This is a genomic window from Pseudomonas sp. DE0157, assembly GCF_007678615.1.
Lineage (GTDB): Bacteria > Pseudomonadota > Gammaproteobacteria > Pseudomonadales > Pseudomonadaceae > Aquipseudomonas > Aquipseudomonas parafulva_B.
The window spans coordinates 141,522-223,092 of sequence record NZ_VEJN01000008.1 but is presented as its reverse complement, the minus strand read 5'-3'; the positions used below and the strand labels follow the sequence as shown (position 1 = coordinate 223,092).

The 81,571-nt window shown below is 62.2% G+C and carries 75 protein-coding genes and 1 tRNA gene (1 of these 76 running past the window's edge); 46 read left to right on the top strand and 30 right to left on the bottom strand.

All coding sequences use genetic code 11. From position 1 onward, the window contains the following. Positions 1–289 precede the first annotated feature (289 nt). Together mnmH and selD are read right to left on the bottom strand one after the other, a co-directional pair. Positions 290–1,393 carry a tRNA 2-selenouridine(34) synthase MnmH gene (mnmH, locus tag FS777_RS12875; RefSeq protein WP_145255825.1) on the bottom strand — a complete coding sequence of 368 codons (1,104 nt, stop codon included), beginning with the start codon at positions 1,391–1,393 and terminating at the stop codon, positions 290–292. Continuing rightward, on the bottom strand, positions 1,393–2,427 hold the full coding sequence (gene selD / locus FS777_RS12870) for a selenide, water dikinase SelD (protein ID WP_058604348.1): 1,035 nt from the start codon (positions 2,425–2,427) through the stop codon (positions 1,393–1,395). Before selD ends, mnmH begins: the two co-directional genes overlap by 1 nt. A 195-nt stretch (positions 2,428–2,622) precedes the next feature. On the opposite strand from selD, the gene FS777_RS12865 reads away from it, so the two are divergent. Genes FS777_RS12865 through phnE form a run of 4 tightly spaced genes read left to right on the top strand, consistent with a single transcriptional unit; the run spans position 2,623 to position 5,877 of the window. Further along, positions 2,623–3,477: a putative selenate ABC transporter substrate-binding protein gene (locus FS777_RS12865; RefSeq protein WP_058604349.1), complete on the top strand. Its 855-nt coding sequence runs from the start codon at positions 2,623–2,625 to the stop codon at positions 3,475–3,477. An 8-nt stretch (positions 3,478–3,485) separates the two neighbouring features. Beyond that, a complete protein-coding gene (locus FS777_RS12860; protein ID WP_078479450.1) occupies positions 3,486–4,292 on the top strand; it encodes a phosphonate ABC transporter ATP-binding protein in 807 nt (268 codons plus the stop codon). Continuing rightward, on the top strand, positions 4,286–5,113 hold the full coding sequence (locus FS777_RS12855) for an ABC transporter permease (protein ID WP_078479082.1): 828 nt from the start codon (positions 4,286–4,288) through the stop codon (positions 5,111–5,113). The genes FS777_RS12860 and FS777_RS12855 overlap by 7 nt, the downstream gene beginning before the upstream one ends. After that, positions 5,110–5,877: a phosphonate ABC transporter, permease protein PhnE gene (phnE, locus tag FS777_RS12850; protein WP_145255821.1), complete on the top strand. Its 768-nt coding sequence runs from the start codon at positions 5,110–5,112 to the stop codon at positions 5,875–5,877. The genes FS777_RS12855 and phnE overlap by 4 nt, the downstream gene beginning before the upstream one ends. A gap of 33 nt (positions 5,878–5,910) precedes the next feature. On the opposite strand, the gene FS777_RS12845 is transcribed toward phnE, so the two are convergent. Then, the gene (locus FS777_RS12845) at positions 5,911–6,804 is read right to left on the bottom strand and encodes a bestrophin family protein (protein WP_058637447.1); all 894 of its coding nucleotides are present in this window, start codon (positions 6,802–6,804) and stop codon (positions 5,911–5,913) included. A gap of 246 nt (positions 6,805–7,050) precedes the next feature. Between FS777_RS12845 and FS777_RS12840 the strand changes: the two genes are divergently transcribed. Continuing rightward, complete coding sequence (locus tag FS777_RS12840; protein WP_145255818.1) at positions 7,051–8,106, top strand: diguanylate cyclase; 1,056 nt, start codon at positions 7,051–7,053, stop codon at positions 8,104–8,106. Here FS777_RS12840 and FS777_RS12835 read toward each other — a convergent pair whose 3' ends face one another. Together FS777_RS12835 and FS777_RS12830 are read right to left on the bottom strand one after the other, a co-directional pair. Then, positions 8,107–8,754: a trypsin-like peptidase domain-containing protein gene (locus tag FS777_RS12835; protein WP_145255834.1), complete on the bottom strand. Its 648-nt coding sequence runs from the start codon at positions 8,752–8,754 to the stop codon at positions 8,107–8,109. It lies immediately after the preceding gene. Between the two features lie 277 nt (positions 8,755–9,031). Further along, a tRNA-Leu gene (locus tag FS777_RS12830) sits at positions 9,032–9,116 on the bottom strand. Positions 9,117–9,221: 105 nt separating this feature from the next. On the opposite strand from FS777_RS12830, the gene queA reads away from it, so the two are divergent. From queA to FS777_RS12800, 6 genes are all read left to right on the top strand, one after another. After that, on the top strand, positions 9,222–10,271 hold the full coding sequence (gene queA, locus FS777_RS12825) for a tRNA preQ1(34) S-adenosylmethionine ribosyltransferase-isomerase QueA (RefSeq protein WP_145255815.1): 1,050 nt from the start codon (positions 9,222–9,224) through the stop codon (positions 10,269–10,271). Positions 10,272–10,285: 14 nt separating this feature from the next. Further along, positions 10,286–11,401: a tRNA guanosine(34) transglycosylase Tgt gene (gene tgt / locus FS777_RS12820; RefSeq protein WP_178091268.1), complete on the top strand. Its 1,116-nt coding sequence runs from the start codon at positions 10,286–10,288 to the stop codon at positions 11,399–11,401. Between the two features lie 44 nt (positions 11,402–11,445). Beyond that, entirely contained in the window at positions 11,446–11,781 is a 336-nt protein-coding gene (gene yajC, locus FS777_RS12815; RefSeq protein WP_023533309.1) for a preprotein translocase subunit YajC, read from the top strand. Positions 11,782–11,845: 64 nt separating this feature from the next. Continuing rightward, complete coding sequence (gene secD, locus FS777_RS12810) at positions 11,846–13,708, top strand: protein translocase subunit SecD (RefSeq protein ID WP_027913681.1); 1,863 nt, start codon at positions 11,846–11,848, stop codon at positions 13,706–13,708. A gap of 10 nt (positions 13,709–13,718) precedes the next feature. Beyond that, positions 13,719–14,627, top strand: coding sequence for a protein translocase subunit SecF (gene secF / locus FS777_RS12805; RefSeq protein ID WP_058637451.1), 909 nt, complete (start codon positions 13,719–13,721; stop codon positions 14,625–14,627). A gap of 118 nt (positions 14,628–14,745) precedes the next feature. Next, on the top strand, positions 14,746–15,288 hold the full coding sequence (locus FS777_RS12800) for a glycine zipper 2TM domain-containing protein (protein WP_058604497.1): 543 nt from the start codon (positions 14,746–14,748) through the stop codon (positions 15,286–15,288). A gap of 102 nt (positions 15,289–15,390) precedes the next feature. On the opposite strand, the gene suhB is transcribed toward FS777_RS12800, so the two are convergent. After that, on the bottom strand, positions 15,391–16,209 hold the full coding sequence (gene suhB / locus FS777_RS12795) for an inositol-phosphate phosphatase (RefSeq protein WP_058604358.1): 819 nt from the start codon (positions 16,207–16,209) through the stop codon (positions 15,391–15,393). Between the two features lie 150 nt (positions 16,210–16,359). Between suhB and trmJ the strand changes: the two genes are divergently transcribed. The 22 genes from trmJ to FS777_RS12685 all read left to right on the top strand — a co-directional run bounded on the left by trmJ (position 16,360) and on the right by FS777_RS12685 (position 35,802). Then, entirely contained in the window at positions 16,360–17,115 is a 756-nt protein-coding gene (gene trmJ, locus FS777_RS12790; protein ID WP_145255812.1) for a tRNA (cytosine(32)/uridine(32)-2'-O)-methyltransferase TrmJ, read from the top strand. A gap of 3 nt (positions 17,116–17,118) precedes the next feature. Then, positions 17,119–17,904: a serine O-acetyltransferase gene (gene cysE, locus FS777_RS12785; protein WP_023533458.1), complete on the top strand. Its 786-nt coding sequence runs from the start codon at positions 17,119–17,121 to the stop codon at positions 17,902–17,904. 182 nt (positions 17,905–18,086) lie between these two features. Next, positions 18,087–18,578 (top strand): Fe-S cluster assembly transcriptional regulator IscR, encoded by a 492-nt coding sequence (iscR, locus tag FS777_RS12780; RefSeq protein ID WP_145255809.1) that lies wholly within the window; start codon positions 18,087–18,089, stop codon positions 18,576–18,578. A gap of 45 nt (positions 18,579–18,623) precedes the next feature. After that, on the top strand, positions 18,624–19,838 hold the full coding sequence (locus tag FS777_RS12775) for an IscS subfamily cysteine desulfurase (RefSeq protein ID WP_058637453.1): 1,215 nt from the start codon (positions 18,624–18,626) through the stop codon (positions 19,836–19,838). 46 nt (positions 19,839–19,884) lie between these two features. Then, a complete protein-coding gene (iscU, locus tag FS777_RS12770) occupies positions 19,885–20,271 on the top strand; it encodes a Fe-S cluster assembly scaffold IscU (protein ID WP_003248539.1) in 387 nt (128 codons plus the stop codon). 29 nt (positions 20,272–20,300) lie between these two features. Next, a complete protein-coding gene (iscA, locus tag FS777_RS12765) occupies positions 20,301–20,624 on the top strand; it encodes an iron-sulfur cluster assembly protein IscA (RefSeq protein WP_023533425.1) in 324 nt (107 codons plus the stop codon). Positions 20,625–20,632: 8 nt separating this feature from the next. Then, positions 20,633–21,154, top strand: coding sequence for a co-chaperone HscB (gene hscB, locus FS777_RS12760; protein ID WP_145255806.1), 522 nt, complete (start codon positions 20,633–20,635; stop codon positions 21,152–21,154). A gap of 42 nt (positions 21,155–21,196) precedes the next feature. Beyond that, positions 21,197–23,062: a Fe-S protein assembly chaperone HscA gene (gene hscA, locus FS777_RS12755; protein WP_145255802.1), complete on the top strand. Its 1,866-nt coding sequence runs from the start codon at positions 21,197–21,199 to the stop codon at positions 23,060–23,062. Between the two features lie 3 nt (positions 23,063–23,065). After that, positions 23,066–23,407, top strand: coding sequence for an ISC system 2Fe-2S type ferredoxin (gene fdx, locus FS777_RS12750; protein ID WP_078479079.1), 342 nt, complete (start codon positions 23,066–23,068; stop codon positions 23,405–23,407). 10 nt (positions 23,408–23,417) lie between these two features. Continuing rightward, positions 23,418–23,618 (top strand): Fe-S cluster assembly protein IscX, encoded by a 201-nt coding sequence (gene iscX, locus FS777_RS12745; protein ID WP_145255799.1) that lies wholly within the window; start codon positions 23,418–23,420, stop codon positions 23,616–23,618. 88 nt (positions 23,619–23,706) lie between these two features. Continuing rightward, the gene (gene ndk, locus FS777_RS12740) at positions 23,707–24,132 is read left to right on the top strand and encodes a nucleoside-diphosphate kinase (protein ID WP_028631587.1); all 426 of its coding nucleotides are present in this window, start codon (positions 23,707–23,709) and stop codon (positions 24,130–24,132) included. A 28-nt stretch (positions 24,133–24,160) separates the two neighbouring features. After that, complete coding sequence (gene rlmN, locus FS777_RS12735; RefSeq protein ID WP_023533387.1) at positions 24,161–25,306, top strand: 23S rRNA (adenine(2503)-C(2))-methyltransferase RlmN; 1,146 nt, start codon at positions 24,161–24,163, stop codon at positions 25,304–25,306. A 13-nt stretch (positions 25,307–25,319) separates the two neighbouring features. Beyond that, positions 25,320–26,081 carry a type IV pilus biogenesis/stability protein PilW gene (gene pilW, locus FS777_RS12730; RefSeq protein WP_058604366.1) on the top strand — a complete coding sequence of 254 codons (762 nt, stop codon included), beginning with the start codon at positions 25,320–25,322 and terminating at the stop codon, positions 26,079–26,081. Next, positions 26,078–27,088 carry a RodZ domain-containing protein gene (locus tag FS777_RS12725; RefSeq protein WP_145255796.1) on the top strand — a complete coding sequence of 337 codons (1,011 nt, stop codon included), beginning with the start codon at positions 26,078–26,080 and terminating at the stop codon, positions 27,086–27,088. Before pilW ends, FS777_RS12725 begins: the two co-directional genes overlap by 4 nt. A 3-nt stretch (positions 27,089–27,091) precedes the next feature. Continuing rightward, positions 27,092–28,201 carry a flavodoxin-dependent (E)-4-hydroxy-3-methylbut-2-enyl-diphosphate synthase gene (gene ispG / locus FS777_RS12720; protein ID WP_058637460.1) on the top strand — a complete coding sequence of 370 codons (1,110 nt, stop codon included), beginning with the start codon at positions 27,092–27,094 and terminating at the stop codon, positions 28,199–28,201. Positions 28,202–28,226: 25 nt separating this feature from the next. Continuing rightward, a complete protein-coding gene (hisS, locus tag FS777_RS12715; protein ID WP_058637461.1) occupies positions 28,227–29,516 on the top strand; it encodes a histidine--tRNA ligase in 1,290 nt (429 codons plus the stop codon). A 39-nt stretch (positions 29,517–29,555) separates the two neighbouring features. Further along, a complete protein-coding gene (locus FS777_RS12710; protein WP_058637462.1) occupies positions 29,556–30,197 on the top strand; it encodes a tetratricopeptide repeat protein in 642 nt (213 codons plus the stop codon). Beyond that, positions 30,198–31,340 carry an outer membrane protein assembly factor BamB gene (bamB, locus tag FS777_RS12705; protein ID WP_058637463.1) on the top strand — a complete coding sequence of 381 codons (1,143 nt, stop codon included), beginning with the start codon at positions 30,198–30,200 and terminating at the stop codon, positions 31,338–31,340. Between the two features lie 115 nt (positions 31,341–31,455). Continuing rightward, on the top strand, positions 31,456–32,919 hold the full coding sequence (gene der / locus FS777_RS12700) for a ribosome biogenesis GTPase Der (protein WP_023533412.1): 1,464 nt from the start codon (positions 31,456–31,458) through the stop codon (positions 32,917–32,919). Between the two features lie 268 nt (positions 32,920–33,187). Then, positions 33,188–33,736 carry a hypothetical protein gene (locus tag FS777_RS12695; RefSeq protein ID WP_058637464.1) on the top strand — a complete coding sequence of 183 codons (549 nt, stop codon included), beginning with the start codon at positions 33,188–33,190 and terminating at the stop codon, positions 33,734–33,736. Between the two features lie 138 nt (positions 33,737–33,874). Then, on the top strand, positions 33,875–35,023 hold the full coding sequence (locus FS777_RS12690) for a pyridoxal phosphate-dependent aminotransferase (RefSeq protein ID WP_145255791.1): 1,149 nt from the start codon (positions 33,875–33,877) through the stop codon (positions 35,021–35,023). After that, positions 35,011–35,802, top strand: a complete 792-nt coding sequence (locus FS777_RS12685; RefSeq protein WP_078479075.1) for an amidohydrolase — start codon at positions 35,011–35,013, stop codon at positions 35,800–35,802. The genes FS777_RS12690 and FS777_RS12685 overlap by 13 nt, the downstream gene beginning before the upstream one ends. A gap of 58 nt (positions 35,803–35,860) precedes the next feature. Here the strand turns inward: FS777_RS12685 and FS777_RS12680 are convergent, their stop codons facing one another. The 6 genes from FS777_RS12680 to FS777_RS12655 all read right to left on the bottom strand — a co-directional run bounded on the left by FS777_RS12680 (position 35,861) and on the right by FS777_RS12655 (position 43,681). Next, positions 35,861–38,416, bottom strand: a complete 2,556-nt coding sequence (locus tag FS777_RS12680) for a sulfite reductase flavoprotein subunit alpha (RefSeq protein ID WP_145255788.1) — start codon at positions 38,414–38,416, stop codon at positions 35,861–35,863. A gap of 190 nt (positions 38,417–38,606) precedes the next feature. Next, positions 38,607–39,770, bottom strand: coding sequence for a type III PLP-dependent enzyme (locus FS777_RS12675; protein WP_058637467.1), 1,164 nt, complete (start codon positions 39,768–39,770; stop codon positions 38,607–38,609). Between the two features lie 468 nt (positions 39,771–40,238). Further along, the gene (locus tag FS777_RS12670; protein WP_145255785.1) at positions 40,239–41,396 is read right to left on the bottom strand and encodes a betaine/proline/choline family ABC transporter ATP-binding protein; all 1,158 of its coding nucleotides are present in this window, start codon (positions 41,394–41,396) and stop codon (positions 40,239–40,241) included. Then, the gene (locus FS777_RS12665) at positions 41,393–42,046 is read right to left on the bottom strand and encodes an ABC transporter permease (protein WP_023533317.1); all 654 of its coding nucleotides are present in this window, start codon (positions 42,044–42,046) and stop codon (positions 41,393–41,395) included. The genes FS777_RS12670 and FS777_RS12665 overlap by 4 nt, the downstream gene beginning before the upstream one ends. Beyond that, positions 42,043–42,954, bottom strand: coding sequence for a glycine betaine ABC transporter substrate-binding protein (locus FS777_RS12660; RefSeq protein ID WP_058637469.1), 912 nt, complete (start codon positions 42,952–42,954; stop codon positions 42,043–42,045). The genes FS777_RS12665 and FS777_RS12660 overlap by 4 nt, the downstream gene beginning before the upstream one ends. Before the next feature lie 13 nt (positions 42,955–42,967). Then, entirely contained in the window at positions 42,968–43,681 is a 714-nt protein-coding gene (locus FS777_RS12655; protein ID WP_027913703.1) for an ABC transporter permease, read from the bottom strand. Between the two features lie 512 nt (positions 43,682–44,193). On the opposite strand from FS777_RS12655, the gene FS777_RS12650 reads away from it, so the two are divergent. Next, on the top strand, positions 44,194–45,777 hold the full coding sequence (locus tag FS777_RS12650) for a peptide chain release factor 3 (protein ID WP_078479072.1): 1,584 nt from the start codon (positions 44,194–44,196) through the stop codon (positions 45,775–45,777). Positions 45,778–45,886: 109 nt separating this feature from the next. On the opposite strand, the gene FS777_RS12645 is transcribed toward FS777_RS12650, so the two are convergent. From FS777_RS12645 to FS777_RS12630, 4 genes are all read right to left on the bottom strand, one after another. Next, the gene (locus FS777_RS12645; RefSeq protein WP_027913706.1) at positions 45,887–46,966 is read right to left on the bottom strand and encodes a polyamine ABC transporter substrate-binding protein; all 1,080 of its coding nucleotides are present in this window, start codon (positions 46,964–46,966) and stop codon (positions 45,887–45,889) included. Positions 46,967–47,017: 51 nt separating this feature from the next. Beyond that, positions 47,018–47,359: a cupin domain-containing protein gene (locus tag FS777_RS12640; protein ID WP_058604382.1), complete on the bottom strand. Its 342-nt coding sequence runs from the start codon at positions 47,357–47,359 to the stop codon at positions 47,018–47,020. A gap of 28 nt (positions 47,360–47,387) precedes the next feature. Further along, entirely contained in the window at positions 47,388–48,794 is a 1,407-nt protein-coding gene (locus FS777_RS12635; RefSeq protein ID WP_145255782.1) for an FAD-binding oxidoreductase, read from the bottom strand. Between the two features lie 63 nt (positions 48,795–48,857). After that, positions 48,858–49,658: an AraC family transcriptional regulator gene (locus tag FS777_RS12630; protein WP_145255779.1), complete on the bottom strand. Its 801-nt coding sequence runs from the start codon at positions 49,656–49,658 to the stop codon at positions 48,858–48,860. Between the two features lie 211 nt (positions 49,659–49,869). Between FS777_RS12630 and FS777_RS12625 the strand changes: the two genes are divergently transcribed. After that, on the top strand, positions 49,870–50,769 hold the full coding sequence (locus tag FS777_RS12625) for a hypothetical protein (protein ID WP_027913710.1): 900 nt from the start codon (positions 49,870–49,872) through the stop codon (positions 50,767–50,769). Between the two features lie 221 nt (positions 50,770–50,990). Here the strand turns inward: FS777_RS12625 and FS777_RS12620 are convergent, their stop codons facing one another. The 9 genes from FS777_RS12620 to FS777_RS12580 all read right to left on the bottom strand — a co-directional run bounded on the left by FS777_RS12620 (position 50,991) and on the right by FS777_RS12580 (position 62,641). Further along, positions 50,991–51,959, bottom strand: coding sequence for a peptide ABC transporter ATP-binding protein (locus FS777_RS12620; RefSeq protein WP_058604386.1), 969 nt, complete (start codon positions 51,957–51,959; stop codon positions 50,991–50,993). Beyond that, positions 51,959–52,927, bottom strand: coding sequence for an ABC transporter ATP-binding protein (locus FS777_RS12615; protein WP_145255776.1), 969 nt, complete (start codon positions 52,925–52,927; stop codon positions 51,959–51,961). Before FS777_RS12615 ends, FS777_RS12620 begins: the two co-directional genes overlap by 1 nt. 11 nt (positions 52,928–52,938) lie before the next feature. Next, on the bottom strand, positions 52,939–53,865 hold the full coding sequence (locus FS777_RS12610) for an ABC transporter permease subunit (protein WP_058637480.1): 927 nt from the start codon (positions 53,863–53,865) through the stop codon (positions 52,939–52,941). Between the two features lie 9 nt (positions 53,866–53,874). Next, positions 53,875–54,885, bottom strand: a complete 1,011-nt coding sequence (locus tag FS777_RS12605) for an ABC transporter permease subunit (protein WP_058637549.1) — start codon at positions 54,883–54,885, stop codon at positions 53,875–53,877. An 88-nt stretch (positions 54,886–54,973) separates the two neighbouring features. Continuing rightward, positions 54,974–56,584, bottom strand: a complete 1,611-nt coding sequence (locus tag FS777_RS12600) for an ABC transporter substrate-binding protein (RefSeq protein WP_058637481.1) — start codon at positions 56,582–56,584, stop codon at positions 54,974–54,976. A 69-nt stretch (positions 56,585–56,653) separates the two neighbouring features. After that, positions 56,654–58,033 carry an OprD family porin gene (locus tag FS777_RS12595; RefSeq protein ID WP_145255772.1) on the bottom strand — a complete coding sequence of 460 codons (1,380 nt, stop codon included), beginning with the start codon at positions 58,031–58,033 and terminating at the stop codon, positions 56,654–56,656. A 161-nt stretch (positions 58,034–58,194) separates the two neighbouring features. Then, entirely contained in the window at positions 58,195–59,787 is a 1,593-nt protein-coding gene (locus FS777_RS12590; protein ID WP_145255769.1) for an ABC transporter substrate-binding protein, read from the bottom strand. 138 nt (positions 59,788–59,925) lie between these two features. Next, the gene (locus tag FS777_RS12585; RefSeq protein WP_145255766.1) at positions 59,926–61,551 is read right to left on the bottom strand and encodes an ABC transporter substrate-binding protein; all 1,626 of its coding nucleotides are present in this window, start codon (positions 61,549–61,551) and stop codon (positions 59,926–59,928) included. Positions 61,552–61,924: 373 nt separating this feature from the next. After that, positions 61,925–62,641, bottom strand: a complete 717-nt coding sequence (locus FS777_RS12580; RefSeq protein WP_145255764.1) for an SIMPL domain-containing protein — start codon at positions 62,639–62,641, stop codon at positions 61,925–61,927. Positions 62,642–62,842: 201 nt separating this feature from the next. Between FS777_RS12580 and FS777_RS12575 the strand changes: the two genes are divergently transcribed. The 4 genes from FS777_RS12575 (at position 62,843) to FS777_RS12560 (ending at position 67,247) form a co-directional block, all read left to right on the top strand. After that, positions 62,843–64,099, top strand: coding sequence for an ATP-binding protein (locus FS777_RS12575; protein WP_145255761.1), 1,257 nt, complete (start codon positions 62,843–62,845; stop codon positions 64,097–64,099). Next, a complete protein-coding gene (locus FS777_RS12570) occupies positions 64,099–64,659 on the top strand; it encodes a response regulator transcription factor (protein ID WP_058637486.1) in 561 nt (186 codons plus the stop codon). The genes FS777_RS12575 and FS777_RS12570 overlap by 1 nt, the downstream gene beginning before the upstream one ends. Positions 64,660–64,887: 228 nt before the next feature. Then, a complete protein-coding gene (locus FS777_RS12565; RefSeq protein ID WP_058637487.1) occupies positions 64,888–65,829 on the top strand; it encodes an AEC family transporter in 942 nt (313 codons plus the stop codon). Positions 65,830–65,885: 56 nt separating this feature from the next. Continuing rightward, the gene (locus FS777_RS12560) at positions 65,886–67,247 is read left to right on the top strand and encodes an amino acid permease (RefSeq protein ID WP_145255758.1); all 1,362 of its coding nucleotides are present in this window, start codon (positions 65,886–65,888) and stop codon (positions 67,245–67,247) included. A gap of 15 nt (positions 67,248–67,262) precedes the next feature. On the opposite strand, the gene FS777_RS12555 is transcribed toward FS777_RS12560, so the two are convergent. The 5 genes from FS777_RS12555 to gatC form a co-directional block, all read right to left on the bottom strand. Then, positions 67,263–68,306, bottom strand: coding sequence for a calcium/sodium antiporter (locus tag FS777_RS12555; RefSeq protein ID WP_058604398.1), 1,044 nt, complete (start codon positions 68,304–68,306; stop codon positions 67,263–67,265). 59 nt (positions 68,307–68,365) lie between these two features. Further along, a complete protein-coding gene (locus FS777_RS12550) occupies positions 68,366–68,740 on the bottom strand; it encodes a septal ring lytic transglycosylase RlpA family protein (RefSeq protein ID WP_078479061.1) in 375 nt (124 codons plus the stop codon). Positions 68,741–68,861: 121 nt separating this feature from the next. Beyond that, positions 68,862–70,307: an Asp-tRNA(Asn)/Glu-tRNA(Gln) amidotransferase subunit GatB gene (gene gatB, locus FS777_RS12545; RefSeq protein ID WP_145255755.1), complete on the bottom strand. Its 1,446-nt coding sequence runs from the start codon at positions 70,305–70,307 to the stop codon at positions 68,862–68,864. An 11-nt stretch (positions 70,308–70,318) separates the two neighbouring features. Beyond that, positions 70,319–71,770 carry an Asp-tRNA(Asn)/Glu-tRNA(Gln) amidotransferase subunit GatA gene (gatA, locus tag FS777_RS12540; RefSeq protein WP_145255752.1) on the bottom strand — a complete coding sequence of 484 codons (1,452 nt, stop codon included), beginning with the start codon at positions 71,768–71,770 and terminating at the stop codon, positions 70,319–70,321. Positions 71,771–71,785: 15 nt separating this feature from the next. Further along, positions 71,786–72,073, bottom strand: coding sequence for an Asp-tRNA(Asn)/Glu-tRNA(Gln) amidotransferase subunit GatC (gene gatC / locus FS777_RS12535; protein WP_023533299.1), 288 nt, complete (start codon positions 72,071–72,073; stop codon positions 71,786–71,788). A 206-nt stretch (positions 72,074–72,279) separates the two neighbouring features. On the opposite strand from gatC, the gene mreB reads away from it, so the two are divergent. From mreB to FS777_RS12500, 7 genes are all read left to right on the top strand, one after another. Then, on the top strand, positions 72,280–73,317 hold the full coding sequence (gene mreB, locus FS777_RS12530) for a rod shape-determining protein MreB (RefSeq protein WP_003255163.1): 1,038 nt from the start codon (positions 72,280–72,282) through the stop codon (positions 73,315–73,317). Between the two features lie 194 nt (positions 73,318–73,511). Then, positions 73,512–74,555, top strand: coding sequence for a rod shape-determining protein MreC (gene mreC, locus FS777_RS12525; RefSeq protein ID WP_230375198.1), 1,044 nt, complete (start codon positions 73,512–73,514; stop codon positions 74,553–74,555). Beyond that, positions 74,555–75,043 carry a rod shape-determining protein MreD gene (gene mreD / locus FS777_RS12520; RefSeq protein WP_078479059.1) on the top strand — a complete coding sequence of 163 codons (489 nt, stop codon included), beginning with the start codon at positions 74,555–74,557 and terminating at the stop codon, positions 75,041–75,043. The genes mreC and mreD overlap by 1 nt, the downstream gene beginning before the upstream one ends. A 33-nt stretch (positions 75,044–75,076) precedes the next feature. Further along, positions 75,077–75,706: a nucleoside triphosphate pyrophosphatase gene (locus FS777_RS12515; RefSeq protein WP_145255749.1), complete on the top strand. Its 630-nt coding sequence runs from the start codon at positions 75,077–75,079 to the stop codon at positions 75,704–75,706. A gap of 55 nt (positions 75,707–75,761) precedes the next feature. Beyond that, positions 75,762–77,219: a ribonuclease G gene (gene rng / locus FS777_RS12510; protein WP_058604402.1), complete on the top strand. Its 1,458-nt coding sequence runs from the start codon at positions 75,762–75,764 to the stop codon at positions 77,217–77,219. An 82-nt stretch (positions 77,220–77,301) separates the two neighbouring features. After that, the gene (locus FS777_RS12505) at positions 77,302–81,111 is read left to right on the top strand and encodes a YhdP family protein (RefSeq protein WP_145255746.1); all 3,810 of its coding nucleotides are present in this window, start codon (positions 77,302–77,304) and stop codon (positions 81,109–81,111) included. A gap of 14 nt (positions 81,112–81,125) precedes the next feature. Continuing rightward, positions 81,126–81,571, top strand: partial view of a carbon-nitrogen hydrolase family protein gene (locus FS777_RS12500; RefSeq protein ID WP_078479057.1) — the 5' portion only. The gene runs 406 nt beyond the window's last position; only the first 446 of its 852 coding nucleotides appear in the window; its start codon is at positions 81,126–81,128; its stop codon lies beyond the right edge, outside the window.

Genomic DNA, 81,571 nt, shown 5'->3' with positions numbered 1-81,571 from the left:
TTCATACGGCCCCTACGCTGCGCTTCGGGGTTCCCTCACTCCGGTCTTGCTCCCGGGAGGACCGCGCTGTAGGCCCCTTCCTGGGGCCCAGCGCTTGACAGGCATCCATGCCTGTCACCTCCCTCCGCAAGCCCTGCGTTCGGCCTCCTGAAGTCGCGAAGATCAAAAGCCAAAGCCAAAGCCAAAGCCAAAGCCAAAGCAAGATCAAGATCAAAGGCCAGAGGCGAGTAAGGTCGAGAGCTGATAGTTGCTAACCTAATCGGGATGCCTGGCAGTCCCGGCTCAGACCCTATCCCCGCCGCGCGCGTTGCTCCAGATACTCCCGCACCTGCACAGCATCCCCAACAAACTCGATCCGCTCGGCCTTCGTCTCACGCTGATAGGCATACATCGGGTCGTAGTACTCGTTGAGCAACCCCTCGATCCAGCCTCGGTGCAGGTCCACGCAGCCACTACGCAATTGCTCTCCCAAGGCCTGCTCAAGCAGCGCCGTGAGCCGCTGATGTCGCTCACCGCCCAGGCGCTTGCGGATGTTGGCCATGCTCTGCAACATGCGCTGCGCGAACAATTGCTGCCCGGCTTGCTCGCCATGCAGGGCGATGAATTCGGCACTGAGGTCGATGACATAGTCACGCAGGATGCGCTCGACCCGGCCATCGAAACTGTCCTCCAGCCACACCAGCGGGTAGTGCTGCATGCCCTGATACAAAGACAAAGGCACCGTGCAACTGCCAACGATGCGGCCTTCATCCTCCAGCACGAACTGGCCAATGCCTTGCGCGCGCTTTTTAAGCACATCGATGGCCAGCTGGTTCTCGAAGTCGATCTGAGCCGGTTGCCCGGTGGCGCGTTTGCCAAAGCTCGACCCGCGATGATTGGCATGGCCTTCAAGGTCCAGTACGTTGCCCAGCTGTTGCAGCACATCGGTCTTGCCAGTACCGGTCAAGCCGCCAACCAACACGAAATCGCACTCGCTTACGGCCTGCTCCGTGGTCTCGAGCAGGTAGTTGCGCATCGCTTTGTAGCCCCCGGTGATACGCGGGTAGCGAATACCGGCTTCATCGCGCAACCACCCTTGGACGATCTGCGAGCGCAGGCCGCCACGAAAGCAATACAGATAGCCGTCCGGATGAGCCTGAGTGAATGCCACCCACGCCTCCAGACGAGCCTGCTTGGTGGCGCCGCCCACCAGTTGATGACCCAGGGCGATGGCGGCAGCCTGCCCCTGCTGCTTGTAACAGGTGCCAACCTTCTGCCGTTCCACATCGTTCATCAGGGGCAGATTGACCACGCTGGGAAAGGCGCCCTTGGCAAACTCGACGGGCGCACGCATGTCCATCATCGGCACGTCGTCGAGGAACAACTGGCGGAAATCAGTGCAGTCGGGCCGCATCAGACGACCTCGACTGCGTGGCGCTGTCGCTCCGCCAGGTAGCCGATAGGCGACAGCTGCAAGCCCAGGTCAGCAGCTGCCGCGAGAAATGCGTCCTCACCTTCCGGGGTTACGGCCACCAGCAGCCCGCCGCTGGTCTGCGGGTCGCACAGCAAGTGCTTCTGATCGTCACTGAGCGCGCCTAGCTTGTGCCCGTAGCTCTCGAAGTTGCGCAGCGTCCCCCCTGGAATGCAGCCGGCGGCGAGGTAGTGCTCGACACTCGGCAGGCGGGGCACCTTGGCGTAGTCCAGGTGTGCGGTCAGGCCGCTGCCTTCTGCAAGCTCAACCAGATGGCCTAGCAGGCCGAACCCGGTGACGTCCGTCATGGCCTTGACCCCGTCGAGCTTGCCAAAGCGGCTGCCTGGTGTGTTCAGGGTACACATCCAGTCGCGCGCCACGCCTCGATCCTGCTCGCGCAGCACGGCTTTCTTCTCGGCGGTGGTGAGGATGCCGATGCCCAGGGGCTTGGTCAGATACAGGCGGCAGCCCGCCGTGGCGGTGTCGTTACGCTTGAGATGACGCTTGCTGACAACGCCAGTCACCGCCAGGCCGAAAATCGGCTCGGGTGCATCGATGGAATGACCACCGGCAAGCGGGATACCGGCTTCGGCGCATACCGCCCGGCCACCGCGGATCACCTCACGGGCAACCTCTGGTGCCAGGACGTTGACGGGCCAGCCCAGGATGGCAATGGCCATCAGGGGATCACCGCCCATGGCGTAGATATCGCTGATGGCGTTGGTTGCCGCGATGCGGCCGAAATCGTAGGGGTCATCGACGATGGGCATGAAGAAGTCGGTGGTCGACACCACACCGCGCTCCTCGTCCAGGGCATACACGGCGGCATCGTCGCGCGACGCATTGCCGACCCAGAGCTTCGGATCCAGGGCCTGGGCACCGCTTTCGGCCAGGATGACGTCCAGCACCTTGGGGGATATCTTGCAGCCACAGCCGGCACCGTGGCTGTACTGGGTCAGGCGAATCGGCTCGCTCATGTGTACCTCGGCAGGTCAATTTATCGCGCGATTGTAGCAAAGCTGGTCATTGGGACTGCGGCTCTTATAATCGTCGGGTCAATGACTCGCATCGAGCTGCAAACTGCACGTCGGCAAGGCAGCCCACCTGCACTGCCTGTTATTGCGCGCAGCCTCGAACTCACCCCATTCCCCGCTATTGAACCGGAGAAACCCATGCTCAAACGTCCCTTGGCGCTCGCCGCCAGCCTCGTGCTGTCCTGCTGTGCCCTGGCCGTCCAGGCCGCAGAGACACTGCGTGTCAGCGCCATTCCCGACGAAGCGCCCACCGAACTGCAACGCAAGTTCAAACCCTTGGGCGAATACTTGTCCAAGCAGTTGGGCATGCAGGTGAAGTTCGTGCCGGTGGCTGACTACCCGGCCGTGGTCGAGTCGCTGGCCTCCGACCGGCTGGACCTGGCGTGGCTGGGCGGGTTCACGTTCGTGCAGGTGCACCTGAAGGATCCGACTGCCACGCCGCTGGTGCAACGCGAGCAGGACGCCCAATTCACCTCCAAGTTCATCACTGCCAACCCTGCAGTAAAAAGCCTGGCGGACCTCAAGGGCAAGTCCTTCGCCTTCGGGTCCATTTCTTCCACGTCCGGTAGCTTGATGCCACGCTATTTCATGCTCAAGCAGGACAACATCAAACCTGAAGGGTACTTCAGCCGCGTAGCCTATTCCGGTGCCCACGACGCCACCGTGGCCTGGGTACAGGCTGGCAAGGTCGATGCCGGTGTGCTCAACGCCAGCGTTTGGCAGAAACTGGTGGACGCCGGCAAGGTCGATACCGCCAAGGTGCGCGTGTTCGCCACGACCCCGACCTATTTCGACTACAACTGGACGGTGCGTGGCAACATGGACCCGGCCCTCAAGGAGAAGATCAAACAGGCCTTCCTGAACCTTGACCCCGCCGATCCAGAGCAGAAAGCCATTCTCGACCTGCAGGCAGCCAGCCGCTTCATCGAAACCAAGCCGGAAAACTACGCGGGCACCGAGCAAGCCGCCCGCGAGGCTGGCTTGCTCAAGTGACGTCTGCCGTGCCTTCTGAAGCAGTCATCGCGCTGCAAGGCGCAAGCTTGCGGCATGGCGCGGTGCGCGCCCTGGAGGGCGTGACCTTGCGCATCGCGCAGGCTGAGCGCGTCGCCATCATCGGCCCATCGGGGGCGGGCAAGTCCAGCTTGCTGCACCTGATGGCCACGGCGACCAGGCCGAGCAGCGGCCGTCTGGAGGTGCTCGGGCAGCAACCATGGGCGTTGTCGGCAGGGGCCCGGCAGCGCCTGCGGGCCCAGGTAGGTCTGGTTCACCAGGCGCCGCCACTGCCGCCGCGCCAGCGGGTGGTCACTGCCGTGCTGGCGGGCCGTCTGGGCCAGTGGGGGCTTGGTCGCAGCCTGCTCAACCTGTTGTATCCCTGCGATGTGCCTGGTGCGCGCCAGGTCTTGGCCGAACTGGGGCTAGCAGACAAGCTGTTCGTGCAGTGCGGTCAACTGTCAGGCGGCCAGCTTCAGCGGGTGGGTATTGCGCGGGTGCTGTATCAGCAGCCTCGTATCATGCTCGCCGACGAGCCGGTGTCGGCGATGGACCCGGTATTGGCCGATCACAGCCTGGCGCTGCTCAACCGGCATGCCCAGGCCACTGGCGTGGCGCTGGTAGCCAGCCTGCATGCGGTCGAATTGGCTCTGGCCCACTTTCCCCGGGTGATCGGCATACGCGAAGGGCAGGTGCTGTTTGATTGCCCAGCCGAGGCTGTGACCGATGAGCTGCTGCAAGCGCTGTACGCCAACGAGCAGCTGGTGGCCAAGCACGGCCTTAATGCGAGCCCCCACGTGCAGTTGCCCAGATGCTGAACGCCAGTCAACGTGATCCGGCAATGGCGCCAAGAATACTGATCGGGTTGCTGGCCATCGCGGTCCTGTGGCCGGGTATCCAGTTGAGCGAGTTGAACCCGGCCGTGCTTTTACAGGCCGAAAACCGCGAGCAGATGGCGAGTTTCACGGGGGCATTCTGGCCACCTGCACATGAGCGCGACTTTCTCGAGCTATTACTTGAGGCCACCCTGCAGACCTTGGCTGTGGCCACCGCCGGCATGGCGCTAGCCTGGCTGCTGGCCGTGCCGGCAGGGTTGCTGGCCAGCCGCGCCTTGTCCCTGAACGCTGCCTCGCGTGGCGGGCGCCCGGGTGCCTGGTCGCGCCTGGTGCGGCTGCCCGTACGGGGCGTGCTGATCTTCCTGCGCAGCGTGCCTGAGATCGTCTGGGCACTGTTGTTCGTGCGCGCTGTAGGCCTCGGGCCCACGGCCGGGGTGCTGGCAATCGCCATTACCTACAGCGGCATGCTGGGCAAGGTGTATGCGGAAATCTTCGAATCGGTGGACCAGCGGCCCGCCCACGCCTTGTTGCAGGCGGGCAGTGGACGGCTGGCCGCCTTTTTCTACGGCATCTTGCCCAATGCCGTCAGCGAAGCGGTGTCCTACACAGTATACCGGTGGGAATGTGCAGTACGGGCATCGGTGGTGATGGGGTTCGTGGGGGCCGGCGGGCTGGGTCAGCAGATCGACCTGTCCATGCGCATGTTCGCTGGCGCCGAGGTAGCCAGCATGTTGTTGACGTTCCTGGCCCTGGTGATGCTTGCCGATGGGCTCAGCCGCCTATTGCGCGGGAGGCTGGCATGAATCGGCTGATCAACCTGGCCCTGTTGGCCGCGCTGCTGGCAGCCATCGTCGGTTCGTTCGCCTATTTGGGGTTGGATTTCGGGGCGTTGATCGGCAATGGTGGGCTGGCCCAAATGGGTGAGTATGCCGGACGGTTCCTGACCCCGGACCTGTCCAGCGAGCATCTGCGTGCGGTGGCGCATGGCGCATTGGAAACCCTGGCCATGTCCGGTATCGGCACGTTGCTGGCCGTCGTCATGGGCCTGTTGCTGGCGATGCCGGCGGCGGGCCGGTTTGGCTGGCCGTTGCAGGGGCTGGCCCGGTTGCTGCTCAATGCGCTGCGCGCCATTCCGGAGCTGGTGTGGGCCGCGCTGACCGTGCTGGCAGCTGGACTTGGGCCAAACGCTGGCACCCTGGCGTTGGCGCTGCACACCGCCGGCGTACTGGGGCGTCTGTTTGCCGAGGCGCTGGAAAACGCCTCGCCTGAACCTGCCGCAGCCATTCGCCTGCAAGGCACGGGGCAGGTAGCAGCCTTCTGCTACGGCACCTTGCCTAACCTGTGGCCGCAGTTGCTGGCCTACAGCTTGTACCGTTGGGAAAACAATATACGCATGGCCAGTGTGCTGGGCTTTGTGGGTGCTGGAGGCTTGGGGCAGATGCTCTACACCACCTTGAGTCTGTTTCAGGAAGCCCAGGCCAGTACGGTGATCATCGGGATGCTGGTGCTGGTGTTCCTGGTCGATGCGCTCAGTGATGTACTGCGCCAGCGTTTCGTAAGGGCCTGATCAGGCCAGCGGCCCTGCGGCCGCTGCCTGTTCTCAAGCGCTCACGGCCTCGGCCGATTGCGCCCCGCGCTGCATCGATTCCAGGTTGCGCTCGATCGTCTCGCAGATGGTATCCATCTGGATCTGGTGTTCGCTGAAGCGGAATGGGCTCTGCAAGTCGGTACCGATGCGCTCGATCGCCAGCAGCATGAAGCCTACAACCGTGGAGGCCAGGGGCGTGAACCACTCCAGCGACTCCACCAGGCCGACCGGTACGATCAAGCAGAACAGCGTGATGAACAACCGGGGGAAATAAACATAAGGGTAGGGCAGTGGCGTATTGGCGATTCGCTCCATGCCCCCTTGTGCATTGGACAAGTCCACCAGCGTGGACTCAAGGCGAGCCAAGCGGATGCTGTCCAGCCGGCCCTCCTGATATTCCCTGGCCAGTAACGCGGCCGAACCACTCAAGATGTCATTGGCAAAATTGTTGGAGCCGTGGTGCCGCTCGAATTCTGCCTCAGGGATAAACGCCACCAGCTCCTGCGGGCATTTCTCCCCTTTCAGGTGCGCTGCCAGGCAGTTGATGTAGGCGATGTGCCGACGCAGCAGGGTCGCCTTGACCGGATTGAGCCCCTCGTCGGGGTCATCGATCAGGGTCAGCGTCTGGCGGGCAAAGCTGCGGGAACTGTTGACCAGGGCACCCCACAAGGTACGTGCTTCCCACCAGCGGTTATAGGCGCTGCTGTTGCGAAAGCTCACCAGCACGACCAGCGCCGAACCCATCAATGAAAGCGGGATCAAGGGCAGGGTGAACTTGCTGTTGAGAAACAGCATGAAATCAATGGTGACCAATACGTCCCAGATCAGCAGCCAGAACAGTGACCAACCGATGTAGCCGAAGGTTTTCACGACCAAGCGGTATTTGCGGAGGATGACGTCTTTCAAATGGCGCACCTTAAACGGTTCAGGACCTTGGATGGGACGTCGGGTCGCGCCGAAGGTTCTGGATGAGGTTGTGGCAGCGCATGTGGGGCTGACAGGTGCTGAGGCGACATCCCAAATGAGTGTATGCATTTCATCCAGACGCGTTTGCCGGCCTGATTTGGATGGTGGCACAATGCCTTGCCTCAGCATGCACATGCTTCGCAGTTGTACCGTGCACCTTCAGCCTTATCTTCTCGGTATCCCACCATGATCGAGCGCACCGGCACGGGCCTTTCCTTCGCCAAACGCATGTATGCCCCACGCGCCATCGGAACTGGCCTAGGCTTCTTTTGTGTGATGATCGGAATCGCGCCATTACAGCCAGGGGGATGGGTGTGGGCGCTGTTACTGGCACACGGTTTTGTCTGGCCGCACCTGGCGTTTCAGATTGCTCGGGTATCCGCCCAGCCCTACAAGGCCGAGCAGCGCAACTTGGTGGTCGATGGCTTCGCCGGGGGTTGCTGGGCGGGTGTCATGGGGCTCAACCCACTGCCCAGCGTGATCATCCTGTCGATGATCGCCATGGACAAGATTGCGGCCGGTGGCTGGCCCCTATTCATGAAAACGGTACTTGCCCAGGGTGTCGGCATCGCCCTGGGCCTATGGCTGTTCGCGCCGCCGCTTTTTCCGGCCACTACGCAGGCGCAGATGCTGGCGTGCCTGCCGATCCTGCTGATCTACCCCATGGCCATCGGCATGATCTGCTATCAGGTGACCGTCCAGTTGGGCCAGCATAAACGTGCACTGGCCCGCCTGAGCCAGACCGACAGCCTCACGGGCTTGCGCAATCACGGGGCGTGGCAGGAACTGCTGCTGCGCGAATTTGCACGTTGCCGAGCTAGCACAGGGAGCAGTTGCCTTGCCCTGATCGACGTCGACCACTTCAAGCAGATCAATGACCGTCATGGCCATCAGGTGGGTGACAATATCCTGCGGGTGATCAGTGCCACGCTTTCCTTGCACTTGCGCAAGCATGACCCTGCGGCGCGCTATGGCGGGGACGAATTCTGCGTGATGCTGCCTGACACGACGCCAGGGCAGGCAAGGGAAGTGCTTGAGCGGCTGCGCCTGGCCGTGGAGGCGTTCCGCGACCCAGCGCTGCCGCACCTTAACTTGAGCCTGAGCATCGGTATCGCCCCTTACCATGCAGGCATTACCGATGCCCAAGCCTGGCTGCATGCCGCCGATATGGCGTTGTATGCCGCCAAGCGCGCCGGGCGAAATTGCATCGTCCTGGCGCCCCAGGCCTCTGAACCCGCCTGATCAGGGTTTTGCAGCCACAGCCACAAAGCCTTTGACCGACGTTGGGGCCTGAGGCTTGGACTTGCGCGCCAGCATGTACTGGTAGCGCCGCCACTCCTTGTCGATCTCGCTGAAGGACATGAACACACTGACCCGGTCCTTGCCCACCAGATCCGGTCGCCTGACGGCATCGATGCCGCTGGTGGGGATGATGGCGATGTTGATGCCTACCACGTTACCGTCATCGGCGAATACCGGGCCGCCAGACATCCCCTTGGTGATCGGCCCGTCGTGCACCGAATAGAACACGCTACCAGGGGTGCCATCGAGCCGGACCAGTGACGAGAGCGCGTGGCCCTTGCCCTGCACGGGCATCATCAAGCTGTTGTAACCCACTGCTGTGACCGCTTCCCCAGGCACATATTGGCGCCAATGCGGTACTTGGCTGGCTTTGTGCTTGAAGAACACCACATCGCCCAGGCCTTCATGGACCACGTTGCGCAGGAAAGGGGTGTGTTTGGCGGTGACTGCATAATCCGCGTTCCACTGGATGGCGCTTGCCATCAGCAGCATGGGCAGCGGCGCTCCGGACGTCACCACGAAAGCTTGACTGTAGACCGGGTCTGAAACGTAGGACGTTGGCACTCCATTGCACCCACTCAGCAGCATCATTGCCGCCATACAGGGCGCGGTTGTTTTCATTGATCACACAAGGGGAGGGGGTTGAGGGGAGCCGCACTATGGCTAAATGCCATCAGTTAGGCAATTCGTTCGGCTTTTATCCGACGAAGTGAGGGTAGGCGGCGGGTATGGCCACTGGCCAATAGCATTGCTGCATGGTCAGGCACCAGCGAATCAATGGGCTGACGCCAGGCAAATGTGATGCACTGAGCGGTTTTCACGGCGCAAAAAAAAAGCCGACCATTTAAGGTCGGCTTTTCGGATTTGGTGCCCCGAGGGAGACTCGAACTCCCACTCCTTTCGAAAACGGATTTTGAATCCGCCGCGTCTACCAATTCCGCCATCAGGGCGTGGCGCGCAGTATAGAGAGGTGCCGTCGGTCGGTCAATCGTCTTTCATGGTCAATTTTCATTCCTTGGGCTAAACTTCCCGGCCCTGCCGAACCGAACATCATCATGCGCGTTGCCGATTTCTCCTTCGAACTTCCCGATTCCCTGATCGCCCGCCATCCATTGGCCGAGCGCCATGGCAGCCGCCTGCTGGTGCTCGATGGGCCAAGCGGTGCACTCGAGCACCGGCAATTCCCCGACCTGCTCGGCTACCTGCGCCCTGGCGACCTGATGGTGTTCAACAACACCCGGGTCATTCCGGCACGGCTGTTCGGCCAGAAGGCATCCGGGGGCAAGCTTGAAATGCTGGTCGAGCGCGTGCTCGACAGCCATCGCGTGCTGGCTCACGTGCGGGCGAGCAAGGCGCCCAAAGTGGGCACGGTCATTCTCGTGGACGGTGGTGGTGAAGCTGAAATGGTCGCGCGCCATGACACCTTGTTCGAGCTGCGTTTCACCGAAGAGGTGTTGCCGCTGCTCGACCGGGTTGGTCACATGCCGCTGCCGCCCTACATCGATCGCCCTGACGAAGGCGCCGACCGGGAGCGCTACCAGACGGTCTACGCCGAAAAGGCAGGTGCTGTCGCCGCCCCCACGGCGGGCCTGCATTTCGACGAAGCACTGCTCGAGCAGATCGCCGCCAAGGGGGTAGAGCAGGCGTTCGTCACCCTCCACGTGGGGGCAGGCACATTCCAGCCAGTGCGGGTCGACAAGATCGAAGACCACCACATGCATAAGGAATGGCTCGAAGTGAGCCAGGCTGTGGTCGATGCCATCGAGGCCTGCCGCGCCCGTGGCGGGCGTGTGATCGCCGTGGGCACCACCAGTGTGCGGTCGCTCGAAAGCGCCGCCCGTGATGGCCAGCTCAAGCCCTTCAGCGGTGACACCGATATCTTCATCTACCCCGGTCGCCCGTTCCACGTGGTCGATGCGCTGGTCACCAATTTCCACCTGCCCGAGTCCACGCTGCTGATGCTGGTCTCGGCCTTCGCCGGTTACCCCGAGACCATGGCTGCCTACGCGGCGGCGGTCGAGCAGGGGTACCGCTTCTTCAGTTACGGTGATGCCATGTTCATCACCCGCAATCCGGCGCCTCGCGGCCCCGAGGAGCAAGCATGAGTCGCACCTGCCGAATGTCCTTCGAACTGCTGGCCACCGACGGCAAGGCCCGTCGTGGCCGCATCACCTTCCCCCGTGGCACGGTCGAAACCCCGGCGTTCATGCCGGTGGGCACCTATGGCACGGTCAAGGGCATGCTGCCCCGTGACATCGAGGCCATTGGCGCCGAGATGATCCTGGGCAACACCTTCCACCTGTGGCTGCGCCCAGGCACCGAGGTAATCAAGAAGCACAACGGCCTGCACGATTTCATGCAGTGGAAAGGCCCGATTCTTACCGATTCCGGTGGCTTCCAGGTCTTCAGCCTGGGCGCCATGCGCAAGATCAAGGAAGAAGGCGTGACCTTCGCCTCTCCCGTGGACGGCTCCAAGGTGTTCATGGGCCCGGAGGAATCCATGCAGGTGCAACGCGACCTGGGCTCGGATGTGGTGATGATCTTCGACGAGTGCACCCCGTACCCTGCCGAGCACGACATCGCTCGTACCTCCATGGAGCTGTCGCTGCGCTGGGCCCAGCGCTCGAAGAACGCCCATGCCGACAACACCGCCGCGCTGTTCGGCATCGTTCAGGGCGGCATGTACCAGGACCTGCGCATGCGCTCGCTGGAGGGGCTCGAGAACATCGGCTTCGACGGCCTGGCCATTGGCGGCCTGTCGGTGGGTGAGCCCAAGCACGAGATGATCAAGGTGCTGGACTACTTGCCAGGGCAAATGCCGGCTGACAAACCTCGTTACCTTATGGGGGTAGGCAAACCGGAGGATCTCGTTGAGGGTGTGCGCCGCGGCGTCGACATGTTCGACTGCGTGATGCCTACGCGCAATGCGCGCAACGGCCACCTGTTCGTCGACACGGGGGTGATCAAGATCCGCAACGCGTTCCATCGCCATGATGAATCGCCACTGGATCCGACCTGTGACTGCTACACCTGCAGCAACTTCTCCCGCGCCTATCTGCATCACCTGGACAAGTGCGGCGAAATGCTCAGCAGCATGTTGAATACCATCCATAACTTGCGCCATTACCAGCGCTTGATGGCCGGTTTACGCGAGGCTATTCAACAAGGTAAATTGGCCGCCTTCGTCGACGCCTTCTACGCCAAGCGCGGGCTTGTTGTACCGCCCTTGGACTGACTGTCTGCATCCATTATTAAAATATTTGCATTAGGAGTGCACCCATGAGCTTCTTGATCCCCGCCGCATACGCGGACGCTGCAGCCCCTGCCGCCGGCCCCGCCGGTACTGGTTTCGAGTGGATTTTCCTGGTTGGTTTCCTGGTCATCTTCTACCTGATGATCTGGCGTCCACAGGCCAAGCGCGCCAAAGAGCAGAAGAACCTGCTGGGCAACTTGCAAAAAGGTGACGAAGTTGTCACCAACGGCGGTATCGCCGGCAAGATCGTCAAAGTGGCCGATGATTTCGTGGTGCTGGAAGTGTCCGACACTGTCGAGCTGAAGTTCCAGAAGGGCGCCATTGCCGCGACCCTGCCAAAAGGTACGCTCAAGGCTATCTGAGTTACCGGTTTCATTTTTCCAGTCGGGGCGCGCAACGCGCCCCGCGTCTTGAACGGGCGGCGTGATGCTGAACAAATACCCTCTGTGGAAATACGCACTGATCCTGCTGGTGCTGGCGATCGGTTTCATTTATTCCGCTCCCAACCTCTACCCGGATGACCCGGCCGTGCAGATCAGCGGTGCCAGCTCGGCGCTGCAGGTCAACCAGGCCGATCTCGATCGCGTCAGCAAGGCGCTGGTCGATGCGAACATCGCAGTCAAAGGCGTGAGCCTGGGTGAGAAGGGCAGTGGCCTGATTCGTCTGACCAATCAGGAAGACCAGCTGCCCGCCAAGGATGTGGTGCGCAAGGCGCTGGGCGATGACTATGTCGTGGCGCTGAACCTGGCACAAACCACCCCGCAGTGGTTGCGCAACCTGGGTGCCAGCCCCATGAAGCTGGGCCTGGACCTGTCTGGTGGCGTGCACTTCCTGCTGGAAGTGGACATGGACAAGGCCATGAGCGCCCGCATGAAAGTCTACGAAGGCGAGGTCAAGACCTTGCTGCGCAAGGAGCGGGTCCGCTACCGCAGCCTGCCGCAGCAGGACGGCGGCATCATGCTCGGCTTTGCTGACAATGCTACACGCGAACAGGCACGCGCCCTGATCCGCAAGAATTTCAACGATTTCGACCTGACCACCACCGAGCGCAACGACCTCGCCGTGCTGCGTCTGGCGCTGTCTCAGGCGAAAGTGGCCGAGATTCGCGAATACTCGATCAAGCAGAACCTCACCACCGTGCGCAACCGTGTCAACGAGCTGGGCGTCGCCGAGCCACTGGTGCAGCGCCAGGGCGCCAACCGCATCGTGGTCGAGCTGCCGGGTGTGCAGGACACTGCCGAAGCCAAGCGTATCCTGGGCAAGACGGCGAACCTGGAGTTCCGTTTCGGTGCCGAGCCGGGCGCGTCCAAAGCCACCACCGAAGTGTTCGAGTTCCGTGAAGGGGGGCGTTCGGCGCCCGTCGAGCGTGGCCTGATCATCACCGGTGACCAGGTGACCGACGCCCAGGCCAGCTTCGATGAGCATGGCCGCCCGCAGGTGAATATTCGTTTGGACGGGCATGGCGGCGAACTGATGAGCCGCGCTACCCGCAGCAACGTCGGTCGCAGCATGGCGGTGATCTTCATCGAGCAGAAGCCTGTCACGCGCTACGTGAAGCAGACGGTCGACGGTGTCGAGAAGGACGTTGCGGTCCAGAGCTTCCAGGAAGAGAAGAAGATCATCAGCCTGGCGACCATCCAGTCGCCGCTGGGTAGCCAGTTTCGTATCACGGGGCTGAACGGCCAGGGCGAATCGTCCGAGCTGGCCCTGCTGCTGCGTGCTGGTGGACTGGCCGCACCGATGTACTTTGCCGAAGAGCGTACCATCGGCCCAAGCCTGGGTGCCGACAACATCACCAAGGGCATCGACGCCTCGCTGTGGGGTATGCTGTTCGTCTCGTTGTTCATCATTGCCATCTACCGCGGCTTCGGTGTCATAGCCACCATCGCCCTGGCGGGTAACATGGTGCTGCTGCTGGCCCTGATGTCGTTGCTTGGCGCCACCCTTACCCTGCCGGGTATTGCCGGTATCGTGCTGACCATGGGTATGGCGGTGGACGCCAACGTACTGATCTTCTCGCGTATCCGCGAAGAGCTCAAAGCCGGCATGTCGGTGCAGCGCGCCATCCATGAAGGTTTCAACCGCGCCTATACCGCGATCATCGACGCCAACCTGACCAGCCTGCTGGTCGGCGGTATCCTGTTCGCCATGGGTACCGGCCCGGTCAAGGGCTTTGCGGTCACCATGTCCCTCGGGATTTTCACCTCGATGTTCACCGCCGTCATGGTGACCCGCGCAATGGTCAACCTGACCTGTGGCGGGCGTGACATCAAGAAGCTGTGGGTTTGAGGGAGCTGCGATGAAAACCATCAATTTCATGGGCGTACGCAATGTCGCCTTCGGCGTCACCGTACTGCTCACCGTGCTGGCCCTGTTCAGCTGGTGGCAAAAGGGCCTGAACTTTGGCCTGGACTTCACCGGCGGCACATTGATCGAGCTGACCTACGAGCGCCCGGCCGATCTCAAGGCGGTGCGGGCCGAGCTGGTCGAGTCGGGTTTTCACGAAGCAGTGGTGCAGAGCTTCGGTGCCACCACCGACCTGCTCGTGCGCATGCCGGGTGACGACCCGCAGCTGGGCAACAAGGTAGCCGCGGCCCTGCAGAAGGCAGGCGGTGACAACCCTGCCACCGTCAAGCGTGTCGAGTTCGTCGGCCCGCAGGTGGGTGAAGAGCTGCGTGACCAGGGCGGCATGGGCATGCTCCTGGCGCTGGGTGGCATCCTTATCTACCTGGCGTTCCGCTTCCAGTGGAAATTCGCTGTGGGGGCCATCATCTCGCTGATCCACGACGTGATCGTGACCCTGGGCATTCTGTCGTTCTTCCAGATCACCTTCGACCTGACGGTGCTGGCGGCGGTGCTGGCCATTATCGGCTACTCGCTCAACGACACCATTGTCGTGTTCGACCGGGTGCGCGAGAACTTCCGGGTCATGCGCAAGGCGTCTCTGATCGAAAACATCAACGTCTCCACCACCCAGACGTTGCTGCGTACCGTGGCGACTTCGGTGTCCACTTTGCTGGCCATTGCTGCCTTGCTGTTCTTCGGCGGTGACAACCTGTTTGGCTTCTCGCTGGCACTGTTCATCGGCGTCATGGCCGGTACCTACTCGTCGATCTATATCGCCAACGTGGTGCTGATCTGGCTCAACCTGAACAGTGAAGACCTGATTCCGCCGGCCAAGACCGAGGGTGTGGACGACCGTCCATGACCCACTGACGCTCCGCTTGGCGGACGAAAGGGCGCGAGTGTTGAACTCGCGCCCTTTTTTTTGCTCCAAGGCAAGGAGAAAGCGGGCCAAGTCCCGTATGTACGATCAGGAGGTTCACGTGAATAAATCAATGCTGGTGGGTGCGGTGCTAGGTGCTGTCGGTGTCACTGCCGGAGGTGCTGTGGCGACCTACAGCTTGGTGAACAAAGGGCCTGAGTATGCTCAGGTCACCGACGTGCAGCCGATCAAGCAGCAGGTCAAGACCCCGCGCGAAGTGTGCAAGGACGTGACCGTTACTCGCCAGGCGCCAGTCAAGGATCAGCATCAAATCGCCGGCACCGTGGTCGGCGCGCTGGCCGGTGGCCTGTTGGGCAACCAGATCGGCGGCGGCACTGGCAAGAAAATCGCGACCGTGGCCGGTGCGGTGGGTGGTGGTTATGCGGGCAACAAGGTGCAGGAGGGCATGCAGCAGCGTGACACCTATACCACGACCCAAACCCGCTGCAACACGGTCAATGACGTCAGTGAAAAAGTGGTGGGCTACAACGTCAAGTACACCATCGGCGATCAGGTCGGCCAGGTGAAAATGAATCGTGAGCCAGGGCCCACCATTCCGGTGGACAAGAACGGCAAGTTGATTCTCAGCGACGCGGGTCAGTGATCTTGCTGCCGGCGTTGGCCCTGTGCCGGCGCCACTGATGCATGGCTGGCAGGCATGAAAAAAGCACCCCGAGGGGTGCTTTTGTTTTCCTGCGTCAAATGTTCAACGCTTCATGCTTTCTGGCAGGTGCGGTTGGATGGCAGTCAGTACTGCCTTGAAGCACTTGATGTTGCCGGCGACGATGTGGCCTTTGTCGAGGAAGTCATGGCCGCCATTGAAGTCGCTCACCAGGCCGCCCGCTTCCTGAATCAGGAGCACGCCTGCGGCCATGTCCCATTCGGAAAGGCCCGACTCCCAGAATGCATCGAAACGGCCTGCGGCAACATAGGCCAGGTCCAGGCTCGCTGAGCCAGCGCGGCGGATGCCGGCGGTCTGGCCGATCAGGCTACGGAACATGCCCAGGTAGTTGTCCAGGTCGGCCATCTGATTGTCCCGGAACGGGAAGCCGGTGCCCAGCAGGGCGCCGTCCAGGCTGGTACGCGAGCTGACGCGCAGGCGGCGACCATTGAGCTGGGCGCCACGGCCACGGCTGGCGGTGAATTCTTCCTGGCGAACCGGGTCGACGATCACGGCGTGTTCGAGGCGGCCACGGTACTTGCAGGCGATGCTGACGGCGAAGTGCGGGATGCCGCGCAGGAAGTTGGTGGTGCCGTCCAGCGGGTCGATGACCCACAGGTAGTCCTTGCCTTCTTCGCCGGAGCCGGCGTGCAGGCCGGTTTCCTCGCCCAGGATGGAGTGGTTCGGGTAGGCCTTGCGCAGAGCATTGACGATGCTCTGTTCGGCGGCACGATCGACTTCGGAAACGTAGTCCTTGGCCTCTTTCTCATCGACCTTGATGCTATCCAGGCGTTCGATGGAGCGGAAGATCAGTTCACTGGCGCTGCGAGCGGCGCGCAGGGCGATATTCAGCATAGGCTGCATGGGCGGGTCACCTGGAGATGTTAAAGAAGAAAGCCGAACATTGTATCAGAAAAATAGGGCGGCAGAAGTGCGCATTCGCGTGCGTGGCGTTACGCCTGTCGGTTCTGTAAGATTCCAGGCCCTGATTTCCGCCACTGTGAGCACGAGACCTTGCTGCAGAATATTCGTGTCGTGCTGGTCAATACCAGCCACCCCGGCAATATCGGCGGCGCTGCGCGCGCCATGAAGAACATGGGCTTGTCGCGTCTGGTGCTGGTGCAGCCCAGGCAGTTTCCTGCCGAAGAGGCCAGTGCTCGCGCCTCCGGCGCGGACGATGTGCTCAATGACGCCGTCGTTGTCGACAGCCTGGAGCAGGCGCTGGTCGGCTGCAACCTGGTGATGGGCACCAGCGCACGCGAGCGCAGCATCCCATGGCCGCTCATCGGCCCTCGTGAGTGCGGCGACAAGGCAGTGCAGCACGCCGCCGGGGGCGAGCAGATCGCCCTGGTGTTCGGGCGCGAGCATGCCGGGCTGACCAACGAAGAGCTACAGCGATGTCACTTCCATGTGCATATTCCGTCCAACCCGGAATTCAGTTCGCTGAACCTGGCCGCCGCCGTTCAGGTGCTTGCCTATGAAGTGCGCCTGGCCAGCCTTGCGACCGACCGCTCGCCGGCCCAGGTCGAGAAGCCCGACGCCGATGCCTTGGCGACCATGGATGAGATGGAGCTGTTCTACGACCACCTGGAGAAAACCCTGGTTGGCATTGGCTTCCTTGACCCCGACAAGCCCAAGCACCTGATGCCGCGTCTTCGCCGGCTATACGGTCGGGTGGCAGTGGAGCGCACGGAAATGAGCATTTTGCGCGGCATTCTTACCGAGACCCAGAAGGTGGTCCGGGGTGAGCCGCATAAACGGAAGGACTGACAGATGCTGGAACGTCTGCGTGAAGATATTCAAAGTGTATTCCACCGTGACCCGGCGGCGCGCAACGCTTTCGAGGTGCTGACCTGCTACCCCGGCATGCATGCCATCTGGCTGCACCGGTTGGGCAATGCCCTGTGGCGGCGGGATTTCAAGTGGCTGGCACGCTTGGTGTCCAACTTCGGTCGCTGGTTGACCGGTATCGAGATTCACCCGGGCGCCACCATCGGTCGGCGGTTCTTCATCGACCACGGCATGGGCATCGTTATTGGCGAAACCGCCGAGATTGGTGACGACGTCACGCTCTACCAAGGCGTAACGCTGGGCGGCACCAGCTGGAATAAAGGCAAGCGCCACCCAACGCTCGAAGATGGCGTGGTGGTCGGGGCAGGGGCGAAGGTGCTGGGGCCATTCACCGTGGGTGCTGGGGCCAAGATCGGTTCCAACGCGGTCGTGACCAAGGCCGTGCCCGCCGGTGCGACGGCTGTCGGCATCCCCGGGCGCATCATCGTCAAGGACGAGCAGGGCGATGTCGAGGCACGGCGCAAGGCCATGGCCGAGAAGATCGGTTTCGATGCCTATGGGGTCAGTGGCGATATGCCTGACCCGGTCGCCCGCGCCATTGGCCAGATGCTCGATCATCTGCAGGCCGTCGATGAGCGCCTGGAGGGTATGTGCGGGGCGCTCACGCGAATGGGCAGCGATTACTGTGCCAAGGAGCTTCCTGCGCTGCCAGAAGATGACTTCACCGAACAGGCGCAGTTGGCCAAGCGCGACATCCAGCCGCATTGATCCCGCCGCGCCAGGCGCGGTGTCTGGCACAGGGGCGTGTGTTATCGCCCCCGTGTCTGCTACAATCGCGGCCGCCTCCCCTCATGCAAACCCGACTAAGGCACTAGGTCTAATAGTTGACTTAAATGCTCGGGAATCGCATACTTGCACACATCCCGTAACTCCCGTGGTACCCAATAGCCATGCGACTGACTACCAAAGGCCGATACGCCGTGACTGCCATGCTCGACCTGGCGTTGCACGCGCAGCATGGGCCGGTGTCTTTGGCCGACATCTCCGAGCGCCAGGGCATATCCCTTTCCTATCTGGAACAGCTGTTCGCCAAGCTGCGCCGCAGCAGCCTGGTTTCCAGTGTTCGCGGCCCCGGTGGCGGCTATCAGCTGTCGCGCGGCATGGAAACCATCCAGGTCGCCCAGGTCATCGACGCGGTCAACGAATCGGTCGATGCCACCCGCTGCCAAGGGCTCGGGGACTGCCATGCCGGTGATACCTGCCTGACCCACCACCTGTGGTGCGACCTCAGTCAGCAGATCCACGAGTTCCTCAGTGGCATCAGTCTGGTCGACCTCGTCATGCGCCGCGAGGTGCAGGAAGTCGCCCAGCGCCAGGACCTGCGTCGCGTCGCCGGTCTGTCTGCCCCGCTGGACAAGATTGAGACGTCCGCCGTCGATTGATCCTTCGGGACGACGAGCGACGCCACCGCCTGATAGGAGAGAAAAATGAAGTTGCCGATCTACCTCGATTACTCCGCGACCACCCCGGTCGATCCACGCGTAGCCCAGAAGATGGCCGAGTGCCTGACGGCCGACGGTAACTTCGGTAACCCGGCTTCGCGTTCCCATGTGTTTGGCTGGAAGGCCGAGGAAGCGGTCGAGAACGGTCGCCGTCAGGTCGCTGAGCTGATCAATGCCGATCCGCGCGAAATCGTCTGGACCAGCGGTGCCACCGAGTCCGACAACCTGGCCCTGAAGGGTGTTGCGCACTTCTATCAGACCAAGGGCAAGCACATCATCACCTCCAAGATCGAGCACAAGGCGGTACTCGATACCGCTCGCCAGCTCGAGCGTGAGGGGTTCGAGGTCACCTACCTGGAGCCGGGCGAAGATGGCATCGTCACCCCGGCCATGGTCGAGGCGGTCCTGCGTGACGACACTATCCTGGTGTCGCTGATGCACGTGAACAACGAAGTCGGCTCGATCAACGACATCGCCGCCATCGGTGAACTGACCCGTTCGCGCGGCGTGCTGTTCCATGTCGATGCCGCTCAGTCTGCCGGCAAGGTCGAAATCGACCTGCAGAAGCTCAAGGTCGACCTGATGTCGTTCTCCGCGCACAAGGTCTACGGCCCCAAGGGGATTGGCGCGCTCTATGTCAGCCGCAAGCCGCGGGTACGCCTTGAGGCAGCCATGCACGGCGGTGGTCATGAGCGCGGTATGCGTTCGGGTACGCTGCCAACTCACCAGATTGTCGGCATGGGCGAGGCATTCGCCATTGCCAAGCAGGACATGGCGGCTGAAAACGCACGCATCAAGGCCTTGAGCGACCGCTTCTTCAAGCAGGTCTCCAGCCTCGAAGAGCTGTACGTCAACGGCAGCCTGACTGCTCGCGTGCCGCACAACCTGAACCTGAGCTTCAACTATGTCGAGGGCGAATCGCTGCTGATGTCGCTCAAGGACATCGCCGTCTCGTCCGGCTCGGCGTGCACCTCCGCCTCGCTCGAGCCGTCCTACGTGCTGCGTGCACTGGGCCGTAACGACGAGCTGGCACACAGCTCCATCCGCTTCTCCTTCGGCCGCTTCACCACCGAAGAAGAAGTTGACTACGCCGCGCAGAAAGTCTGCGAGGCCGTGAACAAGCTGCGTGAACTGTCCCCACTCTGGGACATGTACAAAGACGGCGTCGACATCTCCAAGATCGAGTGGGCCGCCCACTAAGCAGTCGCCGGCAAGAGCGGCTCCCTGATGAGGAAGGAATTGCACCATGGCATACAGTGAAAAGGTCATCGACCACTACGAAAACCCGCGCAACGTCGGCAAGATGAATGCCGAGGACCCGGATGTCGGCACCGGCATGGTCGGCGCACCGGCGTGTGGCGACGTGATGCGCCTGCAGATCAAGGTCAACGAGCAGGGCGTGATCGAAGACGCCAAGTTCAAGACCTACGGCTGCGGTTCGGCCATCGCTTCCAGCTCCCTGGCCACCGAGTGGATGAAGGGCAAGACTCTGGACGAAGCCGAGACCATCAAGAACACGCAGCTGGCTGAAGAACTGGCGTTGCCGCCGGTCAAGATCCACTGCTCGGTACTCGCCGAAGATGCCATCAAGGCTGCTGTTCGCGATTACAAGCAGAAGAAAGGCTTGATCTAACGTCGCCCGTTGCAAGGTAAGGAGTTCTCATGGCTATCAGCATGACAGAAGCCGCCGCCAACCATGTGCGGCGTTCCCTGGAAGGGCGTGGCAAGGGTGAAGGCATTCGCCTTGGCGTACGCACCACCGGTTGCTCGGGCCTGGCCTACGTGCTGGAGTTCGTCGACGAGCTGGCTGGCGAGGACCAGGTGTTCGAGAACCATGGCGTCAAGGTGATCATCGATCCCAAGAGCCTGGTCTATCTTGACGGCACCGAGCTGGACTTCGTCAAGGAAGGGTTGAACGAAGGGTTCAAGTTCAACAACCCCAACGTGCGCGGTGAGTGTGGCTGCGGCGAAAGCTTCAACGTCTGAGGCCGACCGTGGGTACTCCTTGTCATTTTGCACTGTTCGACTTGCAGCCGAGTTTTCGACTGGACCTAGAGATGCTGGCCACTCGCTACCGCGAGCTGGCCCGCGAAGTCCATCCTGATCGGTTTGCCGACGCCTCCGAGCGCGAGCAACGCGCCGCGCTGGAGAAATCCGCTGCCCTCAACGACGCCTACCAGACGCTGCGCAGTGCGCCACGCCGTGCGCGCTACCTGTTGGCGATCGGTGGCCACGAAGTGCCGCAGGAGGTCACGGTCCATGATCCGGATTTCCTGTTGCAACAGATGCAGTGGCGTGAAGAGCTCGAAGACCTCCAGGACGAAGCCGACCTCGGTGGCGTGGCCGTGTTCAAGAAGCGCCTGAAGGCTGCTCAGGACACGCTCAACGAGGATTTCGCCGCCTGCTGGGATGTTGCCGACGCGCGTGAGCAGGCCGAACGCCTGATGCGCCGCATGCAATTCCTCGACAAGCTCGCCCAAGAAGTGCGCCAACTGGAAGAGCGCCTCGACGATTAACCCGGTGCTGCCCGTGATGGCACCTAAGGTATTCAGATAAGCATGGCCCTATTGCAGATTGCCGAACCCGGTCAAACGCCCCAGCCCCATGAGCGCCGCCTGGCGGTAGGGATTGACCTGGGCACCACCAACTCGCTGGTTGCTGCATTGCGCAGTGGCGTCAGCGAGCCCCTGCCCGATGCGCAAGGTAATGTGATTCTGCCTTCGGCGGTGCGTTACCTCGAAGCTGGCGGCAGCGACGTCGGGCAGGCAGCGCGTGACGCTGCCTCCAGCGATCCGCTGAACACCGTGCTGTCGGTCAAGCGCCTGATGGGTCGCGGTCTGGCCGACGTCAAGCAGTTGGGCGAGCAGTTGCCCTACCGCTTCGTCGGTGGCGAATCGCACATGCCCTTCATCGACACGGTACAGGGCCCCAAGAGCCCGGTGCAGGTGTCGGCAGACATCCTCAAGGTGCTGCGCGAGCGCGCCGAAGCGACGTTGGGAGGTGAACTGGTAGGTGCGGTGATCACCGTTCCCGCCTATTTCGACGACGCCCAGCGCCAAGCCACCAAAGATGCGGCACGCCTGGCTGGCCTGAACGTACTGCGTCTGCTCAACGAGCCCACTGCTGCCGCCGTGGCCTATGGCCTTGACCAGAACGCCGAGGGCGTGGTCGCCATCTACGACCTGGGTGGCGGTACCTTCGATATCTCCATCCTGCGCCTGACGGCGGGGGTGTTCGAGGTGCTGGCCACCGGCGGCGATACCGCCCTGGGTGGCGATGACTTCGACCATGCCATTGCAGGCTGGATCATCGAGCAGGCGGGCCTGTCCTCCGACCTCGATCCGGCTACCCAGCGTGCGCTGCTGCAGACCGCTTGCGCCGCCAAGGAAGCGTTGACCGATGCCGAGGTGGTGAGTGTCACCCATGGCGCCTGGCAGGGTGAGCTCACCCGTGCCGGTTTCGATGCGATGATCGAGCCGCTGGTGGCGCGAAGCCTCAAGGCCTGCCGCCGTGCCGTGCGTGACAGCGGTGTCGAGCTCGAGGACGTGAGCGCCGTGGTCATGGTAGGTGGCTCCACGCGCGTGCCTCGTGTTCGCGATGCCGTCGGTTGCCTGTTCGGTCGTAGCCCGTTGACCTCCATCGACCCCGATCAGGTCGTGGCCATCGGTGCCGCGATCCAGGCCGATACCCTGGCCGGCAATCGTCGCGAAGGCGGCGAGCTGTTGCTGCTCGATGTGATTCCACTGTCGCTGGGCCTTGAGACCATGGGTGGGCTCATGGAGAAAGTGATCCCGCGCAACACCACCATCCCGGTGGCGCGCGCTCAGGAATTCACCACCTACAAAGACGGCCAGTCGGCCATGATGATCCATGTGCTGCAGGGCGAGCGCGAACTGATCAGCGATTGCCGGTCACTGGCGCGCTTTGAACTGCGCGGCATCCCGGCCATGGTGGCAGGGGCGGCGAAAATTCGCGTCACCTTCCAGGTCGATGCCGACGGCCTGCTCAGCGTCGCTGCCCGCGAACTGGCATCGGGCGTGGAAGCCAGCATTCAGGTCAAGCCGTCCTACGGCCTGACCGATGGCGAAATCGCGCGCATGCTCAAGGACTCCTTCGAGCATGCCGGTATCGACAAGCAGGCCCGCCAGTTGCGTGAGCACCAGGTGGACGCCGAGCGGCTGCTCGAAGCGGTGCAGGGCGCCCTGGACGCCGACGGTCAGCGCTTGCTCAGCGAAGAAGAGCGCCATGCCATTGAATTCCAGATGCAAGAACTACGTGATTTGCTGGCGGGCACCGATGGCGCTGCCATCGAGCAACAGACCAAGCGTCTGTCGCAGGTGACCGACGCATTTGCCGCCCGACGCCTTGATTCGACGGTCAAAGCCGCACTGGCCGGGCGCAACCTGAATGAGATCGAGGAGTAACCGATGCCGCTGGTGACATTCCTGCCGCATGAGAAGTTCTGCCCGGACGGGCTGACCGTGGACGTGCCTGCCGGCACCAACATCCTGGAGCTGGCCCACGACCATCACATCGAGATGGAGAGCGCCTGCGGCGGGGTGAAGGCTTGCACTACGTGCCACTGCATCGTGCGCAAGGGCTTCGATTCCCTCGAAGAAGCCGACGAGCTCGAAGAAGACATGCTGGACAAGGCGTGGGGCCTGGAAGCGCAGTCACGCCTGGGCTGCCAGGTGGTGGTAGCCGATCAGGACCTCACCATCGAAATCCCCAAGTATTCGCTCAACCACGCTGCCGAAGCGCCGCACTGAGGTCCTGGACATGAGTCTGAAATGGATTGATGTACTTGATATCGCCATCGAGCTTGCAGAAAGCAAGCCGGACGTCGATCCTCGCTATGTGAATTTCGTCGATTTGCACCATTGGGTGGTGGCATTGCCTGGTTTCAGCGACGATCCGTCGCGCGCCGGCGAGAAGGTGCTCGAGGCCATCCAGGCGGCCTGGATCGACGAAACCGACTGAACACGTACCGCAGGTTAGGCAATCCCCTGGAACCCGCGTATAATTCGCGGGTTTAATTTTTCGTAACACTCATATTCTGGAGTTTTCCATGGCTGTTCAACGTACTTTCTCCATCATCAAGCCTGACGCCGTTGCCAAGAACGTCATCGGCAAGATCACCAGCCGCTTCGAAGAAGCCGGCCTGAAAATCGTTGCCTCGAAAATCAAGCAACTGTCCAAGGCCGAGGCCGAAGGCTTCTACGCCGAGCACAGCGAGCGCGGCTTCTTCGGTGACCTGGTTGCCTTCATGACTTCCGGTCCGGTTGTCGTTCAGGTGCTGGAAGGCGAGAACGCCATTGCCAAGAACCGTGAGCTGATGGGCGCTACCAACCCTAAAGAAGCCGCTGCCGGCACCATCCGCGCCGACTTCGCCGAGTCCATCGATGCCAACGCCGTTCACGGTTCGGACTCCGAAGCTGCTGCCGCTCGCGAAATCGCTTACTTCTTCGCTGCTACCGAGGTAACCACTCGCTAAGCGAAAGCTTACGGGTGAGGGTGAATCCATGACGACATCGACTGACAAAATCAACCTGCTGGGCTTGACCCTGCAGGAAATGGAACAATTCTTCGATTCCATCGGAGAGAAGCGCTTCCGCGCCGGTCAGGTGATGAAATGGATTCACCACTTTGGCGTCGATGATTTCGCCGCCATGACGAACGTCGGCAAGGTCTTGCGTGAAAAGCTCGAGGCCGTTGCCGAAATTCGCCCGCCGGAAGTGGTCAGCGAAGACATTTCCGCAGACGGCACCCGCAAATGGGTGATCCGCGTTGCCTCTGGCAGCTGCGTCGAAACCGTCTACATTCCCACCGACGATCGCGGCACCCTGTGCGTGTCGTCGCAAGCCGGTTGTGCCCTGGACTGCAGTTTCTGCTCCACCGGTAAACAAGGCTTCAACAGCAACCTCACCGCCGCCGAAGTGATCGGCCAGGTGTGGCTTGCGAACAAATCCTTCGGGACCGTGCCTGCCAAGATCGACCGCGCTATCACCAACGTGGTCATGATGGGCATGGGCGAACCCCTGCTCAATTTCGACAATGTCATCGCCGCCATGAAGATCATGATGGAAGATCTGGGCTATGGCATCTCCAAGCGTCGCGTCACCCTGTCCACCTCGGGTGTTGTGCCGATGATCGATGAGCTGGCCAAGCACATCGATGTGTCCCTGGCCTTGTCGTTGCATGCACCCAATGACGAGCTGCGCAACAAGCTGGTACCGATCAACAAGAAGTATCCGCTCAAGATGCTGCTCGACTCGTGCATGGGTTACATGGCGACCCTGGGTGGCAAGCGTGTGCTCACCATCGAGTACACCCTGCTCAAGGACGTCAACGACCAGCCCGAGCATGCGGCGCAGATGATCGAACTGCTGCGCGACGTACCGTGCAAGATCAACCTGATTCCATTCAACCCGTTCCCGCACTCCGGTTACGAGCGCCCCAGCAACAACGCCATTCGTCGTTTCCAGGACCTGCTGCACCACGGCGGCTACAACGTGACGACGCGCACCACCCGCGGTGATGACATCGATGCAGCCTGCGGCCAGCTGGTGGGGCAGGTCAACGACCGCACACGGCGCAGCGAACGTTACATCGCCGTCCGGCAACTGTCGGCTGACGCCGAGCGGCCGGACAGCCCGGCCGCCCACTGACCGGAACTGGCCTATGAACCTGCGCGCTGCGCTGCCGATCCTTGCGCTTTCGCTGCTCGCCGGCTGCATGTCGGGTGGGGGCAGCGATGCACAGGTGGCTGAACAGCGCAGGGTCGAGGCCGGGCGCGCTTATGTGCAACTGGGGCTGGGCTATCTACAACAGGGGATGCTGGGCCAGGCCAAGGCGCCCTTGGCAAAAGCATTGGCGCTGGATGGCAACGATGCCGACGCGCATGCTGCCTTGGCATTGGTCTATCAGGCCGAAGGCGAGCCTGCGTTGGCCGAGCGTCACTTCAAGCAGGCGCTCGGGGCGGGTGCCAGCACCACGCGAATTCGCAACAATTACGGCAGTTTCCTTTATGCTCAAGGCCGGTTTGCCGAAGCGCAGCAGATGTTTCGCGTTGCCAGCGCCGATACCCTGTATCCTGAGCGTTCACGGGTTTATGAAAACCTTGGCCTGACAGCCTTGAGGCTCGGCCAGCGCGATCAGGCTCACGCCTATTTGCAAAAAGCATTGCAGCTTAACCAGCGACAACCACAAGCGTTGCTGGAAATGGCTGAGTTGTCCTACGAAAACAGGCATTATGTGCCGGCCCGGGATTACTACGATCGTTTCAGCCGGTTAAGTGGCCACGATGCCCGGAGCCTGCTGCTGGGTAGCCGCCTTGCCAAGGTGTTCGACGAGCAAGGCACGGTGGCCGAGTTGGGGCAGCAATTACAACGACTTTATCCCGGTACGCCGGAATATCAGCAATACCTGTCGGAGCAACGATGAACGCCGCGCATCCCGAAGTAGCTGTAGCGCCTGGCCAGAACCCTGGTGAGCTGTTGCGCCTGGCCCGTGAGAAACGGGGCTGGTCCCAAGCCGAGGTGGCCCGCAAGCTCAATCTTACTGTCAGCTCGCTCAACCATGTGGAAACCGGCGCCTTCGACAAGCTGCCCGGGCATACCTTCGCCCGAGGCTACATTCGCGCCTATGCCAAGTTGATGGAGCTGGACCAGGCCGCCTTGGTCGAAGCCTTCGATCGCTACACCGGCACTCACGCCAAAGGCAGCGACGTCCATTCGCTGGGGCGTATCGAAGAGCCTTCACGGTTGTCCCACAATATCCTGCGCGGGGTCAGCCTGTTGTTGCTGCTGGCTGTGGTGGGTGGCGGTTTCGTCTGGTGGCAGGACCAGGGCAGCATGCGCGGCAAGGACCTGTCTAGCGTTGCCCTTGAGCATGTTGAGGTCGAAAGCGCCGACGGCACCACCCAGATTCACCCGCTTGACGAACCCGAAGACCAAGCCGTCTCTGCCGCCCAGCAACCTGAAAGCGCCCCCCTGCCGCTGGCTCAGAGCACCGACGAGCAGCAGGCTGCAAGTACCAGTCAGGCACCGGCGGCCGACACGCCAGCCGCTGGGTCGGCTCCGGCAACTGGCACCGCAACGCCTCAGCCGGCTCCGGTGCCGGCCACTGCTACCCCTGTTGTCAGCGCGCCGACGGCAGCCACACCTGCGACAAGCGCAGACGCAGCCGAGCCCGCAGCTGCGCCAGCGGGCAGCGGCAAGGTCGCGATTGAGTTCGTCGCCGATTGCTGGACTCAGGTTTCCGATGGCAACGGCAAGGTGCTGTTCAGCGGCATCAAGCGCAAGGGGGACAACCTCGAGCTGACTGGCAAGGCGCCCTTTGCGCTCCGCCTGGGCTTTGCCCGTGGCGCCAAGGTCAGCTACAACGGCCAGTCCGTCGACGTTGCCCCGTTCACCAGTGGCGAAACCGCTCGCCTGAAGTTGGGACAGTAATTCATGCACGGCCAATCCCCGATCAAACGTCGCGAATCCCGCAAGATATGGGTCGGCAATGTGCCGGTGGGTGGTGATGCGCCCATTGCAGTGCAGAGCATGACCAATACCGATACCAATGATGTCGCCGCCACGGTGGGGCAGATCCAGCGTCTGGTCGATGCCGGTGTGGACATCGTTCGCGTCTCGGTACCTGACATGGACGCAGCCGAAGCCTTCGGCCGCATCAAGCAGCAGGTCAGTGTGCCGCTGGTCGCCGACATTCACTTCGACTACAAGATCGCTTTGCGCGTGGCCGAGCTGGGTGTGGACTGCCTGCGCATCAACCCCGGCAACATCGGTCGTGAAGACCGGGTCAGGGCCGTCGTGGACGCCGCCCGCGACCGCGGTATCCCGATCCGTATCGGGGTCAACGCAGGCTCACTGGAAAAGGACCTGCAGAAAAAGTACGGCGAGCCTACGCCTGCTGCCCTGGTCGAATCGGCGCTGCGTCATGTGGAGCACCTTGATCGCCTCGACTTCCAGGATTTCAAGGTGAGCGTCAAGGCGTCGGACGTGTTCATGGCCGTCGAAGCCTATCGCCTGTTGGCGCGGCAAATCGTGCAACCCCTGCACCTGGGGATCACCGAAGCCGGTGGCCTGCGTTCGGGTACGGTGAAATCTGCCGTTGGCCTAGGTATGCTGCTGGCCGAAGGCATTGGCGATACCATCCGCATTTCGCTGGCGGCAGACCCGGTGGAGGAGGTCAAGGTAGGCTATGACATCCTCAAGTCCCTGCATTTGCGTTCACGAGGCATCAACTTCATCGCCTGCCCGAGCTGCTCGCGGCAGAATTTCGATGTGGTAAAAACCATGAACGAGCTCGAAGGGCGCCTCGAGGACCTGCTGGTTCCGTTGGACGTGGCCGTCATCGGCTGTGTGGTCAATGGCCCGGGGGAGGCCAAGGAAGCGCATGTCGGCCTCACCGGTGGTACGCCCAACCTGGTCTACATCGACGGTAAACCTGCGCAGAAACTGACCAACGACAACCTGGTCGATGATCTCGAAAGGCTCATCCGACAGAAAGCGGCCGAGAAGGTCGAAGCCGACGCGGCACTGATCGTCCGTGGCTGATACACAGAATTCGTAAGGATCATTCGTGAGCAAATCGCTGCAAGCCATCCGTGGCATGAACGACATCCTGCCTGAGCAGTCGCCGTTGTGGCGCTATTTCGAAGGTACCGTTGCCGGCCTGCTGGACACCTACGGGTACAGCCAGATCCGCACGCCCATCGTGGAATTCACCGAGCTGTTCAAGCGCTCGATCGGTGAAGTGACCGATATTGTCGAAAAGGAGATGTACACCTTCGAGGACCGCAACGGCGACTCGCTCACGTTGCGTCCGGAAGGGACGGCGGCCTGCGTCCGCGCGGTGCTGGAGCATGGCATCACCGGTAATGGCCAGGTGCAGAAGCTGTGGTACATCGGGCAAATGTTCCGCCACGAGCGCCCCCAGAAGGGCCGCTACCGGCAGTTCCACCAGATCGGTGTGGAGGTGTTCAACCTCGATGGCCCGGACATCGATGCCGAGTTGATCATGCTGACCTGGCGCCTGTGGGGCTTGCTGGGTATTCAGGATGCGGTCAAGCTCGAACTCAACAGCCTTGGCACCAGCCAAGCGCGCGCCCGCTACCGCGACGCGTTGGTAGAGTTCCTGTCCGCGCGCCTGGAGCAACTGGACGAAGACAGCCAGCGCCGCCTCAAGAGCAATCCGCTGCGCATCCTCGACAGCAAGGACACCAATACCCAGGCGGTGCTGGTCGATGCGCCGAAGCTCGAAGATTACCTGGACGAAGAATCCCGTGCGCACTTCGTAGGCCTGAAGGCCCGCCTGGACGCTGCCGGCATTCCATTCGTGCTCAACACCAAGCTGGTGCGGGGGCTGGATTACTACAGCAAGACCGTCTTCGAATGGGTCACTGACAAGCTTGGCGCCCAGGGCACCGTATGTGCCGGCGGCCGCTACGATGGGCTGGTGGAGCAAATGGGCGGCAAGCCTACCCCTGGCGTTGGCTTTGCCATGGGTATCGAGCGTCTGATTCTGCTGCTCGAAACCCTGGGCAAGGTACCGGACTCCATCAGCCGTCAGGTCGATGTCTACCTCTGCGCGTTTGGCGAGCAGGCCGAGTTGGCGGGCCTGCGACTGTCCGAAGCGGTGCGTGACCGTCTGCCCGGCCTGCGTCTGGCCGTGAATGCGGGCGGGGGCAGTTTCAAGAGCCAGTTCAAGAAAGCCGACAAGAGCGGCGCGCTGTTCGCCTTGATTCTTGGCGATGACGAGTTGGCCAAACAGGAAGTCGGCTTCAAACCCCTGCGTGGTCAGGGCGAACAACAGAACATTGCCTGGGATGCCCTTGCAGGGCACCTGGAAACCGCGATCGCACACGCGTAACGCGGTTCAACGAGCGAATAGGCGAAAAGGAGTATTGGGGTGTCGAGTACCGATGATGATGACCTGGCAGGGGTCAAGGACTGGTGGAACCGTAACGGCAAGCCGCTGCTGACCGGCGCGCTGCTCGCCGGCGTGGTGGTGCTGGGGTGGAACACCTGGCACAAGTACCAGAACAACCAGTCGCAAGGTGCCTCGCAGCTGTATCAGGCGCTGTTGGAAACCAGCCTCACGCCTACGGGTCAGCCGGACGCCACCCGGGTTGCGGAACTGGCCGGCAAGCTCAAGAGCGAGTTCGGCGGCACGACCTATGCCCAGTACGGCAGCCTGTTCGTGGCCAAGGTAGCGGTCGAGAGCGGCAAGCTCGACGATGCCGCTGGCGAGCTCAAGGCTATTGTGGACAAGCCAGCAGACGCCACCCTTGGCGAGATCGCACGCCAGCGTCTGGCCCGTGTGCTGGCTGCCCAGAACAAGGCCGAGGATGCCCTCAAGTTGCTGGATGGGGATGCCGAGAAAGCCTTCCTCGCCAGTCGCGAGGAGTTGAAAGGGGACCTGCTGGTACAGCTAGGCCGCGCTGCTGACGCGCACGGTGCCTACGAAAAGGCCAAGGCTGCGTTGTCCGACGAGGCGGCAGTGGGTGGCTTGCAGTTGAAGCTCGATGATCTGGCCAGAGGGGACGCGTAAGTGATCGGTTGGAAACAAGCAGCAGTGCTGACCTTGGCGGTATTGGCCGCAGGGTGCAGCAGCAACAGCAAGAAGGAACTGCCTCCTGCCGAGCTGACCAAATTCACCGAGGAAGTGGTGCTCAAGAAGCAGTGGAGCCGCTCCATTGGTGATGGCCAGGGTGAAACCTACAATACCCTCGTGCCGGCCATCGAGAATGACCGGATCTATGCCTCCGACGTCACTGGGGATGTCTATGCCCTGGACCGCATCACGGGCAACGTGGTGTGGAACAAGGACCTTGACCTGCCGGTTTCCGGTGCGGTTGGCGTAGGCTATGGCCTGGTGATGCTCGGCACCCTCAAGGGTGAAGTGATCGCCCTGGATTCGAGCACCGGTGAGGAGCGCTGGCGCGCCCGCGTGACCAGCGAAGTGCTGGCGCCTCCGGCCAACAACGGTGATGTAGTGGTGGTGCAGACCCAGGACGATCGCCTGATCGGGCTGGATGCCGCCACTGGTGACCGTCGCTGGATCTATGAAAGCACCCCGGCGGTACTGACCCTTCGCGGCACCGGCGCGCCCGTCGTGACCAACCGCCTGGCAGTCGCGGGCCTTTCCACCGGCAAGGTCGTGGCAGTCGACATCAGCAATGGCGTACCTGTATGGGAAAGCCGTGTGGCGATCCCGCAGGGCCGTTCGGAGCTTGAGCGTGTCGTCGACATCGACGGCGGCCTGCTGCTTTCTGGTGGTACCCTGTACGTCAGCACATACCAGGGGCGCGTTGCGGGCCTGGACTTGGAAAGCGGCCGCGTGCTCTGGCAGCGTGATGCCTCCAGCTACGTAGGGGTCGCCCAAGGCTTTGGCAACGTCTACGTGAGCGAAGCCTCGGGTACCGTGGAAAGCGTCGATGAGCGATCCTCTAGCGCCTTGTGGTCCAACGATGCCATGGCCCGTCGCCAGCTGACCGCCCCCGAGGTGTACAGCAGCTACGTGGCAGTAGGCGACTTCGAAGGTTACCTGCACCTGCTCAGCCAGGTCGACGGTCGCTTCGTTGGCCGTGAGCGTGTCGACAGCAGTGGCCTGCGCGCACGGCCACTGGTGGTTGGGGATACCATCTATGTCTTCGGCAACAGCGGCAAGCTCGAGGCACTGACTATCCGCTGAAGCTATGCTTGAAGCCGTGCGGCTTCAGGCTGCGGCGTAGGACACGCCGCCCGAACTCCGGCCGCTGCCTTGCAGCGGCCTTTGTATTTTCAAGAATTCAAGAGTGGAGAGCCGAATGGTTCCCGTAATCGCCCTGGTGGGCCGCCCGAACGTCGGCAAATCCACCATGTTCAACCGCCTGACCAAGACCCGCGATGCCATCGTGGGTGACCTGTCGGGCCTGACCCGTGATCGCCAGTACGGCGATGCCAGCTGGCAGGGTCGCTCCTTCATCCTCATCGACACCGGTGGCATCACCGGTGATGAAGTGGGCATGGACGAAAAAATGGCCGAGCAGTCGCTCATGGCCATCGAAGAAGCCGACTATGTGCTGTTCCTGGTCGATGCCCGTGCAGGCATGACGGCGGCAGACCAAATGATTGCCGAGCACCTGCGCAAGCGCAACAAGGCGGCGATCCTGGTCGCCAACAAGATCGACAATATCGACGCTGACGTTGCCCGCGCCGAGTTCTCGCCGATGGGCATGGGCAATGCCATTCCGGTAGCAGGCTCCCAGGGTCGAGGTATCAATGCGTTGATGGAGGCCGTACTCGGCCACTTGCCGCGCGATGCCGAAGAAGAAGCCTTGGACCAGGATGTCGCCGAAGGCGAAGAGGCCGTGCGCATCCCTGGCCCAAGCGAAAAGGATGGCATCAAGATCGCCATCATTGGTCGCCCCAACGTCGGCAAGTCGACCCTGGTCAACCGCATGCTCGGTGAAGAGCGCGTGGTGGTTTACGACGAGCCGGGTACCACCCGCGACAGTATCTACATCCCGTTCGAGCGTGATGGTGACAAGTACACCTTCATCGACACCGCCGGTGTGCGCAAGCGCGGCAAGATCCACGAGGAAGTCGAAAAGTTCTCGGTGGTCAAGACGCTGCAGGCGATCAAGGACGCTAACGTGGTGATCTTCGTCATGGATGCTCGCGAAGGTGTGGTCGATCATGACCTGAACCTGCTGGGCTTTGCCCTGGAAGCTGGCCGCGCCATCGTCATCGCCCTGAACAAGTGGGATGGCATGGAGCCGGGTGAGCGTGCCTATGTGAAGACCGAACTGGAGCGCCGGCTGTTCTTCGTTGACTTCGCCGATATCCACTTCATTTCGGCCCTGCACGGCACCGGCGTGGGCAACCTGTACAAGTCGGTGCAGGCTGCATTCACCTCAGCTGTGACCCGCTGGCCGACCAGCCGTCTGACGCAGATCCTCGAAGACGCCGTCAGCGAGCACCAGCCGCCGCTGGTCAATGGCCGTCGCATCAAGCTGCGTTATGCGCACTTGGGTGGGGCCAACCCGCCGCTGATCGTGATCCACGGCAACCAGACCGACAGCATTCCCAAGTCGTACTCGCGTTACCTGGAAAACACTTACCGTCGCGTGCTCAAGCTGGTCGGCACGCCGATTCGCATCGAGTACAAGGGCGGTGAGAACCCGTACGAGGGCAAGAAGAACACCCTCACAGACCGGCAGGTCAACAAGAAGCGTCGCTTGATGTCGCATCACAAGAAGGCTGAGAAGAAACGTCGCGATAAGCGATAGGCGCCTGCTGGGCGCGTCACGCTGCCCGTTCCATGCTTCGCCCCCCGTGCCGCGCGTCTCCAGCGCCGCACCCTGTTTCCTGTTTCCTCACGAGTACGGCCATGCCGCCAAGCTCGGGAGGAAACATTGATCTATGCCGCCTTCCACTTTGCACCGGTAGTTTGTGTGCGGGTAGTGCACGAGGCGCTGAGTCTGTGCTCCTCATTGGTGGCTCATTGGCTATTCACGTACCTGTGAATGCTGTGCTGGATCAATCAAAGGGAACATCATGAACGATATCTTTTTACAAAAAGCCAAGGGTAAGCTCTATCTGCTCAAGGATGGCGAACGTCACGCAATTATCGTCAATCATTTGAATGAACTGCAGGTAGCCGGAACGCTTGATACGCCCGAGTGCTTCGACATCGGAATGCTCGCTCACCCATCGCTCGAGGGGGGTATGGCGTTTGAATTTCGAACGTCAGCAGGCAAGCAGGTTACTGGACGTGGTGGGCGTGTCCTTCATGCATCGGACACAGAGCTGGGCACGCCCGGTCCTGCCCTGCAAATTATCCACCTGGCCGGGAACATTGACGGCGAGCCCAATGTGAATCAGGTTCAATTGCAAACCCTCGATGCCCGCCATGTCTCGGCCCACGATCGCGTGTTAGTCGGCTACAAAAAAGTCCCAGTTGGCTGGACCTGGTTCAGCATCAAGCCTAATGATACGAAAAACATACCTGTCTGGGAGAGCCAGCCAAGCGACAGGTTGCGTTTCCATACTACGGATGTAGCGCCCGCAGCGACTTTCATACTGGAGTTCGTCACCCAGGCATAGCGCGGAGCTAGCCCCGGCAGTGATCGTCGGGAAAGCTTGTGACGTGCGACTCACGCTCTGACCGGCTTCTTACCGACGAAACGATCCGCTATGCTCGTGCTTTCTTCCCGTGCCGGCTGCACCAGGAGCGAGGGCGCCATGATCCCCAGCAAATTGCCGAACGTCGGCACGACCATCTTTACCACCATGTCAGAGCTCGCCGCCCAGACCGGGGCGCTGAACCTTTCGCAGGGCTTCCCGGATTTCAACGGGCCCCAGGCCCTGCTCGATTCGGTGGGCCGACATGTCATGGCGGGTCACAATCAATACACGCCAATGTCGGGCCTTGCAGCCTTACGCCAGCAGGTGGCCTTGAAGGTCAAGCGCCTCTATGGTGCGACGGTAGACCCCGACCATGAAGTGACGATTACGCCCGGCGCGACGGAGGCGATCTTCTGCGCTATCCAGGCTGTTGTGCGGCCAGGGGACGAGGTCATCATCTTCGACCCCTGTTACGACAGCTACGCGCCCTCGGTGGCACTGGCCGGGGGCCGTTGCGTGCATCTGCAGCTGGACCCCAGCGACTTTGCCATCGATTGGCAGCAGTTCGCGGACGCACTTACGCCACGCACACGTCTGGTCGTGCTCAACTCGCCCCATAACCCAAGCGGTGCCTTGCTGTCCCGGAAGGATCTGGACCAGCTGGCGCAGCTGATCGCCAATCGAGACATCTACGTACTGAGCGATGAAGTCTACGAGCACCTGGTCTATGACGACGTGCAGCATGCTTGCGTACTGGCTCACGAGCAGCTCTACAGACGTGCGTTCGTGGTCAGTTCCTTTGGCAAGACATACCACGTCACCGGCTGGAAGACGGGCTATGTCATCGCACCGCCGGCCCTCACCACCGAACTGCGCAAGGTGCATCAATACGTCAACTTTTGTGGCGTGACTCCTTTGCAGTACGCCCTGGCTGACTTCATGGCCGAGCATCCCGAACATGTCGATGCGTTACCGGCTTTCTATCAAGCCAAGCGCGACCTGTGCTGCGGCTTGTTGCAAGATTCGCGATTCAGGTTCACCCCCACGGCCGGCACTTATTTTCAGCTGATTGATTATTCGCATATCCGTCCGGACCTCGATGACGTGCAGATGGCGACGTGGTTGACCCGCGAGCATGGTGTGGCCACCATCCCGATCTCGGTGTTCTATCAGCAAGCTGTTCCCGGTCAACGGCTGCTGCGCCTGTGCTTTGCCAAACGAGAGGAGACGCTGCGTCAGGCAGCGGAGAAACTATGCGCGATCTAAGTACGCTGCCAGACCTCAGGCTGGCTCTGGTGCAGACCACCCTGGCCTGGCACGACCGGGAAGCCAATTTCGCCCATTTCGACGTGCTGCTTGAGCAGGTGGGCGAGGTGGACCTGGTGATCTTGCCGGAAATGTTCACCACCGGGTTTTCCATGCAGTCCGAAAGCCTCGCCGAGCCGGAGAATGGCCCCACGTACAAGTGGCTCAAGGCTCAGGCGAAGAGGTGCAACGCCGTGGTCACGGGAAGCGTGATCATTCAGGCGGCCGATGGCAGCCACCGTAACCGCCTGCTCTGGGCAAGGCCTGATGGCGAGATCCTGCACTACGACAAGCGTCACCTGTTCCGCATGGCCGGTGAGCACGAGCACTACACGCCAGGCGAGCGGCAGGTGCAGTTCGAGCTCAAGGGCTGGCGCATTCGCCCGCTCATTTGCTACGACCTGCGCTTCCCGGTCTGGAGCCGGGATGCCACCGACACCGACCTGCTGTTGTACACAGCCAACTGGCCGGCGGCGCGGCGTCTGCACTGGAACCGCCTGTTGCCGGCGCGAGGGATCGAAAACCTGTGCTATGTGGCGGCGGTGAACCGGGTGGGCATTGACGGCAAGAGCTTCGCGTACAGCGGTGACAGCCAGGTGCTGGATTTTCAGGGCGAGAGCTTGCTCAGTGCTGGAGAGGCCGATGGCGTGTTCACCGTGGTATTGAGTGCCTCGGAACTGGCCGCTTACAGAGCCAAGTTCCCGGCCAACCTGGATGCCGATACCTTCGAGTTGCACTGATCGCAGCGCCGGCGTCCTGGAGGATTACTGCCAGGACGCCGGCTTTGCCTGTTGCCGATCAGTACACATCCCGCCGGTATCGCCCCTCCTCGATCAGACGTTGCACGGCAGCATCTCCAAGCAGGCCTGCAAGTGCCGCATCGACGCCAGCGGCCATGCCCTGCAGGCTACCGCAGACGTACACGCAGGCACCTTCATCCATCCAGCGTTCGAACAGCGCGGCCTGTTGCAACAACACATCCTGCACGTAGATTTTTTCGGCCTGGTCGCGAGAGAACGCCAGGTCCAGCCGTGCCAGATCCCCAGCGGCGAGCAACCCTTGCAGCTCGTTGCCACACAGAAAATCATGGGCGCGATTGCGTTCGCCGTACAGTAGCCAGTTACGCCGCTCGCCCGCAGCGACGCGGGCCCTTAGCAGACTGCGCAGGCCCGCCAGGCCAGTACCGTTGCCGATCAGGATCATCGGTACATTGCCCTGGGGCATATGGAAGCCACTGTTGCGCTTTAGCCTCAGGCTCAGTGTGCCATCGAGCGGCAGGTATTCGGTCAGCCAACCAGAGCCTACGCCCAAGTCGCCACTTGGGTGTCGCTCCTGGCGCACGATCAGCTCCAGCACCCCGTCACTGGCAATCGAGGCGATGGAATAGTCGCGGCTGCCGAGCGGCACCAGTGCGTCCACCACCGCCTGGGCATGCAGCCCGACCAGATGCCCACCGACGGCAGGTAACTGATGGCCTGCGAGTGCCTGAGCAAGCCTGACTACCACCCCCTCGACCTGCACGTGCGTGTCGGCGTCCAGCCCCAGGTCTCTGACGAAGGCATCGACCCTCGGCCGACCGTTGAGCGGCATAATCTCCACCAGGTCGCCGGCTTCCCACACCGCAGGCTCCTGCGCCTGCAGGCCGAGCAGATACACCGGCTGGCCCTGGCTACCAGGGTTGAGCAGTTCACGGCGGATCAGCGACCAGTTGCCGAAACGGGGGGCTTGCCAAGCGGATACCGGCGCGGTGCCGGTCAGAAGCGCCAGCGCCTGATGCCACTGCTGAAGGGCTGCCTGATCGGCGTTGTCGACCTCCACGGGGTCAAATGCACAGCGAGCACCACGCTCGGTCAACCACGTCTGAAGCCGACGGGCGAACCCGCAGAACTGTGGGTATTGACGATCACCCAGCGCCAGCAGGGCATAGCTGAGGGTCTGCAAGGGCAAAGGCTGACCCAGCACGTTGCGCTCAAAGCCTCGCGCGTTGTCAGGGGCTTCTGCATCCCCGAAGGTGCTGACGACAAACAGCGCACGGCGTGCCGCACGCAGATCTTCTTCACACAACGTACCCAACGCCCTGACCTGCACCGGCAAGCCCGCCGCCTGTAGTTGCCCGGCGCTTTGCCAGGCCAGCTGCTCGGCCATACCACTCTGGCTGGCGTAGCCGATCAGCCAGCTCTCGCTGTTGACTTCATCGGGGGTCACGTGGCGGCGGGCAGCCTTAACCTGACGTTTCTTGCGCCGTCGATCCAGGTAGAGCAGCCAGCCTGTGACGAAGAAGACCGGCATGGCCAGGCTGGCCAGGGTCAGAACGATGCGCCCAACCAGGCCAAAGTATTCCCCAACATGCAATGCGTACACGCTTTGGAGCAGTTGGGCCTTGAATGATTTATCACTGTAGCGTTCGTGAAGGCTGACCTTGCCACTGGCAGGGTCCAGGACCAAGGTGTCGAAGGCCCTGGGATGGTCGGCGTTATCCAGCAGGTAGAACAGATTGGCAGGTTGACCGCCGACTGGGGGCAGGCGCAGGTTGTAACTGGCAAGGCGTGGACCTGCGGCGTTGCGCAGGCTGGCCCAGATGGCGTCGTAGTCGACGTTCAGCGCCGGTGCCTTTGGGTCGATAGACGCAGCTCCGGAGCGCCGGTCTTTTTTCAGTTGCGGCTGCGGCTGCCCGGCGACCGGCGGATCGGCCAGTAGCCGGTTCAGACCCTCCCGGTACCATTCGTAGGACCAGAACAGGCCCGTCAGGGCGAACAACAGGTAGAAGAGCAGGCACCAGGTGCCTGCTACGGCGTGCAGGTCCCAGTTGAACGCACGGCCTTTTTTGGCCCAATCCAGCGTCAGCCAGGTTCGCCAGTTTGTGGCATGGCGCGGCCACCGCAGGTACAGGCCCGACAGGCAGAAGAACACCAGCAGCAGCGTCGAGGCACCGGTGATCTGCCTGCCCGTGTCGCCCATGGCCAGAAAGCGGTGAAGCGTAAGCATGAGGGTGAAGAAGCCTTGCCCCGACACTTCGCCCAGCAGCTGGCCCGTATACGGGTCTGCGTAGCGCAACGGACCGCGCCGCTCGCCCGGTGCAGGGGTGAAAAAGATCCTGGCAGCTTCGCCTTCACGAACATCGACCCACAGCATGGCGACCTTGTCGTGTTGCTGGGCTTCGACACGTTGCACCAACTCAGCAGGTGGCAGCACGCCGTCAGGCCGTACCTCTACGCGCAGCACATCGGCATTGAGCGCGCTCAGCAGTTCGTCCTGAAACGAATAGAGCGCCCCAGTGATACCCATTACTGCAAGTACCAGCCCGGCCGTGATGCCGAATAACCAATGCAGCTGGAACAGCGTCTTCTTCAGCACCTTCGTTCACCTTGTGTCGCCGCCGCACCCTGCGTAGCGCTGGCGGATGTTAATGGAAGCTCCTGCACGCGGCAATTGAGATTCGTTCACATTCACAAGGTGATTAGCTGCTGGTGTGACGCCGGGGATCGAGGTGCGGTCGGCTTTACTGCGCAGGCATGAAAACGGGGCCTTTGGGCCCCGTCATGGATTACAGATAGTAGGCTTTGAGCGGCGGGAACCCATTGAACTCCACCGCGCTGTAGCTGGTGGTGTAGGCACCGGTCGACAGCCAGTATAGGCGATCGCCGATTGCCAGGTTCAGCGGCAGACCATACTTGTAGTGCTCGTACATGATGTCGGCGCTGTCACAGGTAGGGCCGGCGATGACCACTTCCTCGGTTTCGCCCTTTTTCTCGGTCCAGATCGGGAACTTGATGGACTCGTCCATGGTTTCGATCAGGCCCGAGAATTTGCCGACGTCGGTGTAGATCCAGCGCTCGACGGCCGTGCGCGACTTGCGTGCTACCAGCACCACTTCGCTGACCAGGATGCCGGCGTTGGCAATCAGCGAACGGCCCGGCTCCAGGATGATTTCCGGCAAGTCGTCGCCGAAGTCTTCCTTGAGGAAGCGAATGATCTCCTCGGCGTAGGTTTCCAGGCTGTTGGTACGGGTGATGTAGTTGGCCGGGAAGCCGCCGCCCATGTTGATCAGCTTCAGTTCGATGCCGTCTTCTTCCTTGAGCCGCTCGAAGATCACCTTCACCTTGGCGATAGCGGCGTCCCACACGCTGATGTCGCGCTGTTGCGAGCCCACATGGAAGGAGATGCCATAGGGCACCAGGCCCAGGTCACGGGCGAGGATCAACAGGTCCATGGCCATGTCGGTCTGGCAACCGAACTTGCGCGACAGCGGCCAGTCGGCAGTGGTGGAGCCTTCGGTCAGGATACGCACATACACCTTCGAGCCCGGCGCGGCCTTGGCGATGTTGCGCAGGTCGGCCTCGGAGTCGGTGGCGTACAGGCGCACACCCTTCTCGAAGAAGTAACGAATGTCCTTGGATTTCTTGATGGTGTTGCCGTAGCTGATGCGATCGGCGCTGACACCCTGGTTCATCACCTTGTCCAGCTCGTAGATGGAGGCGATGTCGAAGTTCGAGCCCTTGTCCTTGAGCAGGTCGATGATCTCGACGGCTGGGTTGGCCTTGACGGCGTAGTACACCTTGGCGAATTCGAATCCCGCGCGCAGGTCGTCATAAGCCTTGCTGATCATCTGGGTATCGATGAGTACGAACGGCGTTTCCTGCTTGTCGGCAAACGCCTTCATCTTCTGGAAGGTGTCGCGTGCGAAATAGTCTTCGACCTGGATCGACATGCTCAGGGACTCCATGGGCAAACTGAAAATTTAAGTGGCTGCAAACTGAACGCCCTCCGTATCCCCACTTTGGTTCGCCTACTCAGTACTTGAGCCGGATGGATCGTTTCCAGCATGGACGTTCGGCGCGCACTTTAGGGCGTGAACTCGGCAGAATCAACAGGCAATCCCTGACGAATCGGCGATGTTCGAGTTGCCACGCCTGGGATTAACGACCCATGTGAACGGCTGGTGTTCCCCAGTGCGCGTCAGACGTAAAGAATTGTGGAATAGCCCTGGGCAGGGTGCGTAAACCCAAGCCCCTCTGCTTGGGCACGAGGCGCATTTGGAGATGATCGAGCGGTGCGGCAGGTAGGCTCGGGTGTTCATATTTATGGCCACCCGAGTCTGGTACTGGCGTTCAGAAAACGGTCCATGAATTTTTTATTCCGTCCGCCCTCGTCACGCCTTTTTTGCTATGAAAGGCTTTTAGGACGTCACCATCTCGGCGGGCGAGATAATGGTGGATTTCGCCCCGCGTGAGCGGCCCGAGCTCAGGTAGGCCGCAATCGACTCCTGGGTGACCTCGCCCAGGAACACCTGCTCGGCGTCCAGTACCGGCAGCCAGGCGCGGTTGAACTCGTACATGCGCGACAACAGGATACGCAGGTTTTCATCGTGTGCCGCCGTGGCGTTGAATGGCCGCAGGAAGTCGGCGCACGTGCCTTGCTGGCGGTGCATGTCGCGTCGGCGCACATAGCCGAGCGCCTTGTTCATGGCGTCGGTCACCACCACGTAGCGGCGATCATGTTCGTCCAGCAGTTCCAGCGCATCAGCCACTGGGGTCTGCGGGCTCACCGCCGGGGCATTGTCAGCCGCATCTTCGGCACGGACCAGCAGTAGCCGCTTGAGGGTGCTGTCCTGGCCGACGAAGTTGCTCACGAAGTCATCGGCCGGGTGCGCCAGCAAGGTGTCTGGGTGATCCAGCTGCAACAGCTTGCCCGCCCGGAAGATGGCAATCTTGTCGCCCAGCTTGATAGCCTCGTCGATGTCATGGCTGACCATGATCACGGTCTTGTTCAAGGCCCGCTGCATCTCGAAGAATTCGTTCTGGATCATCTCCCGGTTGATGGGATCCACGGCGCCGAACGGCTCGTCCATCAACAGCACCGGGGCGTCGGCTGCAAGGGCGCGGATCACCCCGATCCGCTGCTGCTGGCCACCGGAGAGTTCGCGGGGGTAGCGCTGCAGGTACTGCTTGGGCTCGAGCTTGATCATGTGCATCAGCTCGCGGGCGCGCTCGGCGCAGCGCTGCTTGTCCCACCCGAGCAGGCGCGGCACGACGGTAATGTTCTCCTCGATGGTCATGTTCGGAAACAGGCCGATCTGCTGGATCACATAGCCGATGTGACGACGCAGGCTGACTTCGTCCAGGCCGCTGGTGTCTTCGCCATTGATGAACACCTGCCCCGAGGTGGGGGTAATCAGGCGGTTGATCATCTTCAGGGTGGTGCTCTTGCCGCACCCTGACGGGCCCAGGAACACGCAGATTTCGCCTTCGTTGACCGTGAGGCTGACCGCGTCCACGGCCTTGACGTCCTTGCCGTTGACGTTGAAGGTCTTGCTGAGGTTCTTCAGTTCGATCATGAGCGCATTCCTTCTGGAGTCAGGGCACGTTGCAGGGTTTGCAGGAGCAGGTCGGCGATGATCGCCAGCAGGCTGACCAGTACTGCGCCGACCAGCAGCATCGACATGTCGCTGCGGCTGATGGAGGTGAGGATGAGTACGCCCAGGCCACCGGCCCCAATGGTGGCGGCGATGGTCATCACGCCGATGTTCATCACCACGGCAGTACGCACGCCGGCGAGGATCACCGGTACTGCGATGGGCAACTCGACCATGCGCAGGCGTTGACCGAAGGTCATGCCGATGCCCCGGGCAGCCTCGCGAATACCGGGCTCGACGTTGGTCAGCGCCAGGTAGGTGTTACGCAAGATTGGTAGCAGGGAATAGAGGAACACCGCCGTGATGGCAGGCAGCGGGCCCAGGCCCTGGCCGAAGGTGGAGTAGAACGGCAACAGCAGCCCGAACAGGGCGATCGACGGGATGGTCAGCAGCACCGTGGCGCTGGCCTGCACGGGCCCGGCCAGGAAGGGGAAGCGGGTCATGACGATGCCCAGCGGCACGCCGATCAGGATGGCCAGGCCCACGGCCACGCCCACCAACATGATGTGCTGCCAGGTCAGCTGCAACACCAGGGCCCAGTCCAGGTGCGCGAAGGTATCGAACAATGTCATGGCGTCACCTCCTTCAGGGGATGTTCTCGCAGGAAGGCGGCTGCGACCGAGGAGGGGCTTTGGTGCTGCACATCGACCTTGGCGTTGAGTTGGCGCATGGTCTCGTCGTCCAATTGTTCGGCAAGGGGGGCGAGCAGGCTGGCCAACTGCGGATGAGCGTCGAGCACGGCCTTGCGCACCACCGGGCCTGCCGTGTAATCCGGGAAGTAGTGCTTGTCGTCTTCAAGCAGCTTGAGCTTGAACGCGTTGAGTCGGCCATCGGTGGTGTACACCAGGCCTGCGAACACCTGGGCATTGCGCAGCGCGGTGTAGACCAGGCCTGCGTCCATCTGACGGATGTTGGCGCGCTCCAGGTGCATGCCATATCGCGCCTGCAGGCCATCCAGGCCGTCGGGCCGGTTGGCGAACTCGGTGTCCAGCGCAACCACATGCTTGCGCGCCTGCTCGTCCATCAACACCTGGTTCAACTGGCTGATGGTGTTGACCTGCGGGTAGGCCTTGGCCACTTCGCTGGGCAATGCCAATGCATAGGTGTTGCTGAACTTGGAAGGCTTGAGCCAGACCAGTCCCTTTTCGGCATCCAGAGCCTTGACTCGGGCATAGGTGGCCGCCGCGCTGGGCATGCGTTCTTCCACATGGTTGTAGGACACCAGCGAGACCCCGGTGTATTCCCACATCAGGTCAAGCTGCCCGGTTTCCTGCGCCTGACGGGCCAGGCTGCTGCCCAGGCCGCCAGTGACGCGCACCTCGAAGCCATTGGCGCGCAGGTATTGAGCAGTGATTTCGGCCAGCACGGTCTGTTCGGTGAACACCCGGGCGCCGATACGGATCAACGGTTTGTCTGCCGCCTGGGCAAAACCCGCCGACAGCAGGACCGCGCCCAGGAGCAAGGCGATTGCGTTCTTCATGGTTTTCCTCGGGTTATTGGGCCAGGCCACGTTCCAGCCAGCGCTTGCTGGCGAACGTCACCAGTGCGTCCAGCAGCAATGCCAGCAGTGCCGTACAAGCGGCGCCCAGCAAGAGCTGGGGCTGGTTGTTAAGGGCAATGCCGGGGAAAATCAGGCTGCCCAGGCTGTTGGCACCGATCAGGAAGGCGAGCGGGGCGGTGCCCACGTTCAGCGCCAGTGCTACACGCACGCCACCGACGATGATGGGCACGGCATTGGGCAGCTCCACCTGCCACAACTGCTGGCGCGGCGTCATGCCGATACCGGTAGCGGCTTCCTTGAGCGAGGCGGGAACGTTTTTAAGCCCTTCGTAGGTGTTGCGCACGATGGGCAGGAGGGAGGCGAGAAACAGGGCGAAAATGGCAGGGCCTGCGCCGATACCTAGTACGCTCAGGGCGATGGCCAGTACAGCCAGGGGGGGGATGGTGTTGCCAATGTTGAAGAACTGCATGAACCGCTCGGCTTTGTCGACCCTATGCGGTCGACTCAAGGCAATGCCGGCGGGGATGCCCACGGCCAATGCCGCCGCCATCGAAGCCAGCACCAGAACCAGGTGCGCTTGCAGGTAGAACGTCAGATCATCGCGGTAGCGCGCGATCGTGTCGAGGCCGATCCAGTGGACCAGCAGGGCCAGGATGACGAGCACGGCGGCCCATCCCAACAGCCCTTTTCCGTAGCGTGTCGCCACAGGTGGACTCCTTCTTGTCGTCGGCGAGCACACTTCTTCTTGGCCAGCCCCGAGAGGCAGCGGTGGTGTGTTCGCGATTAGCAGCCCGATGCGAGCCATAGGCGCCGATCAGGCCATGAGCCAAACCCCGTCGGGTTCGAAAACGCTGGTGAAACCGTTCCCCAACCGAAGCGGTTTACAGGGGAGTGGACGTCTCCTCGGGCGCAAAGGTTCCCATCTCAGGGGGCGTTTGGCCAGCACTAATCACTGGTTAACAGCGATCTAGCAAGTGAAAAGAATCGATAAATGCAGCTGTAGACGTTGAAAGCACTGGTCTTGCACGTATTCGCGTTCTGCCTGTGCAGCGCCAGTTCCCATCCCCGCACGGCAGGCGTTTGCGCACCTCAGGTAGGCGCTGACTTGCCAGCGAGGGACGGGGCGGTACCCGACCGTCCGCCACTGGCCGATTTTCGCCGAGTCGAATTTCAGGTATGATGCTGCCCCTTTTTGATCCCCCAGTCAGGCGATTTCCCATGACCAACCAGGCCGCCGAAGTCGCGAAGCGCCGCACTTTCGCAATCATTTCCCACCCCGACGCCGGTAAGACCACCATCACCGAGAAGCTGTTGCTGATGGGCAAGGCCATCTCCGTCGCCGGCACCGTGAAGTCGCGCAAGTCCGACCGCCACGCCACCTCCGACTGGATGGAAATGGAAAAGCAGCGCGGCATCTCCATCACCACCTCGGTGATGCAGTTCCCGTACCGCGAGCACATGATCAACCTGCTCGACACCCCCGGCCACGAAGACTTCTCCGAAGACACCTATCGCACCTTGACGGCCGTGGACTCGGCGCTGATGGTGCTCGACGGCGGTAAAGGTGTAGAGCCGCGTACCATTGCCCTGATGGACGTGTGTCGCCTGCGCGATACGCCCATCGTCAGCTTCATCAACAAGCTCGACCGTGACATCCGCGACCCGATCGAACTGCTCGACGAAATCGAAGCCGTTCTGAAGATCAAGGCCGCGCCGATTACCTGGCCTATCGGCTGCTACCGTGACTTCAAGGGTGTGTACCACCTGACCGGTGACTACATCATCGTCTACACGCCGGGCCATGGCCACGAGCGTACCGAAGCCAGGATCATTCGCAAGCTGGACTCGGACGAAGCCCGCGCTCACCTGGGCGACCAGTACGACGCGTTCGTCGAGCAGCTGGAGCTGGTGCAGGGCGCTTGCCACGCGTTCGACCAGGACGAATTCATCAACGGTCAACTGACCCCTGTGTTCTTCGGTACCGCACTGGGTAACTTCGGTGTCGACCACGTGCTCGATGCCGTCGTCGACTGGGCGCCGCGCCCGCTGGGCCGTGTTGCCCACGAGCGTACCGTCGAGCCCGTGGAAGAGAAATTCACCGGCTTCGTGTTCAAGATCCAGGCGAACATGGACCCGAAACACCGCGACCGTATCGCCTTCATGCGCATTTGCTCGGGCAAGTACGAAAAGGGCATGAAAATGCGCCACGTGCGGCTGAACAAGGACCTGCGCATCGGTGATGCGCTGACCTTCTTCTCTTCCGAGCGTGAGCAGCTCGAAGAAGCCTACGCCGGCGACATCATCGGTTTGCACAACCACGGCACCATTCAGATCGGTGACACCTTCACCGAAGGCGAGGCGCTGGGCTTCACCGGTATCCCGCACTTCGCTCCGGAACTGTTCCGCCGCGTGCGCCTGAAAGACCCGCTGAAATCCAAGCAGTTGCGTCAGGGCCTGCAGCAGCTGGCCGAAGAAGGTGCTACCCAGGTGTTCTTCCCCGAGCGCAGCAACGACATCATCCTCGGTGCGGTCGGTGTGCTGCAGTTCGACGTGGTGGCCAGTCGCCTGAAGGAAGAGTACAAGGTCGAGTGCGCCTATGAGCCCATCACCGTATGGTCGGCGCGCTGGATCGCCTGCGATGACAAGAAGAAGTTGGAGGAATTCCAGAACAAGGCCATGGAGAACCTGGCCATCGATGGTGGCGGGCACCTGACTTACCTGGCACCTACCCGGGTCAACCTGTCGCTGATGGAAGAGCGCTGGCCTGACGTCAAGTTCCGCGCCACGCGCGAGCACCACTGAGCGTAAAGGGCCCGGCCACTTCGGTGGCCAGGCCGTTGGGCGAAGAGGGCGGCTCGACGCCCGTCTCGCTCATCTCAACGGTTTGACGCCGCCCCCGCAAGGGCAGGTATCAGTTGCCCGCCTTCACACTGGTCCAGATACGTGTCCTGATACGGTCAATCTTGGCTGGCATCGCTTCAAGCGCGTACAACTTGCCCATCACCGCTTCGCTCGGATAGATCATGGTGTTGGCCTTGAGCGCCGGGTCAACCAGCGCATCGGCTTGCAGGTTGGCGTTGGCGTATTGCACGTGGTTGCTGATGGCGGCCATCACCTGCGGCTCCAGCAGGTAGTTCATGTAGGCATACCCGGCCTTTTCGTCCGGCGCATCGGCGGGCATGGCCACCATGTCGAACCACATCGGCGCCCCCTCCTTGGGTATCGAGTAGCCGACCTTGACCCCGTTGTGGGCCTCCTCGGCGCGATTTTTTGCCTGGAGCACATCCCCCGAGAACCCGACCACGACGCAGACGTCGCCATTGGCCAGGTCCGCCGTGTACTTGGATGAGTGGAAATAGCTGATGTACGGCCGCACCTGCATCAGCAGCGCCTTGGCCTTGTCGTAGTCGGCCGGGTTCTGGCTGTGGTGGGGCAGTCCCAGGTAGTGCAGGGCGATGGGCAGCAACTCGGGGCCATTGTCCAGTACCGCCACGCCACACCCTTTGAGCTTGCTCATGTACTGCGGCTTGAAGATCAGGTCCCAGGAATCGACCGGCGCGTCGTCGCCCAATACGGCTTTGACCTTGTCGATGTTGTAGCCGATGCCCGTGCTGCCCCAGAGGTACGGGAACCCGTACTGGTTGCCCGGATCATTGCCTTCCAGTGCCTTGAGTAGCACCGGGTTGAGGTTCTTCCAGTTGGGCAACTGCGACTTGTCCAGCCGCTTGAGGGCTTTGCCCTGGATTTGCCGGGCCATGAAATGGTTGGAGGGAAACACCACGTCGTAGCCGGAATTGCCGGTCATCAACTTGCCATCGAGGGTCTCATTGCTGTCGTAGACGTCGTAGGTGGGCACGATGCCGGTGGCTTGCTGGAACTGCTTCAAAGTGTCGGGCGCTATATAACTGGACCAGTTGTAGATCTTGACGGTTTCTGCCGCGCTGGCCACGCTGGCGGCCAGCATCAAGGGGGCGATGATTAGCGTGCGCATGTCGGGTCACCTTGCTTTGTGTGTTGTTATCGAAGGCAGGCGATCAGCGGATCAGAAGATGAGTACGTAGGTCTTGCGCACGGTTTCCTGGATATCCCAGGTGCCGGTGCTGTTGGCCGGTAGCATCAATGCGTCTCCGGCTTCTATGACCAGGGGCTCGCCATCGTCAGGGGTAAAAGTGCAGCGGCCCTTGATGAAATGGCAGAACTCCTGTTGCGTGATTTGCCGTCGCCAGCGCCCTGGGGTGCATTCCCAGATGCCCGTTTCCACGCCATCGCTGCGTTGCACGCACGTGATCGATGTCACCGCCACGGGCTGGCCGAGGGGTACGGCAACAGGGCTGCTGGACTGTAAAACGGCGCTGTCTGCCCGTTTGAACTGAGTGATGCTCATGACAGGTCGATCCTGTTTGGGTGAAGAATCAGTGCATGAAGCCTTCCATGAAATCTGCCAGCTTGGTGGCCAGTTGCCGTCTCCATGGCGGTGTCGCGGGGTTGGCCAGGGTGCGATCCTCGTGGACGAAGCTCTGGATGATGGCGTTGTACCCCAGCCAGCGGCTGGGCTCCGCAGGCCAGCTGGCCAAGCTCGATAGCGGCCTGTTGTCGTGTACCCAGGGCTGTCCGGTAAGCGCGTTCTGCTGATTCAGGATAAGTGCGGCCAGGGTGCGACCGCCCAGGTTGGTTGCGCCTACGCCTTCGCCGCCATAACCACCGGCCAACGCGATACCCCGCTGGCGGTCGCACAGCATGTGCGGCCGGAAGCGCCGCGCCATGCCCAGGTTGCCGCCCCACGAATGGGTGATGCGCACATGGCGCAGTTGTGGAAACAGCTCGCTGAACAGGTAGCGACGCAGCTCGATCTCATGGGCCTGGAGGTTAGAGTCCTCGCGTAACCTGCCACCGAAGCGGTAGCCACCTCGGGCACCGAACACCAGGCGATCGTCGGCGGTGCGCTGACCATAGGTCACTTGCCGGCTGCCCTCGCTGAAGGCTTGCCCCTGGTCGAGGCCGATCTGCGCCCACGTGGCTTGCGGCAAGGGTTCGGTGGCCACCATCAGGCTCTGAACCGGCAACTGGTGTTTGCCCAACGGCGGCAAGCTGGCGGCGTAGCCTTCCACCGCCGGGACGATCCAGTTGCACCGCAGACGTGCCAACGGGGTGGTCACTTCGCCAGGCTGCCAGTCCAGCGCCGGTGTGTTCTCGTAAATTGGCACCCCCATGGCCTCGACCACGCTGGCCAGGCCACGGACGAGCTTGGCCGGCTGTATCGTGGCCGTGTGCGGACTGTAGATGGCGCCATAGGTGTTGCTCACGCGCAACTGGCCCTGCAGTTGTGCTGGGCACAGCCAGCGGTAATCGTCCTCGGTCATGCCCAGGTTGTACAAGTGGTCCAGGTAGACACGCAGGCTTCGCTCCTGCTCGGGATACCGCGCCGCGCAGTACAACACGCCGCCCTTGCGGTAGTCGCAATCGAGCTGTTCGCGGTGCAAGACGCGCTGTACTTCGTCCGGAATGTCATGCAGCAGGTCGATGCTGGCGCGGCGCTGCAGCGGCGACAGGCTGGCCAGCAGGCGATCTTCACCCAGCAAATTGCCCATCAGCCATCCGCCGTTGCGCCCCGAGGCACCGAACCCGGCGATGTTGGCCTCGATCACCACGATGTTGAGGTGCGGCGCCTGGCGCTTGAGGTAGTAAGCGGTCCACAGGCCTGTATAGCCAGCGCCGATGATGCAGACGTCGGCCTCGACGTTTTCACGCAGAGCAGGGCGCGCACGCAGCGGCTCTTGCAGCTGGTCCATCCACAAGCTGAGGGTACGCAGGGGCTGCATGGGCCGGGCTCCACAAGCGGTCAGGTGATGGAGCGATGCTAGTGGGCAACGGCAGCGGTTGTCTTACGTGCGTGCACGCGAGGAAATCTGTTTGAGGTAGGCCTTGGGCGTCAGCCCGGTATGCTCGCGAAAGCACTTGTAGAACGCGGACAGCGAGTTGAAACCGGCGTTGAATGCCAGGTCATCGATGGACGCCTGGCCGTTGTCAGTTGCCAGGATCGTCATCAGGTGCTGCAGGCGCGCCTGGTTGACGTAGCGATAAAAGCTCTGGCCCAGCACCTGGTTGAACAGGTAGGAGATCTGATTGCGGCTGTAACCGCTGGCCTGAGCGACCTGTTGCAGGCTCAGCTCAGGATCCAGGTACGGGCGTTGTCGCTGGAAGTAGTGCTCAAGGTCTTGCGCCATGGTCGACAACTGACGCGGGGACAGCCCTAGCCGGCTGGTGGCGGGCCGAGAAGTACGACGGGTGCTGCCGGCACTTTGCTGACGCACGAGTGTGGCGTACTCATTGACCTGCCAGATCAGGCCGTCCTTTACCGTGATCGCCTCGCTGGACTGGAACGCCACCAGGCCGTCCCCGCCCTGCACGGTGACCTGGTACTGAATGTACGCCGTACAGCCATCGACGCGGATACGGTCGCTGTGCACGATGTCCTCACCGGCGGCATGGGGCAGGCAGGCGCTCACGTACGCACGCAGCTCGGCATGGCTCAGCACGCGATTCTGGAAGAAGTCGTGGTATTGAATGTCGGGGTGGTACAGCGCCATCACGCCATCGAGATCGCGATACTTCCAGCACAGGTGGTAGCGCATCACGGTGTCGGCGGTGATCGGCGTCTGGGACGGGCCATCGGGCAGGGTCATGGCAGGATCATGCCTGTTCCCTGGCGTGGCGACAAGAATTGCAGAACACCTGATGCTAGAGGCCGATTCGCGCATTTTGCACGATCAATAATTAACCTGTTTTTGTAACTCATTGATTTAAAAGGGCGGGATTTTTTATGGCAACTGGCACAGCGGCTGCAACGTTTAATGCGCGAATGGACTTCTCGCTAACAACACAGGCGACCACATCATGATCTCATCTGCCGACTATCCCGTTGTCGATACTCAAAGCCGCTCAGGTGTTTCCTGGGCAGCGATCTTCGCTGGCGCAGCCGGTGCTGCTGCCATCTCTCTCCTTCTGGTAGTGCTCGGTGCAGGGCTCGGCTTTGCCGCGACCTCGCCGTGGGCAGATGAAGGGGCCAGTGCCAAAGCCCTGGGTATTTCCACCATTGTCTGGTTGCTGCTGACCCAGATCATCGCTTCGGGCATGGGCGGCTACATTGCCGGCCGTCTGCGCGTGAAATGGGCCAATCTGCACGGTGACGAAGTGTATTTCCGCGACACTGCACACGGCTTCCTGTCGTGGGCCGTGGCTACCTTGGTGACGGCCATGCTGGTACTGGGTACCGCCGGCAACATCGTCGGTGCAGGTGCCAGTGCAGCGACTCAAGCGGCCGGCATGACCGCCGCTGCCGGTGGTGCTGCCGCCTCCAATGCCTCGGACGAGTCTCTGGACTACTTCGTCGACGGCCTGTTCCGTGGCGAGGGCCCAGCGCCTGTCAGCGATGATGCGGCCAATGGTGTTGCCGCTCGCATCTTGGCCAAAGGCTTCGCCGGGGACGGCGCCCTGGCACCTGAAGACCGTGCCTACCTGGCGCAGCTGGTTGCCCAGCGCACCCGCCTGTCCCAGCCGGAAGCTGAAGCGCGCGTCGACCAAGTCATGGCTCAAGTTCAACAACTGAAGACCGATGCCAAGCAAGCTGCAGACACCGCCGCCAAAGTGGCTGCCTGGACTGCCCTGTGGACCTTCGTGGCCCTTCTGTGCGGCGCCTTCTTCGCCAGCCTCGCCGCGCTGTACGGTGGTCGTCGTCGCGACCAGGTTCAGTGGCTTGAAGGCGACTACGTCGCTCACCGCACTATTCAACGCTAAGTAAGGAGAACGAACATGCGCTCGATATTGCTATGGCTGCTGGGTGTACCGATTCCAATCATCATTCTGATTGCACTGTTCATGCACTGACGAAAAGGGCCGCTTAGCGGCCCTTTTCGTTTATGTCTTACTTGTCGATCTGTCGTCTTGCACCGGTTCTGAAAGCCAGTGAATTGGCAGCGGTCTTGCCGGCCCGCCGGACCGGCCGATCCATACCTTCCTTAGAGAAACTGCTCCGCATAGTGACAAGCCACCTGCCGGGTCTCCACCTGCCTGAACGCCGGTACTTCATTGGCGCAGCGATCGGTCGCGTAGGGGCAGCGTTTGTGAAAAGCGCAGCCATCCGGCGGGTTGAGCGGGTTGGGCAGCTCGCCGGCAATGCGGATACGCGGTTTGGACGGATCTGGATGAATAGCGGGTGTGGCAGACAGCAGGGCCTGGGTATACGGATGCAGCGGCTTTTCGTAGATATCGGCTTTGGGCCCCATCTCCGCCGGTCTGCCCAGGTACATGACCAGTACATCGTCGGCCACGTGCCGTACTACCGCCAGGTTGTGAGAGATGAACACGTAACCGGTACCGTACTGCTGTTGCATGTCCATGAACAAATTCAGCACTTGGGCCTGGATCGACACATCCAGCGCAGACGTCGGTTCGTCGGCCACCAACACCTTGGGCTGCAACATCATGGCCCGTGCCAGCGCGATACGCTGGCGTTGTCCACCCGAGAACATGTGCGGATAGCGCTGGTAATGCTCCGGGCGCAGCCCCACCTGCTCCATCATCTTCTGCACCCTGTCACGCCGCTGCGCCTTGCTCAGCGTGGTGTTGATCAGCAACGGCTCGGCCAGTTGGTCACCGATCTTCTGCCGCGGGTTGAGCGAGGCGTAAGGGCTTTGGAAGACCATTTGTACGTCCCGGCGCAGTTGCTTGCGCTCGACCTTGCTGGCACCGGTTACCTCGGTACCTGCGATCTGCAGCGAGCCTGAGGTGGGCTGCTCGATCAGGGTCAGGGCGCGGGCCAGGGTCGACTTGCCGCAACCGGACTCACCGACCACCGCCAACGTCTTGCCCGCCTCCAGCTCGAACGAAACGCCATTGAGCGCGCGTACCAGCGCATGGCCCTTGAACAACCCGCGGGAGACTTCGTAATGCCGGGTCAGGTCCCGGGCCGATAGAACGACGGCCATCACGCCACCTCCTGGTTCAGTGGGTAGAAACAGCGGGCCAGGCTCTGGGCTTTGGGGTCCAGGGCCGGGCGCTGGTGTCGACAGTTGTCCTGCACATACGGGCAGCGTGGCGACAGCAGGCAACCCGTGGGGCGGTCATAGCGGCCCGGAACGATGCCGGGCAGGGTGGCCAATCGCTCGGCACCCAGGCTGTGCTCGGGAATCGCCGCCAGCAGGGCTTCGGTATAGGGGTGGGCAGGGATGTCGAACAGCTCTGGCACCTGGCCCACCTCCACAGCCTGGCCTGCATACATCACGCACACCCGGCGCGCGGTCTCGGCCACGACCGCCAGGTCATGGGTGATCAGGATCAGGGCCATGTTGCGCTCCTGCTGCAGGTTGACCAGCAGCTCCATGATCTGCGCCTGGATGGTCACGTCCAGCGCCGTGGTCGGCTCGTCGGCGATCAGCAGCTTGGGCTCGCCGGCAATGGCCATGGCGATGGCCACCCGTTGGCTCATGCCGCCGGACAGTTGATGCGGATAGGCGTCCAGGCGACTCTCGGCGGCCGGGATCTCGACCTTCTGCAGCAGTTCCAGGGCCCGTTGCCGCGCCGCCTTGCCCTTGAGGCCCAAGTGTTGGCGCAGCACTTCTTCGATCTGATAGCCCACGGTGTAGCTGGGGTTCAGGGCCGTCATCGGGTCCTGAAAGACCATGGCGATATCCTTGCCCACCACCTTGCGCCGTTGCCGGCCGCTGAGGGTGAGCATGTCGGTACCGTCGAAAGTCATGGCATCGGCGGTGATCCGACCCGGGGCCTCGATCAGGCCCATCAGGGCCATCATGGTCACCGATTTGCCCGAACCGGACTCGCCGACGATGGCCAGGATTTCGCCGGCATGAACCTGCAAGTCCAGCCCGTCCACCACCGGCACGGCGTCCGCGTCGCCAAAACGCACGTTGAGGTTGTTGATCTGCAACAAAGACATGGGTGTGCTCCTCAGGCGGCGTTCTTGAGTTTGGGGTCGAGCGCATCGCGCAGGCCATCACCCATCAGGTTGATCGCCAGTACGCTGAGCAGGATGGTCAGGCCCGGCAGGCTCACCACCCACCAGGCGCGCTCGATGTAATCCCTGGCCGAGGCCAGCATGGTGCCCCACTCCGGCGTCGGGGGTTGCACGCCAAGGCCCAGGAAACCCAGGGCGGCGGCATCGAGAATGGCCGAGGAAAAGCTCAAGGTGGCCTGCACGATCAGCGGCGCCATGCAGTTGGGCAGCACGGTCACGAACATCAGGCGCCACAGCCCAGCACCTGCCAGCCGGGCGGCGGTGACGTAGTCGCGGTTAAGCTCGCCCATCACGGCGGCGCGGGTCAGGCGCACGTACGAGGGCAGCGAGACGATGGCAATGGCGATCACGGTGTTGATCAGGCCAGGGCCGAGGATGGCGACGATGGCGACGGCCAGTAGCAGCGAGGGCAGGGCCAGCATCACGTCCATCAGGCGCATGATCGAAGGGCCGACGAAATGCGGGAAGAAGCCTGCCAGCAACCCGAGCAGAATGCCGGGGATCAGCGATATCACCACCGATGACAAGCCGATCAGCAAGGACAGGCGCGCCCCCTGGATCAAGCGCGAGAGCAGGTCGCGGCCAAGCTCATCGGTGCCCAGGATGAACTGCCAGGTGCCGCCCTCCAGCCACACCGGGGGAGTCAGTAGAAAATCGCGGTACTGCTCGCTGGGGTCGTGGGGTGCGACCCAGGGCGCAAACAGCGCGCAGAACACCACCACGCACATGAACGCCAGGCCCATCACCGCGCCCTTGTTGCGCGCGAATGCCTGCCAGAATTCCTTGTAGGGCGAGGGGTAGAGAAGGCTCTGGTCCACCGGGCTGACCGGGGACAGGTTTTTTGCAGTCGAGTTGGTCATGACGGGGCCTCAGCGCTGATGACGGATGCGTGGGTTGGCCAAGCCGTAGAGAATGTCCACGACGAAGTTGACCAGGATCACCAGGCAGGCAATCAACAGAATGCCGTTCTGGACCACGGGGTAGTCACGGGCACCGATGGCTTCGATCAGCCATTTGCCGATGCCCGGCCAGGAGAAGATGGTTTCGGTCAACACTGCACCGGCCAGCAAGGTGCCGACCTGCAGGCCGAACACGGTCAAGACGGGAATCAGGGCGTTGCGCAAGCCGTGCATGAACACGACCCGGGCCGGGGAAAGCCCTTTGGCGCGCGCCGTGCGGATGTAGTCCTCGCGCAGCACTTCGAGCATGGAGGAGCGCGTCATGCGTGCGATCACGGCCAGCGGGATGGTACCAAGGACGATGGCCGGCAGAATCAGGTGCATCACCGCATCCTTGAACGAGCCTTCTTCATCGCTGAGCAGGGTGTCGATGAGCATGAAGCCGGTCTTGGGTTCGATGTCATAGAGCAGGTCGATGCGCCCGGATACCGGAGTCCAGCCCAGGCTCACCGAGAAGAACATGATCAGGATCAGGCCCCACCAGAAGATCGGCATCGAGTAGCCGGCCAGCGAAATCCCCATCACCCCATGGTCGAACAGCGAGCCGCGCTTGAGCGCGGCGATCACCCCGGCCAGCAAGCCGACCACGCCGGCGAACAGCAAGGCGGCCATGGCCAGTTCCAGGGTGGCCGGGAACAAGGTGGTGAACTCGCTCCATACGCTCTCGCGCGTGCGCAGCGACTCGCCCAGGTCGCCCTGGGCCAGCTTGCCGATGTAGTCCAGGTACTGGGCTGGCAACGGTTTGTTCAGGCCTAGCCGTTCCATGGCCTCGGCATGCATTTGCGGGTCGACCCTGCGTTCGCCCATCATCACTTCCACCGGGTCACCGGGGATCAGGCGTATCAGCGCGAAGGTCAGCAAGGTGATGCCGAAAAAGGTCGGGATCAACAGGCCGAGGCGCCGGGCAATAAAACTCAACATGGTCGCAGTTACCTCATCAGGCCGCATGGCAGGTACCTGCCACGGCAGAGCCGCCATTGCCCACAGGGCAACGGCGGTCGTTGTTGTTCTACTTCACTCGGGTGGTAGCGAAGTTGTTGCTGGTCAGGGGGCTGATCACGTAGCCCTCCACGTTGTCACGCATGGCCGTGAACACCTTGGGGTGGGCCATGCTGATCCAGGGCTGGTCCTCATCGTACACCGTCAATGCCTCGCTATAGAGCCTGGCACGCTCGTCGTTGTCGCTCACCTCGCGGGCGCGGGTGATCAGTGCCTGGAATTTCGAGTTGCACCAGCGTGCATAGTTCTCGCCATTGCTGGCCGCCTCGCAGCTAAGCAAGGGGGTGAGGAAGTTGTCCGGGTCGCCGTTGTCGCCGGCCCAGCCACTGGACACCAGGTCCGCCTCGCCTTTCTTGGCACGGCGCAGCATTTCGGCCCATTCCATGACACGGATATCCAGCTTAAGGCCGATCTGCGCCAGGTCGGACTGAAGCATCTCGGCGGACAGTCGCGGATTTGGGTTGGTCGGGCCGCCGCCATTGCGGGTGAACAGGGTGATGACCGTGCCCTGGGGTACACCGGCTTGTTTAAGCAGCGCACGAGCCTGGTCCAGATCGCGTGGCGGGTTCTGGTTGGCGGTGTTGTAGCCGATCATCGAAGGGGGATACGGGTTGATGCCGACCAGCGCATTGCCTTTGCCGAACAGCTGGTCGACGTGGGTCTGGCGGTCGAATGCCATGTTGATCGCCTTGCGCACGCGTACATCACTCAGGTACGGATGCTGGGTGTTCATGGCAATGTAGCCGGTCACCAGCGCTTCGGTCTGCGCGACCTTCAGGCGCGGATCCGCCATGATCGACGGCACATCGTCCGGTTTGGGATACAGCGCAACCTGGCACTCGTTGGCGCGCAACTTCTGCAGGCGCACGTTACTGTCGGTGGCGATGGCGAAAACCAGGGCATCGGCGGGCGGCTTGCCACGGAAGTAGTCCGGGTTGGGCTTGAAGCGGACCTGGGCATCTTTGTTGTAGCGCTGGAAAATGAACGGCCCGGTGCCGATTGGCTTGCTGTTGAGCTCTGCCGTTTTGCCGGCTGCCAGCAACTGATCGCCGTACTCGGCGGAATAGATGGATGTGAAGCCCATGGCCATGTCGCGCAGGAAAGGCGCCTCGGGCCGGGTCAGGGTGATCACCACGGTGTAGTCGTCGGTCTTGTCCACCGACTTGAGCAACGATTTGAAGGCCATGCTCTCGAAGTAGGGGTAGCCGATGCTGGTCTTGTCGTGCCAGGGGTGGTTCGGGTCAAGCTGGCGGCGCAAGCTCCAAAGCACATCGTCGGCGTTCAGATCGCGGCTGGGCTTGAAATAGTCGGTGGTGTGGAACTTGACCCCACGGCGAAGGTGGAAGGTATAGGTCAGGCCGTCGGCAGAAATGTCCCAGCGCTCGGCCAGAGCTGGTTGTACATCCGTGGTGCCGGGCTTGAAGTCCACCAGGCGGTTGAAGAGGGTTTCAGCTGCAGCGTCGAACGTCACCGCCGTGGTGTATTGCACCACGTCGAACCCTTCGGGGCTGGCCTCGGTGCACACCACCAGCGGCTTGGCGGCCAGCTGAGACGTACTGCCCAGGATCAGCGTTGCCAGCAACAGGCGCAATGCCGATGTCTTCTTGGTCACAGCTTGCATGGATCAATTCTCCCTGCGTTGTGCTCCAGCCTGACGCCCGACCCGCTGGCAAGCGGGCCGGGCGGCCGGTCAGAGGATGTTGAACGGAATGGTGGTCACGAGCCTGAATTCGTTCAGGCTGCCATCGCCCTGTGCCTTGCTTGCGCGGTGCGTGGTGTAGGTAGCGCGGATGCTGGTGTCCTTGAGCGGTCCGCTCTGTACCGCGTAGCTGGTGCCGATGCCCCACTCGTAATGGGTCTCGCCATCGAGGCCTTGGACGTCGTAGGCGCTGCCTCGGTAATGGGTGCCGTCGATGCCCCAGCCACGCGCGTTGTACAGGTTGAATTTCAGCCCTGGCACGCCGTAGTAGGCCATGTTGAGCACATAGGATAGCTGCAGCGATTTCTCGTTCGGGCCGTTGAAGTCCGACAGCAGCGAGTTGGCCAGGTAGATGCCGTTGGTTTCGTGGAGGTAGTCGAAATACTCGTTGCCATTGACCTGCTGCCAGGCGGCGGTAAGGGTGTGGGCCTGATGGGTCAGGCCCAGCGACAGGCTGTAGGTGTCGTTGTCGATGTCGCCCATCTTGCGGCTGCCGGCGTCCACCGTCTTGTAGTAGTTAAGACCCGTGGACAGGCTGAGCACGGCGCTGTCGCCGAACAGGTGATTGGCGCCGAAATAGTACTGGTTCCAGAAATCTTCGACCTTGGTGGCGTACAGGCTGGTGGTCAGGCTCTTGAGGGGCTGGTAGTTGATACCGACCGTGCTGGCGCGGTCGGTTTCCACCCCGGCCGCCCCGTATTCGCTGCGGAACTTGCTCAGGCTCTGCTCGGTACGTGGCGATACCCGGTCGAAGGTACCCAGGTCGAACGTCAGGTTGTCGAATTCAGCGCTGTGCAGGAACGCGCCCTGGAAACTGGAGGGCAGGGCGCGGTTGCCGATGAAAGCGATCATCGGGGTATCGACGGTCTGACGACCGAGGGTCAGGGTGGTATTGGACATACGCGCCTTGACGTTGCCCAACCCCAGTTTGCTCCACTGGCCGATGGCATCGCCGTCGCTGTGGGTCAGGGTACGGTTGTTCGGCCCTGCAATCGCTTCGCGATCCTGCTGCAGGGCGATGGCATTGTAGCCGGCTGCCTCCACGGCAAAGCCCACCGTGCCCTGGCTAAAGCCCGAGGTGTAATTGAGGATGGTGCCCTGCACCCAGTTTTCACGCGTGTGGGTGGGGTGACGGGTACCGTCGCTCTTGTAGTAGCGCCATAGCGGTGCGCGCGTGGCGCGTTCGCGGGCGTACCAGTTGCGCGTCGTCCCGCTCAAGCTCTGGCCATCGACAAAACCCTTGGCCTGCGCCTGGGCGCTTTGGGCTGCGACGGTGAGCGGCAGGTAGGCTTGGCTCTGTGGGTCGGCGTGGGCGGTGGAGGTTGCCACGCCTATGGCTAACGCCAGCGCGCTCGAATTGAACAGTCTCACGATAGAAGCTCCTTTTCATTTCTAGTTATTGCCGGCCTTGTGGGCCGGGTGGGTGTTGCCGTGTTGCCTGGAGCGCCCCGGGATCACCGAGGCTGAAGCGGACGATGGTCATGCATGGCGCGCGGGTCTCCCCACCTGCGCGCCACGCCTGTCCGGCGGTGCTAATCGACGCTGACGCCGGAAAAATCGTTGCGTCCGAACGGGCTGACCTTGAACCCGGACACTTGGGTGCTCAGGGGCTGATTGACAGTTGAGTGGGCCACTGGCGTGATCGGCACCTGCTGCTTGAGCCGCTGCTGGGCTTGCTGATAGAGCGCGGTGCGCTGGGCCTGGTCGGTGACCTGCTTGGCTTGCTTGACCAGGTTGTCGTACTGCGGGTCGCACCATTGCGAGTAGTTGTTGCTGCCAATGGCATCGCAGCTGTACAGCGTGCCCAGCCAGTTGTCGGGGTCGCCGTTGTCACCTGTCCAACCGATCAGCGCCACATCGTGCTCACCGCTCTTGAGGCGCTTGATGTATTCGCCCCATTCGTAGCTGACGATGCGCACTTTGAAGCCCAGCTTGCTCCAATCGGCTTGGAGCATTTCGGCCATCAGCTTGGCGTTAGGGTTGTAGGGGCGTTGCACCGGCATGGCCCACAGGGTGATTTCGGTGCCAGGCTTGACCCCGGCCTGCTCGAGCAGCTGGCGGGCTTTGTCCGGGTCATGGGGTGCATCGGTGATGCTGGTGTCGTAGGACCATTGTGTGGGCGGCATCGCATTAACCGCCCGTTGCCCGGCTTGCTGGTACACCGCCTGCAGGATGGCTTGCTTGTTGACCGCCATGTCCATGGCCTGGCGTACCTCAAGCCGGTCGAATGGCGGGTGCTGGGTGTTGTAGGCGATATAGCCCAGGTTGAACCCTGCTTGCTGCAAGACCTGCACTTTGGGGTCCTGCTTGAGCCCTGGCAGGTCGGCCGGCCGCGGATGCAGGGTGACCTGGCACTCGTTGCGGCGCAGTTTCTGGATGCGCACCGACGGGTCGACATTGATCGAGAACACCAGGTTGTCGAGCTTCACCTGCTCGGGCGCCCAGTAGGCACGGTTGGCCTTGTAGCGGATCTGCGAGTCCTTCTGGTAACGCTGGAACACGAACGGGCCGGTGCCTATCGGTTGCTGGTTGATGTCGCTGGGCCGCCCGGTCTTGAGCAGTTGCTCGGCGTATTCGGCGGACAGGATCGATGCAAAGCTCATGGCCAGGTTCTGGATGAACGCGGCATCTACCGTGTGCAGCGTGAACACCACGGTGTATGGGTCGGTCTTTTCGACGCCTGCGATGTTCTTGTCCAGGCCCATGCTGACGAAGTAGGGGAACTCGGTGGGGTAGGCCGTGCGAAACGGGTGCTGCCTGTCGAGCATGCGGTTGAAGGTGAACAGCACGTCGTCTGCGTTGAAGGGCCGGCTGGGGATGAAGGCCTTGTTGCTGTGAAAGCTCACGCCTTCGCGCAGGTGAAAGGTGTAGCGCAGGCCGTTCTCGCTGACTTCCCAGCGGGTGGCCAGGGCAGGATGTACCGCCGTGCCGCCGCGTTCGAACTCCACCAGGCGGTTGTAGATCGGCTGGGCGGCGTCATTGTCGGTGGCGGTGGTGTATTGGGCCGTATCGAAACCGGCCGGGCTGCCTTCGGAGCAGAACACCAGGTTGTTGGCCATCACCGCTGGCGTCTGGCCGACGAGGGCCAGGGCGAGCAGTGTAGAAAGTCGGGTCAGGTGGCGCATGCTAAGTCCTTTTGGGTGCGGGGCCGGCTCCGGGCACGAATCGCGGCAACAGTTCGCCTGTCCCGCACGCTTGGCAGCGGGACGACGGGGTATGGATTGGGTGGGTCAGGCGCCCGTCAGGCGGGCGCAGCCCTCAGGCTATTTGTCCACGCTGACGCCGTAGAACGCGTTCAGGGCAAATGGACTGATCTTGAAGTCCTTCACCTTGGCGCTCATGGGCTGGTAGACGGTGGAGTGGGCAATCGGGGTAATCGGCACCTGTTCCTTGAGGATGTGCTGGGCTTTCTGATAAAGCTCGGTGCGCTTGGCCTGGTCGGAGGTGGCCTTGGCCTGCTTGATCAAGTCATCGTAGGGCTTGTAGCACCACTTGGAGAAGTTGTTGCCGTCGATGGCGTCGCAGCCGTACAACGTACCCAGCCAGTTGTCAGGGTCGCCATTGTCCCCGCTCCAGCCAATGAGCATGGCGCCCTGTTCGCCCGCCTTGGAGCGCTTGATGTACTCGCCCCATTCATAGCTGACGATCTTGGCCTTGATACCGACCTTGGCCCAGTCTGCCTGGAGCATCTCGGCCATCAGCTTGGCGTTGGGGTTGTACGGGCGCTGGACCGGCATGGCCCAAAGAGTGATTTCGGTGCCGTCCTTGATGCCGGCTTCCTTGAGCAATTGGCGGGCCTTGTCGGGGTCGTAGGGAGCGTCCTTGATGCTGCTGTCATACGACCACTGGGTCGGCGGCATGGCATTGACCGCCAGCTGGCCTGCCCCCTGGTACACCGACTCGATGATTTTCTGCTTGTCCACGGCCATGTCCAGCGCCTGGCGCACCTTGAGCTGGGCCATGGGGTTGGGCTGGTTGCTGCCCTTGACCTGGTCCATCACGTTGTAGGCGATGTAGCCCAGGTTGAAGCCCGCCTGCTGGGGCATCTGCAGTTTGGGGTCCTGCTTGAGCGGGGCGATATCGGCCGGGCGCGGGAACAGCGTGACCTGGCACTCGTTCTTCTTGAGTTTCTGCATGCGCACCGAAGCATCGGTGGTGATGGCGAAGATCAGGTTGTCGATCTTCACGTCCTCGGGTTTCCAGTAGTCCTTGTTACCCTTGAAGCGAATCTGCGCGTCTTTCTGGTACTTGCTGAACACGAACGGGCCGGTGCCGATCGGCTTCTGGTTGATGTCGGCGGCCTTGCCATTCTTGAGCAACTGGTCGGCGTACTCGGCGGACTGGATGGACGCAAAGCTCATGGCCAGGTTCTGGATGAAAGCGGCGTCGACGTCGTTGAGAGTGAACTTGACCGTGTGGTCGTCCAGTTTCTCGACGCTGGCGATATTCTTATCCATGCCCATGTCGGTGAAGTACGGGAACTCGGTGGGGTAGGCCTTGCGGAACGGGTGGTCCTTGTCGAGCATGCGGTTGAACGTGAACAGCACGTCGTCTGCATTGAACGGGCGGGTGGGCTTGAAGTAATCGGTGGTGTGGAACTTCACGCCTTCGCGCAGGTGGAAGGTGTAGGTCTTGCCATCCTCCGCCACCTCCCAGCGCGTTGCCAGCCCAGGAATGACCGCGGTGCCGCCTCGCTCGAACTGAGTCAACCGGTTGAAAACCGTTTCGGCAGAGGCGTCGAAATCGGTGCCGGTGGTGTATTGCCCCGGGTCGAAACCGGCCGGGCTGCCTTCTGAACAGAACACCAGGTTGGAAGCGGCGAAGGCCGACGGGGCGCCGGTGAGCAAACCTGCGCCTAGCAGGAACGGAATGACTGCATGTTTGAGCATGTTGGCCTCATTGTTGTCATTGTTCAGAAGAGGCGGCCTCGTGAGCCGACCTGCGGATACTTATGCAGGGGTGGGCCCAATGCAATATGCACAAGGTTAGTCGGGACTTGAAATGTGGCACGGCAGTACATGAATGTCGCATCGGTGTAACTTTTGACGGAGTTAAACGTTTGCGAGGGCAGAATGGTGGCTTTTTGCAGAATATTGCTGATTAAAGGAAGATGTCGGGAAAGGCTTAAGAGGGTGTAGGAAATCTCTTAAAATGCGGGCTACCCGTTAGGGGAAGAAGAAAGCCCTGGCGGGCCAGTGAAGGCGCCAGGGCATCTGCTGCTGGTCAGGGGCTGGCCTTGGGCCTGCTCCTGCCCCCTTGAGGTCAGGGCATCTGAACTTCGATCAAGCCATCGGCGTTCATGCTCACTTCGCTGGTGCCCGCCTCGATGTCCGGCGCGGGCGCAGCCTCGTCTGCTGCCATGGCTTTCATTGCCATCGGCGCACTGCGCAGGTAAGGACGTGGGTAGCCGCTGCTGTTCAAGTTGAGGCTGACCACCTTGTAACCGCTGCCGCCCAGGGCTTTGGTGGCCAACTGGGCGCGCGTCTTGAACGCGTCGACGGCCTCCTTGAGCAGTGCGTCTTCGCTGGACTTGCGGGTAGCCGGTGCGATGGAGAAGTCCATGCCGCCCATTTTCAGGTCTTGCAGCAGCTCGGCGGTGAGCTGTGAAAGCGCCGGGAAGTCCGCGCTTTCGAGCCGCAGCTCGGCACGCTCGCGCCAGCCGGTGATTTTCTGGCCCTTGGTGTCGTACACCGGGTAGCTGTTGCGGCTGCCCTGGCTGATCTTGACGTCCTTGACCTGGCGCGACTGCTGCACGGCCTTGTTCATGGTCTCGGTGATCTGCTTGGCAAGCTTGCTCGGGTCGGTGTTCTGCGCTTCGCTGTAGAGGGTCACGACCATCAGGTCGCGTGCCACTTCCTTGCTCACTTCGGCGCGCAGCGACACCTGGTTGAAGCGCGGTTCATCGGCGGCCAGCGCTGGCAGGCTGGCCAGCAGACCGCAGGACAAGAGAAGGGCAGCGCCGCGACGTTGGATTAGCATAAGGTGCTCCTTGGCAGATGAAAGCGTGGGGTGTGGCCATCCATTCCACGCATGGCCCATCAGACCGGGAACAGTGTAGTGGGTTCAGCGCTGGCCCCATGAAGCTGTGACAAAGTGTGGCGGTTTGCCGCATCACTGCAGCAGCATGTCCCGCTTCGGTATACTCCAGCCGATTTTCTGGAGCACTCATCAGGAGAGCTCATGCTCGCCGCCGTACAACCGCTGTCCGCTACACGCCAGAACCTCTGGCGACTGACCGTCATTCGCGTTCTTGTGTTGGCCGCCCAGGCCGGCTCGGTGGGCGTGGCCTACTGGACCGAGCTGTTGCCACTGCCCTGGCTGTCGCTGGCCGGCACCCTGGCCTTGTCCTCGCTGCTGTGCGCCTTCACGGCGCTGCGCCTGCGCTTGTCGCTGCCGGTCACCGAACTCGAATATGCCCTGCAACTGGCGTGCGACCTGTTGATACACAGCGCCCTGCTGTACTACTCCGGCGGCTCGACCAACCCCTTCGTGTCCTACTACCTGGTGCCGCTGGCGATCGCGGCGGTTACGCTGCCCTGGCTGTATTCGCTGATTCTGTCGGGCATCGCGCTGACGGCCTACAGCCTGCTGCTGGTGCAGTTCTACCCGCTCGAAGGCCTGCCACTGGCACGGGACAAGATGCAGGTCTACGGCATGTGGCTGAGCATTGCGCTGGCCGCCGCGGTGATCACCTTCTTTGCCGCGCGCATGGCCGAGGAACTTCGGCGCCAGGAGCACCTGCGCTCGGAGCGCCGCGAAGAGAGCCTGCGCGATGAGCAGTTGCTGGCCGTGGCCACCCAGGCTGCGGGCGCAGCCCACGAGCTGGGTACGCCGCTGGCGACGATGAGCGTGTTGCTTAACGAGATGCGCCAGGATCACACTGATCCGCTGCTGCAGGAAGACCTGCAGATCCTTCAGGACCAGGTCAAGCTGTGCAAGGAAACCCTGCAACAGCTGGTTCGCGCAGCCGAGGCCAATCGCCGGCTGGCCATCGTCGAGCAGGACGTCACCGTCTGGCTCGACGAGGCCCTCAACCGCTGGCACCTGATGCGCCCGGAAGCCAGTTACCGCTTCCAGCGCCTGCGTGATGGTCTTGTCCCCCGGCTGACGCCGCCGCCTGATCTGACCCAGGCGCTGCTCAACCTGTTGAACAACGCCGCCGATGCCTGTCCCGATGACCTGGAGGTGCGCCTGGATTGGGATCACCAGGACATCGTCATCAGCATCCGCGACCATGGCCCTGGCGTACCGCCAGCCATCGCCGAAGCCATTGGCAAACCTTTCATTACCACCAAGGGCAAGGGCTTCGGCCTGGGCCTGTTCCTGAGCAAGGCCAGCGTCACCCGTGCGGGTGGCTCAGTGAAACTCTATAGTCATGAACAAGGTGGCACCCTGACCGAATTGCGCCTGCCACACGGCATGCGAGGAGAAGCATGATGAGTGAAGAAAACCAGGTCGAAACCGAAGAGCTGCCGCACCTGCTGCTGGTGGACGACGATGCTACCTTTACCCGGGTGATGGCCCGGGCCATGAGCCGCAGGGGCTTTCGGGTGAGCACCGCCAGCTCGGCCGAAGAAGGTTTGATCCTGGCCCAGCAAGACCTGCCGGACTACGCCACGCTCGACCTGAAAATGGACGGGGATTCGGGCCTGGTGCTGCTGCCCAAGCTGCTGGAGTTGGACCCGGAAATGCGGGTCGTCATCCTGACCGGGTACTCGAGCATCGCCACGGCAGTGGAAGCGGTCAAGCGCGGCGCCTGCAACTACCTGTGCAAACCGGCTGACGCTGACGACGTGCTGGCGGCCTTGCTGTCCGAGCACACCGACCTGGACACCCTGGTGCCGGAAAACCCCATGTCCGTGGACCGTCTGCAGTGGGAACACATCCAGCGCGTGCTGAACGAGCACGAGGGCAACATCTCGGCGACCGCGCGCGCGCTGGGCATGCACCGCCGGACATTGCAGCGCAAATTGCAGAAGCGGCCAGTGCGGCGCTGAATGCTGCTGCAGGCGCGATCTTGGCGGACGCCGGACCGGCCGCGATGAGCCCAGATGTAATGGGGCTGCGAGTTTGAAATCCTGCGGCCGCTGTGCGGCCCATCGCGTCCGGTTCAGTACTCCAGCAGGGCCGCTTGCAAGGCCATCACGGCACAATGCCCGCAAATCCTGGCCGTTGGCGTATCATTAGCCCCCTAACGGCAACCCCCCTTTCAGGATTGTGCGCCCATGCTTGCCCTTCTCATCCAGACGCTGAACATCACGGCGCCCGTTTTCGCCATGTTGTTTCTGGGCGTGTTGCTTCGCCGTATCCACCTGATCGACGACAACTTCAACAGGGTCGCCTCGCAACTGGTGTTCAACGTCTGCATGCCGGCCTTGCTGTTTCTGGGCATCTATCATGCCGACCTGGCGGCTGCGGTCCGGCCTGGGATCATGCTCTATTTCACGGTGGCCACCCTGGCCGGATTTGCCATCGCCTGGGGCATGGCCGTCTGGCGCAGCCCGTGGGCCGACCGAGGCATCTACACCCAGGGGGCCTTTCGCGGCAACAACGGCGTGATTGGCCTGGCACTGGCCGCAAGCTTGTACGGCGACTATGGCATCTCATTGGGTGCAGTGTTGGCCGGGTTGGTGATCTTGTTGTACAACTCGTTGTCTGCCATCGTGCTGGCGGTCTACAGCCCCGATCTGAAGTCCGACCCGTGGAGCATTCTCAAAAGCATCCTGAAAAACCCGCTGATCCTCAGCGTGCTGGTCGCCATTCCCATGGCCTACGGCCAAGTCCCGTTGCCAAATTGGCTGCTTACCTCCGGTGATTACCTGGCGCAGATGACGCTGCCCCTGGCCCTGATCTGCATTGGCGGCACCCTGTCGCTGACGGCTCTGCGCGACAGCGGCCGGCTGGCCGTGGACGCCAGCCTGGTAAAAATGGCCTGGCTGCCGCTGATCGGTACCCTTGGCGCCTGGCTTTGTGGTTTTCGCGGCGCTGAACTGGGCATCCTGTTCCTCTACATCGGCAGCCCTACCGCTGCGGCCAGCTACGTGATGGCGCGTGCGGCCAACGGCAACCATGAACTGGCCGCTTCGATCATCGTGATCACCACGCTAATGGCCGCGATCACCACCAACATTGGTATTTTCATCTTGCAGTGGGGCGGATGGATCTAGATCCTTGACTGCAAACAACAGCAACAGCATTGCCTCACTGAGCGAAAGGACACTTCATGCAAGACCAGAGCACGCCCGAGCGGTTACAGCGCGGGCTGAAGAATCGTCACATCCAGCTGATCGCGCTCGGCGGCGCCATCGGCACGGGGTTGTTCCTGGGCATCGCCCAGACCATTCAGCTGGCCGGCCCCTCGGTCTTGCTGGGCTATGCCATTGCTGGCCTGATGGCTTTCCTGATCATGCGCCAGCTTGGGGAAATGGTCGTGGAAGAGCCGGTCGCCGGTAGCTTCAGCCATTTTGCCCACCAGTACTGGAGCGAGTTCGCAGGCTTCGTGTCTGGCTGGAACTACTGGGTAGTCTACGTGTTGGTCGGCATGGCCGAGCTGACGGCGGTGGGTATCTACGTCCAGTACTGGTGGCCTGAGTTTCCAACCTGGGCCACGGCCGCGATCTTTTTCGTGGTGATCAACCTGATCAACCTCACCCAGGTGAAGGTTTATGGTGAGATGGAGTTCTGGTTCGCCTTGGTAAAAATCGTGGCCATCGTCAGCATGATAGGTTTCGGCGCCTGGTTGCTCAGCACCGGCAGCGGCGGCCCGGATGCCAGTGTGGCCAACCTGTGGCAATACGGCGGGTTCTTCCCCAATGGTGTGACCGGCCTGGTCATGGCCCTGGCCGTGATCATGTTTTCGTTCGGTGGCCTGGAACTGGTAGGCATCACGGCCGCCGAAGCCGACAATCCGCGCCAGAGCATACCCAAGGCCACCAACCAGGTGGTCTACCGGATCCTGATCTTCTACATCGGCGCGCTTGCGGTGCTGCTTTCGCTGTACCCCTGGCAGAAAGTGGTACAAGGCGGTAGCCCGTTCGTGATGATTTTCCATGAACTGGACAGCGACCTGGTCGCGACCGTCCTCAACATCGTGGTCCTGACAGCGGCGCTGTCGGTTTACAACAGCTGCGTGTACGCCAACAGCCGCATGCTGTTCGGCCTGGCCAGCCAAGGCGATGCCCCACGTCAGTTGCTCAAGGTCAGCCGCAGCGGTGTACCCCTGGCAGCTTTAGGCATTTCTGCCCTGGCCACGGGCCTGTGCGTGGTGATCAATTACCTGATGCCCGGCCAAGCCTTTGGCCTGCTGATGGCACTGGCGGTGTCGGCATTGGTGATCAACTGGGCCAGCATCAGCATCACCCACCTCAAGTTCCGCAAGGCCAAGCGCGCGGCAGGGGTACAGCCCTTCTACCAGAGCTTGGGTCATCCGTTCACCAACTACCTGTGCCTGGCCTTCATCGTGCTGATTTTGGTGGTGATGTACCTGACGCCACCTATTCGCATCTCCGTGATGTTGATCCCGGGCTGGATCCTGCTGCTGTGGGTAGCCTTCAAGTTGAAGAAGGCTCGTCAGGCCAGCCGCTGACCTGACGCTCGGTACTCAATGCTGGCGGCGCCAGGCGCGCACCGTGGTGTACACCAACACCACCGCCAGCACGGGCAATACATAGAGCAGCATCAGGCGCTCCAGGCGCTCGGCCAGTGGCATGCCCATGGTGAACGCGGCGATGTGCAGGCCGTAGGCCAGGTACAGGCACAGGAACACCAGTCCTTCGGCCCGGGTGATGCGATAACCCGAATAAAACACCGGCAAGCTCAACGCGGCCACGCCCAGCATGACGGGCAGGTCGAAATCCAGTGCATTGGGCGAAATCGACAAGGGCTCGGGGGTCACCACGGCGGTCAGGCCCAACACGCCCAGCAGGTTGAACAGGTTGCTGCCGATCACCGTGCCCACGGCGATCTCGCGTTCACCGCGCAAGGCAGCGATCAGGGCTGCCGCCAATTCCGGCAACGATGTGCAGATGGCCACCACCGTAAGGCCGATGACGCGCTCGGACAGGCCCAGGTCGGTGGCCACCTCCACGGCCGCGTCGAGCAGCAGATGACCGGCCAGGCTCAGCAGCCCCAGGCCTGCCATCACCAACAGCAGCGCAGCGCACCAGAAGCGCGCCGGGCTTTGTGGCACCGATGGCGGGGCAGGGTAGGTGCGTGCGTAGTGACGGGACTGGTGCCAGAGCATGGCCAGATAACCCACCAGCCCCAGCAGCAGCAACACGCCTTCAACGCGTCCCAGATAGCCATTGGCAGCTAACCCGTAGACCAAGGCACTGGCCAGGATCATCAACGGGATATCCAGGCGTACCAGCTGGCGAGAGACGCGAAGCGGAATGACCAGGGCTGCCAGGCCAAGAATGGCCAGCACATTGAAGATGTTGCTGCCGATGACGCTGCCCACGGCAACGTCCGGTGCGCCTTGGTAGGCGGCCTGCAGGCTGAGGGTCAACTGGGGTGCGGTGCTGCCGAATGCCACCAGGCTCAGCCCGATGATCAGCGGCCGGACATGAAGGCGTTGCGCCAGGCGCAGTGCAGCCCGTACCAGCAGTTCGGCGCCTGCGACCAACAGCAGCAAGGCGATGCCCAGCTGCAGCAGGCTGAACGTGGGGAGGGTGGCCAGATCGAAAATGGTAGGGCTCCTGGGCGTCAGTCACTAAGACCTTGTACTCGCACGCGCGCTGTTCCGCTACGCACCATGCCGATTTTTTCAGCGGCAGCCCGAGACAGGTCGATCAGTCGACTGCGGGCGTGCGGGCCGCGGTCATTGATACGGACCACGACGCTGCGTCGATTGGCCAGGTTGGTCACCAGCACCCGGCTGCCGAACGGCAGGTTGCGATGAGCCGCCGTCAGGCCATGCTGATTGAACGCCTCGCCGCTGGCGGTGCGTTTGCCGTGATGGCGGGCACCGTAGTAGGAGGCAGTACCCGTGCGGTCATATCCTCGCGGGTCGATGTCATGGCTGGCGCAGCCTGCCAGACAGGAAAAGAGGGCCAAACTGGCCAGAGAACGTTTCAACATGCAGGTACTCCAGTGCGCCGCAGCTTGTGACCGGGCGCGGGACAAACCAAGGTTGACCAGGGTGCGCTGGTCAGCCTCGGCTGGTCTGTCAGCGAGGGCGAGCCCCCGCTGGAGGGTACGGTCAACCTTCGAGCTTGGTCTTGAGCAGCTGATTCACCTGCCCAGGGTTGGCCTTGCCCTTGGATGCCTTCATGGCTTGGCCGACGAAGAAGCCGAACATCTTGCCGCGCTTGGCCTCGTCGGCGGCGCGGTACTGTTCGACCTGTTCGGCATTGGCCGCCAGCACCTCGTCGAGCATCGATTCGATAGCGCCACTGTCGGTGACCTGCTTGAGGCCACGGTTTTCGATGATGGTGTCGGCATCGCCTTCACCTGCGGCCATGGCCTCGAACACGGTCTTGGCGATCTTGCCGCTGATGGTGTTGTCGCGGATGCGCACCAGCATGCCGCCCAGCTGTGCGGCGGTGACCGGGGCCTGGTCGATCTCGATGCCGAGCTTGTTGAGCAGGCTGCCCAGCTCGACCATGACCCAGTTGGCGGCCATTTTGGCGTCGCCCCCGAGCTTGACCACCTCCTCGAAGTAGTCCGCCTGTTCACGGCTCGAGGCCAGTACGTTGGCATCGTACGCCGACAGCCCGTACTGGCTCTGGAAGCGCTCGACTTTCTGGGTGGGCAGTTCCGGCAAGCCGGCGCGCACGGTTTCCAGGAAGCTGTCCTCGATGACCACCGGCAGCAGGTCCGGGTCGGGGAAGTAACGGTAGTCGTTGGCTTCCTCCTTGCTGCGCATGGAGCGGGTTTCGTCCTTGTTCGGATCGTACAGGCGCGTTTCCTGAACCACCTTGCCGCCGTCCTCGATCAAGTCGATCTGGCGTTGGATTTCGCTGTTGATCGCGCGCTCGATGAAGCGGAACGAGTTGACGTTCTTGATCTCGCAGCGAGTGCCAAACTCGGTCTGGCCCTTGGGCCGGATCGACACGTTGCAGTCGCAGCGCAGCGACCCTTCGGCCATGTTGCCGTCGCAGATGCCCAGGTAGCGCACCAGCGCATGAATGGCCTTGACGTAGGCCACCGCTTCCTTGGCGCTGCGCATGTCGGGCTCGGACACGATTTCCAGCAGCGGGGTGCCGGCACGGTTCAGGTCGATGCCGGTGGAACCGCTGAAATCTTCGTGCAGGCTCTTGCCCGCATCTTCTTCCAGGTGGGCGCGGGTCACGCCAATGCGCTTGATGGTGCCGTCTTCCAGGGCGATGTCCAGATGGCCCTTGCCCACAATGGGCAGGTCCATCTGGCTAATCTGGTAGCCCTTGGGCAGGTCAGGGTAGAAGTAGTTCTTGCGCGCGAACACGTTGCGCTTGCCGATTTCGGCATCGATGGCCAGGCCGAACATGCACGCCATGCGTACCGCTTCCTGGTTCAGGACCGGCAGTACACCTGGCATGCCCAGGTCGACCAGGCTCGCCTGCGTATTGGGTTGCGAGCCAAACGTGGTGGCACTACCGGAAAAGATTTTCGACTGGGTGGCGAGCTGAGTGTGGATTTCCAGCCCGATCACAACTTCCCATTGCATGTGTCTGTTCCTCAGAAGCCGTTAGGGGCGCGGGTGTGCCAATCGGTCACCTGCTGGTAGCGATGGGCTACGTTAAGCAGGCGGCCTTCCTGGAAGTAGGGCGCCAGCAACTGCACGCCCACCGGCAGGCCATCGACGAAGCCGGCTGGCATCGAGAGCCCTGGCAGGCCCGCGAGGTTGGCCGTAATGGTGTAGACGTCCTCGAGGTAGGCGGCAACCGGATCGCTGCTCTTGGCGCCCAGTTTCCAGGCCGGGTTGGGGGTGGTCGGGCCGAGAATCAGGTCGACGTCCTTGAAGGCAGCCATGAAGTCGTTCTTGATCAGGCGGCGAATTTGCTGGGCCTTCACGTAGTAGGCGTCATAGTAGCCCGCCGACAGGGCGTAGGTGCCGACCATGATCCGGCGCTGCACTTCGGCACCGAAGCCTTCGCCACGGGAACGCTTGTACAGGTCGGTCAGGTCCTTGGGCGCTTCGCAGCGATGACCGAAGCGAACACCGTCGAAACGCGACAGGTTCGAGGACGCTTCTGCCGGGGCGATCACATAGTACGCCGGGATGGCGTGCTGCATGTTCGGCAGGCTGATTTCCTTGACCACCGCGCCGAGCTTTTCCAGTTCCTTGACGCTGGCCTGTACGAGGTCGGCAATGCGCGGGTCCAGACCAGCACCGAAGTACTCCTTCGGCAGACCGATGCGCAGCCCTTGCAGCGAATCACCCAGGGTGGCGCTGTAGTCGGGAACCGGCTCCTCGATGCTGGTCGAGTCCTTGGCGTCGAAGCCGGCCATGCCTTGCAGCAAAAGCGCGCAGTCCTCGGCCGTGCGGGCCAGCGGGCCGCCCTGATCCAGGCTTGAGGCATAGGCGATCATGCCCCAGCGCGAGACGCGCCCGTAAGTGGGCTTGACGCCGGTGAGGTTGGTCAGCGCGGCCGGCTGACGGATCGACCCGCCGGTGTCGGTGCCGGTGGTCACCGGCAACAGGCGCGCGGCTACGGCAGCGGCCGAGCCGCCGGACGAGCCACCAGGTACGTGCTCGAGGTTCCAGGGGTTCTTCACCGCGCCGTAGTGGCTCGATTCGTTGGCCGAACCCATGGCGAACTCGTCCATGTTGGTCTTGCCCAGCGTCACCATGCCGGCTTCGGCAAGCTTGGCCACCACGGTGGCGTCATAGGGCGCCTTGAAGGTGTCGAGCATCTTCGAGGCGCAGCTGGTGCGCACGCCCTGTGTGCAGAACAGGTCCTTGTGGGCAATGGGCGCGCCCAGCAACGCCCCACCTTCGCCAGCGGCACGGCGGGCATCGGCGGCACGTGCCTGGCCCAGGGCCAGCTCGTCGGTCACGGTGATGAAGCTGTTGAGCTGTGGGTCGAGCTGCTTGATACGGTCCAGCAGGGCGCTGGTCAGCTCTTCGGAGGAAAACGACTTGTCGGCGAGTCCGCGGGCGATCTCGGCCAGGGTCAATTGATGCATGGCAGGCTCTATCCCTTACTCGATGACTTTCGGAACCAGGTACAGACCGTTCTCGGTCTGCGGGGCGACGGCCTGATAAGCGTCGCGCTGGTTGTGCTCGGTGACCTGGTCGGGGCGCAGGCGCTGGCTGGCCTCCAGGGGGTGAGCCAGGGGTTCGATGCCGGCGGTGTCCACCGCTTGCATCTGGTCGACCAACCCGAGGATGCTGTTCAAGGCGTCGGTAATGCGTGGCAGTTCGCCATCATTTAGGCCCAGTCGGGCCAGATGGGCGATCTTTTCCACGTCGCAGCGTTCAAGCGCCATGGGGATCTCCAGAAGGATAGAAAGAACGGATTCAGTGTCCGCAATGAGGAACATGTCAGCTTTTTGGCGGTCCAATGGCCGCGATCATCGGCTGGCATGCTCGGAAAAACAGCCAATTTAACATATTGGCTCCTTGCCCAAAATCCCTGCCATTGTTAGAGTTTGCCGCACTTTTTTACCCACGCTTTCCCCAGGGTCACTTTCCCATGTTCAAGAAACTGCGTGGCATGTTTTCCAGCGATCTGTCCATCGACCTGGGTACTGCCAACACCCTAATTTACGTGCGTGAGCGCGGTATCGTCCTGAATGAGCCCTCGGTTGTTGCCATCCGTACCCATGGCAATCAGAAAAGCGTCGTCGCCGTCGGTACCGAAGCCAAACGCATGCTGGGCCGTACGCCTGGCAACATCGCAGCCATTCGTCCGATGAAGGACGGCGTGATCGCCGACTTCAGCGTCTGCGAAAAAATGTTGCAATACTTTATCAACAAGGTTCATGAGAACAGCTTCCTGCAGCCCAGCCCTCGCGTGCTGATCTGCGTGCCGTGCAAGTCCACCCAGGTTGAGCGCCGCGCCATTCGCGAGTCGGCCCTGGGTGCAGGTGCCCGCGAAGTGTTCCTGATCGAAGAACCCATGGCCGCTGCCATCGGTGCCGGCCTGCCGGTCGAAGAGGCCCGTGGCTCCATGGTCGTCGACATCGGCGGCGGTACCACCGAAATCGCGCTGATCTCGCTCAACGGCGTGGTGTATGCCGAATCGGTGCGTGTGGGTGGCGACCGCTTCGACGAAGCCATCGTGACCTACGTGCGCCGTAACTACGGCAGCCTGATCGGCGAATCCACCGCCGAGCGCATCAAGCAGGAAATCGGTACTGCCTACCCGGGCGGTGAAGTGCGTGAAGTCGATGTCCGCGGCCGTAACCTGGCCGAAGGCGTACCGCGTGCGTTCACTCTGAACTCCAACGAAGTGCTCGAAGCGCTGCAGGAGTCGCTGGCGACCATCGTCCAGGCGGTCAAGAGTGCCCTGGAGCAATCGCCACCTGAACTGGCTTCCGACATCGCCGAACGTGGCCTGGTGTTGACCGGCGGCGGCGCACTGCTGCGTGACCTGGACAAGCTACTGGCCCAGGAAACCGGGCTGCCGGTCATCGTCGCCGAAGACCCGCTGACCTGTGTCGCACGCGGGGGCGGTCGAGCCCTGGAAATGATGGATAAGCACGCAATGGACCTGCTCTCGAGCGAGTGACGCTTGCTCGCTGCTCGTGAGCCCCGGTTTACAGGTAGCACGCACAGTGCTACCTGTATGTGCTGGCCGGTGCCCGTTCGGGTGCCTCATCCATCAATTCGCAACCAGGCTGGTGCCTTGTCCCATGTCCAATGACTTCCTGAGTCGTCCACGAGGAACGGCCCATTAAACCGCTTTTCTCCAAGGGCCCCTCGCTGGGCGTTCGCCTGCTCGTCCTGGTGGTGGTGTCGGTCGCGTTGATGGTCGTCGACGCGCGCTTCGACCTGCTCAAGCCTGTTCGCAGCCAGATGGGCCTGGTGCTCATGGAATCGTACTGGATCACCGACTTGCCGCAACGCGCCTGGCAAGGGGTGGCGGGCCAGTTCGGCAGCCGCAACGAGCTGATTGCCGAAAACGAGAAACTCAAGACCGAGGCCCTGCTGCTGCAAGGCCGCCTGCAGAAGCTGGCGGCGTTGACCGAGCAGAACGTGCGCCTGCGGGAGCTGCTCAACTCCTCGGCGTTGGTCGACGAAAAGGTCGAAGTTGCCGAGTTGATCGGTGTCGACCCCAACCCCTTCACCCACCGCATCCTGATCAACAAGGGTGAGCGCGATGGCGTGTTTCTCGGTCAACCGGTGCTCGACGCCCGCGGCTTGATGGGGCAGGTGGTCGAACTGATGCCCTATACCTCGCGGGTCTTGCTGCTCACCGACACCACCCATAGCATTCCCGTGCAAGTCAACCGCAACGGTTTGCGCGCCATTGCCAGCGGTACCGGTAACCCTGAGCGCCTCGAGCTGCGCCATGTGGCCGATACGGCGGACATCAAGGAAGGCGACCTGCTGGTCAGCTCCGGCATGGGCCAACGTTTCCCCGCCGGTTATCCCGTGGCCACCGTCAACGAGGTGATCCACGATTCCGGCCAGCCATTCGCCATCGTGCGCGCCATCCCCACCGCGGCGCTCAACCGTAGCCGTTACATGCTGCTGGTGTTCAGCGACCGGCGCACGCCCGAGCAGCGCGCCACCGATGCCGCGATTGCCCAGGAAGAAGCGGACCGCAAGGGGGGGACGGTTCCTGCTCAGGATACTGGTACGACCGGTCAAGGCACGCCTGTGAACGGTACGCCCGCAAACACCGCCCCTGCCGCGACCCCTGCGCCTGCCACCCAGCCCGGTACGCCTGCAACGGCGCCTGCTGCACAGCCTGCAAGCCCGGCCGCAGCACCCGCTGTGCCCACTCAACCCCGGAGGCAGTGATGGCCGCATCGCGCCGCAACAATGGTTGGATCATCTGGCTGACGTTTGCCGTCGGCCTGCTGCTCAGCGTCTCGCCCATGCCGCAGTTCATGGAAGTCTTTCGCCCCATGTGGCTGGCGTTGCTGGTGTCGTTCTGGACCTTGAACGTGCCGCACAAGGTCGGCATGGCCACAGCGTTCATGCTTGGCCTGGCCGAGGACGTGCTGTACGGCACCTTGTTGGGGCAGAACGCGTTGATCCTCACCCTGATCACATTCCTGGTGCTGTCCTTGCAACAGCGCCTGCGCATGTTCCCCATGTGGCAGCAAAGCCTGATCATTCTGGTTGTCTTCGGCATTGCGCAGTTGCTACAGCTGTGGCTCAGCGCCCTGACCGGCAACCGCCTGCCAACCCTGGCGCTGGTCTGGTCGGCCGTGATCAGCGCGCTGCTCTGGCCATGGATCAGCTTTGCCTTGCGCGATCTTCGCCGACGCTTGCACATCAATTGACGGCTTGATGGCCGCTGACAGGGAGATGTCCGAATGACCCTGCTATACCTGGCTTCCGGCTCTCCACGGCGGCGTGAGCTGCTGACGCAGATCGGTGTGCCCTTCAGGGTGGCCAGCGCGCCCATCGATGAAACCCCGCTGCCTGGCGAAAGCGCAGAGGCGTATGTGCAGCGCCTGGCCAAAGCCAAGGCTGCAGCCGGTCGCGCCAGTCTCGAACCTGCCAAGATGGCGAACGCAGGCGCTGTGGTGCTGGGCGCTGACACGGCCGTGGTGCTTGACGGCCGTATTCTCGGCAAGCCCGAGCACCGTGACGACGCGCTTGGCATGCTGGCCCGGTTGTCTGGCCGCGAACACCAGGTGTTGACGGCAGTGGCGCTCGATGACGGCAAGCGTGTGGAGAGCCTGTGTGTCAGCAGCACTGTCCGCTTTCGCCTCATCGACCAGCAGGAGGCCCAGCGCTACTGGGCCAGCGGCGAGCCAGCGGACAAAGCGGGCGGCTATGCCATCCAAGGGCTGGGCGCGGTATTCGTCACCGGGCTAATGGGCAGCTATTCGGCCGTGGTCGGTCTGCCATTGAGTGAAACGGCACAGTTGCTCGAGCGCTTCGGCATCGCTTGCTGGCAACCGGCGGCCTCGACACCTGAGGTGACACGCCCGCAGTAGCCAGCACCGTTTGCGCCATCCATCATTAGAACAAGACCCTGGACGAGAACCTGCCATGAGCGAAGAGATCCTGATCAACATCACCCCGATGGAGTCACGCGTGGCGGTGGTGGAAAACGGGGTACTGCAGGAAGTGCACGTCGAGCGCACCCAGCGTCGCGGCATCGTCGGCAATATCTACAAGGGCAAGGTGGTCAGGGTGCTGCCCGGCATGCAGGCGGCGTTCGTGGACATCGGGCTGGAACGGGCCGCATTCATCCATGCCTCGGAAATTTCGCAGCGCGAAGGCTCGGCGGTGGAAAACATCACCGCCCTGGTCCATGAAGGCCAGGCGCTGGTGGTGCAGGTCACCAAGGACCCCATCGGCAGCAAGGGCGCGCGGCTGACCACCCAGTTGTCGATCCCGTCGCGCTACCTGGTCTACATGCCCCGCAGCAGCCACGTGGGCATTTCGCTCAAGATCGAGGACGAGGCCGAGCGTGAACGCCTTAAACGCGTGGTCAGCGACTGCGTAGACAGCGAGAACATACAAGGGGCCGGCGGCTTCATCCTGCGCACCGCCGCCGAGGGCGCGCGGGCTGAGGAAATCCTGCAGGACATCCGCTACCTGCGACGGTTATGGGAGCAGATCGGGGCGCAGATCAAGACCTGTGGCGCACCCCTGGTCATCTACGAGGACCTGGGCCTGGCGCTGCGTACCCTGCGCGATCTGGTCAACCCGAAGATCGAAAAAATCCGCATCGACTCTCGGGAAACCTTCCAGCGCACCACGCAGTTCGTGCAAGAGCTGATGCCTGAAATCGCCGACCGTCTCGAACACTACCCAGGCGAAAGGCCCATCTTCGACCTGTACGGTGTCGAAGACGAAATCCAGCGCGCCCTGGATCGCAAGGTGCCACTGAAGTCGGGTGGCTACCTGGTGGTCGATCCGGCCGAGGCGATGACAACCATCGACGTCAACACCGGCGCTTTCGTGGGCCACCGCAACCTGGAAGAAACCATCTTCAAGACCAACCTGGAGGCCGCCACCGCCATTGCCCGGCAACTGCGGCTGCGCAACATTGGCGGCATCATCATCATCGACTTCATCGACATGGAGGACGAGGATCACCAGCGCCAAGTGCTGCGAACGCTGGAAAAACAGCTGGAGCGCGACCACGCCAAAACCAACATCATCGGCATCACCGAGTTGGGCCTGGTACAGATGACCCGCAAGCGCACCCGGGAGAGCCTTGAGCAGGTGCTGTGCGAACCGTGCCAGGCCTGCCAGGGACGAGGCAAGCTCAAAACCCCCGAAACCATCTGTTACGAGATTTTTCGCGAAATCCTGCGTGAAGCCCGCGCTTACCAGGCTGAAGGCTATCGCGTGCTGGCCAATCAGAAGGTGGTCGATCGCCTGTTGGACGAAGAGTCTGGCAACGTGGCTGAACTCGAGGCATTCATCGGGCGAACCATTCGCTTCCAGGTCGAGTCGATGTATTCGCAAGAGCAGTATGACGTGGTGCTGCTCTGAGGCCTGCTGAAACCCGACGCGCTTCGGTCGGCATGGCGAAAACGGCACCACGGGCCATTATGCATATACGACCTGGAGGGCCATGGCCATGGGACGTCTAAGCCGCGTTCTGAGTGTCCTGACCCGTTGGGGATTGGGGGCTTGCGCCTTGCTGCTTATCGCAGTGGCGCTGTACGCCAGCCTCGGCCGGGCCTTGGTGCCGCTGGTGGCCGAGTACCGCAGCACGGTGCAGGCCAAGGTCGCCGAGGCACTGGGTGTGCCCGTGCACATTGGCGCGCTCCAGGGCCGCTGGAGCAGGCTGTCACCGGTGCTGACCGTACACGACCTGCAAATCGGTGAAGGCGCCACGGCCTTGCGGCTCGATGACGTCATCGTGGTGCCGGATGTCTGGGGCAGCCTGGTCGCACGTCAAGTGCGCCTGGCGCGCATCCAGCTGGCCGGCCTGCAACTGATCGCCCGCGAGGATGAAAACGGCGAGTGGAAGCTCGAGGGCCTGCCCAAGCAGGACGACGCACCGCTGCAACCCGAACAATTGCTCAAGGACCTGCGCCGGCTTGGGCGGGTCGATGTGTTCGACAGTCAGGTCACCCTGCACGCCTGGCAGCGTGATCCGCTGACGCTGACCTATGTCAGCGCAGGCTTGCTGGCAGGGCCTTCGCGGCAATCGCTGGACCTACGGGCAACCTTGCCAGATGGCCAACCACTGACGCTGAGCGCGCGCAGCCGGGCTTCGGCCGAGGCCTGGCGTGACGCGCAGGTAGACGGCTACCTCAACCTGCCGGACAGTGACTGGGCGCGCTGGTTGCCGCCTCGGCTGTTGGGGCAGTGGCATGCCCAGGTGCTTCAGGCTGGCGGCGAGGCCTGGTTCGACTGGCGCGACCGCCAGTTGCACCAGGGCGCCGTACGCCTGAATGCGCCGCACCTTGAAGGGGCCTATGACACGCGCAAACCGGCCAAGGTAGACAATCTGGCCCTCAATGCCTGGTTCAAGCGTCAGGATGAGGGCTTCGACGTCGTTGTCGACTCACTGGCGATGGACCTTGGCGACACGCATTGGGCGTCGCGGCTGCGGTTGAGGCAGCGCAACGGTGCTGCGCCGGCTGATGAAAGCTGGCAGGTGCAGGCCGATCGTCTGGAGCTGACCCCCCTCACGCCGTTGATCCACGCCTTGGCGCCCATGGGCCAGCAGGCGCTGGCGGTGGTCGATGGCCTCAATGTCACAGGTGCCTTGCGCAACGTGCAACTGACGGCCCGGCCCCATGCCGACGGTGATCGCCGGTTGGCGTTCGAAGGCAACCTGGAGCGCGTGGGTTTCGATGCGTATCACGGTGCCCCGGCTGCCGGTAACGTGAATGGCAGCATCAGCGGCGACCTTGGGCACGGCGAGCTGCGTCTGGATACCGACGCGTTCATGCTGCACCTGGATCCGATCTTCGCCAAACCCTGGCACTACCAGAAAGCCAATGCGCGCCTGACCTGGACGCTGGACAAGGCAGGTTTCACCCTGATTGCCCCTTATCTGAAGGTCGTGGGCGAGGAGGGCAAGATAGCAGGCGACTTCCTCATCCGCTTGTTGTTCGAGCAAGGCCGTGAAGACTACATGGACCTGCGTGTCGGTCTGACCGATGGCGATGGCCGCTACACCGCCAAGTACCTGCCTGAGGTATTGAGCCCGGCCCTGGACCAATGGCTGCGCAGCGCAATCGTCAAAGGCAGCGTCGACCAGGGTTATTTCCAGTACCAAGGCTCGCTCAATCACGGCGCCAGGCCCGAAGCCCGCAGCATCAGCCTGTTCTTCAAGGTGCATGATGCCACCTTGGACTTCCAGCCCGGCTGGCCACAGGTACAGCATGTGGACGGGGACGTGTTCATCGAGGACAGCGGTGTGCGCATCAAGGCACAACGCGGCGTGCTGCTCGATACCAAGGTCAGCGACGTGAACGTCGACATTCCACATGTGGAAGGCAACGGTGATAGCCACTTGCACTTGGACGGCAATTTCGACGGTGGCCTGGTGGACGGGCTCAAGATACTCAAGCAAGCGCCCATCGGCACCCATGAGATCTTCGCCGGCTGGGAAGGCGAGGGCCCCCTCAAAGGCAAGGTCAAGCTGGACATACCGCTGGCCCATGGGCAGCAGCCCAAGGTAAAGGTGGATTTCGCCACGCGCGATGCGCGGCTCAAGATCGCTTCGCCTGAGCTTGAGCTCACGCGCTTGAAGGGCGACTTCAGCTTCGACTATGACAAGGGCCTCAGTGGCAAGGGCATTTCCCTGCAGGCATTCGGCAAGCCGGTCACTGCGCAGATCGCGGCTGAAGGCGAACCGGGGCAGATGCAGACACGAATCAGTGCCAGCGGTCGGGTTTCGCTGCAGGCGCTGACCCAATGGCTGCATTTCGACCAGTCACTGCCAGCCTCGGGCGAGCTACCGTACCAGCTGCAGTTGAGCATTGGCGCACGTGAAAACCTGTTGAGCGTCGATTCGGACCTCAAAGGCCTGTCGATCGACCTGCCGGCACCCTTTGGCAAAGCGCCCGCCGACAGCCGGGCCAGCCGTTTCAGCATGAACCTGCAAGGCGCGCAACGGCGCATCGACGCCGCCTACACCGATCTCGCCCGGCTGGCCTATGTAGCACCCGCCGAGCACCTGGACCAGGGTGCTGGCGAGTTGCTGCTTGGCGCTGGGCAAGTGCAGCCTCCCGGCGGGCGCGGCCTGCGCGTTCGTGGGCACCTCGATACCCTGGACCTTGACCCTTGGCAGGCTCAGGCGCAGAAGCTCGGGGGCGACGATCCCGGCGGCAGTGCGCGGCAGACTTTGCAGAGCGTGGACCTGAGCATAGGAACCCTAAAGGCTTACGGTACGGAACTGAACCAGTCGAGAGTGCGCCTGGCACGTGGGTCGGCGGCCTGGGACGTGCGCCTGGACAGTCGGCAGGTGGTGGGTGACGCGCGCGTGCCAGACGCCGAAGGCGCCCCTATCGTCGTGCGGCTGCAAACCTTGCGCCTGCCTGCAGGCAGTGCCGACCAGGCGCAGGACGAAGACGGCGCCGATCCGCTGGCGTCCTTCGACCCGCGCAAGGTGCCGCCGCTGGACGTACGCATCGACAGGTTCTACCGCGGTGACGATCTGTACGGCAGCGCTGCGATCAAGCTGCGCCCGACCCGTACCGGTGTGAACGTCAGCGACATCGATCTGAACCTCAAGGGGCTGCGTATCGACGGCAGCGGTGGTTGGGATGGCGCGGGCGGCACGAGCTGGTACAAAGGCCGCGTGCAGGGCAAGCAACTGGGCGATGTGCTCACGGCCTGGGGCTTTGCCCCGACGGTAACCAGCCGGGACTTTCGCATGGACGTGGACGGGCGGTGGCCGGGATCCCCGGCGGCGATCAGCCTGAAACGCTTCTCCGGCAGCCTCGATGCGGTGCTGCACAGCGGGCAGTTCGTCGAGGTAGACGGTGGGGCGCAAGCGTTGCGGGTATTTGGCTTGTTGAACTTCAACGCCATCGGCCGGCGCTTGCGCCTGGACTTCTCCGACCTGTTCGAAAAGGGCCTGGCCTACGACCGACTCAAGGGGCTGCTGGTGGCCAGTGAAGGGGTCTACGTAACCCGCACGCCGATCAAGGTCACCGGCCCGTCGAGCGATTTCGAACTCGATGGTACGCTGGACATGGTGCGTGAGCGGGTCGCTGCCAACCTGCAGGTCAGCCTGCCGGTCACCAACAACCTCCCCCTGGCAGCGTTGATCGTCGGCGCCCCGGCCGTGGGCGGCGCACTGTTTCTGGTCGACCGCCTGATCGGCGACCGGGTGTCGCGCTTTGCCAGCGTGCATTACCGGGTAGTTGGGCCGTGGAAAGAGCCTAAGATTACCTTTGTGAAACCATTCCAGAAATAGCGTCAGGAGGGTCGATGAAGGCTGCGGTAATCCAGATGGTCAGCCAGGATGATGTGCAGAGTAACCTGCGCCAGGCGAGCAGGCTTCTGGAGCAGGCGGCTTCAGGTGGCGCCAGGCTGGCTGTGCTGCCAGAGAACTTCGCTGCCATGGGGCGTGCAGACGCCGCGGCCATCGGCCGCGCCGAGGCCCTAGGCGAAGGCCCGATCCTGCCCTGGTTGAAACGCGTGGCCTGCGACCTCAGGTTATGGATTGTCGCAGGCACCATTGCCCTGCCACCGGATGGTCAGCCCCGGGCCAAGCCACATGCTTGCTCGTTGCTGATCGACGAGCATGGGCAGCAGGTGGCGCGGTACGACAAGTTGCACCTGTTCGATGTGGATGTCGCCGACAATCGTGGCCGTTATCGTGAATCCGATGACTATGCCCCAGGTGCGCAAGTGGTGGTTGCCGATACGCCGGT

Coding starts and splice junctions, on each gene's coding strand:
- FS777_RS12645 (WP_027913706.1), bottom strand. CDS start 46,966: ATGCGCACGCTAATCATCGCCCCCTTGATGCTGGCCGCCAGCGTGGCC.
- gatB (WP_145255755.1), bottom strand. CDS start 70,307: ATGCAATGGGAAGTTGTGATCGGGCTGGAAATCCACACTCAGCTCGCC.
- cysE (WP_023533458.1), top strand. CDS start 17,119: ATGCTGGAACGTCTGCGTGAAGATATTCAAAGTGTATTCCACCGTGAC.
- FS777_RS12690 (WP_145255791.1), top strand. CDS start 33,875: ATGATCCCCAGCAAATTGCCGAACGTCGGCACGACCATCTTTACCACC.
- FS777_RS12515 (WP_145255749.1), top strand. CDS start 75,077: ATGACCCTGCTATACCTGGCTTCCGGCTCTCCACGGCGGCGTGAGCTG.
- secF (WP_058637451.1), top strand. CDS start 13,719: ATGAAAACCATCAATTTCATGGGCGTACGCAATGTCGCCTTCGGCGTC.
- FS777_RS12675 (WP_058637467.1), bottom strand. CDS start 39,770: ATGTCGATCCAGGTCGAAGACTATTTCGCACGCGACACCTTCCAGAAG.
- iscU (WP_003248539.1), top strand. CDS start 19,885: ATGGCATACAGTGAAAAGGTCATCGACCACTACGAAAACCCGCGCAAC.
- FS777_RS12635 (WP_145255782.1), bottom strand. CDS start 48,794: ATGCAGCCCCTGCGTACCCTCAGCTTGTGGATGGACCAGCTGCAAGAG.
- iscR (WP_145255809.1), top strand. CDS start 18,087: ATGCGACTGACTACCAAAGGCCGATACGCCGTGACTGCCATGCTCGAC.
- mreB (WP_003255163.1), top strand. CDS start 72,280: ATGTTCAAGAAACTGCGTGGCATGTTTTCCAGCGATCTGTCCATCGAC.
- FS777_RS12835 (WP_145255834.1), bottom strand. CDS start 8,754: ATGCTGCTGAGTGGGTGCAATGGAGTGCCAACGTCCTACGTTTCAGAC.
- FS777_RS12605 (WP_058637549.1), bottom strand. CDS start 54,885: ATGTTGAGTTTTATTGCCCGGCGCCTCGGCCTGTTGATCCCGACCTTT.
- FS777_RS12570 (WP_058637486.1), top strand. CDS start 64,099: ATGAGTGAAGAAAACCAGGTCGAAACCGAAGAGCTGCCGCACCTGCTG.
- FS777_RS12580 (WP_145255764.1), bottom strand. CDS start 62,641: ATGCTAATCCAACGTCGCGGCGCTGCCCTTCTCTTGTCCTGCGGTCTG.
- FS777_RS12505 (WP_145255746.1), top strand. CDS start 77,302: ATGGCCATGGGACGTCTAAGCCGCGTTCTGAGTGTCCTGACCCGTTGG.
- ispG (WP_058637460.1), top strand. CDS start 27,092: ATGCACGGCCAATCCCCGATCAAACGTCGCGAATCCCGCAAGATATGG.
- gatC (WP_023533299.1), bottom strand. CDS start 72,073: ATGGCGCTTGAACGCTGCGACGTGGAAAAGATCGCCCATCTGGCCCGA.
- FS777_RS12575 (WP_145255761.1), top strand. CDS start 62,843: ATGCTCGCCGCCGTACAACCGCTGTCCGCTACACGCCAGAACCTCTGG.
- FS777_RS12560 (WP_145255758.1), top strand. CDS start 65,886: ATGCAAGACCAGAGCACGCCCGAGCGGTTACAGCGCGGGCTGAAGAAT.
- ndk (WP_028631587.1), top strand. CDS start 23,707: ATGGCTGTTCAACGTACTTTCTCCATCATCAAGCCTGACGCCGTTGCC.
- phnE (WP_145255821.1), top strand. CDS start 5,110: ATGAATCGGCTGATCAACCTGGCCCTGTTGGCCGCGCTGCTGGCAGCC.
- hscA (WP_145255802.1), top strand. CDS start 21,197: ATGGCCCTATTGCAGATTGCCGAACCCGGTCAAACGCCCCAGCCCCAT.
- rng (WP_058604402.1), top strand. CDS start 75,762: ATGAGCGAAGAGATCCTGATCAACATCACCCCGATGGAGTCACGCGTG.
- fdx (WP_078479079.1), top strand. CDS start 23,066: ATGCCGCTGGTGACATTCCTGCCGCATGAGAAGTTCTGCCCGGACGGG.
- FS777_RS12565 (WP_058637487.1), top strand. CDS start 64,888: ATGCTTGCCCTTCTCATCCAGACGCTGAACATCACGGCGCCCGTTTTC.
- iscA (WP_023533425.1), top strand. CDS start 20,301: ATGGCTATCAGCATGACAGAAGCCGCCGCCAACCATGTGCGGCGTTCC.
- gatA (WP_145255752.1), bottom strand. CDS start 71,770: ATGCATCAATTGACCCTGGCCGAGATCGCCCGCGGACTCGCCGACAAG.
- yajC (WP_023533309.1), top strand. CDS start 11,446: ATGAGCTTCTTGATCCCCGCCGCATACGCGGACGCTGCAGCCCCTGCC.
- FS777_RS12630 (WP_145255779.1), bottom strand. CDS start 49,658: ATGACCCTGCCCGATGGCCCGTCCCAGACGCCGATCACCGCCGACACC.
- FS777_RS12590 (WP_145255769.1), bottom strand. CDS start 59,787: ATGCGCCACCTGACCCGACTTTCTACACTGCTCGCCCTGGCCCTCGTC.
- FS777_RS12610 (WP_058637480.1), bottom strand. CDS start 53,865: ATGACCAACTCGACTGCAAAAAACCTGTCCCCGGTCAGCCCGGTGGAC.
- rlmN (WP_023533387.1), top strand. CDS start 24,161: ATGACGACATCGACTGACAAAATCAACCTGCTGGGCTTGACCCTGCAG.
- FS777_RS12650 (WP_078479072.1), top strand. CDS start 44,194: ATGACCAACCAGGCCGCCGAAGTCGCGAAGCGCCGCACTTTCGCAATC.
- secD (WP_027913681.1), top strand. CDS start 11,846: ATGCTGAACAAATACCCTCTGTGGAAATACGCACTGATCCTGCTGGTG.
- pilW (WP_058604366.1), top strand. CDS start 25,320: ATGAACCTGCGCGCTGCGCTGCCGATCCTTGCGCTTTCGCTGCTCGCC.
- FS777_RS12620 (WP_058604386.1), bottom strand. CDS start 51,959: ATGGCCGTCGTTCTATCGGCCCGGGACCTGACCCGGCATTACGAAGTC.
- der (WP_023533412.1), top strand. CDS start 31,456: ATGGTTCCCGTAATCGCCCTGGTGGGCCGCCCGAACGTCGGCAAATCC.
- FS777_RS12840 (WP_145255818.1), top strand. CDS start 7,051: ATGATCGAGCGCACCGGCACGGGCCTTTCCTTCGCCAAACGCATGTAT.
- FS777_RS12550 (WP_078479061.1), bottom strand. CDS start 68,740: ATGTTGAAACGTTCTCTGGCCAGTTTGGCCCTCTTTTCCTGTCTGGCA.
- FS777_RS12600 (WP_058637481.1), bottom strand. CDS start 56,584: ATGCAAGCTGTGACCAAGAAGACATCGGCATTGCGCCTGTTGCTGGCA.
- FS777_RS12585 (WP_145255766.1), bottom strand. CDS start 61,551: ATGCTCAAACATGCAGTCATTCCGTTCCTGCTAGGCGCAGGTTTGCTC.
- tgt (WP_178091268.1), top strand. CDS start 10,286: ATGTCCTTCGAACTGCTGGCCACCGACGGCAAGGCCCGTCGTGGCCGC.
- FS777_RS12625 (WP_027913710.1), top strand. CDS start 49,870: ATGATCTCATCTGCCGACTATCCCGTTGTCGATACTCAAAGCCGCTCA.
- mnmH (WP_145255825.1), bottom strand. CDS start 1,393: ATGCGGCCCGACTGCACTGATTTCCGCCAGTTGTTCCTCGACGACGTG.
- FS777_RS12775 (WP_058637453.1), top strand. CDS start 18,624: ATGAAGTTGCCGATCTACCTCGATTACTCCGCGACCACCCCGGTCGAT.
- FS777_RS12855 (WP_078479082.1), top strand. CDS start 4,286: ATGCTGAACGCCAGTCAACGTGATCCGGCAATGGCGCCAAGAATACTG.
- suhB (WP_058604358.1), bottom strand. CDS start 16,209: ATGCAGCCTATGCTGAATATCGCCCTGCGCGCCGCTCGCAGCGCCAGT.
- iscX (WP_145255799.1), top strand. CDS start 23,418: ATGAGTCTGAAATGGATTGATGTACTTGATATCGCCATCGAGCTTGCA.
- FS777_RS12725 (WP_145255796.1), top strand. CDS start 26,078: ATGAACGCCGCGCATCCCGAAGTAGCTGTAGCGCCTGGCCAGAACCCT.
- FS777_RS12660 (WP_058637469.1), bottom strand. CDS start 42,954: ATGAAGAACGCAATCGCCTTGCTCCTGGGCGCGGTCCTGCTGTCGGCG.
- FS777_RS12615 (WP_145255776.1), bottom strand. CDS start 52,927: ATGTCTTTGTTGCAGATCAACAACCTCAACGTGCGTTTTGGCGACGCG.
- queA (WP_145255815.1), top strand. CDS start 9,222: ATGCGCGTTGCCGATTTCTCCTTCGAACTTCCCGATTCCCTGATCGCC.
- FS777_RS12665 (WP_023533317.1), bottom strand. CDS start 42,046: ATGACATTGTTCGATACCTTCGCGCACCTGGACTGGGCCCTGGTGTTG.
- selD (WP_058604348.1), bottom strand. CDS start 2,427: ATGAGCGAGCCGATTCGCCTGACCCAGTACAGCCACGGTGCCGGCTGT.
- FS777_RS12695 (WP_058637464.1), top strand. CDS start 33,188: ATGAACGATATCTTTTTACAAAAAGCCAAGGGTAAGCTCTATCTGCTC.
- FS777_RS12685 (WP_078479075.1), top strand. CDS start 35,011: ATGCGCGATCTAAGTACGCTGCCAGACCTCAGGCTGGCTCTGGTGCAG.
- FS777_RS12865 (WP_058604349.1), top strand. CDS start 2,623: ATGCTCAAACGTCCCTTGGCGCTCGCCGCCAGCCTCGTGCTGTCCTGC.
- mreD (WP_078479059.1), top strand. CDS start 74,555: ATGGCCGCATCGCGCCGCAACAATGGTTGGATCATCTGGCTGACGTTT.
- FS777_RS12640 (WP_058604382.1), bottom strand. CDS start 47,359: ATGAGCATCACTCAGTTCAAACGGGCAGACAGCGCCGTTTTACAGTCC.
- FS777_RS12670 (WP_145255785.1), bottom strand. CDS start 41,396: ATGATCGAACTGAAGAACCTCAGCAAGACCTTCAACGTCAACGGCAAG.